This window comes from Streptomyces sp. NPDC052301 (assembly GCF_044593395.1).
Classification (GTDB): Bacteria; Actinomycetota; Actinomycetes; order Streptomycetales; family Streptomycetaceae; genus Streptomyces.
Genome location: NZ_JBIUBE010000011.1, coordinates 57,290 through 172,632 on the forward strand (window position 1 = coordinate 57,290; position 115,343 = coordinate 172,632).

The 115,343-nt window shown below is 70.9% G+C and carries 99 protein-coding genes, 3 tRNA genes and 1 pseudogene (1 of these 103 cut by a window edge); 46 read left to right on the forward strand and 57 right to left on the reverse strand.

What is annotated here, in order from left to right; genetic code table 11:
- Positions 1-109: 109 nt before the first annotated feature.
- The 5 genes from ACIHEJ_RS28150 to ACIHEJ_RS28170 all read left to right on the forward strand — a co-directional run bounded on the left by ACIHEJ_RS28150 (position 110) and on the right by ACIHEJ_RS28170 (position 6,343).
- Positions 110-538: an alpha/beta fold hydrolase gene (locus ACIHEJ_RS28150; protein ID WP_400139621.1), complete on the forward strand. Its 429-nt coding sequence runs from the start codon at positions 110-112 to the stop codon at positions 536-538.
- Positions 539-990: 452 nt separating this feature from the next.
- Positions 991-2,817, forward strand: a complete 1,827-nt coding sequence (locus ACIHEJ_RS28155) for an acyl-CoA dehydrogenase (protein WP_400139623.1) — start codon at positions 991-993, stop codon at positions 2,815-2,817.
- Between the two features lie 105 nt (positions 2,818-2,922).
- Positions 2,923-4,221, forward strand: coding sequence for a M18 family aminopeptidase (locus ACIHEJ_RS28160; protein ID WP_400139625.1), 1,299 nt, complete (start codon positions 2,923-2,925; stop codon positions 4,219-4,221).
- A gap of 127 nt (positions 4,222-4,348) precedes the next feature.
- The gene (locus ACIHEJ_RS28165) at positions 4,349-5,992 is read left to right on the forward strand and encodes a hypothetical protein (RefSeq protein WP_400139627.1); all 1,644 of its coding nucleotides are present in this window, start codon (positions 4,349-4,351) and stop codon (positions 5,990-5,992) included.
- A 96-nt stretch (positions 5,993-6,088) separates the two neighbouring features.
- The gene (locus ACIHEJ_RS28170) at positions 6,089-6,343 is read left to right on the forward strand and encodes a DUF6458 family protein (protein WP_400139629.1); all 255 of its coding nucleotides are present in this window, start codon (positions 6,089-6,091) and stop codon (positions 6,341-6,343) included.
- A 12-nt stretch (positions 6,344-6,355) separates the two neighbouring features.
- On the opposite strand, the gene ACIHEJ_RS28175 is transcribed toward ACIHEJ_RS28170, so the two are convergent.
- Both ACIHEJ_RS28175 and ACIHEJ_RS28180 read right to left on the reverse strand, forming a co-directional pair.
- Positions 6,356-8,179, reverse strand: a complete 1,824-nt coding sequence (locus tag ACIHEJ_RS28175; RefSeq protein WP_400139631.1) for a thioredoxin-like domain-containing protein — start codon at positions 8,177-8,179, stop codon at positions 6,356-6,358.
- Positions 8,180-8,250: 71 nt separating this feature from the next.
- Positions 8,251-8,646: a cupin domain-containing protein gene (locus tag ACIHEJ_RS28180; protein WP_400139633.1), complete on the reverse strand. Its 396-nt coding sequence runs from the start codon at positions 8,644-8,646 to the stop codon at positions 8,251-8,253.
- A 44-nt stretch (positions 8,647-8,690) separates the two neighbouring features.
- On the opposite strand from ACIHEJ_RS28180, the gene ACIHEJ_RS28185 reads away from it, so the two are divergent.
- Together ACIHEJ_RS28185 and ACIHEJ_RS28190 are read left to right on the forward strand one after the other, a co-directional pair.
- Positions 8,691-9,695 (forward strand): GlxA family transcriptional regulator, encoded by a 1,005-nt coding sequence (locus ACIHEJ_RS28185; protein WP_400139635.1) that lies wholly within the window; start codon positions 8,691-8,693, stop codon positions 9,693-9,695.
- A gap of 32 nt (positions 9,696-9,727) precedes the next feature.
- Positions 9,728-10,222, forward strand: a complete 495-nt coding sequence (locus ACIHEJ_RS28190) for an LURP-one-related family protein (protein ID WP_366010404.1) — start codon at positions 9,728-9,730, stop codon at positions 10,220-10,222.
- Between the two features lie 79 nt (positions 10,223-10,301).
- Here the strand turns inward: ACIHEJ_RS28190 and ACIHEJ_RS28195 are convergent, their stop codons facing one another.
- Complete coding sequence (locus ACIHEJ_RS28195; protein ID WP_400139638.1) at positions 10,302-11,102, reverse strand: carbon-nitrogen family hydrolase; 801 nt, start codon at positions 11,100-11,102, stop codon at positions 10,302-10,304.
- A 183-nt stretch (positions 11,103-11,285) separates the two neighbouring features.
- Between ACIHEJ_RS28195 and ACIHEJ_RS28200 the strand changes: the two genes are divergently transcribed.
- A complete protein-coding gene (locus ACIHEJ_RS28200; protein WP_400139640.1) occupies positions 11,286-12,110 on the forward strand; it encodes a maleylpyruvate isomerase family mycothiol-dependent enzyme in 825 nt (274 codons plus the stop codon).
- 100 nt (positions 12,111-12,210) lie between these two features.
- Here the strand turns inward: ACIHEJ_RS28200 and ACIHEJ_RS28205 are convergent, their stop codons facing one another.
- On the reverse strand, positions 12,211-13,521 hold the full coding sequence (locus ACIHEJ_RS28205; RefSeq protein WP_400139642.1) for a nitrate/nitrite transporter: 1,311 nt from the start codon (positions 13,519-13,521) through the stop codon (positions 12,211-12,213).
- A complete protein-coding gene (locus ACIHEJ_RS28210) occupies positions 13,518-14,189 on the reverse strand; it encodes a GntR family transcriptional regulator (RefSeq protein WP_400139644.1) in 672 nt (223 codons plus the stop codon). Before ACIHEJ_RS28210 ends, ACIHEJ_RS28205 begins: the two co-directional genes overlap by 4 nt.
- 188 nt (positions 14,190-14,377) lie before the next feature.
- Here ACIHEJ_RS28210 and ACIHEJ_RS28215 point away from each other — a divergent pair, with 188 nt between their 5' ends.
- On the forward strand, positions 14,378-15,289 hold the full coding sequence (locus ACIHEJ_RS28215; RefSeq protein WP_400139646.1) for a D-alanyl-D-alanine carboxypeptidase family protein: 912 nt from the start codon (positions 14,378-14,380) through the stop codon (positions 15,287-15,289).
- 250 nt (positions 15,290-15,539) lie between these two features.
- On the opposite strand, the gene murJ (ACIHEJ_RS28220) is transcribed toward ACIHEJ_RS28215, so the two are convergent.
- From murJ (ACIHEJ_RS28220) to pdhA (ACIHEJ_RS28235), 4 genes are all read right to left on the reverse strand, one after another.
- Complete coding sequence (gene murJ, locus ACIHEJ_RS28220; protein ID WP_400139648.1) at positions 15,540-17,108, reverse strand: murein biosynthesis integral membrane protein MurJ; 1,569 nt, start codon at positions 17,106-17,108, stop codon at positions 15,540-15,542.
- A 1,011-nt stretch (positions 17,109-18,119) separates the two neighbouring features.
- Complete coding sequence (locus tag ACIHEJ_RS28225) at positions 18,120-19,502, reverse strand: dihydrolipoamide acetyltransferase family protein (protein WP_400139650.1); 1,383 nt, start codon at positions 19,500-19,502, stop codon at positions 18,120-18,122.
- Positions 19,503-19,512: 10 nt separating this feature from the next.
- Positions 19,513-20,490 carry an alpha-ketoacid dehydrogenase subunit beta gene (locus ACIHEJ_RS28230; RefSeq protein WP_400139652.1) on the reverse strand — a complete coding sequence of 326 codons (978 nt, stop codon included), beginning with the start codon at positions 20,488-20,490 and terminating at the stop codon, positions 19,513-19,515.
- A gap of 1 nt (position 20,491) precedes the next feature.
- A complete protein-coding gene (gene pdhA / locus ACIHEJ_RS28235; protein WP_400139654.1) occupies positions 20,492-21,733 on the reverse strand; it encodes a pyruvate dehydrogenase (acetyl-transferring) E1 component subunit alpha in 1,242 nt (413 codons plus the stop codon).
- A 570-nt stretch (positions 21,734-22,303) separates the two neighbouring features.
- Between pdhA (ACIHEJ_RS28235) and ACIHEJ_RS28240 the strand changes: the two genes are divergently transcribed.
- On the forward strand, positions 22,304-23,302 hold the full coding sequence (locus tag ACIHEJ_RS28240) for a phosphotransferase (RefSeq protein WP_400139656.1): 999 nt from the start codon (positions 22,304-22,306) through the stop codon (positions 23,300-23,302).
- Positions 23,303-23,363: 61 nt separating this feature from the next.
- Here the strand turns inward: ACIHEJ_RS28240 and ACIHEJ_RS28245 are convergent, their stop codons facing one another.
- Positions 23,364-24,974 carry a protein kinase gene (locus ACIHEJ_RS28245; RefSeq protein WP_400139658.1) on the reverse strand — a complete coding sequence of 537 codons (1,611 nt, stop codon included), beginning with the start codon at positions 24,972-24,974 and terminating at the stop codon, positions 23,364-23,366.
- A gap of 343 nt (positions 24,975-25,317) precedes the next feature.
- Here ACIHEJ_RS28245 and ACIHEJ_RS28250 point away from each other — a divergent pair, with 343 nt between their 5' ends.
- Positions 25,318-26,949, forward strand: a complete 1,632-nt coding sequence (locus tag ACIHEJ_RS28250) for a protein kinase (RefSeq protein WP_400139660.1) — start codon at positions 25,318-25,320, stop codon at positions 26,947-26,949.
- 125 nt (positions 26,950-27,074) lie between these two features.
- Here ACIHEJ_RS28250 and ACIHEJ_RS28255 read toward each other — a convergent pair whose 3' ends face one another.
- Positions 27,075-27,620 (reverse strand): bacterial proteasome activator family protein, encoded by a 546-nt coding sequence (locus tag ACIHEJ_RS28255; protein ID WP_400139662.1) that lies wholly within the window; start codon positions 27,618-27,620, stop codon positions 27,075-27,077.
- Positions 27,621-27,793: 173 nt separating this feature from the next.
- Between ACIHEJ_RS28255 and ACIHEJ_RS28260 the strand changes: the two genes are divergently transcribed.
- On the forward strand, positions 27,794-28,483 hold the full coding sequence (locus ACIHEJ_RS28260) for a hypothetical protein (RefSeq protein WP_400139663.1): 690 nt from the start codon (positions 27,794-27,796) through the stop codon (positions 28,481-28,483).
- Positions 28,484-28,542: 59 nt separating this feature from the next.
- Here the strand turns inward: ACIHEJ_RS28260 and ACIHEJ_RS28265 are convergent, their stop codons facing one another.
- The 7 genes and pseudogenes from ACIHEJ_RS28265 to pdhA (ACIHEJ_RS28295) form a co-directional block, all read right to left on the reverse strand.
- Positions 28,543-29,523, reverse strand: a complete 981-nt coding sequence (locus tag ACIHEJ_RS28265) for an NAD(P)H-quinone oxidoreductase (protein WP_400139665.1) — start codon at positions 29,521-29,523, stop codon at positions 28,543-28,545.
- 29 nt (positions 29,524-29,552) lie between these two features.
- Positions 29,553-30,377 (reverse strand): annotated as a pseudogene (locus tag ACIHEJ_RS28270) (potassium channel family protein).
- Positions 30,365-31,714: a molybdopterin molybdotransferase MoeA gene (locus ACIHEJ_RS28275; RefSeq protein WP_400139667.1), complete on the reverse strand. Its 1,350-nt coding sequence runs from the start codon at positions 31,712-31,714 to the stop codon at positions 30,365-30,367. The pseudogene ACIHEJ_RS28270 and the gene ACIHEJ_RS28275 overlap by 13 nt, the downstream one beginning before the upstream one ends.
- The gene (locus ACIHEJ_RS28280) at positions 31,711-32,622 is read right to left on the reverse strand and encodes an NTP transferase domain-containing protein (RefSeq protein WP_400139669.1); all 912 of its coding nucleotides are present in this window, start codon (positions 32,620-32,622) and stop codon (positions 31,711-31,713) included. The genes ACIHEJ_RS28275 and ACIHEJ_RS28280 overlap by 4 nt, the downstream gene beginning before the upstream one ends.
- A 102-nt stretch (positions 32,623-32,724) precedes the next feature.
- Positions 32,725-34,083 (reverse strand): dihydrolipoamide acetyltransferase family protein, encoded by a 1,359-nt coding sequence (locus tag ACIHEJ_RS28285; protein WP_400139671.1) that lies wholly within the window; start codon positions 34,081-34,083, stop codon positions 32,725-32,727.
- On the reverse strand, positions 34,083-35,087 hold the full coding sequence (locus tag ACIHEJ_RS28290) for an alpha-ketoacid dehydrogenase subunit beta (protein ID WP_400139672.1): 1,005 nt from the start codon (positions 35,085-35,087) through the stop codon (positions 34,083-34,085). The genes ACIHEJ_RS28285 and ACIHEJ_RS28290 overlap by 1 nt, the downstream gene beginning before the upstream one ends.
- Positions 35,084-36,229 (reverse strand): pyruvate dehydrogenase (acetyl-transferring) E1 component subunit alpha, encoded by a 1,146-nt coding sequence (pdhA, locus tag ACIHEJ_RS28295; protein WP_400139674.1) that lies wholly within the window; start codon positions 36,227-36,229, stop codon positions 35,084-35,086. Before pdhA (ACIHEJ_RS28295) ends, ACIHEJ_RS28290 begins: the two co-directional genes overlap by 4 nt.
- A 190-nt stretch (positions 36,230-36,419) precedes the next feature.
- Between pdhA (ACIHEJ_RS28295) and ACIHEJ_RS28300 the strand changes: the two genes are divergently transcribed.
- Positions 36,420-36,905 (forward strand): Lrp/AsnC family transcriptional regulator, encoded by a 486-nt coding sequence (locus tag ACIHEJ_RS28300; protein WP_400139953.1) that lies wholly within the window; start codon positions 36,420-36,422, stop codon positions 36,903-36,905.
- A 63-nt stretch (positions 36,906-36,968) separates the two neighbouring features.
- Here ACIHEJ_RS28300 and ACIHEJ_RS28305 read toward each other — a convergent pair whose 3' ends face one another.
- Together ACIHEJ_RS28305 and ACIHEJ_RS28310 are read right to left on the reverse strand one after the other, a co-directional pair.
- Positions 36,969-37,556 carry a TetR/AcrR family transcriptional regulator gene (locus tag ACIHEJ_RS28305; RefSeq protein WP_400139676.1) on the reverse strand — a complete coding sequence of 196 codons (588 nt, stop codon included), beginning with the start codon at positions 37,554-37,556 and terminating at the stop codon, positions 36,969-36,971.
- On the reverse strand, positions 37,553-39,067 hold the full coding sequence (locus ACIHEJ_RS28310) for a 3-hydroxyacyl-CoA dehydrogenase (RefSeq protein ID WP_400139678.1): 1,515 nt from the start codon (positions 39,065-39,067) through the stop codon (positions 37,553-37,555). Before ACIHEJ_RS28310 ends, ACIHEJ_RS28305 begins: the two co-directional genes overlap by 4 nt.
- Before the next feature lie 160 nt (positions 39,068-39,227).
- Here ACIHEJ_RS28310 and paaN point away from each other — a divergent pair, with 160 nt between their 5' ends.
- The gene (gene paaN / locus ACIHEJ_RS28315) at positions 39,228-40,919 is read left to right on the forward strand and encodes a phenylacetic acid degradation protein PaaN (RefSeq protein WP_400139680.1); all 1,692 of its coding nucleotides are present in this window, start codon (positions 39,228-39,230) and stop codon (positions 40,917-40,919) included.
- On the opposite strand, the gene ACIHEJ_RS28320 is transcribed toward paaN, so the two are convergent.
- From ACIHEJ_RS28320 to ACIHEJ_RS28330, 3 genes are read right to left on the reverse strand one after another with little or no spacing between them, the layout of a single operon-like run.
- Entirely contained in the window at positions 40,916-41,671 is a 756-nt protein-coding gene (locus tag ACIHEJ_RS28320) for a TrmH family RNA methyltransferase (RefSeq protein ID WP_400139682.1), read from the reverse strand. The genes paaN and ACIHEJ_RS28320 overlap by 4 nt on opposite strands.
- Positions 41,668-42,879, reverse strand: coding sequence for an HTTM domain-containing protein (locus ACIHEJ_RS28325; RefSeq protein ID WP_400139684.1), 1,212 nt, complete (start codon positions 42,877-42,879; stop codon positions 41,668-41,670). Before ACIHEJ_RS28325 ends, ACIHEJ_RS28320 begins: the two co-directional genes overlap by 4 nt.
- A complete protein-coding gene (locus tag ACIHEJ_RS28330) occupies positions 42,876-43,730 on the reverse strand; it encodes a DUF5819 family protein (protein WP_400139686.1) in 855 nt (284 codons plus the stop codon). The genes ACIHEJ_RS28325 and ACIHEJ_RS28330 overlap by 4 nt, the downstream gene beginning before the upstream one ends.
- A 517-nt stretch (positions 43,731-44,247) precedes the next feature.
- Between ACIHEJ_RS28330 and paaA the strand changes: the two genes are divergently transcribed.
- The 6 genes from paaA (at position 44,248) to ACIHEJ_RS28360 (ending at position 49,239) form a co-directional block, all read left to right on the forward strand.
- Positions 44,248-45,288, forward strand: a complete 1,041-nt coding sequence (gene paaA, locus ACIHEJ_RS28335; protein WP_400139688.1) for a 1,2-phenylacetyl-CoA epoxidase subunit PaaA — start codon at positions 44,248-44,250, stop codon at positions 45,286-45,288.
- Positions 45,285-45,572 carry a 1,2-phenylacetyl-CoA epoxidase subunit PaaB gene (gene paaB, locus ACIHEJ_RS28340; RefSeq protein WP_400139689.1) on the forward strand — a complete coding sequence of 96 codons (288 nt, stop codon included), beginning with the start codon at positions 45,285-45,287 and terminating at the stop codon, positions 45,570-45,572. Before paaA ends, paaB begins: the two co-directional genes overlap by 4 nt.
- Positions 45,573-45,598: 26 nt before the next feature.
- Positions 45,599-46,300 carry a 1,2-phenylacetyl-CoA epoxidase subunit PaaC gene (gene paaC / locus ACIHEJ_RS28345; protein WP_400139956.1) on the forward strand — a complete coding sequence of 234 codons (702 nt, stop codon included), beginning with the start codon at positions 45,599-45,601 and terminating at the stop codon, positions 46,298-46,300.
- Positions 46,294-46,821: a 1,2-phenylacetyl-CoA epoxidase subunit PaaD gene (gene paaD / locus ACIHEJ_RS28350; RefSeq protein ID WP_400139691.1), complete on the forward strand. Its 528-nt coding sequence runs from the start codon at positions 46,294-46,296 to the stop codon at positions 46,819-46,821. The genes paaC and paaD overlap by 7 nt, the downstream gene beginning before the upstream one ends.
- Positions 46,821-47,885 (forward strand): 2Fe-2S iron-sulfur cluster-binding protein, encoded by a 1,065-nt coding sequence (locus ACIHEJ_RS28355; RefSeq protein WP_400139693.1) that lies wholly within the window; start codon positions 46,821-46,823, stop codon positions 47,883-47,885. Before paaD ends, ACIHEJ_RS28355 begins: the two co-directional genes overlap by 1 nt.
- Before the next feature lie 211 nt (positions 47,886-48,096).
- Positions 48,097-49,239, forward strand: a complete 1,143-nt coding sequence (locus tag ACIHEJ_RS28360; protein WP_400139695.1) for an acyl-CoA dehydrogenase family protein — start codon at positions 48,097-48,099, stop codon at positions 49,237-49,239.
- Between the two features lie 19 nt (positions 49,240-49,258).
- Here the strand turns inward: ACIHEJ_RS28360 and ACIHEJ_RS28365 are convergent, their stop codons facing one another.
- The 4 genes from ACIHEJ_RS28365 to ACIHEJ_RS28380 all read right to left on the reverse strand — a co-directional run bounded on the left by ACIHEJ_RS28365 (position 49,259) and on the right by ACIHEJ_RS28380 (position 52,299).
- The gene (locus tag ACIHEJ_RS28365) at positions 49,259-49,588 is read right to left on the reverse strand and encodes a rhodanese-like domain-containing protein (RefSeq protein WP_400139958.1); all 330 of its coding nucleotides are present in this window, start codon (positions 49,586-49,588) and stop codon (positions 49,259-49,261) included.
- Positions 49,589-49,637: 49 nt separating this feature from the next.
- Complete coding sequence (locus ACIHEJ_RS28370; protein WP_400139697.1) at positions 49,638-50,444, reverse strand: hypothetical protein; 807 nt, start codon at positions 50,442-50,444, stop codon at positions 49,638-49,640.
- A 91-nt stretch (positions 50,445-50,535) separates the two neighbouring features.
- The gene (locus ACIHEJ_RS28375) at positions 50,536-51,966 is read right to left on the reverse strand and encodes a DUF2252 domain-containing protein (RefSeq protein ID WP_400139699.1); all 1,431 of its coding nucleotides are present in this window, start codon (positions 51,964-51,966) and stop codon (positions 50,536-50,538) included.
- 249 nt (positions 51,967-52,215) lie between these two features.
- Positions 52,216-52,299, reverse strand: a tRNA-Leu gene (locus tag ACIHEJ_RS28380).
- Positions 52,300-52,743: 444 nt separating this feature from the next.
- Between ACIHEJ_RS28380 and ACIHEJ_RS28385 the strand changes: the two genes are divergently transcribed.
- The 6 genes from ACIHEJ_RS28385 to pknB all read left to right on the forward strand — a co-directional run bounded on the left by ACIHEJ_RS28385 (position 52,744) and on the right by pknB (position 60,993).
- Positions 52,744-53,613 carry an FhaA domain-containing protein gene (locus ACIHEJ_RS28385; protein WP_400139701.1) on the forward strand — a complete coding sequence of 290 codons (870 nt, stop codon included), beginning with the start codon at positions 52,744-52,746 and terminating at the stop codon, positions 53,611-53,613.
- Between the two features lie 10 nt (positions 53,614-53,623).
- Entirely contained in the window at positions 53,624-54,154 is a 531-nt protein-coding gene (locus ACIHEJ_RS28390) for an FHA domain-containing protein (protein ID WP_366010366.1), read from the forward strand.
- A gap of 129 nt (positions 54,155-54,283) precedes the next feature.
- Positions 54,284-55,837, forward strand: a complete 1,554-nt coding sequence (locus tag ACIHEJ_RS28395; protein WP_400139960.1) for a Stp1/IreP family PP2C-type Ser/Thr phosphatase — start codon at positions 54,284-54,286, stop codon at positions 55,835-55,837.
- Between the two features lie 27 nt (positions 55,838-55,864).
- Complete coding sequence (locus ACIHEJ_RS28400; protein WP_400139704.1) at positions 55,865-57,316, forward strand: FtsW/RodA/SpoVE family cell cycle protein; 1,452 nt, start codon at positions 55,865-55,867, stop codon at positions 57,314-57,316.
- Positions 57,313-58,788, forward strand: a complete 1,476-nt coding sequence (locus tag ACIHEJ_RS28405) for a peptidoglycan D,D-transpeptidase FtsI family protein (RefSeq protein ID WP_400139706.1) — start codon at positions 57,313-57,315, stop codon at positions 58,786-58,788. The genes ACIHEJ_RS28400 and ACIHEJ_RS28405 overlap by 4 nt, the downstream gene beginning before the upstream one ends.
- A 213-nt stretch (positions 58,789-59,001) precedes the next feature.
- Positions 59,002-60,993 carry a Stk1 family PASTA domain-containing Ser/Thr kinase gene (gene pknB / locus ACIHEJ_RS28410; RefSeq protein WP_400139708.1) on the forward strand — a complete coding sequence of 664 codons (1,992 nt, stop codon included), beginning with the start codon at positions 59,002-59,004 and terminating at the stop codon, positions 60,991-60,993.
- Positions 60,994-61,072: 79 nt separating this feature from the next.
- Here the strand turns inward: pknB and ACIHEJ_RS28415 are convergent, their stop codons facing one another.
- From ACIHEJ_RS28415 to ACIHEJ_RS28440, 6 genes are read right to left on the reverse strand one after another with little or no spacing between them, the layout of a single operon-like run.
- A complete protein-coding gene (locus tag ACIHEJ_RS28415; protein WP_400139710.1) occupies positions 61,073-61,822 on the reverse strand; it encodes a class E sortase in 750 nt (249 codons plus the stop codon).
- Positions 61,823-61,849: 27 nt separating this feature from the next.
- Positions 61,850-62,923 carry a class E sortase gene (locus tag ACIHEJ_RS28420; RefSeq protein ID WP_400139711.1) on the reverse strand — a complete coding sequence of 358 codons (1,074 nt, stop codon included), beginning with the start codon at positions 62,921-62,923 and terminating at the stop codon, positions 61,850-61,852.
- On the reverse strand, positions 62,920-63,558 hold the full coding sequence (locus ACIHEJ_RS28425; RefSeq protein ID WP_400139713.1) for an aminodeoxychorismate/anthranilate synthase component II: 639 nt from the start codon (positions 63,556-63,558) through the stop codon (positions 62,920-62,922). The genes ACIHEJ_RS28420 and ACIHEJ_RS28425 overlap by 4 nt, the downstream gene beginning before the upstream one ends.
- Positions 63,555-63,716: a hypothetical protein gene (locus ACIHEJ_RS28430; protein ID WP_190016099.1), complete on the reverse strand. Its 162-nt coding sequence runs from the start codon at positions 63,714-63,716 to the stop codon at positions 63,555-63,557. The genes ACIHEJ_RS28425 and ACIHEJ_RS28430 overlap by 4 nt, the downstream gene beginning before the upstream one ends.
- Before the next feature lie 55 nt (positions 63,717-63,771).
- Positions 63,772-64,464: a class E sortase gene (locus ACIHEJ_RS28435; protein ID WP_400139715.1), complete on the reverse strand. Its 693-nt coding sequence runs from the start codon at positions 64,462-64,464 to the stop codon at positions 63,772-63,774.
- A gap of 25 nt (positions 64,465-64,489) precedes the next feature.
- Positions 64,490-65,284, reverse strand: coding sequence for a DUF881 domain-containing protein (locus ACIHEJ_RS28440; protein WP_400139717.1), 795 nt, complete (start codon positions 65,282-65,284; stop codon positions 64,490-64,492).
- Positions 65,285-65,436: 152 nt separating this feature from the next.
- Between ACIHEJ_RS28440 and crgA the strand changes: the two genes are divergently transcribed.
- Entirely contained in the window at positions 65,437-65,691 is a 255-nt protein-coding gene (gene crgA, locus ACIHEJ_RS28445; protein ID WP_366010356.1) for a cell division protein CrgA, read from the forward strand.
- 229 nt (positions 65,692-65,920) lie between these two features.
- Here crgA and ACIHEJ_RS28450 read toward each other — a convergent pair whose 3' ends face one another.
- Together ACIHEJ_RS28450 and ACIHEJ_RS28455 are read right to left on the reverse strand one after the other, a co-directional pair.
- Positions 65,921-66,808 carry a rhomboid family intramembrane serine protease gene (locus ACIHEJ_RS28450; RefSeq protein ID WP_400139719.1) on the reverse strand — a complete coding sequence of 296 codons (888 nt, stop codon included), beginning with the start codon at positions 66,806-66,808 and terminating at the stop codon, positions 65,921-65,923.
- A gap of 135 nt (positions 66,809-66,943) precedes the next feature.
- Positions 66,944-67,474, reverse strand: a complete 531-nt coding sequence (locus tag ACIHEJ_RS28455; protein WP_400139721.1) for a peptidylprolyl isomerase — start codon at positions 67,472-67,474, stop codon at positions 66,944-66,946.
- Between the two features lie 282 nt (positions 67,475-67,756).
- On the opposite strand from ACIHEJ_RS28455, the gene ACIHEJ_RS28460 reads away from it, so the two are divergent.
- Both ACIHEJ_RS28460 and ACIHEJ_RS28465 read left to right on the forward strand, forming a co-directional pair.
- On the forward strand, positions 67,757-68,455 hold the full coding sequence (locus tag ACIHEJ_RS28460) for a DUF5324 family protein (RefSeq protein WP_400139723.1): 699 nt from the start codon (positions 67,757-67,759) through the stop codon (positions 68,453-68,455).
- Positions 68,456-68,746: 291 nt separating this feature from the next.
- Positions 68,747-68,953, forward strand: a complete 207-nt coding sequence (locus tag ACIHEJ_RS28465) for a hypothetical protein (protein ID WP_400139725.1) — start codon at positions 68,747-68,749, stop codon at positions 68,951-68,953.
- Positions 68,954-69,014: 61 nt separating this feature from the next.
- On the opposite strand, the gene ACIHEJ_RS28470 is transcribed toward ACIHEJ_RS28465, so the two are convergent.
- Positions 69,015-69,087: transfer RNA gene (locus ACIHEJ_RS28470), tRNA-Ala, on the reverse strand.
- A gap of 183 nt (positions 69,088-69,270) precedes the next feature.
- Here ACIHEJ_RS28470 and ACIHEJ_RS28475 point away from each other — a divergent pair.
- Positions 69,271-69,819 (forward strand): helix-turn-helix domain-containing protein, encoded by a 549-nt coding sequence (locus tag ACIHEJ_RS28475; RefSeq protein WP_400139727.1) that lies wholly within the window; start codon positions 69,271-69,273, stop codon positions 69,817-69,819.
- A gap of 125 nt (positions 69,820-69,944) precedes the next feature.
- On the forward strand, positions 69,945-71,543 hold the full coding sequence (locus tag ACIHEJ_RS28480; protein WP_400139729.1) for a protein kinase: 1,599 nt from the start codon (positions 69,945-69,947) through the stop codon (positions 71,541-71,543).
- Here ACIHEJ_RS28480 and ACIHEJ_RS28485 read toward each other — a convergent pair.
- Positions 71,507-72,829, reverse strand: coding sequence for a hypothetical protein (locus tag ACIHEJ_RS28485; protein ID WP_400139731.1), 1,323 nt, complete (start codon positions 72,827-72,829; stop codon positions 71,507-71,509). The genes ACIHEJ_RS28480 and ACIHEJ_RS28485 overlap by 37 nt on opposite strands.
- Before the next feature lie 340 nt (positions 72,830-73,169).
- Positions 73,170-73,298 carry a DLW-39 family protein gene (locus ACIHEJ_RS28490; RefSeq protein ID WP_003999697.1) on the reverse strand — a complete coding sequence of 43 codons (129 nt, stop codon included), beginning with the start codon at positions 73,296-73,298 and terminating at the stop codon, positions 73,170-73,172.
- Positions 73,299-73,648: 350 nt separating this feature from the next.
- Here ACIHEJ_RS28490 and ACIHEJ_RS28495 point away from each other — a divergent pair, with 350 nt between their 5' ends.
- Together ACIHEJ_RS28495 and ACIHEJ_RS28500 are read left to right on the forward strand one after the other, a co-directional pair.
- Positions 73,649-73,987, forward strand: coding sequence for a DUF6344 domain-containing protein (locus ACIHEJ_RS28495; protein WP_400139733.1), 339 nt, complete (start codon positions 73,649-73,651; stop codon positions 73,985-73,987).
- A gap of 163 nt (positions 73,988-74,150) precedes the next feature.
- Positions 74,151-74,936 carry a glycosyltransferase family 2 protein gene (locus ACIHEJ_RS28500; protein ID WP_400139734.1) on the forward strand — a complete coding sequence of 262 codons (786 nt, stop codon included), beginning with the start codon at positions 74,151-74,153 and terminating at the stop codon, positions 74,934-74,936.
- 53 nt (positions 74,937-74,989) lie between these two features.
- On the opposite strand, the gene ACIHEJ_RS28505 is transcribed toward ACIHEJ_RS28500, so the two are convergent.
- The gene (locus ACIHEJ_RS28505) at positions 74,990-75,475 is read right to left on the reverse strand and encodes a hypothetical protein (RefSeq protein WP_400139735.1); all 486 of its coding nucleotides are present in this window, start codon (positions 75,473-75,475) and stop codon (positions 74,990-74,992) included.
- A gap of 208 nt (positions 75,476-75,683) precedes the next feature.
- Between ACIHEJ_RS28505 and ACIHEJ_RS28510 the strand changes: the two genes are divergently transcribed.
- The 3 genes from ACIHEJ_RS28510 (at position 75,684) to ACIHEJ_RS28520 (ending at position 82,547) form a co-directional block, all read left to right on the forward strand.
- Positions 75,684-76,187: a hypothetical protein gene (locus ACIHEJ_RS28510; RefSeq protein WP_400139737.1), complete on the forward strand. Its 504-nt coding sequence runs from the start codon at positions 75,684-75,686 to the stop codon at positions 76,185-76,187.
- 455 nt (positions 76,188-76,642) lie between these two features.
- Positions 76,643-80,776 (forward strand): hypothetical protein, encoded by a 4,134-nt coding sequence (locus ACIHEJ_RS28515; protein WP_400139738.1) that lies wholly within the window; start codon positions 76,643-76,645, stop codon positions 80,774-80,776.
- Between the two features lie 481 nt (positions 80,777-81,257).
- Positions 81,258-82,547, forward strand: a complete 1,290-nt coding sequence (locus ACIHEJ_RS28520) for a cytochrome P450 (RefSeq protein WP_400139740.1) — start codon at positions 81,258-81,260, stop codon at positions 82,545-82,547.
- A 27-nt stretch (positions 82,548-82,574) separates the two neighbouring features.
- Here the strand turns inward: ACIHEJ_RS28520 and ACIHEJ_RS28525 are convergent, their stop codons facing one another.
- The 10 genes from ACIHEJ_RS28525 to dnaA all read right to left on the reverse strand — a co-directional run bounded on the left by ACIHEJ_RS28525 (position 82,575) and on the right by dnaA (position 96,271).
- Positions 82,575-83,093, reverse strand: a complete 519-nt coding sequence (locus ACIHEJ_RS28525) for a GNAT family N-acetyltransferase (RefSeq protein ID WP_400139742.1) — start codon at positions 83,091-83,093, stop codon at positions 82,575-82,577.
- A gap of 114 nt (positions 83,094-83,207) precedes the next feature.
- Positions 83,208-83,284 (reverse strand) — tRNA-Ile (locus ACIHEJ_RS28530).
- Between the two features lie 111 nt (positions 83,285-83,395).
- Entirely contained in the window at positions 83,396-84,121 is a 726-nt protein-coding gene (locus ACIHEJ_RS28535) for a DUF3566 domain-containing protein (protein WP_400139744.1), read from the reverse strand.
- An 18-nt stretch (positions 84,122-84,139) separates the two neighbouring features.
- On the reverse strand, positions 84,140-86,734 hold the full coding sequence (gene gyrA / locus ACIHEJ_RS28540) for a DNA gyrase subunit A (protein ID WP_400139746.1): 2,595 nt from the start codon (positions 86,732-86,734) through the stop codon (positions 84,140-84,142).
- A gap of 42 nt (positions 86,735-86,776) precedes the next feature.
- On the reverse strand, positions 86,777-88,846 hold the full coding sequence (gene gyrB, locus ACIHEJ_RS28545; RefSeq protein WP_400139748.1) for a DNA topoisomerase (ATP-hydrolyzing) subunit B: 2,070 nt from the start codon (positions 88,844-88,846) through the stop codon (positions 86,777-86,779).
- A gap of 374 nt (positions 88,847-89,220) precedes the next feature.
- Positions 89,221-89,802, reverse strand: coding sequence for a DUF721 domain-containing protein (locus ACIHEJ_RS28550; RefSeq protein WP_400139750.1), 582 nt, complete (start codon positions 89,800-89,802; stop codon positions 89,221-89,223).
- Positions 89,799-90,920: a DNA replication/repair protein RecF gene (gene recF, locus ACIHEJ_RS28555; protein WP_400139752.1), complete on the reverse strand. Its 1,122-nt coding sequence runs from the start codon at positions 90,918-90,920 to the stop codon at positions 89,799-89,801. Before recF ends, ACIHEJ_RS28550 begins: the two co-directional genes overlap by 4 nt.
- Positions 90,921-90,965: 45 nt before the next feature.
- Entirely contained in the window at positions 90,966-91,841 is an 876-nt protein-coding gene (gnd, locus tag ACIHEJ_RS28560; RefSeq protein ID WP_400139754.1) for a phosphogluconate dehydrogenase (NAD(+)-dependent, decarboxylating), read from the reverse strand.
- A gap of 221 nt (positions 91,842-92,062) precedes the next feature.
- Complete coding sequence (dnaN, locus tag ACIHEJ_RS28565) at positions 92,063-93,193, reverse strand: DNA polymerase III subunit beta (RefSeq protein WP_391845971.1); 1,131 nt, start codon at positions 93,191-93,193, stop codon at positions 92,063-92,065.
- Between the two features lie 1,041 nt (positions 93,194-94,234).
- Positions 94,235-96,271, reverse strand: coding sequence for a chromosomal replication initiator protein DnaA (dnaA, locus tag ACIHEJ_RS28570; protein WP_400139756.1), 2,037 nt, complete (start codon positions 96,269-96,271; stop codon positions 94,235-94,237).
- A gap of 374 nt (positions 96,272-96,645) precedes the next feature.
- On the opposite strand from dnaA, the gene rpmH reads away from it, so the two are divergent.
- The 9 genes from rpmH (at position 96,646) to ACIHEJ_RS28615 (ending at position 103,658) form a co-directional block, all read left to right on the forward strand.
- On the forward strand, positions 96,646-96,783 hold the full coding sequence (gene rpmH, locus ACIHEJ_RS28575) for a 50S ribosomal protein L34 (protein WP_003956500.1): 138 nt from the start codon (positions 96,646-96,648) through the stop codon (positions 96,781-96,783).
- A gap of 21 nt (positions 96,784-96,804) precedes the next feature.
- A complete protein-coding gene (gene rnpA / locus ACIHEJ_RS28580) occupies positions 96,805-97,176 on the forward strand; it encodes a ribonuclease P protein component (RefSeq protein ID WP_078611778.1) in 372 nt (123 codons plus the stop codon).
- Positions 97,173-97,538 carry a membrane protein insertion efficiency factor YidD gene (gene yidD / locus ACIHEJ_RS28585; protein ID WP_400139759.1) on the forward strand — a complete coding sequence of 122 codons (366 nt, stop codon included), beginning with the start codon at positions 97,173-97,175 and terminating at the stop codon, positions 97,536-97,538. Before rnpA ends, yidD begins: the two co-directional genes overlap by 4 nt.
- A gap of 3 nt (positions 97,539-97,541) precedes the next feature.
- Positions 97,542-98,825 (forward strand): membrane protein insertase YidC, encoded by a 1,284-nt coding sequence (gene yidC, locus ACIHEJ_RS28590; RefSeq protein ID WP_400139761.1) that lies wholly within the window; start codon positions 97,542-97,544, stop codon positions 98,823-98,825.
- A 15-nt stretch (positions 98,826-98,840) separates the two neighbouring features.
- Positions 98,841-99,353: a protein jag gene (locus ACIHEJ_RS28595; protein WP_400139763.1), complete on the forward strand. Its 513-nt coding sequence runs from the start codon at positions 98,841-98,843 to the stop codon at positions 99,351-99,353.
- Between the two features lie 118 nt (positions 99,354-99,471).
- Positions 99,472-100,191, forward strand: coding sequence for a 16S rRNA (guanine(527)-N(7))-methyltransferase RsmG (gene rsmG / locus ACIHEJ_RS28600; RefSeq protein WP_400139765.1), 720 nt, complete (start codon positions 99,472-99,474; stop codon positions 100,189-100,191).
- Positions 100,192-100,523: 332 nt separating this feature from the next.
- Entirely contained in the window at positions 100,524-101,597 is a 1,074-nt protein-coding gene (locus tag ACIHEJ_RS28605; RefSeq protein WP_400139962.1) for a ParA family protein, read from the forward strand.
- On the forward strand, positions 101,594-102,718 hold the full coding sequence (locus tag ACIHEJ_RS28610; protein WP_400139767.1) for a ParB/RepB/Spo0J family partition protein: 1,125 nt from the start codon (positions 101,594-101,596) through the stop codon (positions 102,716-102,718). The genes ACIHEJ_RS28605 and ACIHEJ_RS28610 overlap by 4 nt, the downstream gene beginning before the upstream one ends.
- A 322-nt stretch (positions 102,719-103,040) precedes the next feature.
- The gene (locus tag ACIHEJ_RS28615) at positions 103,041-103,658 is read left to right on the forward strand and encodes a GNAT family N-acetyltransferase (RefSeq protein ID WP_400139769.1); all 618 of its coding nucleotides are present in this window, start codon (positions 103,041-103,043) and stop codon (positions 103,656-103,658) included.
- A 74-nt stretch (positions 103,659-103,732) separates the two neighbouring features.
- On the opposite strand, the gene trxA is transcribed toward ACIHEJ_RS28615, so the two are convergent.
- The 7 genes from trxA to ACIHEJ_RS28650 form a co-directional block, all read right to left on the reverse strand.
- Positions 103,733-104,065 (reverse strand): thioredoxin, encoded by a 333-nt coding sequence (trxA, locus tag ACIHEJ_RS28620; RefSeq protein ID WP_366010329.1) that lies wholly within the window; start codon positions 104,063-104,065, stop codon positions 103,733-103,735.
- Between the two features lie 48 nt (positions 104,066-104,113).
- On the reverse strand, positions 104,114-105,085 hold the full coding sequence (gene trxB / locus ACIHEJ_RS28625) for a thioredoxin-disulfide reductase (RefSeq protein ID WP_400139771.1): 972 nt from the start codon (positions 105,083-105,085) through the stop codon (positions 104,114-104,116).
- 150 nt (positions 105,086-105,235) lie between these two features.
- The gene (locus ACIHEJ_RS28630; RefSeq protein ID WP_400139772.1) at positions 105,236-106,135 is read right to left on the reverse strand and encodes an anti-sigma factor family protein; all 900 of its coding nucleotides are present in this window, start codon (positions 106,133-106,135) and stop codon (positions 105,236-105,238) included.
- Positions 106,132-106,857 (reverse strand): RNA polymerase sigma factor SigM, encoded by a 726-nt coding sequence (gene sigM, locus ACIHEJ_RS28635; protein WP_400139774.1) that lies wholly within the window; start codon positions 106,855-106,857, stop codon positions 106,132-106,134. Before sigM ends, ACIHEJ_RS28630 begins: the two co-directional genes overlap by 4 nt.
- A gap of 26 nt (positions 106,858-106,883) precedes the next feature.
- The gene (locus tag ACIHEJ_RS28640) at positions 106,884-108,599 is read right to left on the reverse strand and encodes a protein kinase family protein (protein WP_400139776.1); all 1,716 of its coding nucleotides are present in this window, start codon (positions 108,597-108,599) and stop codon (positions 106,884-106,886) included.
- A gap of 118 nt (positions 108,600-108,717) precedes the next feature.
- Entirely contained in the window at positions 108,718-111,063 is a 2,346-nt protein-coding gene (gene murJ, locus ACIHEJ_RS28645; RefSeq protein WP_400139777.1) for a murein biosynthesis integral membrane protein MurJ, read from the reverse strand.
- A gap of 45 nt (positions 111,064-111,108) precedes the next feature.
- The gene (locus ACIHEJ_RS28650; protein ID WP_400139779.1) at positions 111,109-113,490 is read right to left on the reverse strand and encodes a DUF6049 family protein; all 2,382 of its coding nucleotides are present in this window, start codon (positions 113,488-113,490) and stop codon (positions 111,109-111,111) included.
- A 289-nt stretch (positions 113,491-113,779) separates the two neighbouring features.
- Here ACIHEJ_RS28650 and ACIHEJ_RS28655 point away from each other — a divergent pair, with 289 nt between their 5' ends.
- Positions 113,780-115,222 (forward strand): CCA tRNA nucleotidyltransferase, encoded by a 1,443-nt coding sequence (locus ACIHEJ_RS28655; protein ID WP_400139781.1) that lies wholly within the window; start codon positions 113,780-113,782, stop codon positions 115,220-115,222.
- 90 nt (positions 115,223-115,312) lie between these two features.
- On the opposite strand, the gene ACIHEJ_RS28660 is transcribed toward ACIHEJ_RS28655, so the two are convergent.
- Positions 115,313-115,343: the final stretch of an MFS transporter gene (locus tag ACIHEJ_RS28660; RefSeq protein WP_400139783.1), read on the reverse strand. It continues 1,232 nt past the right edge of the window; the window shows 31 of its 1,263 coding nt (coding positions 1,233-1,263); its start codon lies beyond the right edge, outside the window; its stop codon occupies positions 115,313-115,315.

The window sequence follows — 115,343 nt, forward strand, 5'->3', positions numbered from 1 at the left end:
CGAGCGGATGCGGCCGGGTGACCGCGGGCAGAAATTATGTAGCGATCGATAGACAATGTTGCTACGGTTTCCGTGTCGACCGCTACGGACAGCGATCACGGGGGTCCTCATGTCCGAGAGCACGTCCCGCCCCGCCCTGCTCCTCGCGCACGGCGCCGGCGGATCCCCGGCCACCAACTGCGGCCCGGTCATGGACCGGTTGGCCGTGCGGTACACGGTGACCGGCGCCGACCATCCGGGCACGGGCAGCACCCCGCGCGCCACCCGGCCGCTCGAACTGAACGGACCGGCCGAGCAGTTGCCGGCCGTCGCCGACGCGGCGGGCGTCGAGCGGTTCACCGCGTCCGGCTTTGCACTGGGCGGGCCGGTGGCGATACGGCCGGCCGCGCGGCATCCGGAGCGGGTGACGGGACTCGTGCTCACCGCGCCCTCGCCCGCGCCGACGCGCAGGTACGGCTCACCGCGCGCGTGGGGCGGACGATCGCCGAGTCGGGGGACGCGGACACGCGCGACAGGTTCGTGTTCGCCCACGCCCTGAGCCCGGCCGCACTGGAGGCGCCCGGAAGAGCTGGACGCGGCGGCGAAGGAGAGGGGTGCGGCGGCGCCGGAGGGCACACCGGACCAGGTGGAGCTGGTGGAGCGGCTGGACGTGACCGCGGACCTGGCCCGGGTCACCGCACCCACACTGGTCGTCGCGCCGGTCGCGGCCACCTGCTCCCGCCCGGCTGCACCGGGCGGTGGCGGTGGGGATCCCGGGGCCCGGCCGGCGGAGATACCGGGCGGTCACCTGCCTTTCGCCGAACAGCCGGCCGGCGGGCTGCCCTGCTCACGGGCGATGTCACGGGCGCGGTGGAGTAGACCCTTCTCACACTTGAACCGACAGGGGTTGCTTCTTATTACCGGCGGGTAGCATCATCGGAGCTACTTGTTGGTACGTGAACTAGGTGCGAGGAGTCAGTCCCTCGCCGATCTCTCTACGGAGCCGTCGCCATGGGGCACTACAAGTCGAATCTCCGCGACATCGAGTTCAACCTCTTCGAAGTACTGGGGCGCGACAAGGTGTACGGCACCGGCCCGTTCGAGGAGATGGACGTCGAGACCGCCAAGAGCGTCCTGGAGGAGCTGACCCGCCTCTCCGAGAACGAGCTGGCCGAGTCCTTCGCCGACGCCGACCGCAACCCGCCGGTCTTCGACCCGGAGACCAACACCGCGCCCGTCCCGGCGTCCTTCAAGAAGAGCTACCAGGCCTTCATGGACTCCGAGTACTGGCGGCTCGGCCTGCCCGAGGAGATCGGCGGCACCACCTCGCCGCGCTCCCTGATCTGGGCCTACGCCGAGCTGATCCTGGGCGCCAACCCGGCCGTGTGGATGTACTCCTCGGGCCCGGCGTTCGCCGGCATCCTCTTCGAGGAGGGCAACGAGGTCCAGAAGCACATCGCCAAGGTCGCCACCGAGAAGCAGTGGGGCTCCACCATGGTGCTCACCGAGCCGGACGCCGGCTCGGACGTGGGCGCCGGCCGCACCAAGGCGGTCCAGCAGGAGGACGGCTCCTGGCACATCGAGGGCGTGAAGCGCTTCATCACCTCCGGTGAGCACGACATGTCGGAGAACATCCTCCACTACGTGCTCGCGCGTCCCGAGGGCGCCGGTCCCGGCACCAAGGGCCTGTCCCTCTTCCTCGTCCCGAAGTACCTCTTCGACTTCGAGACCGGCGAGCTGGGCGAGCGCAACGGCGTCTACGCCACCAACGTCGAGCACAAGATGGGCCTGAAGGCCTCCAACACGTGCGAGATGACCTTCGGCGACAAGCACCCCGCCAAGGGCTGGCTGATCGGCGACAAGCACGACGGCATCCGCCAGATGTTCCGCATCATCGAGTTCGCCCGCATGATGGTCGGCACGAAGGCGATCTCCACGCTGTCCACCGGTTACCTGAACGCGCTGGAGTACGCCAAGGAGCGCGTCCAGGGCCCGGATCTGGCCAACTTCATGGACAAGACCGCGCCCAAGGTCACCATCACCCACCACCCCGACGTGCGCCGCTCGCTGATGACGCAGAAGGCGTACGCGGAGGGCATGCGCGCCCTCGTGCTGTACACCGCCTCGATCCAGGACGCGATCCAGATCAAGGAGGCGAACGGCGAGGACGCCTCCGCCGAGGAGGCGCTGAACGACCTGCTGCTGCCGATCGTCAAGGGCTACGGCTCCGAGAAGGGCTACGAGCAGCTCGCCCAGTCGCTGCAGACCTTCGGCGGCTCCGGCTTCCTGCAGGAGTACCCGATCGAGCAGTACATCCGGGACTCCAAGATCGACACCCTGTACGAGGGCACCACGGCGATCCAGGGCCAGGACTTCTTCTTCCGGAAGATCGTCCGCAACCAGGGCGCCGCGCTGAACTCCCTCGCCGAGGACATCAAGAAGTTCCTGGCGCTCGGCACCGGCGGCGAGGAGCTGTCCGGCGCCCGTGAGCACCTGGCCAAGGCGGCCGTGGAGCTGGAGGCGATCGTCGGCCTGATGCTGACCGACCTCGCGGCCACCGAGCAGGACACCAAGAACATCTACAAGGTGGGCCTGAACACCACCCGCCTGCTCATGGCCTCCGGTGACGTCGTCGTCGGCTACCTGCTGCTCAAGGGCGCCGCGATCGCCGCCGAGAAGCTTGGCACGGCCTCCGCCAAGGACAAGGCGTTCTACACCGGCAAGATCGCCGCCGCGAAGTTCTTCGCGGCGAACGTCCTGCCGGGCGTCACCCTCGCCCGCAAGGTCGCCGCGGGCGTCGAGCTGGACCTGATGGAGCTGGACGAGGCGGCCTTCTAGGCAAGACCCCGCCGGGCCCACGGGCCCACCGGCACCTGTCGATTCGCTGAGCGGGCCCGCTCCCTTTCCGGGAGCGGGCCCGCATCCGTCGTTAAGGTAAACCACATGAGCGCAGCAGCCCGCTTCGACCGCGGCCACACCGACGACCTGATGTCCTTCCTGGCGGCGAGCCCGTCGCCGTACCACGCCGTGGCGAACGTCGCCGAGCGGCTGGAGAAGGCAGGCTTCCGGCAGGTCGCGGAGACGGACGCCTGGGACGGGACAAGCGGTGGCCGGTTCGTGCTGCGCGGCGGCGCGATCGTGGCCTGGTACGTGCCCGAGGGCGCCGAACCGCACACGCCGTTCCACATCATCGGCGCGCACACCGACTCCCCGAACCTCAGGATCAAGCCGCGCCCGGACAGCGGGGCGCACGGCTGGCGTCAGGTCGCCGTGGAGATCTACGGCGGACCGCTGCTGAATTCCTGGCTGGACCGGGACCTGGGCCTGGCGGGCCGGCTGTCCCTGCGCGACGGCTCGACCGCGCTGGTGAACGTGGACCGGCCGCTGCTGCGGGTGCCGCAGCTGGCGATCCACCTGGACCGCTCGGTCGGCACGGACGGGCTGAAGCTCGACAAGCAGCGTCACTCGCAGCCGGTGTGGGGTCTCGGCGACGACGTGCTGGACGGCGACCTGATCTCCTTCCTGGAGCAGGAGGCGGGGCTCACGGCCGGCTCGGTGGCCGGCTGGGACCTGATGGTGCATCCGGTGGAGCCGCCGGCGTACCTCGGCCGGGACCGGGAGCTGGTGGCCGGTCCGCGCATGGACAACCTGCTGTCGGTGCACGCCGGCGCCGCCGCCCTGGCCGCCGTCGCCGGCTCCGGCGCCGCGCTCACCCGGATTCCCGTGCTGGCCGCCTTCGACCACGAGGAGAACGGCTCGCAGTCGGACACCGGCGCGGACGGACCGCTGCTCGGATCGGTGCTGGAACGCTCGGTGTTCGCACGCGGAGGCTCGTACGAGGACCGGGCCCGGGCCTTCGCCGGCACGGTCTGCCTGTCCTCCGACACCGGTCACGCCGTCCACCCCAACTACGCGGAGCGGCACGACCCCACCCACCACCCGCGGGCCAACGGCGGCCCGATCCTGAAGGTGAACGTCAACAACCGCTACGCCACGGACGGTTCGGGCCGGGCGGTGTTCGCCGCCGCCTGCGAGAAGGCGGGCGTGCCCTTCCAGTCCTTCGTGTCCAACAACTCGATGCCGTGCGGCACCACCATCGGCCCGATCACCGCGGCCCGGCACGGCATCCGCACGGTCGACATCGGTGTGGCCATCCTGTCGATGCACAGCGCCCGCGAACTCTGCGGCGCCGAGGACCCGTTCCTGCTGGCCAACGCGCTGACGGCATTTCTGGAAGGCTGACGTCCGTTTCCCCCCGTCCGCTGCGAGAACGTTATTTTTGAACCTGTTCAAGAGGCGTTCTCGCGGCTTAGGATGCGCTGCGCCCATCGCACGATCGGCGCCTCCATGTCCTGTGGGGGGACCACACGTGAACAACAGATCCCTCGCGCTCGGCTGCGCCTGCGTCGTCGCGGCCCTGCTGCTCGGGCCGACGGCGACCGCGCACGCGGCGACCGCACCCCATCTGAACGGGGTGGGCAGCGACGGCGCGCCCGCCGGCGGCCTGGTCTCGGTCTACGCCGGCTCCGACAGCGCCATCACCTCGATCACGGCACACCTGTACGCGCCGGACTCGGCCGCGGACGCCCCCGAGGTCGCCGAGGTCAGCGACTTCACCCGGGTGTCCGGCACCGACACCCAGGGCGTGTGGCGCACCAGCACCCCGCTGCGCCTGTCCGCCCTCGGCACCTACCGCGTCGTGGTCGACCTGAAGGACGCCGACGGGGACACCGCGTCGCTCCAGGGGGCCAACGGCTACGACTACTGGCTCCAGGCGCACCTGTCCGACTTCCAGGTCACGCCACAGAACCCGGACTTCGAGCACCAGAACGTGTCCGTCTCCGGGCGCTACACCGTCGAGGACCCGCGCACCGGTACGACCGGCCCCGCGGGCGGGCAGGTGATGCTCTCGACGTCCAACTGGAACGACTCGCCCAAGGTTCCGCTCGACGCCGACGGCCGTTTCTCGTACTCCTACCACCAGACCGACGCGTACGGCCCCCAGGTCAGCCCCTGGCTCTACCCCGACACCACCGACCCCGTCGCCCCGGACTCCACCAGCGTGGACGTCGTCCCCGTGCAGTCCGACACCCGGGTGACCCTCGACGCCTCCGAACTGCAGGTGAAGGACGGGCAGCCGGCGGCGGTGTCCGGCAAGGCGGAGTACTACCTCGACGGGCAGTGGAAGCCCCTGCCCGGTGTCACCGTCACCGAGCTCTACGCCAGCGACACCGGTGCCGCCGCCGCCCGTCCCGTCACCGACGCGGACGGCCGCTTCACCGGACAGCTGACCCTGCCGCACTCGGGCACGGTCGAGGTCCAGATCTACAGCGGCACCTACCTGAAGAACAGCCCGGAGCAGACGCTCAAGCTGTACGTCGCGAAGAAGACGTCGATCACCGGCTTCACGGCCACGCTCGACAAGTACTCCCAGCTGACCGCGAAGGGCCTGCTGAACACCGGCAAGAGCATGCCCGCCGACCTCTACTACAAGGTCGGCCTGCAGTACTCGGCGGACGGCAGGACCGGCTGGAAGACCATGAAGACGGTCACGCCCGGCAACTACGAGCCCGGCACCGGCGCGACCTTCAAGGGCACCTTCGCCACCGCGTACAAGGGCTACTACCGGGCCCACTTCGCCGGCGACGGCCGCAACTGGCAGGAGTCGTACAGCCCGGTCGTCCACGTCCAGCGCACCCCGACCCGGATCACCGGCGGCAACGCCTCGCCCGAGCCGGTCCGCAAGGGGCACACCCTCACCTACAAGGGCAAGCTGCAGTACTCCTCCTCGGGCACCTGGAAGGCCTACGCCGGCCAGACGGTGAAGATCCTCTTCCGTCCCAAGGGCGCCAGCACCTGGTACGACATGGGCAACACCACCACCCGCACGGACGGCACCTTCAGCAAGGCCGCCACGGCCTCGAAGGACGGCACCTGGGTCGCGGTACTGCTGTACCCGAACAGCACCCACCTCACCAGCGCCGGGTACGAGGACTACGTCGACGTGGTCTGAGCGCCCGTCAGCCGCCGCCCGGGACATGTCCGGGGCGGCGGCGGGTACCCGGACGGCACCGGAGATTCCGGAACCGACAAGGGGAGGCGAGTTCTCATGGGGCTCGGAGGATGCATCATCCTCATCGCCGTGGGGGCCATCCTCACGTTCGCGACCGACTGGCACATGAACGGCGTCAATCTCACGGTCGTCGGCGTGATCCTGATGGCCGTCGGCCTGATCGGCGTGGCGACGTTCAGCGGTATCGCACGGCGCCGGCGGGTCATGGTGCCCCCGACGACGCCGGTGGTGGAGGAGGAACCGCACCACCACCACCGTGTCGACGGCTACAGCGACGGCTACGGCGTCTGACGCGACGCCTGCCTACTGCTCGTCCATGCCCGCCAGGACGAGCGGCAGGCGGTCCGCCCCACCCTCGGTGAGGCGGACCGGGACGCCCCAGTCCTGCTGGTGGACGTGGCAGGCGGGGTACGCGTCGGCCGGGGCGTCGTCGCAGCTGGCGGCCATCGCCGACACGTGCAGGACGCCTTCCGCGACGGCCGGGTTCAGCTCCAGGTCGCGGAAGAGGTCCGTGTCCGCTCCCTCGCCCTTGAGCAGCAGCTCGGGCGGGGTCGAGGAGACCAGCAGACGCGCCGAGGGGCCGTAGCGGGTGTCCAGCTTCTGGCCCGCGGGAGCCTGGAAGATCACGTCCAGACGCAGCCGGCCGGGGGCTACCTCGGTGGCCGCGCGCTGGGTGCGGTGGGCGACCGACTCCACGCGGACCGCCTCCTCGGGCAGCCTGAGCCGGGTCAGCCGGTGCCGGGCCGACTCCACGACCACGATGTCCTCGCCGACCAGCACGGCGTCGCTGGGCTCGCGCAGGTCCGTGGCGAGCGTGGTGACCTCGCCGGTGGCGGGGTCGAAGCGGCGCAGGGCGTGGTTGTAGGTGTCGGCGACGGCCACCGAGCCGTCGGGGAGGGCCGTCACGCCCAGCGGGTGCTGGAGGAGGGCCTGGCCGGCGGCGCCGTCGCGGTGACCGAAGTCGAACAGGCCGGTGCCCACCGCCGTGTGCACGTGTCCGTCGAGGTCCACCCAACGCAGGGCGCTCGTCTCGGAGTCGGCGAGCCAGAGCCGGTCGTCGGTCGCGGCGAGGCCGGACGGCTGGGCGAACCAGGCCTCCGGGCCGGGACCGTCCACGAGGCCCTCGTTCGTGGTGCCGGCCACCACGGCGACGGTGCCCTCGGCCGGGTCGTACGCCCACAGCTGGTGGACGCCCGCCATGGCGATCCACACCTTGCCGGCGAAGAGCGCCACGTCCCACGGGGAGGACAGGTCCACCTCGCGGGCCGGACCGGAGGTCGCCGACCCCTGCCACCACTGCCGGCCGGTGCCGGCCAGGGTCGTCACCTCGCCGGAGGCGAGGTCGAGGCGGCGCAGGGCGTGGTTGACCGTGTCGGCGACCACCACCGAACCGTCCGCCAGCAGGGCGAGGCCCTGCGGCTCGCTGAAGGAGGCCGCCTCGGGACCGCCGTCCGCGAAACCGCGCACGCCCGAGCCGATCCGCCGTACGACCGTCTCGGCGTCCTCGGCCAGCTCCACCAGCTGGTGCCGGGTGGTGTCGCTGACCAGGAAGTGCCCGGACGGCAGCAGCAGGCCCTTGCCGGGGAAGCGGAGCGTCGTCGGCTCCGGCTCCGGCGCCACGTACGGGCCGTCGCCGCGGCGCAGGGTGCCCTTCGCCCCGTGCTCGGCCTCCAGCTCCTCGACCAGCCGCTCGATGGCGTGCGCATGCCCCTCGCCCGCGTGCTGGGCGACGACGTACCCCTCGGGGTCGATGACGACGAGCGTCGGCCAGGCCCGGACCGCGTACTGCTTCCAGGTGGCCAGCTCCGGGTCGTCCAGCACGGGGTGTTCCACGCCGTAGCGCTCCACCGCGTCGACGACCGCCCGGTGGTCCGCCTCGTGCACGAACTTCGGCGAGTGCACACCGATGACCACGACCGTGTCCCGGTGCTTCTCCTCCAGCTCCCGCAGCTCGTCCAGGACGTGCAGGCAGTTCACACAGCAGAAGGTCCAAAAATCGAGAACTACGATGCGTCCGCGCAGGTCGGCCAGGGTGTACTGCTTGTCTCCCGTGTTCAGCCAGCCACCCTTGCCGATCAGCTCGGGGGCGCGGACGCGGGCACGCTTGCGGGGTGCGGAGTCGGTCATGGCTCCAAGGGTGCCACCCGGCTCCGACGACGACCGAGGCGCCTGTGGACAACCCCTCCCGGGCCGGCCGGTCAGGTCAGCGCATGCCCCGTCGTCGCGTCCACGTGGTCCGGTATCTCGTCGTGGCGGTCGCCGACGGTCGGGGTCCCGGTGGGTTCGAGGAGCAGGATCTGCGTGGGCACGGGCGCGTACGGCTTGTGCTCGGTGCCGCGCGGGACGGTGAACACCGATCCCCTGGCAAGGACGACGGTGCGCTCGCCGGCCGGTTCCCGCAGGCCGATGTGGAGTTCGCCGTCGAGGACCAGGAAGAACTCGTCGGTGTCGTCGTGGACGTGCCACAGGTGTTCGCCCTCGACCTTGGCGACGCGCACGTCGTAGTCGTTGACGGTGGTGACGATGCGCGGGCTCCACCGCTCGGTGAAGGAGGCGAGGGCCTTTTCCAGGGAGATGGGTTCCATGGAGGTCATGGTGCGGGGTTCCGGCACCGCCGAACGAGTGCTAGGAATCGCATATGCCGCAAGGATCCTCTCACCCCCCGCACCGGGTCGTGGTGATCGTCGACACGGGCACCAACCCCTTCGAGGTCGGGGTCGCCACGGAGCTGTTCGGGCTGCCCCGGCCGGAACTCGGGCTGCCGGGACCGCTGTACGAGGTGACGTTGTGCACGCCCGCGCGTGACGTGCGCATGAATCACGGCTTCTTCACCATGACCGGCCTGCCGGACCTGACCGCGGTGGACACGGCGGACACCCTGATCGTGCCCGGGCGTCCGGACAACGTCGTCCCGCGCGGTGCGGACGTCCTCGACGCCATCCGCCGCGCCCACGCGCGCGGGGCACGCATCGTCAGCTTCTGCACCGGCAGTTTCGCGCTCGCCGAGGCCGGTCTGCTGGACGGCCGCCGCGCGACGACGCACTGGCTGTGGGCCGACACCTTCCGCAGGCTGCATCCCCGGGTCCTGCTGGAGCCGGACGTCCTCTTCGTGGACGACGGGGACGTCCTGACCGCCGCCGGCAGCTCCGCCGCGCTCGACCTCGGCCTGCACATCTGGCGCCGCGACCACGGGGCCGAGCGCGCGAACGCCGTCTCCCGCCGGCTCGTCTTCGCCGCGCACCGGGACGGCGGCCAGCGGCAGTTCGTCGAACGGCCCGTCCCCGACGTCCCCGACGAATCGCTCGGCCCCCTGCTGGCCTGGGCGCAGGAGCGGCTCGACGAGCCGCTGACGGTGGCGGACCTCGCGGCCCGCGCGGCCGTCAGCCCGGCCACCTTGCACCGCCGCTTCCGCACCCAGCTGGGGACGACGCCGCTGGCCTGGCTCACCGGGGAGAGGGTGGCGCTGGCGTGCCGGCTGATCGAGCGGGGCGAGGACCGGCTGGACGTCGTGGCGGCACGCAGCGGGCTGGGTACGGCGGCCAACCTGCGGGCCCGGCTGCGCCGGGAGACGGGGCTCAGCCCCTCGGCCTACCGCAGGCGTTTCGGCCCGGCGCGCGAGGGGGCGAACGGCGCGGTCCTGTGACGATCAGCGGAAACGGGGGAAGCGCTGACGGTATGAGATTCCTCGTACGCGACCGGCTCCTCGGTATCGGTGACGACTACTGGATCGAGGATGAGCACGGCCGGAAGGTGTTCCTCGTCGACGGCAAGGCGATGCGGCTGCGGGACACCTGGGAGCTGAAGGACGCCCAGGGGCGCGTCCTGATCGACATCCACCAGAAGATGCTCGCCCTGCGCGACACGATGGTGATCGAGCGGGACGGCGAAGGCCTGGCCAGGATCAAGCGCAAACGGCTGTCCCTGCTGCGCAACCACTACCGCGTCTCCCTGGTCGACGGCACCGAACTGGACGTCAGCGGCAAGATCCTGGACCGGGAGTTCGCCGTCGAGTACGACGGCGAACTCCTCGCGGTGATCTCCCGGCGCTGGCTGCACGTCCGGGAGACCTACGGCGTCGACGTCGTACGGGAGGACGCGGACCCGGCGCTGCTCATCGCGGTGACGGTGTGCGTGATCCACCTGGCGGAGAAGGAGCGGGAGGAGGACTGAGCGGGACCGGCCGGGGCCGAACCGGTCCGCCCCGGGCCCACGGGATCGAGGGCCGAGCGGGATCGCAGGACCGGGCGGGTCAGCGCTGGTGCCGGGGCGGCTGCAGGCCCAGCACCCGGTCCTTGAGGGCCGGGAACTGCTCGCGGGTGGCCGCCACCTTCCCCGGGTCGAACTCGACGGTGAGGACCTCCTCACCGGCCCCCGCCTCGGCGAGTACCTCGCCCCACGGATCCACCACGATCGAGTGACCCGCCTGCGGAACTGCCGCATGGGCCCCGGCCGTTCCACAGGCGAGCACGAACGCCTGGTTCTCCACCGCCCGCGCCTGAGCCAGCAGCGTCCAGTGCGCGCGTCGCCGCTCGGGCCAGCCCGCCGGGATCACCAGCGTCTCGGCACCGGCGTCGACCAGTCCACGGAAGAGTTCGGGGAAGCGGAGGTCGTAGCAGGTGGCCACACCGAGCGTGGTGTCGGGCAGCCGGACCGTCACCAGGTCCCGTCCGGCGCCCATCAGCACGGCCTCGCCCTTGTCGAAGCCGAAGCGATGGATCTTGCGGTAGGCGGCGGCCAGCTCGCCGGAGGGGGAGAAGACGAGAGAGGTGTTGTAGAGGGGACCGTCAGGGTCCCGCTCGGGAACCGAGCCCGCGTGCAGCCACACGCCCGCGTCGCTCGCCGCCTTGGCCATGGCCTCGTACGTCGGCCCCTCGAGCGGCTCGGCCTCCTGGCCGAACTCCTCGTAGGCGAAGGCGCCGGTGGTCCACAGCTCGGGCAGAACAACCAGGTCGGACCCGGCCTGTTCCCGTACGAGCGCGGCCACCCGCTGCCGCCGGGAGTCGACCGGTTCGTCCTCGTTCACGACGATCTGGATCAGCGAGGCGCGCACACTACCACCGTCCTGGCATTCGAGTCGTCCACACAGGCCTACGATCGTCACACGAAAGCACTGCCGGGGTGCCTGCCAGCAGCGTAACTTAGCCTCTCAAGACACCCGCTGAAGTGCCGCCGCCGCCCGCTGGCAACGCCGCCACCACCTGCCCGTGTACCGACCGCCGAGGGGTCCCGTTCCGTGAGTCTGCATCCCACCCTCCAGCCCTACGCCGACGCCTGGACGCACTCCATCGACGCGATATCCGAGATGGTGCAGCCCCTGGCCGAGGGTGAGTGGAACAGGCGGACCCCGTGCCCGGGCTGGTCGGTCCGGGACGTCGTGTCGCACGTCATCGGCATGGACTGCGAGATGCTCGGCGACCCGCGGCCCATCCACTCCCTGCCCCGTGACCTCTTCCACGTCACCACCGAGCACCAGCGCTACATGGAGATGCAGGTCGACGTCCGCCGGCACCACACGGCGCCGGAGATGACGGCCGAGCTGGAGTACACGGTCATCCGCCGCAACCGCCAGCTGCGCAACGAGTCCCGCGAGCCCGGCACCACGATGCGCGGCCCGCTGGGCACGGAGATCACCCTGGAACAGGCCTACCGCGCCCGGGCCTTCGACGTGTGGGTGCACGAGCAGGACCTGCGCACGGCCCTCGGCCGCCCCGGCAACCTGGACTCGCCGGGCGCGTACGTGGCCCGGGACATGCTCCTGGAGGCGCTCCCGAAGGTCGTCGCCAAGGACGCGGACGCGCCCCGCAGCTCGGCGATCGTGTTCGACGTCCACGGCCCGGTGGAGTTCCTGCGCACGATCCGCGTGGACATCCAGGGCCGCGGCACCCTGGAGACGACCCCCGCGCTGGGCCCCGCCGCGACCATCACCCTGGACTGGGAGACCTATGTCCGTCTGGCCTGCGGCCGGGTCACCCCGGAGTCGGTGGCGGACCGCGTCAAGACCGAGGGCGACCCGGACCTGACGGCGGCGATCCTGCGCAACTTCACGGTGACGCCGTAGGCCGTGCCGTGACGGGAGGCCGCCGACGGCGGGGGCCCGCACGGGTCGTCCCGCTCACCGGCCGGCCGGGGACCAGTGGTGCGCGGGTGGGAGAACTCGGCTAGGCCGCGGGCACGTGCACCGTCTCGACCCGGCTGGAGACCACCCGCTCCCGCTCCCGCCGAGCCGCGCGCCCCCGGAGCCGCAGGATCTGCGACACACCCAGCGCCTGCAGCACGAACACTGCGCTGAACGCGACGGTGTAGTCGTCCCCGGTGACGTCCAGCAGCAGTCCGATCGCGAACAGCGTCGTCATGGACGCGATGAACCCGCCCATGTTGGTGATCCCGGAGGCGGTGCCCTGCCGCTCGGCGGGGTTGGCCGGCCGGGCGAAGTCGAAGCCGATCATGGAGGCCGGCCCGCAGGCCCCCAGCACGGTGCACAGCACCACCAGCAGCCACATCGGCGCATGCGCCCCGGGGTAGAGCAGCGTCACCGCCCAGACCAGCGCCGTCGCCCCCACCGTGCCCAGCGCCAGCGGCAGTCGGGCCGCGTGGTGCCGGGCGACGACCTGGCCGTAGACGAGCCCGACCACCATGTTCGACAGCACCACCAGGGTCAGCAGCTCACCGGCCGTGCCCCGGCTCAGCCCCTGCGCCTGCACCAGGAACGGCAGCCCCCACAGCAGCAGGAAGACCATCGCCGGGAACTGGGTGGTGAAGTGCACCCAGAGCCCCAGCCGGGTCCCCGGCTCCCGCCAGGACGCGGCGATCTGCCGCCGGACATAGGCCGCGCCCTGGTGCGGGGACGGCTCCGGCTCGTACCCCTCGGGATGGTCCTTGAGGAACAGCAGCGTCAGGACGAGGACCAGCACACCCGCCAGCGCGCTGCCCGCGAACGCCGGCGTCCAGCCGATGCCGTGCAGCAGCCGGGCCAGGACCAGCGTGGAGACCAGGTTGCCGGCCATGCCGACCAGCCCCGCGAGCTGCGCGACCATCGGCCCGCGCCGGACCGGGAACCAGCGGCTGCCGAGCCGCAGCACACTGATGAACGTCAACGCGTCACCGCAGCCCAGCAGCGCCCGGGACGCGAGGGCGGTGCCGTATGACGGCGAGAAGGCGAAGCCCAGCTGCCCTGCCGTGAACAGCACCGCGCCGATGCTGAGCACCTTCTTGGTGCCGAGCCGGTCGACCAGCAGGCCGACGGGTATCTGCATGCCCGCGTAGACCAGCAGCTGGAGGATCGAGAACGTCGACAGCGCGGAGGCACCCACATGGAACCGGTCGACCGCGTCGAGCCCGGCCACCCCCAGTGACGTGCGGAAGATGACGGCGACGAAGTAGACGGCCACCCCTATGGACCACACGGCGACGGCCCGTCGGCCGCCCGGCGGATCCCCCGGAAGGGTGGCGTTGCCCGCCGTGGCGCTCATCGGACCTCACCCCGCGCGAGGTGCGAGAACCAGCTCACGTGCCGGTGCACGACGCCGACGGCCGCCTCCGCGTCCCCGGCGCGCAGCGCCTCCAGGATCTCCTCGTGCTCGGTGAGCGTCTTGGCGATCCGGTCGGGGTGGGAGTGCATGACGGCCACGCCCATCCGCAGCTGGCGGTCGCGCAGTTGGTCGTAGAGCCGGGACAGGATCTCGTTGCCGCCGCTGCGCACGATCTCGGCGTGGAAGCAGCGGTCGGTCACCGCGGCGGCGGCCAGGTCACCGGCGGCGGCCTGCGCCTTCTGCTGCTCCAGCAGCTCGGACAGCCGCTCGACCAGTCCCGGGGGCGCGGGCACGGCCTTGCGCGCGGCGTGCTCCTCGACCAGCAGCCGGGTCTCCACCACGTCGGCGATCTCCTGTGCGGAGACCGGCAGGACCATGGCGCCCTTCTTCGGGTAGAGCCGGATGAGGCCCTCCGCCTCCAGCCGCAGCAGCGCCTCCCGGACGGGGGTGCGGGAGACTCCCACGGCATCGGCCAGCTCCCCCTCGGTGAGAAGGGTGCCGCCCTCGTAGCGGCGGTCGAGGACGCCCTGCTTGACGTGGGCGTAGACGCGGTCGGCGGCGGGTGGCTGCTTCATGGATCGGTCGGACTGCTGGACGGCCGTTTTCATGCCGACAGGATAGATACAACACGTACACATGCGGGGTAGCGGTCCATCATGCGGACGTGGCGAGAATCTCTCGCAGCGACCGCACAACCATCTGTGCTACTTACGTGTCTCACACGTGCGGCCCTACGCTCCTGCCACCTCAATCGGCCGCACTTCAGGGGCATTTCAGACAATCGGGGTATCTCACTTTGATTACCGGCATTAAGGGCACCCGCAGCCTCCGCGTCCGCCGAGCCGCCGCCGTCGCCGTCACCTCCGGCGCGCTGATCGCCACCGGGGCTCTCGCCGCGGCACCCGCGCAGGCCGTCACGACGCCCTCGATCGTGGCCAAGGGCGGCTACGTGATGAACAACTCGAGCGGTTCGACGCTGTACACCAAGGCGGCGGACACCAAGCGCTCCACCGGCTCGACCACCAAGATCATGACCGCCAAGGTCGTGCTCGCGCAGTCGAACCTCAACCTCGACAAGAAGGTGACGATCCAGAAGGCGTACAGCGACTACGTCGTCAAGAACAACGCCTCCCAGGCGCACCTGATCGTCGGCGACAAGGTCACCGTCCGCCAGCTGCTGTACGGGTTGATGCTGCCGTCCGGCTGCGACGCCGCCTACGCGCTCGCAGACACCTACGGTTCGGGCTCCACCCGCGCCGCGCGCGTGTCCAACTTCATCGGCAAGATGAACTCCGCCGCGAAGAGCCTCAAGCTCACGAACACCCACTTCGACTCGTTCGACGGCATCGGCAACGGCAACAACTACTCGACGCCGCGTGATCTGACGAAGATCGCCAGCAGTGCGATGAAGAACTCCACGTTCCGCACGATCGTGAAGACGAAGGCGTACACCGCCAAGACGATCACCAAGTCGGGCGGCACCCGCACGATGGGCACGTGGACGAACACCAACGGGCTCCTCAGCAGCTACAGCGGCACCATCGGTGTGAAGACGGGCTCCGGCCCGGAGGCCGGCTACTGCCTGGTTTTCGCCGCCACCCGCAACGGCAAGACGGTCATCGGCACCGTCCTCGCCTCCACCTCCATCCCGAACCGCGAGGCGGACGCGAAGAAGCTCCTCACCTACGGCTTCGCCAAGCTCGGCTGACGCCTGCACGAGACCACGGGCCCGCCGCGCACAGCGGCGGGCCCGTCCTGCTGCCCGGGGCATCGGCACACATCGACGCCACTGCGTCTTCAAGGGGCTGCGCGGGCTGCGTGATCCGCAGGCTTCTACGGCTGGGTGCGTACGGCGACCGTGCGCGAGGCGGTACGGGTCGTGCGCCGCACCGCCACCGAGGAGCCGACCGGGCCCGAGAGGTTCCACCCCGCTTTTGCCGAAGGGATGTCCGGGCGGCTCAGCGCAGGCCGGGCAGCCGGCGCAGTTCGGGCAGGCGCAGGAGCCGGCCGAGGAGGAGGTAGGTCAGTGCCAGGACCAGGGTGCCGGCGATGGTGGTGACGGCCGTGCCCGCCGTGCCGCCACCCAGCGTCCCTGCGCACGCCCGCGCCACGCCCCAGCCCGCCACCGCGGCCCCGCCCCCGGCACCCAGCAGCTTGGCGTACGTCGTGCGCAGGGTGCCGTCGTCGAGCCGGCCGCCGGTGCGGCGGCCCAACAGGCGTGCGGTGAGGACGAGTCCGGCGGCGTAGGAGACGGTGTAGGCGCCGGCCATCCCGGTGACCGCCCACCGCGCGGGAAGCAGCACATGGCAGGCGGTGGCGAGCACGATGTTCACCACCTGGGTCCATACGGCCATGAAGAACGGCGTACGGGTGTCCTCGAAGGCGTAGAAGCCGCGCAGCAACAGGTACTGGGCCGAGAACGGGATCAGCCCGAGCCCGAAGGCCTGGAGCATGTGCCCGAGGGGCTGGACGGTCGCCGGGTCGGCGGCGCCGTGCGCGAAGAGCAGGGTGGCGATGTCCGGCCCGAGCGCGGTGAAGAGGAAGGCGGCCGGGACGATGACGACACCGCTGACCCGCAGCGCCCGCGACAGATCGGCACGCAGATCACCGATCCGGCCCTCGGTCACCGCCTTGCTCATCCGCGGCAGCAGAGCGGTGACGAGCGAAACGGTGACGATGGACTGGGGCAGCATCCAGATGGTCTGGGCGTAGCTGTACGCCGTGTAGCCGACGCCGGCCTTCGGCAGTTGCGTGTCGGCGGCGTTGGCGTAGTTGGTGACGACGGTGAGCCCGACCAGGTTGGTCAGCACGAACAGCAGCGTCCACTTGGCCGCGTGGACCCCGGAGCCGAGCCCCGCCCCGCGCCAGTCGAAGAGCGGCCGGAAACGGAAGCCGGCGGCACGGGCGAACGGAACGAGGGCGAGGGCCTGCGCGGCGATACCGGCCGTGGTGCCGACCCCGAGCCAGCGGACCTGGGCGTCGGTGACGTCGGCGACGGAGTGGGGGACGGTCATCATCCCGAGATAGACGCCGAACATCGCGACGAGGACGACGTTGTTCAGCACGGGCGTCCACATCATCGCGCCGAACTTCTCGCGGGCGTTCAGCACCTGGCCGAGGATGGCGAACAGGCCGTAGAAGAAGATCTGCGGCAGCAGGAAGCGGGCGAAGACCACGGTCAGCCGGTACGCGTCGTGCTCCTTGGGCGTGTCCCGTATGTACAGGCTCACGATGTCCGGCGCCGCCCAGACGGCGAGCAGGGTGCCGACGGCCAGCACGCTGACGACGAGGGTCACGAGCCGCTGCTCGTACGCCCGCCCGCCGTCGGCGTGGGTGGCCCGGGCCCGCACCAACTGCGGCACCAGCACGGCGTTCAGCGCCCCGCCGATCAGCAGGGTGTACAGGCTCGTCGGCACGGTGTTGGCGGTGTTGTACGTGGTGGCGAGCAGCCCGGTCCCGAGCGCGGCCCCCTGCAACACCTGCCGGACCAGCCCACTGGCCCGGGACACGACGGTCCCGAACGCCATGAGCACAGAGGCCCGTCCGACCCCCACCTCCGCTCGGGGTTTCGCATGCCGAGCTGTGATCTTCTCCCCCACTACCATGCGGTAACCCTAAGGTAGTTGGGCTGTCCCCTGGTGGGTGGCGCAGACCAGCCAGGTCAGGCGCAGTCCGAGGCACCGGTTTCGTCACCCCGCCCGCCGAGGAGGCACATCCGTGTCCGTCGTCGCAGCATCCCGTCTGGCCCTTCTCGGCGGTGGCTTCTCCACCGACGACGGGGTGCTGGACGACTGGGTGCTCGATCACGCCCGCGGTTCACAGTCCAAGGTGTGCTTCGTGCCCACGGCAAGCGGCGACGCCCCCGCCCATGCCGACCAATCCTCACCGCATTCCGGTCACTGCCTGCGAGCCCAGTGTCCTGTCGCTGTTCCGGCGGGAACTCGACGACGACGTCCTGGCCCCTGCCGACGCACGTGGTGATCGATACCGTCCAACGAGAGGGTTCCTAAAGCCTGGAGCCAGCCGAGGTGCAATCGGCCGAGTCCGGCGCCCCCATCGCCTGTGCCATGCCGGAACAGGTCGCGGAGGCCATCGTCCGGCTCGAGGCGCACAACCTTCAGCTGGACGAGGAACTGGAGAACGGGCAGCGTCGATCGACCGAGCTGCAGACGGAGACGCTGACTCTGCAGCAGGAGAGCCTGGAGCTGCAGCAGGAAACCCTGCCCCTCCAGCGGGAGATGCCGGCCGCGCAGAAGGCCGCACTGGCCGTGCAGCAGGCCATGGTCAGGGCGATGGAGCGCATCGCGGACCGGCTCGACGCCCTCGTGCCGGAGCACCGGACGCCCGGCGGACGCGTCGAGGCCCGATGTCTCGGCCTGCTGCGCCGGCCCGCCTGCATCCGCTCCCGGGCGGGACCGAGGACGGTACGCCGGTGTACGTGCTCCACCAGAGCTGAGGCAGAAAGGGAGAAGGGGCGGCCGCAACGGCAACTTGCGGCCGTCCCTTCAGACGTCCGAGGCCATCGCCCCGACCCCCTCTTACGCCCAGCTGATCAACCTCTTCGGCTGCTCCAGAATCGCCGCCACGTCCGCCAGCACCTTGGAGCCCAGCTCACCATCGACCAGACGGTGATCGAAGCTCAGCGCCAGCGTCGTCACCTGACGCGGCTTCACCTTGCCCTTGTGCACCCACGGCTGGAGCTTGATCGCGCCGACGGCGAGGATCGCGGACTCGCCGGGGTTCAGGATCGGCGTGCCGGTGTCGACGCCGAAGACGCCGACGTTGGTGATGGTCACCGTGCCGCCCTGCATCGCGGCCGGCGACGTCTTGCCCTCGCGGGCCGTCCCGACCAGCTCACCGAGGGATTCGGCGAGCTGGGGCAGCGTCTTGTCGTGCGCGTCCTTGATGTTGGGGACGAGCAGGCCCCGCGGGGTGGCCGCCGCGATGCCCAGGTTGACGTAGTGCTTGTGCACGATCTCCTGGTTGGCCTCGTCCCAGGACGCGTTGATCTCGGGGTTGCGCTTGATGGCGACCAGCAGGGCCTTGGCGATCAGCAGCAGCGGGTTGACCCGCAGGCCCTGGAACTCCTTGTCCTGCTTCAGCTCCTCGACCAGCTTCATCGTGCGGGTCACGTCCACCGTCACGAACTCGGTGACGTGGGGCGCGGTGAACGCCGAGCCGACCATCGCCGACGCGGTCGCCTTGCGCACGCCCTTGACCGGGACACGGGTCTCCCGCGCACCGTCGTACGTCGCGGCCGGCGCCGGTGTCACCGGGGCGGGGGATGCCGTGACCGGCTCGGGAGCCGGCTTCGGTGCCGCCGCCGCATGGACGTCCTCGCGGGTGATGACGCCGTCCGGACCCGACGGGGTGATGGTGTCCAGGTCGACGCCGAGGTCCTTGGCCAGCTTGCGGACCGGCGGCTTGGCCAGCGGGCGCGGCTTGTCGGTGACCGGCGCGTGACCGTTCAGCTCCGACTGGATCGCCTGGGCCGGAACCGGCACGGTGACCTCGGGGCCCTTGCGGGGGCGCCGCTTGGTGGACGAGGTGGCCACGCCGTAGCCGACCAGAACCGGCTGGCGGCCCTCCGGCTTCGGCTCCTCCTCGGCCGGCTGGACGGGCTCGGCCTCGGGCTGCGCGGCCTCCGGTGCCGCCCCGCTCCCCGCCACGTCCACGGCGATGATCACGGTGCCCACGTCGACCGTGGTCCCCTCGGGGAAGTGCAGCTCGCGGACCACGCCGTCGTAGGGGATGGGGAGTTCGACGGCTGCCTTGGCGGTCTCGACCTCGCACACCACCTGGCCGTCGGTGACCGTGTCGCCGGGCTGGACGTACCACTTGAGGATCTCGGCCTCGGTGAGCCCCTCACCGACGTCCGGCATCTTGAACTCGCGTACGGACGCTTCCGTCATCGTCGTCACGACCCTCTCCTCAGTACGCCAGCGAGCGGTCGACGGCGTCGAGCACGCGGTCCAGGTCCGGCAGGTACTCCTCCTCCAGCCGCGCCGGCGGATACGGGGCGTGGTAGCCGCCGACCCGCAGCACGGGCGCTTCCAGGTGGTAGAAGCAGCGCTCGGTGATCCGCGCGGCGATCTCCGCACCCGAGCCGAAGAACACCGGCGCCTCGTGCACCACGACCAGCCGGCGGGTCTTCTCCACCGAGGTCTGGATGGCGTCGAAGTCCAGGGGGGAGACCGAGCGCAGGTCCAGGACCTCCAGCGACTTGCCCTCCTCGGCCGCCGCGGCGGCGACCTCCTGGCACAGCTTCACCATCGGCCCGTAGGCGGCCAGGGTGAGGTCGGTGCCCTCACGGACGACCTGTGCCTTGTGCAGCGGGGCCGGGATGGCCTCGAAGTCGACCTCGGCCTTGTCCCAGTAGCGGCGCTTGGGCTCGAAGTAGATCACCGGGTCGTCGCTCTGGATGGCCTGCTGCATCATCCAGTACGCGTCGGAGGCGTTCGACGGCGAGACGATCTTCAGGCCGGCGACGTGCGCGAACAGGGCCTCGGGGGACTCGGAGTGGTGCTCGACCGCGCCGATGCCGCCGCCGTAGGGGATACGGACCACGACCGGCATCTTCACCTTGCCCAGCGAGCGGGCGTGCATCTTGGCCAGCTGGGTGACGATCTGGTCGTAGGCGGGGAAGACGAACCCGTCGAACTGGATCTCCACCACCGGCCGGTAGCCGCGCAGGGCCAGGCCGATCGCGGTGCCCACGATGCCGGACTCCGCCAGCGGGGTGTCGATGACCCGGCTGTCGCCGAAGTCCTTCTGCAGGCCGTCCGTCACCCGGAACACACCGCCGAGCTTGCCGACGTCCTCGCCCATGACCAGGACCTTGGGGTCGGTGTCCAGCGCGCGGCGCAGCGACTCGTTGATGGCCTTGGCCATCGCCATCTTCTCGGCCATCTCAGCGACCCCCTTCTGCGTCCGCGAACGACGCCTGGTAGGCGGCGAACTGCGCTCGTTCCTCGTCGACGAGCGCATGCCCGTCCGCGTACACGTTCTCGAAGATGGCGAAGTGGTCCGGGTCGGGCATGGCGCGGACCGCTTCGCGCACTCGTTTGCCCAACGCCTCGGACTCGGCCTCGAGTTCCGCGAAGAATCCCTCGTCCGCGTGGTTCGAGGCCTCCAGGTACCGGCGAAGGCGCAGGATCGGGTCCTTCGCCTCCCAGGCCAGCCGCTCCTCGTCGCCCCGGTAACGGGTCGGGTCGTCGGAGGTCGTGTGCGCGCCCATCCGGTAGGTGAACGCCTCCACCAGGGTGGGGCCCTCACCGGCCCGGGCGCGCTCCAGCGCCCACTTGGTGACCGCGAGGCAGGCCAGCACGTCGTTGCCGTCGACCCGCACGCCGGGGAAGCCGAAGCCCTGCGCGCGCTGGTACAGCGGCACGCGGGTCTGCTTCTCGGTCGGCTCGGAGATCGCCCACTGGTTGTTCTGGCAGAAGAACACCACCGGCGCGTTGTAGACCGCGGAGAAGGTGAACGATTCGGCGACGTCGCCCTGGCTGCTCGCGCCGTCGCCGAAGTAGGCGATGACCGCGCTGTCCGCGCCGTCCTTGGCGATGCCCATCGCGTAGCCGGTGGCGTGCAGCGTCTGGGAGCCGATGACGATCGTGTACAGGTGGAAGTTGTTGCTGTTGGGGTCCCAGCCGCCGTTGTTCACGCCGCGGAACATGCCGAGCAGGTTGGTCGGGTCGACGTCGCGGCACCAGGCGACGCCGTGCTCGCGGTAGGTCGGGAAGACGTAGTCGTCGTCGCGCAGGGCACGGCCGGAGCCGATCTGGGCGGCCTCCTGGCCCAGCAGGGAGGCCCACAGGCCCAGCTCGCCCTGGCGCTGCAGGGCGGTGGCCTCGGCGTCGAAGCGACGGGTGAGCACCATGTCGCGGTACAGGCCGCGCAGGTCTTCGGGGGTGATGCCGGCGACGTAGGAGTCGTACTCGGCGTTCTTGACCCGCTTGCCCTCGGGCGTCAGAAGCTGCACGAGCTCGGGCTCGGTGCTCTTCTTCGCGGTGGCGCGAGGGGTGCGGGTGGCGCGCTGGGTGCCGGTGGTCCCGGTCGTGTCGCCGGTGGTGCCGGTCTTGCTGCCGGCGGTGCCGGCTTTGCCTGCGGCGCTGCGTCGCGGCTTGCGCGTGGCACTGCTGTCCACGGTCACGTGTGCTCCTCCGTCGTTCCGGCCCCCGGGGTTGCCGGTAGGCCAGTGCGGCTCACCTGTTTCGACCACCGGGCACGGGGTGGGTGCCACTCGGCCGGGAACAGGCGTGACAGGTGCCCCGGCGAGCGCCCTGCAACCATCACGTTACCCAGTGCTCCACATTTCTGTGAAACCCCACCTGACCTGCGATTTTGCTTGGATTTCCAAGTAAATCGAGGACGTGTGCAAGCGCGCTGGTCACAGCCTTGCTTCAGGCCGGAGCACCCGCACGTTATCCCGCGCACCCAGGTCACGGGAAGAGTCGTTTGTGAGACTGACCTCGTACACGAAGACAGAAAAGTCAGGTTATTTCTTCGCGGCGATCATGAAACGGTTCGCCGCGGCGACCGGGCGTATACAGGCGGGAAAGAGCGAAAGCCACGGAAACATTTAATAAAGCCCGATGCGTGACCGAAAGCGACCGTCGATGACTGCCTGTGACAACTCGCAGCTCACAGCGGCTTTTCGTGCCCTAGCATCTGCGGCGTGCCGCGCTCATGTGTACCACCCCCCGTACCCCACGCGCCCCCTGTGGGCACCCTGCTGCGCCTGTACGCCGCCGGCTCCGCCCTCACCTGTGAACCGGTCGACCAGGGCCTGCTCAACCGCGGCTACCGGCTGTGCACCACGCGCGGCCGCTACTTCCTGAAACACCACTTCGACCCCGACACCGCCGACCCGGCCGCCATCGAACGCCGGCATCGGGCCACCCAGCGCCTGGCCGACCTCGGCGTCCCGGTCTCCGTACCGCTCGCGCACCGCGAGGGCCGCACGGTCGCCGTCGTCGGCGGCCACGCCTACGCCCTGCACCCCTGGGTCGACGGGCGGCACCGGGACGGCGGTCAGCTGACCCGTGGGGAGAGCGCACGCCTGGGGGCGCTCCTGGGGGCCGTACACGCCTGTCTGGAGCGCGTGATGCCTCCGAAGGGGCGTACACGCCCGGCCACGAGCCCCCATCCCGTGGAGAGCGCCGACCCGGCCGACACCTTCGCCCTGATCGACGACCTGCTCGGCCAGGTGAGCCGCCACCGTCCCGCGGACGCCTTCGACGAGCTGGCCCGGCATCGGCTGCTGGAACGCCGGGCCCTGCTGGAGCAGCACGCCGAACGGCGCCCGCCGCGCGGCGGCTCGGTGGGCTGGGTGCACGGCGACTTCCACCCGTTCAACCTGCTCTACAAGGACGACGCCCCGGCGGCCATCGTCGACTGGGACCGCCTCGGCGTGCAGCCCCGCGCCGAGGAGGCCGTACGCGCCGCCGCGATCTTCTTCGTCCGCCCTGCGGGCGCGCTGGACCTGCCGAAGGTGCGCGCCTACGCGCGCGCGTACCGGCGCGCGGCCGGTGCCACGCCCTCGGAGCTGGCGGCGGCCGTGCACCGGGTGTGGTGGGAACGGCTGAACGACTTCTGGATGCTGCGCTGGCACTACGAGCGCGGCGACACGCGCGCGGACTGCCAGTTCCCGGCCGCCTCGGCGCTCGCGGTGTGGTGGACGCGCGAGTACGACGCGGTGTGCGACGCGTTCGTGCAGTGAGCGGGCGGGCCGGGACGCAGGCGGCTCACAGAGCCGGCGTCCCGGTCGCCGGAGATGTCCTTCAAGGACCGGTGTCGCCGGTGCTGCCGTCCGTCGTGCTGCCGTCCGCGCCGTCCGTGGTCGTCCCGTCGGTACCGCCGGCCGTCGGGTCCGTCGGCTGCGACTCGGAGGTCTGCGGATCCGTCGGCTGCGACTCGGAGGTCTGCGGGTCCGTCGGCTCGTCGGTCGGGGCGGTGGTGTCCGTCTGCGTCGGGAGGTAGGACGGCTGGGAGGACTGTGTGTAGCCGGACGTGGAGCCCGTGTCCGAGCTGTTGTCGTCGGTGGTGCCCGAGGGCTGGCCGCCGGTGTCGTCGGACGGGCTCGCGCTGTCCGAGTCGTGCTTGGTGGACTTCGAGTGCGTCGTCGTCGGCTTGGTGTCGGTGCCGTTGCCGCCGTTGCCGCCGGTGCCGCCTGTGCCCTTGACCGCCAGCGCGACACCGGCCGCGATCGCGATCACCGCGAGGACGGCGAGGATCCACAGCTTGCCGCGTCCGCTGCCCCTGTTGCCGTGCCCCTCGAAGCCGCCGTCGTCGCCGTTGCCGTACCCGTTCGGCAGGATCGGCTGCGGGATCTGGGTGGTGCCCGAGCCGAAGTCGCCGCCAGGGTGCTGCATCACGGTCGTCCCGGCGAAGCCGGCCGCCGGGGTGTGCCGGCCGTCGTGCGTCTCCACCGGACCGGTGTTCCAGGTGCCGGTGTGGCCGCCCTGGTCGTACAGCATCTGCAGGCCGTACTGGACCAGGCCGCGCATCTCCTCGGCCGTCTGGAAGCGGTCGTCCGGCTCCTTGGCGAGGGAGCGCATGACCAGGCCGTCCAGCTCCGGCGGGACGCCGTCGGAGACCTGCGAGGGGGGCGTCGGGATGTCCTGGACGTGCTGGTAGACCACCGACAGCGGGGTCTCACCGGTGAACGGGGGCCGCAGGGAGAGCAGTTCGTACAGCAGGCAGCCGGTCGCGTACAGGTCGGAGCGGTGGTCGACGGCCTTGCCGAGCGCCTGCTCCGGGGAGAGGTACTGCGGGGTGCCCATGACCATGCCGGTCTGCGTCATGGTCGTCGACGCCCCGTGCAGCGCGCGGGCGATGCCGAAGTCCATCACCTTGACGGCACCGCTGTGGGTGATGATCACGTTGGCCGGCTTGATGTCGCGGTGCACGATGCCGTGCTGGTGCGAGTAGGCAAGCGCTTCCAGCACCCCGGAGACGATGATCAGCGCCTGCTCGGGGCCGGGGGCCTCGGCGTTCAGCAGCAGATCGCGGATGGTGCGGCCCTCGACCAGCTCCATCACGATGTACGGCACGGACTGGCCGCCGACGACGTCCTCGCCGGAGTCGTACACGGCGACGATCGCGTGGTGGTTGAGGCCGGCGACCGACTGCGCCTCGCGCGTGAAGCGGGCCTTGGAGACGGGGTCCTCGGCGAGGTCCGCGCGGAGCAGCTTGACCGCGACCGTACGGCCCAGACGGACGTCCTCGGCCGCGAACACCTCGGCCATGCCGCCCCGGCCCAGCCGGTGCGTGAGCCGGTACCGGCCGTCGCCGACCAGCCCGCCGTTGCCCCACATCTCCGGCGCGTCCGACATACCGCCGCCAGACGCCTCGGGGTCGGACGGGCCCTGGGCGCTGTGCGTCTGTGCCATCAGTCCTCGCCGTCGTTTCTGCCCGCGGTGCGCGCGGTGTTGTCACGGTCTCCGTCGGCCACGCTACAGCCTTCGCGCGAGCCACCGGTTCGGAACCGGAACCGGGACCGGACCTAGCCGGACCGGTCATGAAACCTCTAGCACGCGCTGTCGTGCAAATTCTGTGTGCCGGTCGTACGCCCCCTGTAACGCTTGCGCGACGCTTCTTGCGCGTACGGTCACGGAACGGGCACCGAGCTTGACGTGTCGGTGCCCTGGGGCAGACTTGGCCGGGAATGACACATTCGATCAAGGCCCGTGCGATGAGCGAAGGCGCCGGACGGCCAGTGGGGGACGCGGAGAGATGAGCCAGGACGGCGCACACGGCCGGTACGCGGGGCAGGCTCTGGCCGGTGGCCGCTACCAGTTGCGCGACTTGCTCGGCGAAGGCGGCATGGCCTCGGTGCACCTGGCGTACGACGCCGTGCTCGACCGCCAGGTCGCGATCAAGACGCTCCACACCGAGCTGGGCCGCGAGCAGGCCTTCCGTGAGCGCTTCCGCCGCGAGGCCCAGGCAGTGGCCAAGCTCACGCACACCAACATCGTCTCCGTCTTCGACACGGGCGAGGACGAGCTGCAGGGCCTGGCGACGCCGTACATCGTCATGGAGTACATCGAGGGCCGCCCGCTGGGCTCGGTCCTCGAGGAGGACGTCCGGCAGTACGGCGCCATGCCCGCCGACAGGGCGCTGAAGATCACCGCGGACGTGCTGGCCGCGCTGGAGATCAGCCACGAGATGGGGCTGGTGCACCGCGACATCAAGCCGGGCAACGTGATGATGACCAAGCGGGGCGTGGTCAAGGTCATGGACTTCGGCATCGCCCGCGCCATGCAGTCCGGCGTCACCTCGATGACCCAGACCGGCATGGTCGTCGGCACCCCGCAGTACCTCTCGCCCGAGCAGGCCCTCGGCCGTGGCGTGGACGCCCGCTCCGACCTGTACTCGGTCGGCATCATGCTGTTCCAGCTGGTCACCGGGCGGCTGCCGTTCGACGCGGACTCGCCGCTGGCGATCGCGTACGCGCACGTGCAGGAGGAGCCGGTGGCTCCTTCCTCGATCAACCGTTCCCTGCCGCCCGCGGTGGACGCGCTGGTCGCCCGCGCGCTGAAGAAGAACCCGAACGAGCGTTTCCCGAGCGCCGAGTCCATGCGCGACGAGTGCATGCGCGTCGCCGCCTCCCTCCAGGCGGCCGCGCCGAGCATCGTGCCGAACGCCGGGCCGGTGCAGAGCGGCTCGGGCGTCGGCTCGGCGGTGTTCCCGCCGGTCGGGCAGGCCCCCCAGACGCCCTCGGGCCCGGTGCAGACGCCGTACCAGCCGGGCGCGTACGGCGCACCGACACCCGCGCCGTCGTACGGCTACCCGCAGCAGGGCGGCTACCAGACGCCGCCTCCGGTGGGCTACGGCCCGCAGGCCGCCGCCACTCCGCCGCCGTACACGATCTCGCCCCAGCCGGGCCCGCAGTCCACCGGCGCCGGGCCGGGCTCCGGCAAGAGCAACAAGCCGGTGATCATCGGCTCGGTGGCTGTGTCGCTGGTCGCGGTCATCGCCCTGGTCGTGGCGCTGGTGCTGAACAACGGCGGCAACGACGACAAGACCGGCGGCGGCGGCGCGAGCGCTTCGTCGTCCAGCTCCCAGGCGGTGGGCTACCGCGGACCGGACCCCACGCGGCGGATCGACAAGAGCAAGTGCACCGATCCGCTGGAGTCGTCTCAGGACGCGGACAAGATCGTGCTGCCCGACTTCCGGTACAAGGACATCAACTCCGTGAAGGCCTGCTTCCAGGCCGCCCACTGGGAGTGGAGCATCAAGCACGAGGACGAGAACACCTGGGGCAAGGACACCGTGGTGGACCAGTTCCCCTCCGCGGGCACGGACGTCGACCCCAAGGGCATGGGCAAGATCGAGCTGAGCGTGTCGACGGGCGACCCGTCCTGAGGACGGGCCGGCGAACCCTCCCGGCCTCCCGCACGGGACGGATGGAGCCACGGAACTGAAGGAGCCCGGCACGTGCGTGCCGGGCTCCTCGCGTCACAGGCGACGCGTCGCGGACACGTGACTCGTCACAGGTAGGGGCCGCCCGAACGGCCGCCGGCATGGTGGTCGTCACCGCCCTCGTGGCCGCTCAGACCCGGCGGGAGCGCGCGGCGCATCTGCTCCAGCTGGGCCCGTGCGGCCATCTGCTGGGCGAACAGCGTCGTCTGGATCCCGTGGAACAGGCCTTCCAGCCAGCCCACCAACTGCGCCTGCGCGATCCGCAGTTCCGCGTCGGTAGGGGTCGCGTCGTCGGTGAAGGGCAGCGACAGCCGCTCCAGCTCCTCGACCAGCTCCGGCGCCAGGCCGTCCTCCAGCTCCTTGACCGAGCTGGCGTGGATCTCCTTCAGCCGCACCCGGCTGGCCTCGTCCAAGGGAGCAACGCGCACCTCCTCCAGGAGCTGCTTGATCATGCTGCCGATCCGCATGACCTTGGCCGGCTGCTCGACCTGCTCCGTCACCGGAATCTCGCGGGAGTCGTCGTCCCCACCGCCGCCGCCGAGCGCCATCCCGTCCTGGCCCACGACGAGAATCTGCGGGTTCTCCGGCGACCGTTCGTTTCTCGGCATCTCCATGCCGCCATTCTCTCGCACGTGTACACCTCATCACCGTCGTGCCCCCTCGAAGGGCTGATCCACCTTTTAGACCCAACGGCCCAATCCGGAATGCCTCGTTTGCCCTTGAATGTGAGGCTGGATCCCGTCGGTTTTCCGCCGCCCATCCGTCGTCACTCCGGGAGGTCACCGACGTGACTCCATGGCTGCGACTCACGCTCCGCTGGGTACGGCTGCTGCTCGCCCTCGCGGCGGCGCTGCCCGCCTACGGCACCGCCACCGCGTACGCGACCACCGCTCACGCCGCCGAGCAGGGTTCCGCTCCCCCCACCGTGGGCGGACCCCCGGACCCGCTGGGCCCCAGGCACCCGGTGGCGCCCGGCCACCAGCACCGGGACCCCTCTGCCCCGGCGAACGGGGACGGAGGCCGCAGCGCCCCCGCCGCCACCCCGTCGGCCATGCCCATGCCCATGCCCTCCGACTCGGCGTCCGCCTCGTACTCGCCGGCGGTTCCCGCCGCCGTCCTGGAGCCGACCCGCGCCGGGAGCAGGGCCGGTGAGGGCCGTATGCGGCCGGGGCGGCCGGACGGGCCGATGAGCGAGGTGGAGGGGGACGACGACGGCTCGGGCGGCGCGCCCACCACCTCCGCCGCCCAGCCGGAGGAGCCGGAGACCACGAACCTGCCCGCCGGCCGGCCGACGGCCTCCGAGGCCGACCTGGACCCCGCCGGTCAACCCCAGCAGCCCGCTGCCCAGGCCGCGGCCCGGCAGAGCGAGGACGCCTCCGAGCCGACCCTGCAGATCCTGCCGCTGGGCACCGGCCTGGTCCTCATCGGCCTGGGCCTGGGCCTGGCGTTCCTGAGCCTGAAACTCCGCAAGAGCTAGCTGACCGCGTCCGCGTGGCTGCGGGCGGGCGTGCCGCTGGGGCGCCCCCCGCCAGCCCGTTACGGTGCCACCAGCAAGACCTTCCCCATGTGCCCACTGGCCTCCACCACCCGGTGCCCCTCGGCCGCGTCCGGCATCGGCAGCTCGCGGTCCACGACCGGCCGCACATGCCCACCTCCGAGCAGCGGCCACACATGCTCGCGCACCGCGGCCACGATCGCCGCCTTCTCGCTCAGCGGCCGCGCCCGCAGCGAGGTCGCGCTGATCGCCGCCCGCTTGCCGAGCAGCGTGCCGATGTTCAGCTCCCCCTTGACCCCGCCCTGCATCCCGATGATGGCGAGCCGCCCGCTGACCGCGAGGGCCTGGACATTGCGGTCCAGGTACTTCGCCCCCATGTTGTCGAGGATGACATCGGCCCCCGCACCCCCGGTCGCCTGCTCGATCTCCGCGACGAAGTCCTGCTCGCGGTAGTTGATCAGGATGTCGGCGCCCAGCCCGGCGCAGTACTCCAGCTTCTCCTTCGTCCCCGCGGTCACCGCGACCTTCGCACCGACGGACTTGGCCAGCTGGATCGCCATGGTGCCGATCCCGCTGGAACCACCGTGCACCAGCAGCGTCTCCCCGGGCCGCAGATGGGAGATCATGAACACGTTGGACCAGACCGTGCAGACCACCTCGGGCAGCGCCGCCGCCCGCTTCAGCCCGACCCCCTCGGGCACAGGCAGCAACTGCCCGGCCGGCACGACGACCTTCTCCGCGTACCCTCCGCCCGCGAGCAGCGCGCACACCTCGTCGCCGACGGCCCAGCCGGACACCCCGGCCCCGAGCGCGGCGATCCGGCCGGAGCACTCCAGGCCGGGGTAGGGGGAGGCGCCGGGCGGTGGGGTGTAGAAGCCTTGCCGTTGCAGGATGTCGGCACGGTTGACGGCACTGGCCACCACCTCGACCAGTACCTCGCCCTCGCCGGGCACGGGATCGGGGACCTCCGCCCACACCAGCGCCTCGGGACCACCAGGTTCGGGAATCGTGATCGCATGCATGCTCGTGACGCTACTCCCCGAGAGGCCCGTCATTCGTGTGGCCGGGGCCGGGTGTCCGGGGTCGTCCGGGCGCCGGAGGTGACGCGGACGATCGTGGTCAGCCGGTCCGTCAGCTGGAGGTCGCCGATGGACGGACCGTCGTGGCCGAGCACCCGGTGCCCCCGGACGACGCTCACCACGAGGTCGTCCGTCTCGCGCGGCTTCCTGCCGACCTCGGCCCCCACCACGGGGCGTTCGACGATGTCCAGCCCGCTGCCCGCGTGGATCAGATCCTCCATGACCATGCCGGCGGCGGGGCTGAGCACGGAGAGCCGAGAAGCCGCCCGGCCGCGCCGGCGCTGGTGATGACGGCGTCGGCCCCGGACTGCCTGAGCAGCGGGGCGTTCTCCTCCTCGCGCACGGCGGCCACGATCTTGGCGCCCCGGTTGAGCCGGCGTGCGGTCAGCGTGACGAGGACGGCGGTGTCGTCGCGCTGCGGAGCGATGGTGACCTGCCGGGCCCCGTGCACCTCGGCCCGCTTGAGCACCTCACTGCGGGTGGCGTCGCCCAGGACGCCCGCGAAGCCCTCGACGGTCGCCGCGTGGATCGCCTTGAAGCCGGGGTCGACGACGACCACCTGCTCCTTCCTCGGCCCGGTCGCACGCACTGCAGGGGCGACCGCCCCTTCGTGCCGAAGCCGATGAGGACGGTGCGCTCGCCCAAGGCGGACCTCCAACGGTTCAGGCGCGATTCCTGACGACCTGGCGGATCGGGCGCTCCACCACTTTCCTCGGGAGTCTCACCCGTTGGGCCACCAGATGTTCGCCCCTCTGGCGGGCGATGGCGTCGTGGCTCGGAAGTTTCACGTGAAACACACCCCGATTCCGGCCGTCGCCCAGGGCAGGTCCAGCAGCTCCGCCTCGGTGCCCTGCCGGGCGCCGCCGGGCGGTACGACGGCCAGCGCGTCTGCGGCGGCGACGCCACGCAGCATGGCCGGGCCGTTGTAGTGCAGCGGTACGGCATGGTCGCCCCGCAGCACCACGGGCACGAGCCGGGTGTCGTACGGATGGCCGTGCACCGCCTCCTTCAGCGCCAGGGTGTACGGCTCCGGAGCCGGGCGGGCTGCGAGGGTGCGCAGCACCGGCTCGGCGAGCGTGAGCAGGCCGGAGACGGCCGCCAGGGGGTTGCCGGGCAGGCCTACCAGGTGCTGGTCGTCCCTGGTGCGGGCGAGCAGCATGGGGTGGCCGGGGCGCACCTTGACCCCGTCGACGAGGAGCTCGGCGCCGATGCGTTCCAGGGTGGGATGGACGTGGTCGACGGGTCCGGCGGCGGTGCCGCCCGTGGTGACGATCAGGTCGGCGGTGGAGCCGGTGACCGCCTTGCGCAGGGCCTTGGCGTCGTCGCCGATCCGCCGCACCGCGCTCACCTCGGCTCCGAGCGCGCGCAGCCAGGGCGGCAGCATGGGGCCGAGCGCGTCCCGGATCAGCCCGTCGTGCGGCTGCCCCTCGGTCAGCAACTCGTCGCCGAGGACGAATACGTCGACACGCGGGCGGGGTACGGCGGTGAGGGTGTCGTATCCGGCCGCCGCGGCCAGGCCCAGGACGGCGGGCGTGACGAGGGTGCCGACGGGCAGCAGCTGGTCGCCGTTGCGGCACTCCTGGCCGCGCGGGCGGATGTCCTGCCCGTGATTCATCTCGCGGGTGGCGTGGAGCCGGCCCTGGGCGTCCGTGCGGCCGTGTTCGCTGCGCAGGACCGCGGTGGTGTCGACGGGGATGCGGGCCCCGGTCGCGATCCGGACCGCCTCGCCGTCGGTGAGCGGCTCGGGCTGGGCGTGCCCGGCGAGCACGCGCTCGTCCCGTACCTCCCAAGGGCCGGGTCCGGCGACCGCCCAGCCGTCCATCGCGGAGGTGTCGAAGGAGGGCAGGTCGGTGAGCGCGTCCAGGGGAGCGGCGAGGACCAGCCCGAGGGCGTCGTGGAGCGGCACGGAAACGGGGGCGCGGCGGGCACCCGACCGTGCGGCGCGGGCGGCGATCTCACGGGCCCGGGGCCAGGGGGTGGCCCGGTGCCGCTCGCTGTGCGCTTCAGGCGCCGGAGCGGGCACCTGGCCCGCGTTGCCGTCCTTCGCTTCTCTCACGAGGGCCAGGGCCTCCTCGACATCGAGGTCGTCGGTGTCCCCGGCGGGCGCCCCGGCGCGGGTTCCCGGGGCGGTCATCCGGCGTCCGGGGCGCTCGGGCCCCCGCTCTTCGCTTCCGTGCCCCCGTCGCTCTCTTCCTCCCAGCGCAGCGCGAGCGCGGCGGCCCTGCGGGCGGCCTCGGCGACGGCCTCGGGGCCGCCCTTGCCCTGCGCGGCGGCGTAGCCGACGAGGAAGGTGGTCAGCGGGGCGGCGGGCCGGGCCACGCCGTGCGCGGCGTCCCGGGCCAGGTCGAGCAGGACGCCGGTGTCGACGTCCAGGTCGATGCCCAGCTCGTCCTTGACTGCGGAGATCCATTCATCCAACACGTGCCCATGCTCCCTGATGCGTGCCCTGGCGTTGACGATGTCGTCCCAGGTGTCGCAGTCGAAGGACGCGAGCGGGTCGGGGACGCGGGTGAGGCGGAGGGCGCCGGTCAGCCGGCGCAGGGGCAGTCCGGTCAGGCCGCCGGGGGCGGCGGCGAGGGCGGCCAGCTCGCGGCGGAGCACGGGGGTGCGGTAGGCGGCGACGAGCGGCTGGTCGCGGCCGTCGGCGTCGGTGAGCAGCGCGCCGTCGGCGCCGGTGTCACCGAGGGCGGCCAACAGGCGCTGGAGCGTGACCGGTTCGAGGAAGGGCAGGTCGGCGGAGAGGACCACGGCGTGCTCGGCCGTGGTGAGCCGCAGGCCCGCGTCCAGGGCGGCGACCGGCCCGCCGCCGGGCGGCTCCTCGCGCGCCCAGCGCACCGGCCGGGCGGTGGGCCGCCGGTCCGCCACGACGACGGTCGTACGGGCGTCGGCGCACGCGGTGAGCACCCGGTCGAGCAGCGCGCGGCCCCCGACCCGGACTCCCGGCTTGTCGGTCCCGCCGAGCCGCCGTGCGGCACCGCCGGCCAGGACCACGGCGTCGTACGACACGGCGGGCGCGGACTCGGCGGTGGCGTTGTCGGTCACTCCCCGAGTATGCGTCCCGGGCTGATCACAGGGAACCGACGGAGCGGGGCGCGATCCGCAGGGAACGCGTGCGCGCGCCGTTCCCTGCGTCCGCCCCTCGGGTCACAGTGTGCGCAGGAGCACCGCCGGCTGTTCCACGCAGTCCGCCACGTACCGCAGGAAGCCGCCCGCCGTGCCGCCGTCGCACACCCGGTGGTCGAAGGTGAACGAGAGCTGCACGACCTGGCGCACGGCCAGCTCGCCCTCGTGCACCCAGGGCTTGGGGACGATGCGGCCCACGCCGAGCATGGCCGCCTCGGGGTGGTTGATGATCGGGGTGGAGCCGTCGACGCCGAAGACTCCGTAGTTGTTCAGCGTGAAGGTGCCCCCGGTGAGTTCCCCGGGCCTCAGCGTCCCGGCGCGGGCGGCCTCGGTGAGCCGGGCGAACTCGGCGGTCAGCGACTCGGCGTCGCGCGCATGGGCGTCCCGGACGACGGGCACGACCAGTCCGCGTTCGGTCTGCGCGGCGAATCCGAGGTGGACGTGGTCCAGCTGGACGACCTCGCGGGCGTCGGTGTCGACGTAGGAGTTCAGCTCGGGGAACCGGGCGAGAGCGGCCGTGCAGATGCGGGCGAGCAGCGCGAGCAGGGAGATCTTCGTGCTCCCGGCGGCGTTCATGGCGGTCCGCGCGCGCATGAGTTCGGTGGCGTCCGCGTCGACCCAGCAGGTGGCGTCGGGGATCTCCCGGCGGCTGCGGGAGAGCTTGTCGGCGACGGCTCCGCGCACGCCCTTGAGGGGGGTGCGCACACCGCCACCGGCGGGTGCCGTCACGGCTGTCCGCACGACCGGCTCCGCGGCCTCGCGGGCAGGCGCGACCCTGCCGCGCAGGGCGCCCTCGACGTCGGCCCGCAGGATCAGTCCGTCGGGACCCGAGCCCGTCAGCTGCCGCAGGTCGAGGCCGCCTTCACGGGCGAGCCGGCGCACCAGCGGGGAGATGACCGGGACGGGGCCGTCGGCCGGCGCGGGCACGGGGGCGGGCGGTGCGAGCCGGCCGGCCCCGGGGGCGGCGTGCCTCACCTGACCGTCGGCGGCGACCTGACCGCTGCCGACGACTTGCCCGTCGGAGGCGGCCTTGCCCGGCCCCGACCGCACCCGGCGGCGCCGCGCCGGCGCTTCGGAGGTGCCGTATCCGACCAGTACGTTGCCCGATCCCCCGGCCTCCTCCTCGGGGGCCGCCGGTCCCACCGCGACCGTCAACAACGGTGCCCCGACCGGCAGTTCCGTGCCCTCCTCGCCGAAGCGGGCGGTGACCACGCCCCCGTAGGGGCAGGGCACCTCGACCATCGCCTTGGCCGTCTCGACCTCGACGACCGGCTGGTCGACGGCGACGACGTCACCGACCTGGACCAGCCAGCGGACGATCTCCGCCTCGGTGAGCCCTTCGCCGAGGTCGGGAAGCTTGAACTCCAGCACCTGTGCCATCAGCCCTCGGCCTCCCACTGCAGCCGGGCCACGGCGTCCAGGATGCGGTCGACGCCGGGCAGGTGGTGCCGCTCCAGCATGGGCGGCGGGTAGGGGAGGTCGAAGCCGGCCACGCGGAGCACCGGCGCCTCCAGGTGGTGGAAGCAGCGCTCGGTGATCCGGGCCGCGATCTCGCCGCCCGGACCGCCGAACCCGGTGGACTCGTGCACGACGACTGCGCGCCCGGTGCGCCGGACGGCCGCGCAGACCGTTTCGTCGTCGAACGGCACCAGGGAGCGCAGGTCGACCACTTCCAGGTCCCAGCCCTCGGTCTGTGCGGCCTCGGCGGCCTCCAGGCAGACCGGCAGGGACGGACCGTAGGTGATGAGGGTGGCGCTGCGGCCCTGCCGGCGTACGACCGCGCGGCCGATGGGCTCGACGTCCGTGGGCTGCTCGGGGTTCCAGGAGTCCTTGGACCAGTAGAGCCGTTTGGGCTCCAGGAAGACGACGGGGTCGTCGGAGGCGATGGCCCGGCGCAGCAGGCCGTAGGCGTCGGCGACGGTCGCCGGGGTGACGACGTGCAGGCCCGGGGTGGCCATGTAGTAGGCCTCGGAGGAGTCGCTGTGGTGCTCGACACCGCCGATGCCGCCGCCGTAGGGGACGCGGACGGTGATCGGCAGGGGCATCCGGCCGCGCGTGCGGTTGCGCATCCGGGAGACATGGCTGATCAGCTGCTCGAACGCGGGGTAGGCGAAGGCGTCGAACTGCATCTCCACCACCGGCCGCAGTCCGTACATGGCCATGCCGACGGCGGTGCCGAGGATGCCGGCCTCGGCGAGCGGGGTGTCGGTGCAGCGGTCCTCGCCGAACTCCTTGGCGAGGCCGTCGGTGACCCGGAAGACTCCGCCGAGCGTGCCGACGTCCTCGCCCATGACGTGCACGGTGGGGTCGGCGGCCATCGCGTCGCGCATCGCGCGCGTGAGGGCCTGCGCCATCGTGGCGGGCTTGACGGCGACGGTGGTCATCGGTGACCGCCTTCCTGGTGCTCGTCCTCGGCCTCCAGCTCGGCCAGCAACAGGGCGCGCTGTTCGCGCAGTTGCGCGGTGGTCTCGGCGTAGACGTGGTCGAACAGGTCCATGGGGTTCAGTTCGGGGTCGCGGTTCATGCGCTCCCTCAGGTCCGCCGCCATCGCCTCGGCGTCCTCGCGCGCGGCCTCGATGCCGGCCTCGTCCAGCAGCCCGCGCGCGGTGAGTTCGCGTTCCAGCAGCTGGACCGGGTCGTGTGCGCGCCAGGCCTCGACCTCGGCGTCGCCCCGGTAACGGGTGGCGTCGTCGGCGTTGGTGTGGGCGTCGATGCGGTACGTCACGGCCTCGACCAGGGTCGGTCCGCCGCCCGCGCGGGCGTGTCGTACGGCGTCGCTGAGGACCTCGTGGACGGCCGCGGCGTCGTTTCCGTCGACGAGCCGGCCCGGCATGCCGTACCCGACGGCCTTGTGGGCCAGGGAGGGTGCGGCGGTCTGCTTGGCGAGCGGGACGGAGATGGCGAAGCCGTTGTTCTGCACGAGGAAGACGACCGGTGCCTGCCAGACGGCGGCGAAGTTCAGTGCCTCGTGGAAGTCGCCCTCGCTGGTGCCGCCGTCGCCGACCATGGCGAGCGCGACCACGTCGTCGCCCTTGAGGCGGGCGGCGTGGGCGAGGCCGACGGCGTGCGGGAGCTGGGTGGCCAGCGGGGTGGAGAGGGGGGCGACGCGGTGGGCGTAGGGGTCGTAGCCGCTGTGCCAGTCGCCGCGCAGCAGGGTGAGGGTCTCGACGGGGTCCACGCCCCGGGCGACCGCGGCGAGGGTGTCGCGGTAGCTGGGGAAGAGCCAGTCGCGCTCTTCCAGGGCCAGGGCGGCGGCGACCTCGCAGGCCTCCTGGCCGGTGCTGGAGGGGTAGACGGCGAGGCGGCCCTGCTTGGTGAGCGCGGTGGCCTGCGTGTTGTAGCGACGGCCTCGCACCAGCTGGGCGTAGAGGCGGCGCAGCAGGTCCGGGTCGGCCTTGGCGGCCGCCTCGGTGCCGAGGACGCGGTGGGGCTCGGCGTCGGGCAGCAGCGGCGCGGGGTCCATACGGGGCTGCCAGGCGGGCGGCGGCGATGGCCGGTACGCGCCCCGCTGCTCCAGAACCGTCATGACGGCACCTCCTCGTGGGAGCGGCTACGGGAGGCGCGTCGGCTGTGAGGCGCCTCACCTACCGATTGTTCGGTCGTCGGCACATTTTGGCTACAGGCACCTACAGGCTGTGGACAAACGGTTCTCCACAACCTGGAATGAACGCAGGACGTCCACGGCGAGGAAGCGGGGGGACATGGCAGCTGAACAAATGGCCGACGGACCGCAGGACGGCGCCGTCCTGCCGCCGCCCCGCCCACTGGACGCCATCGATCAGGACATCCTGCGGATCCTCCAGGCGGACGGCCGCGCCTCGATACGGTCCGTCGCCGAACGCGTACACGTCTCGCGCGCGAACGCCTACGCACGCATCAACCGGTTGGTCGAGGACGGGGTGATCCGGGGATTCAGCGCGCGCGTGGACCACGAGCGGGCGGGCCACGGCACGTCGGCGTACATCACCCTGAAGATCGTCCAGAACACCTGGCGCACGGTCCGTGAGCGGCTCAGACAGCTGCCGGGGGCCTCGCACATCTCCCTCGTGGGCGGAGACTTCGACGTGCTGCTGCTGGTGCACACCCCGGACAACCGGGCGCTGCGCGAGCTGGTGCTGACCCGGCTCCAGGCGATCCCCGAGGTGCTGAGCACGCGCACGCTGCTGGTGTTCGAGGAGGAGGACCTGGAGCCGGAGGCCTGAGCCGGCGACCGGCCCGGCCCGGTCGCGGGTCCGGGCCGGTCCCGGGCCTGCCGGAGTCCGGACTCAGGCCTGCCGGAGTCCGGTGAAGACCAGTCGGGCGACCGCGTCGGCCACCTCGCGGTCGCCGGCGCCCCGCGGGTCCGGCCGGTACCACTCCACGATCGAGTTGATCATCCCGAAGACCAGCCGGGTCGCGAGCCGGACCTCCACGTCGCCGCGTACGTCCCTGTCGGCGGCCGCCGCCTTCAGCAGTTCGGCGACCCGGTGGTCGAAGTCGCGCCGCCGCTCCAGTGCCCACCGCTCGGTCGCGGTGTTTCCGCGTACGCGCAGCAGCAGCGTCACGTACGGCAGTTCGGCTATCAGCACCTCGACCATGCGCCGTACGACGTGCTCCAGCCGGTCGACGGACCGGCCCACGCGCGCGTGCTCCTCCTCGAGGATGGCGAACAGCCCGTCCAGGGCGCGGCTGACGGCCCGGCGCAGCAGTTCCTCCTTGCCGCTGACGTGGTGGTAGATCGACGACTTGGAGATGCCGGCCGCCTTGGACAGGTGTTCCATGGAGGTGCCGTCGTAGCCACGCTCGTTGAAGACCTGGACGGCGACCGAGAGCAGCGTCTCCGGGGTGTACGTGTCGCGCTTGGCGGTGGTCATGGGGTCCCCTCCCGCTGGTCGGTGGCGTAGGCGTTGCGGTAGAGCGCGAGGGAGGGCGCGTAGCGTCCGGAGGGGTCGCGCTGGTGCATCTCGTCCAGGACGTCGAAGGCGAAGCCGCCGCCGAGCCGGCGGTCCCACTCGAAGGGGCCGAGCGGGTAGTTGACGCCGAGGCGCATGGCGGTGTCGACGTCCTCCTCGGTGGCCACGCCCTTGGCGACGGCCTCGTGCGCGAGGTCGATGATCCGGGCGACCGTGCGGGCGACGATCATGCCGGGGACGTCACCGATGACGCTGACCTGCTTGCCGAGCGCCTGGAACAGGCCGACGGCCTCGGCGAGGGTCTGCGGCGAGACGTCCTGGGAGGCGGACAGGGCGACACGGGTGGCGGCGCGGTAGTCGAGGGCGAGGTCGAAGTGGACGACGTCGCCGAACTCCACGGAGGTCGTGCCGTCGGCGAGTCCCAGCCCGCCACCGCTCGGCAGCGTCAGGTGCGTGCCGCCGCCCTCCTCCTGCTCGCGGACCTCGATGCCCGCCTCACGGATCAGGGGGAGCAGCCCGGCCGCGGGCCCGAGATCGGCTTCGACGACGACGTAGGCGGGCGGCTGCTCCTTGTCGGCGGTGTGCGGCTCGGGCCGCTCGGCGCCGTCGGCGTGGTCGTACCAGCCGTGGCCGCTCTTGCGGCCGAGCCGGCCCGACTCCACCAGGCGGCGCTGGGCCAGGGACGGCGTGAAGCGCACGTCCTGGAAGAAGGACTGCCAGACGGAGTGGGTGACGGACTCGTTGACGTCCTGCCCGATCAGGTCGGTGAGTTCGAAGGCGCCCATCCTGAAGCCGCCGCACTCGCGCAGGACGGCGTCGATCGTGGCCGGGTCGGCGGCCTGTGCCTCGTACACGGCGAACGCCTCGGCGTAGAAGGGCCGGGCGATGCGGTTGACGATGAAGCCGGGGGTGTCCGCGCAGGCGACCGGGGTCTTGCCCCAGGCGCGGGCGGTCTCGTACGCGCGCGTGGCCGACGTGACGTCGGTGGCGAACCCGGAGACGACCTCGACCAGCGGCAACAGCGGGGCGGGGTTGAAGAAGTGCAGTCCGACGAAGCGGCCGGGCCGGCGCAGGGCACCGCCGATGGCCGTCACCGACAGGGAGGAGGTGTTGGTCGCGAGCAGGCAGTCCTCGGCGACGATCTCCTCCAGCTCGCGAAAGAGCTGCTGCTTGACGTCCAGCCGCTCCAGGACGGCCTCCACGACCAGCGCGCACTCCGCCAGCTCCGCGAGGCCGTCCACGGGCGTCAGACGGGCGCGGGCCGCGTCCCGGTAGGCGGCGGGGAGCCGACCCTTGTCCACCAGCCGGTCCAGGCGGGCGCCGATCGCTTCGGCCGCGTCCCGGGCCCGCCCGGCGACGGTGTCGTAGAGCCGCACGGGGTGGCCGGCGACCAGCGCGACCTGGGCGATGCCCTGGCCCATGGTGCCGGTGCCGACGACGGCCACGGGGCTGCTGAGGTCGAGTGCTGTCATGTGCGCGATCCTCCCGCACGGGGTTTTCCACAGATACGGCAGGCCCCCTTGTCCCGACCGATCGTTCGGTTACTCTAGCTCTGACTGACCCGTCCCGCTTCCCCTTCCGCACAGGTCGCGAACTCGACGACGAGTTCTCCCAACGAGGAGTTGGTCCCGCATGTCCGCCGAACTGACCGCCCATGAGCTGATCGCGAAGCACCGGCCCACCCTCGACCAGGCCCTGGAAGCGATCCGCACGCGCGCGTACTGGTCCCCGCACCCGGAGCACCCCAAGGCGTACGGCGAGAACGGCAGCCTGGACGCGGCGGCCGGCAAGGCCGCCTTCGACGCCCTGCTGGGCACCCGCCTCGACCTCGGCCAGCCCGGCACCGACGACTGGGTGGGCGGTGAGGTCTCCCCGTACGGCATCGACCTGGACGTCACCTACCCGCACGCGGACCTCGACGTGCTGCTGCCCGCCATGAAGGCCGGACAGCGCGCCTGGCGGGACGCGGGCGCGGAGCAGCGGGCCGTGGTCTGTCTGGAGATCCTCAAGCGGATCAGCGACCGGACGCACGAGTTCGCGCACGCGGTCATGCACACCAGCGGGCAGGCGTTCATGATGGCGTTCCAGGCGGGCGGCCCGCACGCCCAGGACCGCGGCCTGGAGGCGGTGGCGTACGCGTACGTGGAGCAGGTCCGCACCCCGGAGACCGCGGAGTGGACCAAGCCGCAGGGCAAGCGCGACCCGCTGGCGCTGACCAAGAACTTCACGCCGGTGCCGCGCGGCATCGGCCTGGTCATCGGCTGCAACACCTTCCCGACGTGGAACGGCTACCCGGGCCTGTTCGCCTCGCTGGCCACCGGCAACGCGGTCCTGGTCAAGCCCCACCCGCGCGCGGTGCTGCCGCTCGCGCTGACCGTGCAGGTCGCCCGGGACGTGCTCGCCGCGGCGGGCTTCGACCCGAACCTGGTGACGCTGGCCGCCGAGCGCCCCGGCGAGGGCATCGCCAAGACCCTCGCCACCCGCCCCGAGATCCGGATCATCGACTACACGGGTTCGACGTCCTTCGGCGACTGGCTGGAGGCCAACGCCCGGCAGGCGCAGGTCTACACGGAGAAGGCCGGCGTCAACACGGTGATCGTGGAGTCGACGGACACGTACAAGGGCATGCTGTCCAACCTGGCGTTCTCGCTGTCCCTGTACAGCGGCCAGATGTGCACCACCCCGCAGAACCTGCTGATCCCCCGGGACGGCATCCGCACCGACGAGGGCCCGAAGACCTTCGACGAGGTGACCGCGGACCTCGCCCGCGCGGTCGACGGCCTGCTCGGTGACGACGCGCGCGCGAACGCCCTGCTGGGCGCGATCGTCAACCCGGACGTCAAGGCCCGCCTGGAGGCCGCGGCAGGCCTCGGCGAGGTCGCCCTCGCCTCCCGCGAGATCACCAACCCGGAGTTCCCGGGCGCGGTCGTCCGCACCCCCGTCCTCGTCAAGCTGGACGGCGCCAAGCCGGACGACGAGGCCGCCTACATGAGCGAGTGCTTCGGCCCCGTCTCCTTCGCCGTCGCCGTCGACTCGGTGACCGACGCGGTGGAGCTGCTGCGCCGCACGGTCCGTGAGAAGGGCGCGATGACGGTCGGCGCCTACACCACCGACCCCGAGGTCGAGCAGGCCGTCGAGGAGGTGTGCCTGGAGGAGGCGGCCCAGCTGTCGCTCAATCTCACCGGCGGGGTGTACGTGAACCAGACGGCGGCCTTCTCCGACTTCCACGGCTCGGGCGGCAACCCGGCGGCGAACGCCGCGCTGTGCGACGGCGCGTTCGTGGCCAACCGCTTCCGCGTGGTCGAGGTGCGCCGGGAGGCCTAGGAGGCCGTGGGTGCGCCCCCGGTCGCACTCCAGTGGTACAGCGTCATCGCCACGCTGGTGGCGAGGTTGTAGCTGGAGACCTGGGGGCGCATCGGCAGCGCCAGCAGATGGTCGGCACGCGCGCGCAGCTCGGCCGACAGCCCGCTGCGCTCCGAGCCGAACGCGAGTACGGCGTCGTCGGGCAGTTTCGTGCCGCGGATGTCCTCGCCCTCCGGGTCGAGCGCGAACAGGGGCCCCGCGGGCAGCTCGTCGACGCCGAGCCGCTCCACGGCGGTCGCGAAGTGCAGGCCCGCACCGCCGCGCACCACGGTGGGGTGCCAGGGGTCGAGCGTGCCCGTGGTGACCACCCCGGTGGCCCCGAAGCCGGCGGCCAGCCGGATCACGGCACCGGCGTTGCCCAGGTTGCGCGGGTCGTCCAGGACCACGACGGGCGCGGTGCGCGGGGTGCGGGCGAGCGTGCGCAGGTTGGCCTCGCGGGACGGCCGTACGGCGAGCGCGGCCACCCCGGTCGGGTGGGGCCGCGGCACCAGTGAGGCGTACGTCTGCTCGGACACCTCGGTGAGCAGCACGTCCAGCCTGTCCTGTACGTCGCCGGCCAGCTCCTCGGCGAGGGCGAGGGCGGCCCGCCGGTCCGTGGCGACGGCCACCGGTACCTCCGCGCCGAACCGCAGCGCGTGCTTGAGGGCGTGGAAGCCGTCGAGCAGCACGGCGGCACCGGCGTGCTCGCGCCAGCGGATCAGCGGGTCGGTCATGCCATGAACCCTACGTGCCCCGGCGTGGGCTCCTCCGAGGAGCGGGGCGGGGGCACCCTGCCGTCGTCGCGCCGGACGAACCGCCCACGCGCGCGTGCCGCCAGCTCCCCCAGCCGGCGCAGGAAGGACGTCGGCAGGAAGACCGCGTCCGCCGTGATCATCGCCAGGGAGAAGAACGGCAGGCCGAGGACGACCGCGATCACCGCGTGCTCGAGCATCATCAGCACCAGCAGGACGTTCTTGACCCGCCGGTTGAACAGGGTGAACGGGAAGGCGACCTGCACCATGACCGTCCCGTAGGCCACCGCCATCATGATCGTGCCGCTGGCGGACATCAGGTCGGCGAGCCCGGGCCAGGGCGAGAAGTAGTCCAGGTGGAGCGGGTAGTAGACGGCGGTGCCGTCCTGCCAGCGCGAACCCTGGATCTTGTACCAGCCGGCCGTCGCGTAGATCAGGCAGGCCTCCGCCATGATCACGAACAGGGCGCCGTTGTGCAGGACGTTGGCGACGACGTCCAGCAGGATCCGCGGCTCCTGCGACCTCGCCCGGCGGCCGACGGCCCACCACAGACCGAGGCCCGCCCAGGCCGTCCACAGCAGCGCGGGGATCAGCCAGCCGTTGTCGAACCGGCCGGTGAACGTCGTCAGGACGAGCGCCAGAGCGGACACCGCCCACAGGACGGGCCCCACCCGGTCGGCGGGAACCCGCTCGCCACGCGCGCGTGCCGCCTCGAGACGGGCCGCCCGCCGCGCGTCCAGGGACCACACCTGCCCGCACCGGGTGAACACCAGGTAGAAGGACATCAGGTGCAGCACGTTGTCGCCGCCGTCGCCCAGGAAGACGCTGCGGTTCTGCAGCGACAGCACGCCCACCATGAACAGCACGGACGCCGTCCGGGAGCGCCAGCCGAGCAGCAGGGCCGCGCTGGCGAGGACCGCCAGTGTGTAGAAGCACTCGAACCACAGCTGCCCGTCGGACCACAGCAGGGCCGTGAAGGCGTGGTTGTCGGCGGTCAGCTCCTTGGCGAGGTTCCAGCCCCAAGGGCCGGCCGGACCGTACAGCTCCTGGCGGTGGGGGAACTCGCGCAGCAGGAACAGCAGCCAGGTCCCGGCGAACCCGATCCGTATCACGGCGCTCTGGTACGGCCCGAGGGCCGCTCCGGTGACGCGGGCGATCGCGTGCGAGAGTGACAGGGAGAAGCGGTTCACCGCACACCTCCGGCGGCCTCGTCGGCGGGCACCGACCACCAGGGCAGCACGCGGTACACCGGTTTGTCGGACACCCGCTCACGGCTCCACTTCGGCGGCTGCACATTGGTGGTGCTGGAGCGGACCTGCACCCGCTGGACGGTACCGGCCCGGCTGGTCGGATCGGTCCGGTCCAGACGCATCACCACGATCCGGCGCACGTACTGCTCGGAGAGGGCGCCCCGCATGCCCACGGGACGGTTGTCGGGGGTGTGCGTGGCGACGAAGAAGTCCCAGGCCCGGCGCAGCTCGTTCTGCTGGGTGTGGCTGGGCACCAGGTTGCCGTCGATGGCGGCACCGTCCTGCGCGGACAGGTCGGTCCAGCCGGTGGTGCGCACGGTGCCGTCCTTCATCCGCACCTCGGCCCGCACCTGGACGGCGATGTTCTGCTGCAACGGGTTCGGGGCGAACAGCTTCCAGTTCTGCTCGAACTCCGGGTACACCCACTCCTCGACGGCCTTGCCGTGCTGCTTCGACACGGTGTTCGCCGGCGCGAGGCTGAGGAACACCATCAGCAGATGCACACAGGCGGCGACACCGACCACGGCGAGCGCCAGCGCGGCGCCGACCTGGTAACGGGGGGAGAGGGCGGCGACACCGGTACGGGGGGCGGCGGAGCCTTCGCCGGCCGGGTGGTCCGCGAGAGCGGGGGCGCCCCCTTCGGCATCCTCGCCGGAGCGGGAGCCGCCCCGCGATCCGCCCCCGGCGTCGCTCCGGGAGCCCGCGCCGGTCGGCGGCTGGTCCGGGAGACGCGTCCCGGTCGACCCGTTCGGCCCGGGTGGGGCCCCCGAGTCCTCTTCGTACGCGTCCATTCGGCCCCGTCCCCCGTTTCGGCTCGGTCGTTCGTCCAGTCGTCCGGTTCAGTCACCGGTTCACTCGTCCGGCTCCATGGTCGGCGTCCGTCCCGGACGCCCCACCGTTCGCGTGCGCCACTGCTAGGCGCTCGCACGGAACGGTACTCAGCCCGGGCCGCCGGGCGCAGCCCCGGGTACGGACCGGGGTACGTGGTTCTCACCACGGGCCGAGGCCCGGCCCGGCCGCCGGCCACCGCACCGCCACGTCCCCGGCATCACCGCCACGACCCCCGGCGCCGTACCGCCACGACCCCGGCGCCGCACCCGCCCCGTCCCCGATATCGGCCCGTCTCTGGCATCGGCCCGTCCCGACCTCGGCCCGTACGCCGCCCCCGGGGAGTTGTCCACAGGCCGCCCCGCGGAGTTTTCCACAGCGGTTGACACCTTCCGGCGGCCCGGCACACCATTGACAGCACACGGACCGAACGATCGGTCGGGACAGTGTTCACCAAGAGCCCGAGGTCAGGGGGACCGCATGGCCACAGCAGCCGCGCAGCGCACGGCCCGCACCGAAGCGGGCGGCGCGCCGGACACCACCGCCGGCGCGGCGGAGTACCAGCGCGCCTTCGACGCGGCCGTGGCCGCCGACGAGCGGATCGAACCACGCGACTGGATGCCGGACGCCTACCGCGCGACCCTGGTCCGGCAGATCGCCCAGCACGCACACTCCGAGATCATCGGCATGCAGCCGGAGGCGAACTGGATCACCCGAGCGCCCTCGCTGCGCCGCAAGGCGATCCTGATGGCCAAGGTCCAGGACGAGGCCGGCCACGGCCTGTACCTGTACAGCGCGGCCGAGACCCTCGGCACCGGCCGCGACGAACTGCTCGACAAGCTGCACAGCGGTCGCCAGAAGTACTCCTCCATCTTCAACTATCCGACCCTGACCTGGGCCGACGTCGGCGCGATCGGGTGGCTGGTGGACGGCGCCGCGATCACCAACCAGGTCCCGCTGTGCCGCTGCTCCTACGGCCCCTACGCGCGCGCCATGGTGCGGATCTGCAAGGAGGAGTCCTTCCACCAGCGCCAGGGCTACGAGCTGCTGCTGGCCCTCAGCAAGGGCACCCCGGAGCAGCACGCGATGGCGCAGGACGCGGTGGACCGCTGGTGGTGGCCGTCGCTGATGATGTTCGGCCCGCCCGACGACGAGTCGCAGCACTCCGCGCAGTCCATGGACTGGAAGATCAAGCGCCACTCCAACGACGAGCTGCGCCAGCGCTTCGTCGACATCTGCGTCCCCCAGGCCGAGTCCCTGGGCCTCACCCTCCCCGACCCGGAGCTGCGGTGGAACGAGGAGCGGGGGCAGCACGACTTCGGCCCGATCGACTGGACGGAGTTCTGGGAGGTCCTCAAGGGCAACGGCCCGTGCAACGAACAGCGGATCACCCAGCGCAGGCGCGCCCACGAAGAGGGCGCGTGGGTGCGGGAAGCGGCCGCCGCCTACGCGGCCAAGCACACCGGCGGCACGGACGGCACCGGTGCGGCAGGACACGAGACAGGAGCAGCGCGAGCATGAGCACCACCGACTGGCCCCTGTGGGAGGTCTTCGTGCGCTCCCGGCGCGGCCTCTCCCACACCCACGCCGGCAGCCTGCACGCCCCGGACGCGGAGCTGGCCCTGCGCAACGCCCGTGACCTGTACACCCGGCGCGGCGAGGGCGTCTCGATCTGGGTCGTCCCGGCCGCCGCGATCACCGCGTCCTCACCGGACGAGAAAGACCCGTTCTTCGACCCGGCCGCCGACAAGCCCTACCGGCACCCGACCTTCTACGAGATCCCGGAAGGGGTGAAGCACCTGTGACCGCGACCGGCCCCGCCACCGTCCCGGTGACCGCCGCGCTGGCCCTCGGCGACGACGCCCTGATCCTCTCCCACCGGCTGGGGGAGTGGGCCGGGCATGCCCCCGCCCTGGAGGAGGAGGTCGCCCTCGCCAACATCGCGCTCGACCTGCTCGGCCAGGCCCGGGTGCTGCTGTCGCTGGCGGGCGACGAGGACGAGCTGGCCTACCTGCGCGAGGAGCGGGCCTTCCGCAACGCCCAGCTGGTCGAACAGCCGAACGGCGACTTCGCCCACACCATCGCCCGCCAGCTGTACTTCTCCACCTACCAGCAGCTGCTCTACGGCGAACTGGCGGCCGGAGACGGCCCGTTCGCGCCGCTCGCCGCCAAGGCGGTGAAGGAGGTCGCCTACCACCGCGACCATGCCGAACAGTGGACCCTGCGGCTCGGCGACGGCACGCAGACCAGCCACGAGCGGATGCAGCGCGCCTGTGACGCGCTGTGGCGGTTCACCGGCGAGCTGTTCCAGCCGGTGGAGGGCCTGGACGCCGACTGGCCCGCCCTGGAGACCCGTTGGCTGCAGTCCGTGCGTGACGTGCTGGGCCGGGCCACCCTGACCGTCCCCGAGGGCCCGCGCACCGGCGCCTGGTCGGCGGGCGCCGGCCGGCAGGGCCTGCACACCGAGTCGTTCGGGCGGATGCTCGCCGAGATGCAGCATCTGCACCGCAGCCACCCGGGGGCGTCATGGTGACCGCCACCGCCCTGGAGGAGCGGCTGCTGGAGCTGGCGGGCTCGGTGCCCGACCCCGAGCTGCCCGTTCTCACCCTCCAGGAGCTGGGCGTGGTCCGCGCGGTGCGTCTGCACGACCCGGACACGGTCGAGGTCGACCTGACCCCGACCTACACCGGCTGCCCGGCGATCGAGGCGATGACCGTCGACATCGAGCGGGTGCTGCATGCGCACGGCATGCGCGAGGTCACCGTGCGCACCGTGCTCACCCCGGCCTGGTCGACCGACGACATCAGCGCAGAAGGGCGGCGCAAACTCCAGGAGTTCGGCATCGCTCCCCCGCGTGTCCGCCGTGACACCGGCCCGGTGCAGCTGAGCCTCGGCCCGACGCGCACGGCCGCGGCGGACACCGCGCCGGTCCACTGCCCGCACTGCGGTTCGGCCGACACCGAGCTGCTGAGCAGGTTCTCCTCCACCGCGTGCAAGGCGCTGCGCCGCTGCCTGTCCTGCCGTGAACCGTTCGACCACTTCAAGGAGTTGTGATGGCGCGCTTCCACCCGCTCCCGGTGGCCGCGGTCGACCGGCTCACCGACGACTCGGTCGCCCTCACCCTCACCGTCCCGCCGGAGCTGCGCCCGGAGTACCGGCACGCACCCGGCCAGCACCTCGCCCTGCGCCGCCGGGTCGACGGTACGGAGATCCGGCGCACCTACTCGATCTGCTCCCCCGCCCCGGACCCGGCCGGTGAGGGGCCCGGCACCCTGCGGGTGGGCGTGCGGCTGGTCGAGGGCGGCGCCTTCTCCACCTATGCGCTGAAGGAGATCGGCGTCGGCGACGAACTGGAGGTGATGACCCCGGCCGGACGCTTCACCCTGGAACCGGCGCCGGGGGTGTACGCGGCCGTCGTCGGCGGCAGCGGCATCACCCCGGTGCTGTCGATCGTCTCCACGCTGCTGGCACGTGAGCCGGGAGCCCGGTTCTGCCTGATACGCAGTGACCGGACGGCCGCCTCGACGATGTTCCTGGAGGAGGTCGCCGACCTCAAGGACCGCTACCCGGAGCGGCTGCAGCTGGTGACCGTGCTCTCCCGGGAGGAACAGCAGGCCGGCCTGCCGTCCGGCCGGCTCGACCGGGAGCGGCTCGCGGGGCTGCTGCCGGCCCTGCTGCCGGTGGAGCGGGTGGCGGGCTGGTTCCTGTGCGGGCCGTACGGACTGGTCGAGGGCGCCGAGAAGGCGCTGCGCGAGCTGGGGGTGGAGCGGGCCCGGATCCACCAGGAGATCTTCCACGTGGACGGGGGGTCGGCTCCGGCGGCCGCCGTCCCGGCGCCCGCGCACAGCACGGTCACCGCCCGGCTCGACGGACGCGGCGGCACCTGGCCGGTCCAGGACGGTGAGTCCCTGCTGGAGACGGTTCTGCGCAACCGCCCCGACGCGCCCTACGCCTGCAAGGGCGGGGTGTGCGGCACCTGCCGGGCCTTCCTGGTCTCGGGACAGGTGCGGATGGACCGCAACTTCGCGTTGGAGGCGGAGGAGACGGAGGCCGGGTATGTGCTGGCCTGCCAGTCGCATCCGGTGACGGAGAAGGTGGAGCTGGACTTCGACCGCTGACACGCCGGCCGCACCGTCCGCGAGGCCGCACCGTCCGCGGCGTCCGCACCGTCCGCGGGGTCCGCACCCTCTCCGCGGGGTCCGCGATGTCCGTGGCGTCCGCACCCTGCGCGGGGTCCGCGCCGACCGTGGCGTCCGTGGCGTTCCTTTCTCCTAGAACCTGTTCTATCTTGACGGACCGTCAGATGACCGCCGTCGGAAGGGACAGGCCGTGGACTTCACCTTCACCGAGGAGCAGCGGGCGGCAGCCGAGGCGGCGCGCGGGGTGTTCGCCGGTGTCCTGCCGGACGCGGTGCCCAGCCCGGCGCTGACCACCGGCTCCGTGGCCGAGGGCTTCGACCGGCAGCTGTGGTCCCGGCTCGCCGAGGCGGACCTGCTGAGCCTGCTGCTCGACGAGGCGCACGGCGGCTCCGGCCTGGACGCGATCGCACTGTGCCTGGTGCTGCGCGAGTCCGCCGCGGTGCTCGCCCGAGTGCCGCTGCTGGAACACAGCGCGGCGGCAGCGGCCGTACAAGCCCATGGCAGCGCGGAGTCGGCGGATCGCCTCCTCGCCCGGGCCGGCCGGGGTGAGCTGGTGCTGACCGTCGCGGCGAGCGGGCGCACCGGCCATGATCCGGCCGAACTGTCCGTCACCGCACGGCGCGAGGGCCCGGTGTGGGTGCTGGACGGGGTGCAGACGGCGGTGCCGTGGGCGTACGACGCGGACCTGGTCGTCGTACCGGCGCACGTCGAGGGATCGGCCGGCGACCGGACCGTGCTCGCGCTGGTGCCGCGCGAGCGGGACGGGGTGAGTCTCGCCGAGCAGGTGTCCACCAGCGGGGAGCGGCTGGCCGAGCTACGGCTGGCGTCGGCACGGATCGGCGCGGACGAGGTCATCGAGGCCGACGGTGCCTGGGAGTGGCTGCACGCGCTGCTCGTGACCGGCACCTGCGCGCTGGCCCTCGGACTGGGCGAGCGGGTACTGAGGATGACCGCCGACTACACCGGCAAGCGGGAGCAGTTCGGGCATCCGATCGCGACGTTCCAGGCGGTGGCCGTGCAGGCCGCGGACCGGTACATCGATCTGCGGGCGATGGAGGCCACCCTGTGGCAGGCCGCGTGGCGGATCGCCTCCGGCGCACCGGGGGCACTGCCCGCCGCCGGGGACGTGGCGGTGGCGAAGATCTGGGCGGCGGAGGGCGTACGCCGGGTGGTGCAGACGGCACAGCATCTGCACGGCGGGTTCGGCGCGGACACCGACTACCCGCTGCACCGGTACCACGCCTGGGCCAAGCACCTGGAGCTGGCGCTCGGCCCCGCGGCGGCGTACGAGGAGCGGCTCGGCGATCTGCTGGCCGCGCATCCGCCGGCCTGACCGCCCGGAGCCGGGTGGGCTACAGCACGAAGCCGGGCTTGCCGTCGCCGGTGATCACCGGGCGGCCCGCGGCCTGCCAGACCTGCATGCCGCCGTCGACGTTCACGGCGTCGATGCCCTGCTGGACCAGATACATGGTGACCTGGGCCGAGCGTCCGCCGGAGCGGCAGATCACATGGACGCGGCCGTCCTGCGGGGCGGCCTCGGTCAGCTCCCCGTAGCGGGCGACGAACTCGCTGATCGGGATGTGCAGCGCTCCCTCGGCGTGGCCCGCCTGCCACTCGTCTTCCTCGCGGACGTCCAGCAGGAAGTCGCCGTCCTTGAGGTCCGTCACCCCGACCGTGGGCACACCAGCTCCGAAATTCATGTCCCCGACGCTACCCGAAGCAGGCGGTGGCTCAGCCCTGCGCCAGCAGGCCGGCCAGTTCCGCCTCCCGCTGGGCGATGTCGGCGCGCAGCCTGCCGGCGATCTCGTCGAGCAGCCCGTCGGGGTCGTCCGGCGCGAGGCGGAGCATGCCGGCGATCGCGCCCTCCTCCAGCTCCCGGGCGACGAGGGTGAGCAGCTCCTTGCGCTGGGCGAGCCACTCGAGGCGGGCGTACAGCTCCTCTGCGGGGCTCGGGCGCCGCTCGGGCGGCACCGGACCGGCCGCCCACTCCTCGGCCAGCTCCTTCAGCAGGGTCTCGTCGCCGCGGGCGTAGGCGCTGTTCACCCGGCTGATGAACTCCTCGCGCCGCTGCCGCTCCTCTTCCTCCTGGGCGAGGTCCGGGTGGGCCTTGCGGGCCAGCTCCCGGTAGAGCTTGCGGGCCTCCTCGCTGGGCCGCACCCGCTGCGGCGGCCGTACGGCCTGGTCGGTGAGCATGGCGGCGGCCTCCGGGAACAGGCCGTGGCCGTCCATCCAGCCGTGCAGCAGCTCCTCCACACCGGGGATCGGCAGGACGCGGGCGCGGGCCTCCTCGGCACGGCGGACGTCCTCCGGGTCACCGGTGCGGGCGGCCTTCGCCTCGGCGATCTCCGCATCCAGCTCCTCGATGCGGAGGTAGAGCGGGCCGAGCTTCTGTTCGTGCAGCCGGGAGAAGTTCTCGACCTCGACGCGGAAGGTCTCCACGGCGATCTCGTACTCGATCAACGCCTGCTCGGCGGCCCGTACGGCCTGCTCGAGGCGCTCCTCGGGCCGCGGTGCCTGTTCGGCTTCCGGGGTGGTCACCCGACCAGAGTAGGCGGTGCGGCCCCCAGCCGGTCACGGCGCGGCCCCCCCGGCCCCCGTCAACCGCCCGACGACCCCTGGCCGCCGTCCCTCACACCCCCAGCTCCGCTGCGATCCGTCCGGCCCGTATCCCCGCGACCAGCCGGGCGTGGTCCGCCTCCGTGCGGTCGGCATACGCCACGGCGAAGTCCGCGACCGCCTCGTCCAGCTCCTCGTTCTTGCCGCAGTACCCGGCGATCAGCCGCGGGTCGGCACTGTGGGAGTGGGCGCGGGCCAGCAGGGCGCCGGTCATGCGGCCGTAGTCGTCGACCTGGTCGGCGGCGAGGGCTGCCGGGTCGACGCTGCCCTTGCGGTTGCGGAACTGGCGCACCTGGTAGGGACGCCCGTCAACAGTGGTCCAGCCCAGCAGGATGTCGCTGACCACCTGCATCCGCTTCTGCCCGAGGACCACCCGGCGCCCCTCGTGCTCGACGGGCGGTGCCTCGAAACCGGCCGTCGCCAGGTGCGGCACCAGCGCCGAGGGGCGGGCCTCCTTCACCTGCAGGACCAGCGGCTGCTCACGGTGGTCGAGGAGCAGTACGACGTAGGAACGGGTGCCGACGCTGCCGGTGCCGACGACCCGGAAGGCCACGTCGTGCACGGCGTGCCGGGCGAGCAGCGGGTGCCGGTCCTCGCCGAGGGTCCGCACGTACTCCTCCAGGGACGCGGCGACCGCGGCGGCCTCGGCGTCCGGGATCCTGCGCAGCACCGGCGGGGCGTCGACGAAGCGGCGTCCGCCGTCCTCCACCGGCTCGGTCGACTTCGCCGCGAAGCGGCCGCTGGTGTTGGCCCGCGCCTTCTCCGAGACCCGCTGCAGGGTGCCGAGCAGGTCGTGGGCGTCGGTGTGGGAGACCAGTTCCTCGTCCGCGATGGCGTTCCACGCGTCCAGGACCGGCACCTTGGCCAGCAGGCGCATGGTCCGCCGGTAGGCGCCGACCGCGTCCTGCGCGGCGGCACGGCAGGTGTCCTCGTCGGCGCCGGCCTCCCGCCCGGCGAGGACCAGCGAGGCGGCGAGCCGCTTGAGGTCCCATTCCCACGGGCCGTGCACGGTCTCGTCGAAGTCGTTGAGGTCGATGACGAGGCCGCCGCGGGCGTCGCCGTACAGACCGAAGTTGGCCGCGTGCGCGTCCCCGCAGAGCTGGGTGCCGATCCTGGTCATGGGGGTGCGGGCCAGGTCGTAGGCCATGAGGCCGGCCGAGCCGCGCAGGAAGGCGAAGGGGGTGGCCGCCATGCGGCCGACGCGGATCGGGGTCAGTTCGGGGATGCGGCCGGCGTTGGACTCGGTCACCGCGCTCACCGCGTCGGGGCGGGAGCCGTCCAGGTCGAGGGCGCGGTGCGCGCCGCGCGGCACGCTCGCCCGCAGCGCCTTGCCCTCCTCCTTCGGGGAGCCCTGCCGGGGCCAGGCGGCGAAGCCCTGCACCCGGGGCAGCCGGCGCCCTGCCGCACCCGCCGTCCGCGCCGTTTCGCCACCGGCCTCGGTCATCGCGACCGCCTCCCCCGTACCCCTGCCCGCACATGTCTGCGCGGACAGCGCGCCGAACATCAACTCGTGCAGACCGTACAGCCGGTGACGCGGACGTGGCAGACCCTGTGGACAACCCGTCACCTGTGGAGAACCCCGGCGCGGACGACGGCAGGCCAGGCCCTCGTGACGCCTGAGACCTTCCTCACAAAAACGACATGCCAAAACGACTACGGGTCCATCGTTTTCACGATGGACCCGTAGTCTCTGTGCGCGAGGGGGGAGTTGAACCCCCACGCCCTTGCGGGCACTGGAACCTGAATCCAGCGCGTCTGCCTATTCCGCCACCCGCGCATTGGGTGTGTCTTCCGGTTCCTTCCCTCTCGGGGCGGCCCCTTCCGACACCCAGAACATTAGCACGTCGTACGGGGTGGATTCACATCCCTTCCCGCCGCCCGCACCCGCCCGGCTCGCATCCCACGTGCCCGGGCACGTATCAAGGAGTGCCGGTTCACGTATCAACCTCGTACCGGTCCCGGCCGTCTGACCGGAGGCGGGCCGGGTCCACAGCCGGGTGCGGGACACTGGTCTTCGCCCGCCTCTACGATCCATGGCAGCAAGAGTGCGCAGCAGGAGTCGCGCAGCCGCAGTGCCCGCCAGGAGTTCGAAGGGGAGCCGCGGGGGGAACCGGCTGATTGCCGGGCGCGTAGATACGATCAGTGAGCAGGACCGGAAGTACCGGGCAAGGCAGCGGCACACAGCAGGTCAAGGCAACGGCAAGGACGGAGGAGGTGCCCCATGGGAGTCCTGAAGAAGTTCGAGCAGCGTCTCGAAGGTCTGGTGAACGGCACCTTCGCCAAGGTGTTCAAGTCCGAGGTCCAGCCCGTGGAGATCGCCGGTGCGCTCCAGCGGGAGTGCGACAACAACGCCACCATCTGGAACCGGGACCGGACGGTCGTCCCCAATGACTTCATCGTGGAGCTGAGCGCGCCGGACCACGAGCGCCTCAGCCCCTACTCCGGGCAGCTCGGCGACGAGCTGGCCGGCATGGTGCGCGACTACGCCAAGCAGCAGCGCTACACCTTCATGGGCCCGATCAAGGTCAACCTGGAGAAGGCGGACGACCTCGACACCGGTCTGTACCGGGTGCGCTCGCGCACCCTCGCCTCCTCCAGCAGCCAGCAGGGCGGCGCACCCGCCGCCCCGGCCCCGGCCCCCGGCCGCCCCGGACCGAGCGCCCAGGGGGGCTACGGCTACCCGCCGGCCGCTCCGCCCGCCGGCGCGCCCCCGATGCCGTCCGCGCCGCCGCCCGGCGCCCGCCCCGGCGGATACGGCTACCCGCAGCCCGCCACCCAGCGGCCCGCGGCCGCCCCGATGAGCGGCGCTCGCACCCGCTACTGGATCGAGATCAACGGCACCCGCCACCAGATCTCCCGCCCGACGCTGGTGCTGGGCCGCAGCACCGAGGCCGACGTGCGGATCGACGACCCCGGCGTCTCCCGCCGGCACTGCGAGATCCGGACCGGAACGCCCTCGACGATCCAGGATCTCGGGTCCACCAACGGCATCGTGGTGGACGGGCAGCACACCACCCGCGCTACGCTCCGCGACGGCTCGCGGATCGTCGTGGGCAGCACCACCATCATTTACCGGCAAGCCGAAGGGTGAAGCGGGGGCAATGTCAGAGCTGACCCTCACGGTCATGCGGCTGGGTTTCCTGGCCGTACTGTGGCTGTTCGTGATCGTGGCCGTGCAGGTCATCCGGAGCGACCTGTTCGGTACGCGCGTCACTCAGCGCGGATCGCGTAGGGAGGCCGCCCGCCCGCAGCAGGCGGGCCGGCAGCAGGCGCCCCGCCAGCAGGCCGCGCCCCCGCCCCAGCGCGCACAGCAGAGCGGCGGCAGGCGCGGGCGCAACGCTCCCACCAAGCTGGTCGTGACCGAAGGCACACTGACCGGAACCACGGTCGCGCTGCAGGGCCAGACGATCAGCCTGGGCCGGGCCCACGACTCCACGATCGTGCTGGACGACGACTACGCCTCCAGCCGGCATGCCAGGATCTACCCGGATCAGGGCGGGCAGTGGATCGTCGAGGACCTCGGCTCCACCAACGGCACCTACCTGGACCGGTCCCGGCTGACGACACCCACGCCGATCCCGCTGGGCGCGCCGATCCGCATCGGCAAGACCGTCATCGAGCTGCGGAAGTAGTACGACAATGAGCGAGCGGAGCGAGCACGCAGCGGCAGGCCGCCACCCGGTCTCCGGCGCGCTCCCGACCGGAGGGTGGGCAGTGTGGCTCGACACGACCGGCTGCAGGAGCCGACGGGCGAGGTGCGCATGAGTCTGTCACTGCGCTTTGCCGCCGGATCGCACGAAGGCATGATCCGCGGACACAACGAGGACTCCGGCTACGCCGGTCCCCGGCTGCTCGCGATCGCCGACGGGATGGGCGGGCAGGCGGCCGGTGAGGTCGCCTCCTCCGAGGTGATCTCCACCCTGGTCACCCTCGACGACGACGTGCCCGGCTCCGACCTCCTCACCTCGCTCGGCACGGCCGTGCAGCGCGCCAACGACCAGCTGCGCGCCATGGTCGCGGAGGACCCCCAGCTGGAGGGCATGGGGACGACCCTCACCGCCCTGCTGTGGACCGGCCAGCGGCTCGGTCTCGTCCACGTCGGCGACTCCCGCGCCTATCTGCTGCGTGACGGAGTCCTCACCCAGATCACCCAGGACCACACCTGGGTGCAGCGGCTCGTCGACGAGGGCCGGATCACCGAGGAAGAGGCCACCACCCACCCGCAGCGCTCCCTGCTCATGCGGGCGCTGGGCAGCGGCGACCACGTCGAGCCCGACCTGTCCGTCCGCGAGGTCCGCGCCGGCGACCGCTACCTGATCTGCTCCGACGGCCTGTCCGGCGTCGTCTCCCACCAGACGATGGAGGAGACCCTCGCCAGCTACCAGGGCCCGCAGGAGACCGTGCAGGAGCTGATCCAGCTCGCGCTGCGCGGCGGCGGGCCCGACAACATCACGGTGATCGTCGCCGACGTCCTGGACCTGGACACGGGGGACACCCTCGCCGGACAGCTGTCCGACCAGCCGGTGATCGTCGGCGCGGTCGCCGAGAACCAGCACCACCTGCACGACAACGGCATCATGCAGACCCCGGCCGGCCGCGCCGCCCACCTGGGCCGCCAGGGTCAGGGGCACGGCGGCGGGGAGTTCGGCCCGCCCGGCTCCGGCGACACCACGGGCTACGTCCCGGCCGGCGGCTTCGGCGACTACGCCGACGGCGACTTCACCAAGCAGCGGTCCCGGCGCCCCTGGCTGAAGAGATCCCTCTACAGCGCCCTCGCCCTCGCCGTCGTCGGCGGCGGCCTGTACGGCGGCTACCGCTGGACGCAGACGCAGTACTACGTCGGCGCCCAGGGCGAACACGTCGCGCTCTACCGCGGCATCAGCCAGGACCTGGCCTGGGTGTCGCTGTCCAAGGTGGAGAAGGACCACCCCGAGATCGAACTGAAGTACCTGCCGCCGTACCAGCAGAAGCAGGTCAAGAACACGATCGCGGCGGGCGGTCTGCAGCAGGCCCAGACGAAGATCGACGCGCTGGCCGTGCAGGCCTCCGCATGCCGGAAGCAGGCGGAGCGCGCGGCCGCCGAGAGCGGGAAGAACCCCAAGACGGGCCAGGGCAAGACCACGGGCACCACGGGAACCACCCGTACCGCCTTCACGTCCAAGGCATCACCGACGCCGAACCCGTCGTCGTCGGCACCGACGGCACCGTCGTCGAAGTCTCCCTCGAAGTCCCCGTCCGCGACCGCCACCCCCAACCCCGGCCCGAGCCTCTCCGAGGATGAGCAGAAGGTCGTCGATCAGTGCGGCAAGCAGTAAGCCAGCCGTGAGAGGCCCTGTCACACCATGAGCAGTACGACAAACTCGCCGACGCACCACACGTCCACCATCGGCGCGATCGGCGCCCCGAGCCGCCGCAACACCGAGCTGGCCCTGCTGGTCTTCGCCGTGGCCGTCCCGGTGTTCGCCTACGCCAACGTGGGCCTGGCCATCAACGGCAGCGTGCCCGCCGGACTGCTGGAGTACGGCCTCGGCCTCGGTCTGCTGGCGGGCGTCGCCCACCTCGCCGTACGGAAGTTCGCCCCGTACGCCGACCCGCTGCTGCTGCCGCTGGCCACGCTGCTCAACGGACTCGGGCTCGTCGTCATCTGGCGGCTGGACCAGTCCAAGCTGCTGCAGTCGCTGCCCCACTTCGCCCCGGCCGCGCCCCGCCAGCTGCTGTACACCGCACTGGCCATCGCCGTGTTCGCCGTGGTGCTGATCTTCCTGAAGGACCACCGCGTCCTGCAGCGCTACACCTACATCTCGATGTTCGGCGCGCTGGTGCTGCTGATCCTGCCGCTGGTGCCGGGCCTCGGCGCCAACATCTACGGCGCGAAGATCTGGATCCGCATCCCCGGCCTGGGCTCGCTCCAGCCCGGTGAGTTCGCGAAGATCGTCCTCGCGATCTTCTTCGCCGGCTATCTGATGGTCAAGCGCGACGCCCTGGCCCTCGCCAGTCGCCGCTTCATGGGCCTCTACCTGCCGCGCGGCCGTGACCTCGGCCCCATCCTGGTCGTCTGGGCGATCTCGATCCTCATCCTCGTCTTCGAGACCGACCTCGGTACGTCGCTGCTGTTCTTCGGCATGTTCGTGATCATGCTGTACGTCGCCACCGAGCGGACCAGCTGGATCGTCTTCGGTCTGCTGATGTCCGCGGTGGGCGCGGTCGGCGTGGCGAGCTTCGAGCCGCACATCCAGACGCGTGTCCACGCCTGGCTCAACCCGATGCGCGAGTACCAGCTCAGCCGCCAGGTCACCCACGACGGCATCCTCCACTCCGACCAGCTCCAGCAGTCCCTGTGGGCGTTCGGCTCCGGCGGCACCCTGGGCACCGGCTGGGGCCAGGGCCACTCCGACCTGATCAAGTTCGCCGCGAACTCCGACTTCGTCCTGGCGACCTTCGGCGAGGAGCTGGGTCTCGCGGGCATCATGGCGATCCTGCTGATCTACGGCCTGATCGTGGAGCGCGGCGTGCGCACCGCCCTCGCCGCCCGCGACCCGTTCGGCAAGCTGCTCGCCGTCGGCCTGTCCGGCGCCTTCGCACTGCAGGTGTTCGTCGTGGCCGGCGGTGTGATGGGTCTCATCCCGCTGACGGGTATGACCATGCCGTTCCTGGCCTCCGGTGGTTCCTCCGTGCTGGCCAACTGGGCGCTGATCGCCATCCTCATCCGCATCAGCGACACCGCCCGCCGCCCGGCGCCCACCCCCGCGACCAACCCCGACGCCGAGATGACCCAGGTGGTCCGCCCGTCATGAACAAGCCCCTGCGCCGGATCGCGATCTTCTGCGGCCTGCTCGTCCTGGCCCTGCTGATCCGCGACAACTACCTCCAGTACCTCAAGGCCGACCAGCTCGCGAGCGAGAAGGACAACCGCCGGGTCGCCATCGAGCGCTACGCCCACCCGCGCGGCGACATCGTCGTGGACGGCGAACCGATAACCGGGTCCGCCGATTCCAAGAGCGGTGACTTCAAGTACAAGCGCACGTACAAGAACGGGCCCATGTGGGCCCCCGTCACCGGGTACTCCTCACAGGCCTTCGACGGCAGCCAGCTGGAGAAGCTCAACGACGGCATCCTCACCGGCAACGACGACCGGCTCTTCTTCCGCAACACCCTCGACATGATCACGGGCAAGCCGAAGCAGGGCGGCAACGTCGTCACCACGCTGAACGCGGCCGCGCAGAAGGCGGCGTACAGCGGCCTGAAGTCCCAGGGCGGCAAGGGCGCGGTCGTCGCCCTCGACCCGTCCACCGGCAAGATCCTGGCCCTGGCCTCCTACCCGTCGTACGACCCCTCGTCCTTCGCGGGCAACACGAACGCCGACGCAAAGGCCTGGAACGGTCTCCAGAAGAAGAACAACCCGGCCGACCCGATGCTGAACCGGGCGCTGCGCGAGACCTACCCGCCGGGCTCCACCTTCAAGGTGGTCACCACCGCGGCGGCACTGGAGAACGGCCTGTACTCCTCGGCGGACCAGGGCACCGACTCCCCGCAGCCGTACACCCTGCCGGGCACCTCGACCGAGCTGAAGAACGAGGGCAGCATCCAGTGCAAGAACGTGTCCCTGCGGGAGGCGCTGCGCATCTCCTGCAACACGGTCTTCGGTCACATCGGTGCCCAGCTCGGCAAGGACAAGATGCTGGACGAAGCCGAGAAGTTCGGCTTCAACTCCGAGCAGTTCACGCCCGTCCGGTCGAACGCCTCCGTCTTCCCCAAGGACATGGACCGCGCGCAGACGGCGCTCAGCTCGATCGGCCAGTTCGACACCGCCGCGACCCCGCTGCAGATGGCCATGGTCGCCTCGGCCGTCGCCAACGACGGCAAGCTGATGAAGCCGTACATGGTCGACACGCTGCAGTCCTCCAACCTCGACCCGGTCGAGAAGACCAAGCCGAAGGAGATGAGCCGGCCGCTGTCCCCGGCCAACGCGCAGGTGCTCCAGGAGATGATGAAGACGGTCGTCGAGAAGGGCACCGGCACGAGGGCGCAGATCCCCGGCGTCACCGTCGGCGGCAAGACCGGTACCGCGCAGCACGGTGTGGCGAACAGCGCCAACCCGTACGCGTGGTTCATCTCCTACGCCAAGCTTCCCGACGGCAGCTCGCCGGTCGCGGTCGCCGTGGTGATCGAGGACGAGGGCGCCAACCGCGACGACATCTCCGGCGGCGGCCTGGCCGCGCCGATCGCGAAGAACGTCATGGAGGCGGTCATCAAGTCCAAGAAGTGAGTCGGCCGGCCACGGACGTGAGACCACCGCTTCCCTGAAGTGAGCCCCCTCACATCCTCTTCACATCGATGCACGTTGCGATACCGGTCCTGTATCGGGTTCCGGGCTTGGCCAGGTCATACAAAGCGAGCCGGGTACCGTAGGCCCGGACGGCAGCCTCGGACGCACATCGACGTGACGGCCGAGACCGACGGAGAGGGCTGGTAGGTAGCTATGGAAGAGCCGCGTCGCCTCGGCGGCCGGTACGAGCTGGGCCAGGTGCTCGGCCGTGGTGGCATGGCGGAGGTCTACCTCGCGCATGACACCCGGCTCGGCCGCACCGTGGCGGTGAAGACGCTGCGCGCGGACCTCGCGCGTGACCCGTCCTTCCAGGCCCGCTTCCGCCGGGAGGCCCAGTCGGCCGCCTCGCTCAACCATCCCGCGATCGTCGCGGTCTACGACACGGGCGAGGACTACATCGACGGGGTCTCGATCCCGTACATCGTCATGGAGTACGTCGACGGCTCCACGCTCCGTGAGCTTCTTCACTCCGGCCGCAAGCTCCTGCCGGAGCGCGCGATGGAGATGACCGTCGGCATCCTGCAGGGCCTGGAGTACGCCCACCGCAGCGGCATCGTCCACCGCGACATCAAGCCGGCCAACGTCATGCTGACGCGCAACGGCCAGGTCAAGGTGATGGACTTCGGCATCGCCCGTGCGATGGGTGACGCCGGCATGACGATGACGCAGACCGCCGCGGTCATCGGCACCGCCCAGTACCTCTCCCCGGAGCAGGCCAAGGGCGAGCAGGTCGACGCGCGCTCGGACCTCTACTCCACCGGCTGCCTGCTGTACGAGCTGCTGACGGTCCGGCCGCCCTTCGTGGGCGACTCCCCGGTCGCGGTGGCCTACCAGCACGTCCGCGAGGAGCCCCAGCCGCCGTCGGTCTTCGACCCGGAGATCACGCCCGAGATGGACGCGATCGTCCTGAAGGCGCTGGTCAAGGATCCGAACTACCGTTACCAGTCCGCCGACGAGATGCGCGCCGACATCGAGGCGTGCCTGGACGGCCAGCCGGTCGGAGCCACGGCCGCGCTGGGCGCGGTCGGCTACGGCGGCTACCCGGACGACCAGCAGACCACCGCCCTGCGGCAGGACGCGGGCGCGACCACCATGCTCCCGCCGATGAACCCGGACGAGGGCGGCTACGGCTACGACGACCGCCCCGACCGCCGCCGCCAGCAGAAGTCCAACACCTCCACGATCCTCCTGGTCGTCGCGGGCGTCCTGGTCCTGATCGGCGCGATCCTGATCGGCAAGTACGCGTTCAGCGGTCACAACGCGGGCGACGGCAAGGTGGAGGTGCCGAACTTCGTCGGCGAAACGCTGGCGTCGGCCAAGACCTCGGCCGGCAACGTCGACCTGAAGGTGTCGGTCACCAGGAAACGCTGCGCCAGCCAGTCCAAGGGCAACGTCTGCGACCAGGACCCGCAGGCCAAGACGGAAGTGAAGAAGGGCACGACGGTCCACCTGACGGTGTCGACGGGTGCGCCGAAGGTTGCGGTACCGAACGTCGTCGGAAAGAACTTCGACGACGCAAAGGCGACGCTCGAGGGCGACAAGTACAACTTCGTGGTCGTCCGGAAGAACGAGGTCTCCACGCAGCCGGCAGGCACAGTCCTCAGGTCGGACCCCGATCTCGGTACGGAGGTCGAGAAGGGCTCCAAGGTCACCCTCACCGTCGCCAAGGCCGAGGAAAAGATCACCATCCCCGACGACCTCGTCGGCAAGTCCTGCGACGACGCCAAGGCCGAGCTGCAGCAGGCGGGCCTGGCCCCGACCTGCAACGACACCCCGACCAACGACCAGGCCCAGGACGGCAAGGTCACCGCGGTCAACCCGCAGCCGGGCCAGCAGGTGTCGAAGAACACGCCCGTCGCGCTCAGCGTCGGCAAGTTCCAGCAACAGCAGCAGGTCCCGGTCCCGAACATCCAGGGACAGAAGCTCAAGGACGCCAAGCAGCTGCTGCAGCAGGCGGGCCTGCAGGTCGGCAACATCCAGGGCTCGCAGGACGACAACGCGATCGTCTTCTCCTCCGACCCCGGCCAGGGCACCCCGGTCCAGCAGGGCTCCTCGGTCAACCTGACCACCATCGGCGGTGGCCCGGGCGGCAACGGGAACAACGACAACGGAGGCACCAACCTCTTCGGCGGGGTGAACGGCTGACACCCCGCACCCACGAGTGGGCCCCTGCCGGAAAGTTCCGGCAGGGGCCCACTCGTCTCGCCCTGGAGCAGCTACGGACTCACCGCAGCTCCGCCGGAGGCGTCCGCTTGCTGTCGACCTTCTGCACCCGGACCAGCTCGCCCCAGACCACGTACCGGTACTCCGAGGTGTACACCGGGGTGCAGGTCGTCAGCGTGATGTAGTGGCCCGGCTTCTTCCTGCCGGACTCCTTGGGGATCCGGTCGACGACCTTGACGTTGTACTTCGAGGTCTCGGGAAGGATCGAGTACACCTTGTAGACGTACCACTTGTCCCGCGTCTCGAAGACGATCGGGTCGCCGTCCTTCAGCTTGTCGATGTTGTGGAACTTGGCGCCGTGGCCGTCCCGGTGGGCGGCGAGGGTGAAGTTGCCGGTCGTGCCGGTCATGGGGAGGGTCGCCTTGACCGGGTCCGTGTAGTAGCCGGCCACACCGTCGTTCAGGACGTCCGTGCCGGTGCCCTTCTCGACCAGCACCTCGCCGTTCTTCATCGCCGGCACATGCAGAAAGCCGATGCCGTCCTTGGTGTTCAGCGCACCCGGACCGGAATCCTCGGCCTGCGCCCAGTGTTCGCGGACCCTGTCGGCCCGTTTGTCCGCCTTGCGGTCCGCTATCACGTTCGTCCACCACAGGGAGTAGACGACGAACAGCGCGAGCAACAGCCCCGCCGTGATGAGGAGTTCGCCGATGACGCTGACCGCCGTCGCGATCCGGCCGGGCCACCGCCGCGCGGTGGGCGCCGGGCCGGACGCGTCCGTGTGTTCTTCGGTCTCGTCGGCGGTCGCTGCCACAGTTTCCTCTGCCTTACTCGATGAGCCCTACTCGATGAGCGCGTCCGGTTTGCCCTTGCTGCGCGGGCGTTCCTCGACCATCTTGCCCCAGACGATCAGCCGGTACTTACTGGTGAACTCCGGCGTACAGGTGGTGAGGGTGATGTACCGGCCCGGTTCGGTGAAGCCCGAGCCCGGCGGGACGGGATTCAGCACGCTCGTGTTCGACGGCGGCGTCACCGGCAGCGTCGAGGCCACCTTGTACACGAAGTACGTGTCCTGCGTCTCGACCACGACCGCGTCGCCCGGCCTGAGCCTGTTGATGTACCGGAACGGCTCACCGTGTGTGTTCCGGTGCGCCGCGAGACCGAAGTTCCCCGTCTTGGCGTCGGGCATCGCCGTCTTCAGCGCACCCTCGCCGTAATGCCCGACCATGCCCTTGTCGAGCACCTTCTTGTTGCTGACGCCCTCCGCGATCGGCGCCACCACGTCCAGCTTCGGGATGTGCAGGATGGCGAAACCCTGCCCCGGCGCGAAGACACCCGGATTGCGCTTGCCGCTGGCCCAGTCGTCCTGCAGCTGATGCGTCTCACTGCCCGCCTGCGCGTGCGCCCGGACGTTCGTCCACCACAGCTGGTAGGTGACGAACAGCAGCATCAGCACACCGGTGGTGATGAACACCTCACCGATCGCCCGGCTCACGAGGACCGCCGGGCTGGGCCTGCGCAGCCGCGCCTGCCGCCGGGCCTCCACCCGCGAAAGCGGCCGGCCTGACTGCGGCGCGCCAGGAGGTGCCTGCCCCCGATGGCCGCCATGACGCCCACCACGCCGCTTGGCGGCCTTCCTCCGGGCCGCTCGGCCACCCGACGTGGTTCCCGTGGCCGAGGAGGCGGAAGAGGCCCCTGAGGCCGCGGAGAGGCCCGGGGCGAGCAGCGGCTCGCCCGCCGGGCCCGGCACGGCGCCCGGTACCCGCAGCGCCATCGTCTCGTCGTCCAGCGGCGGCCGGTACGGCTCCTGCGCCGCCGCCCCCGCCGCACTCCAGTCCCCAAGCGCACCGGAAGCCTCGTACGACTGATCCCCGTACGAGGCATCGGTCTCGCGCTCCGGGCGCAGCGCGGTCACGCCGTGGCCCTGCCCACCACCGGGGCCAGCCCCGCCGACCTCGCCACGGCACCCTGGTCGCCGCACTCCACCAGCCAGTTGGCCAGCATCCGGTGCCCGTGCTCGGTCAGCACCGACTCGGGATGGAACTGCACGCCCTCCACCGGGAGTTCACGGTGTCTCAGCCCCATGATGATGCCGTCCCGGGTGCGGGCCGTGACCTCCAGCTCCGCCGGCACGGTGGCCGGCTCGGCCGCCAGGGAGTGGTAGCGGGTCGCGGTGAACGGAGAGGGCAGCCCGGCGAAGACGCCCGCGCCCTCGTGCTCGACCAGCGAGGTCTTGCCGTGCAGCAGCTCGGGCGCCCGGTCGACCACGCCGCCGTACGCCACCTGCATCGACTGCATGCCGAGGCACACTCCGAACACCGGCACCCCCGTCGAGGCGCAGTGCCGGACCATGTCCACGCACACGCCCGCCTCTTCCGGCGTCCCCGGCCCGGGCGAGAGCAGCACACCGTCGAAGCCGTCCTGGGCGTGCGAGGTCGAGACCTCGTCATTGCGCAGCACCTCGCACTCGGCACCCAGCTGGTACAGGTACTGGACGAGGTTGAAGACGAAGCTGTCGTAGTTGTCGACGACGAGAATCCGCGCACTCACTGGTTGTCCACCGTCACATCATTGAAGGGCAGCAGCGGCTCCGCCCACGGGAAGACGTACTGGAAGAGGACGTAGACCACGGCCAGGACCAGGACGAGCGAGACGAGCGCCTTGACCCACGCGTTCCCCGGCAGATGCCGCCAGATCCAGCCGTACATGCCGTCCCTTCCGATTCGCCACGGCACCGGTAACCCCACGCCGTACGGCACCAGACTAACGGCGCAGCGCCTCCGGTTGGCCTTCCTCCACAGGCTGTGTGGCGTCCAGGTGCGCCCAGACGATCAGCCGGTGGCTGTGCCCCCATTCCGGATCGCACGTGGTCAGCGTCAGATACCGCCCCGGTCGGGTGTACCCGGACTTACGTGGCACAGGGTCGATCACCTCAACGTCCGTCGGAACTGTTTTGTATGGCCCTTTGTCGATCCGATACGTGAACCAGGTGGTTCCGTCCGTGAGCACCACCGCGTCCCCCGAGCGCAGCTCCGGGAAGTCCTTGAACGGGTCGCCGTAGGTGCGCCGGTGCCCGGCGACCGCGAAGTTGCCCTCCTGACCGAGCCGGGCGGTCCCCCGGTAGTGGGCGAGTCCCTTCGCCAGCACGTCCCGGCCGGTGCCCTCGAGCACCGGCTTGTTCCACGTGAAACCGAGCCGCGGGATGTACATGATCGCGAAGGGCCTGCCGTAGTGGTACGGCGCCGGGTCCGTCACGGTCACCGTCTTCCCGCCCGGGGCGTCGGCGGACGGCTGCATGCTCCCCTTCGACCACTGCCGGTGCAGCTGGTCGATCTGGTCGCTCATGGCACCGTCGGCCCGCACGCCCGTCCAGAACAGCACATAGGCGACGAACAGCACGATCAGGGTGCCGACGGTGATGCACAGCTCGCTGACGGTCCGGACGATCACGCGCACCGGCGCCTCCGCGACGGACGGCTGGCTACTGCACGGGCTTGGCGTAGTGCAGATCCACTGTGCCCGAGTAGGCGGGAAGAGTCACCGTCCCGTCGTCGGTGACTTTCCAGCCGAGGCCGTACACGTTCACGTACACCATGTACGTCTGGATCGCCTTGCTCGCGGCCAGCGCCTGCTGCAGCCTGTCCGGGTCCCCGACGGCCGTGATCTTGTACGGCGGTGAGTAGACGCGGCCCTGCAGGATCAGCGTGTTGCCGACGCAGCGCACCGCACTGGTGGAGATCAGCCGCTGGTCCATGACCTTGATGCCCTGGGCGCCGCCCTTCCACAGGGCGTTCACCACCGCCTGCAGGTCCTGCTGGTGGATGACCAGGTAGTCGGGCTGCGGCTCGGGGTAGCCGGGGAGCTTGGCGGTCGCGTTGGGCGGGGCGTCGTTCAGCGTGACGGTGATGGCCCTGCCGGTCAGCTTCTGGGTGCCCGCGCTCTTCTCCAGCCCGTTCAGCTTCTGGTCCTGGGCCTTGGTGCTGCCGTCGTCGCTCTCGGCGAGGGACTCCACGCTGCCCCGCAGGGTCGCGTTGGACTCGTCCAGGTCCTTGTTCTTGCGGCTGCGCTGCTGGATCAGGTCGGACAGCTTCAGCAGGGAGCCGTCCTGGCGAATGTCGGTGCCCTTGGCCGTGTCGAAACTGGTGAAGAAGATCAGACCGGCGAGGGCGAAGACCGCCGCCGTCAGCACCCGCACCGGCCGGACACGCGGACCACGGCCGGAATCGGAGCCGGAACCCGTTGATCCCGTCCCGGGGGAGTCGGCAGAATTGCTCAACGTACCCTTATCTCCTTCTGCGCCGCGGAAGCACTACGCTAACGGACGCCCGGGGGAGCACACAGAGTCGTCATGTTGGCCCCTTGTACGCTGCCCCGAGCCCGACCCAGTTACCTGCGCGGCCACGCAGCGCATCGACAGGAGAGACCCTCGTGCCGAAGTCACGTATCCGCAAGAAGGCCGACTTCACGCCGCCGCCGGCGAAGCAGGCGACGGCGATCAAGCTGAACAGCCGTGCCTGGGTCGCGCCGGTCATGCTGGCCATGTTCGTCATCGGCCTCGCCTGGATCGTCGTCTTCTATGTGACCGACGGCTCGCTGCCCATCGACGCGCTGGACAACTGGAACATCGTCGTCGGCTTCGGCTTCATCGCCGCGGGCTTCGGTGTCTCCACCCAGTGGAAGTAGCCGTTTGAGTTATCCACAGGCCTGAGATTGTCCACACCCTCCCTGGGGAAAAGACTACGATCTGTGGATAACTCATCGAGTGTTGACGCCGGTGTGACTGCCCTACCGGCCTCCGACACCGGCACGCCCCCTGCCTGACCTGCATAAACACAGGTGAGCGACAGGGGGCACACCTGTTCCCGCACGGCGTGCACAAGATCCGCCACACGCTGTGGACAACGGTTCGGAATCAGGTGAGCTGAGCGGTCCTGACCAGGGCGAGGACCAGGGACACGACCAGCACCAGGGCACAGGTGCCGTACTGCACGAGCGCCCGCCTCTCGCGCGGGGCGTGGACCATCGCGTAGCCGGTGACGACACCGCCGACCAGACCACCGATGTGGGCTTCCCAGGCGATGTTGCTGAAGCCGAAGGTGAAGATGAGATTGATGACGAGCAGCGCGATGACCGGCCGCATGTCGTAGTTCAGCCGGCGCATCAGCACCGCGGTGGCGCCGAAGAGGCCGAAGATCGCGCCGGAGGCGCCGAGCGAGGCCTGCGCCGGGGAGGCGACCAGATAGGTCAGCGCCCCGCCGGCCAGTCCGGAGACGAAGTAGACGGCCAGGTACCGGGCCCGGCCCAGGGCCGCTTCCAGCGGGCCGCCGATCCACCAGAGGCTGAGCATGTTGAAGCCGATGTGCCAGTACTCCTGGTGCGCGAACATCGACGTCACGAAGCGGTACCACTCACCGTCCGCGACGCCCATGATCGGCGTGAACGGCTTCGGGGGCCACCGGCCGATCAGGACCAGGTGGTCCACCAGGGAACTGTCGGCCTGGACGGCGATGAAGACCGCGATGTTGATCCCGATGAGGATCTTGGTCAGCAGGCGAGGGTCGGCCGTCACCGTGCCCCCGGCGACCGTGCGCGGCCGGGACGCGTGCGCGGAGTGTCCCGTGCCGGAGCCGCCGCGGACGCAGTCGGGGCACTGGAAGCCGACCGAGGCGCTGACCATGCACTCGGGGCAGATGGGGCGTTCACAGCGGGTGCAGCGCACGCCGGTCTCGCGGTCCGGGTGCCGGTAGCACACGGGCACGCTGCGGGCGGCGTCCTGCGCGCTGCCTGCGGCCTGGTCCATCGCATCCCCTTGCTCGTCATGGGGCTACCCCCGCAATACCCCGCCCCGCCCATCCTTACGGACGAGCGGGGCGATTGGTTCCCTGCGGGATGGTACGGGCCGCGTGGCTCCCGTGGGGATCCGTGTGCGGCGGGCTCAGCCCTCGCGCTTCTCGATGACGACCGACTCGATGACGACGTCCTCGCGCGGGCGGTCGTTGCGGCCGGTGGGGACGCCGGCGATGGCGTCGATGACCTTCTGGCTGGCCGGGTCGGTGACCTCGCCGAAGATGGTGTGCTTGCGGTTCAGCCACGTGGTCGGCGCGACGGTGATGAAGAACTGCGAGCCGTTGGTGCCCGGGCCGGCGTTGGCCATGGCCAGCAGGTACGGCTTGTTGAAGGACAGGTCCGGGTGGAACTCGTCCTCGAACTTGTAGCCGGGGCCGCCGATGCCGCTGCCCAGCGGGTCACCGCCCTGGATCATGAAGCCGCTGATGACACGGTGGAAGATCGTGCCGTCGTAGAGCGGGTTCCGGCTCTTCTCGCCGGTCTCCGGGTGCGTCCACTCCCGCTCGCCCTGGGCCAGCTCGACGAAGTTCTTGACCGTGACGGGCGCGTGGTTCGGGAACAGCCGGACCTGGATGTCGCCGTGGTTGGTCTTCAGGGTGGCGTAAAGCTGCTCGGCCACGATCTGCCTTCCGTTGTCTTCCTGTGACTCCCCCGATCCTCGCACGGCCCCGCATCCGCTTCGCCCTGCGGCCACGAGTTGCGGCGGGTTCGGCCCGGAAGGCAGCGCGGAGCGGCGATTCGTGGCAGTGTCGACGACACGCTCCCCTTGCCCGCAATCCGGCCGAAGAGAGCGATAGGCACCCATATGCCCGTCCTCGCATGCCGCAAGGAGCGCGGACAGGCATGATCCGTAAAAGGGTGGAAAGTCGAAATACCGTACGCCACCGAGGAGGAGGAACCCGTGACCCGCATCGACAGCGTGCGCGCCGCGACCGGCTCGGCGAAGGACAGCGTGCTGCACGCCGCGGAAGTGGTGGCGCCTTACGCCGACACGGCCAAGGAGCGTGCCGCGCATTACGCGCAGGAGGCACGCGTACGGCTGGCGCCCGTCATGTCGCAGGCCGCCGACCAGGCCCGCGTGCAGTACGACGCCCGGCTCGCCCCGCGTCTGGAGCAGGCGCGTGCGCATGTGCCGCCGAAGATGGACCAGGCAGCGCATGAGGCCGCCGTCCGTACCCGTAAGGCCGCCCGACAGGCCGCCGCGTACTCGCGTCCGAAGATCGAGCAGGCCGTGGCCGCCGCGGCTCCGGTGGCCGACGAGGCCGCCGCGCGCAGTGCCGCCGCCCTGGTCGCGCTCCGTGGCCAGGTCCCGGCGAAGAAGATCCAGAAGTTGGCCCGGGCCGGCCGGCGTCGGTCCAAGGCCGGCCGGGCCGTGAAGGCACTGGCGCTGCTGACCGTGGTGGCGGGCGGTGCGTTCGCGGCCTGGAAGTGGTGGGACAAGCAGGCCAACCCGGACTGGCTGGTCGAACCGCCCGCCGCGACGGAGGTGCCCGAGTCGGGCCGGCTGAGTTCCGTGGACGGCACCGGCTCCGTGCTGGACCCCGAGGTCCAGGCGAAGCAGGCGGAGGACGAGGCCTCGGACCGCGACGACCAGGGCTGAGCCGGCCCGGCCCGGTCCGTTCGGGCGGCGCCGACGAGGTGGAGACGGGCTGTGGGACGGGCGAGCGCCGCTCGCTCGCCCCACGGCCCCTTTCCCGTGCCGCGCTCGCCCCACGGCCCCTTTCCCGTGCCGCGCTCGCCCCACGGCCCCTTTCCCGTGTCGCGCCCGGCCCGGGCAGCACGCCCGTCCGCCAGTCGGTCGGCAGTACGTCTTCGGTGTCCTCGGCGCTGCACGCCCCCGCCGGCGTCCCGTCATGGATCCAGTCGATCTCGCGGCCGTCGCTCCGCCGCCGTGCACACGGCCGTCCGGTCCGGACGCATCGCGGCCGAGGTGCCCGCGGACATCCGCGTGGAGCGCTCCCGTCGCCCGGGTCGTGGTGACTGCTCGACCGATGCCGCGCTGTGGCTCGCCCGCCCCGGCCCGCTGACGGAGGCCGGCCGGCTGGTGCTGCGCAACGGGCCGCACCTGCTCGGGTTCGCGGCACCCGAACGTATGTGACCCCTCATGACAAAGACCCCCTCTGTCCGCGTCACCGCAGGTCAGAGGGGATCTGATGGGGTGGAGCCTAGGGGAGTCGAACCCCTGACATCCGCCATGCAAAGACGGCGCTCTACCAACTGAGCTAAGGCCCCGGGAAGGTGCGACCGGCCGGACGAATCATGCTCCGGCGGGCGTCGCAGACCAGAGTACCGGGTCACCCCCCGTATCCCGCAAAAAGATTGGGGGTCCCCGCGGATGACCACTCTCCGTAAGATGCTCGACGTGGTTCGCTACAGCGAACCGCGGTTTTTCAGGGGAAGCGATGGGGAGACGCAATGGACGCCGCACAGCAGGAAGCCACCGCGAGAGCGCGGGAGCTGCAGCGGAACTGGTACGGGGAGCCGTTGGGGGCGCTCTTCCGTAAGCTGATCGACGATCTCGGGCTCAACCAGGCCCGTCTCGCGGCGGTCCTGGGGCTGTCCGCTCCGATGCTCTCGCAGCTGATGAGCGGCCAGCGCGCGAAGATCGGCAATCCCGCTGTGGTGCAGCGGGTGCAGCTGCTGCAGGAGCTGGCGGCGCAGGCCGCGGACGGCAGTGTCAGCGCCGCCGAGGCGACCGAGCGGATGGACGAGATCAAGAAGTCGCAGGGGGGCTCCGTGCTCAGCAACAGCACCCAGACCACGAGCGGCTCGGGGGCGCCCACGGTCAAGCGGGTGGTCCGTGAGATCCAGTCCCTGCTGCGCTCGGTGGCCGCCGCGGGCGACATCATCGACGCCGCGGAGAGCCTGGCTCCGACCCATCCCGAACTGGCCGAGTTCCTCCGGGTGTACGGCGCCGGCCGCACCTCCGACGCGGTCGCGCACTACCAGTCCCACCAGAACTGATCCCACGGCCCGGTTCACCGAAGGGGGTTCGGGGGCCGGGCCGGGGCAACGGGGGGACGTTAGGGGGAGCGCGGTAGGGGGGACAGGGGGATCACGGGGGCTAGGGGGAGGAGCGACGGGCTGTCATGGGTGAGGTCTTCGCCGGCCGGTACGAACTGGCCGACCCGATCGGACGCGGTGGCGTGGGCGCCGTATGGCGCGCCTGGGACCACCGCCGACGGCGCTATGTGGCCGCGAAGGTGCTCCAGCAGCGTGACGCCCACTCACTTCTGCGCTTCGTGCGGGAACAGGCCCTGCGCATCGACCACCCCCATGTGCTCGCACCGGCCAGCTGGGCCGCCGACGACGACCAGGTGCTGTTCACGATGGACCTGGTCGGCGGTGGCTCGCTGGTCCATCTCGTCAACGACTACGGCCCGCTGCCGCCGGCGTTCGTGTGCACCCTGCTCGACCAGCTTCTGTCCGGGCTGGCCGCCGTGCACGCCGAAGGCGTGGTGCACCGCGACATCAAGCCCGCCAACGTGCTCCTCGAGGCCACCGGTACCGGTCGGCCCCGGCTGCGGCTGTCGGACTTCGGCATCGCCATGCGGCTCGGCGAGCCGCGCCTGACGGAGACCAACCTCGTGGTGGGGACGCCCGGTTATCTCGCCCCCGAGCAGATGCTGGGTTCCGAACCCGACTTCCCTGCCGACCTGTTCGCCGTGGGTCTGGTCGCCCTGTATCTCCTCGAGGGCGCCAAGCCGGACGCCAAGGCGCTCGTACGGCACTTCGCGGAGCACGGCACGCCGGGCGCGCCCAAGGGGATGCCCGAGCCGTTGTGGGGGGTCGTCGCCGCCCTGCTGCAGCCCGATCCGGCGGCCCGCTTCCGCACCGCCACCGGGGCGCGCAAGGCGCTCGCCTCCGCCGCGGAACTCCTGCCGGAGCCCGGCCCGGACGACGAGCTGATCGAGATCTTCGACCAACTGGGTCCGCTGCCACCAGGGTTCGGGTCCGACGGTCCTCTCGAGCGGGCCTCCGGGGTGGCCCACGACGTGTGGAAGGGGGCTGCCGCGCCCTCGGTCACGGGGGACGTGCGCAAGGGTGTCGCGGACGGTGGGGCGGGGGACAGCGCCGAGGGCACGGACGTCTCCTCCGCCGCGGCGGACACCGGCTCCCTCTCGGACACGGGCAGCTTCCGGCTCCCGCCTCCCCAGGCGGCGCCGGCCTTCGGGCCGTACCCCCGCCCAGCGCGCCGTCGCGCCGAGGAGCAGGGCGAACACCGCCCGGAACAGGCAGCCGAGAGCACTCCGAGCACCGCACCCCGGAGCCCGTACCAAGGCGCGGAAGCCTCCCCGCAGGGGGTCCCGGCCCCGTACGCCTCGCCCTTCGCGCCATCGTCCTTCTCGGCGCCCGCGCACCCCTCGCGCCTCTCCCCTCATGAGTCGTACGCCTCCCCGCGACCGGGCGCGCCCTGGACCGCCGGTCCACTCCCACCCGCCGTGCCGGGCCATGGCGTCGATCGCCTCGAGCACGTGGAACCCGCCGATCCCTCCACTGCTTCGTACACGGCTCGCGACCCGCAGGTTCCGTCTCCGGCCCCCCGGGTTTCCGGACCGCCCGCGCACGGGCGGCGGGCGCGTCGGGCGAAGCGCCGGGCAGGGCCCCCGGCCAGGGCCGTGATCCCGATCCTGCTGCTGGCGCTGGCCTGCTACGCCGTGGGTTTCTGGGCGCTGACCCGGGTCTGAGTCCGCCGGGCCGCCACCGTCCACCCGACGAGCACCAGCAGCAACGCGGTCCCGAGACCGATCCCGCCGGCGGCGACCAGCTTCATCACCCGGGTGTCCGGGCCGCCGGTGCTTCCGGTGAGCGCCGCCTGCCGGTCCTGCTCCGTGACCCTGAAGACGTCTCCCGGCACGGGACTTCCGGCGTAGCCCGGGCCCGCGTGCGCCTGCCCGTCCACCCGGACCCGCAGCGTCACGGGGAACGGCCCCTGCCCGAACGTGCCGGCCATCCGCTCGCTGAGGTGCAGGACCAGGTAGTAGTCGCCGGCGAAGCGTACGGAGGTCACCCCGGCGGGAACGGCGTAGCGGTTGGCGTACTCCACCGGTGGCAGCGGGGCGAGGGCGGCGGACTTCTGGATGCCGGTGTAGCCGAGGGAGGCGTCGTCGACGTCGCCGCGGACCGGGTTGTACAGGGAGAGGGCCAGGGCGCCGCCGACGTAGCCGTGCCCGGACGAGCCGTCCAGGCCGACGGAGGCCTCCAGATGCCGGCCCCAGTCGAGCGGCACCTTGTAGAACTGGGTCTGCCCGGGCACGAGGTCCGTCCGCCAGACCCCCGGTCCGAGCGGGCGTGCCGAGGCGAAGCCGGTGCCGCCGGACCGGTTCCGGGACTCGCCGGTGACCGGCTCGGGCGTGGCGGAGTCCCAGCTCCGCGGCGCTGTCGTGGGCCCGGTCCGCGCCAGGCCGGGTTCGGTGACGGGCATGATCTCGAGGTCCCAGGGCCGCGTCGATGCGGCGGCGCCGGATCCCTCGGCGTCGAGGCGTTCGACCAGGACGTAGTAGGTGCCCGTGCCCTGGCAGAGGGCCTTGCCGGCGTCGCGCTGGGCCAGGGCCGTGACCGGGCGCGGGCTGAGCCCTGCGCCGAAGCGGGCGGAGCCGTAGGAGCAGGCGGCGCCGTGCGCGTCGCGGACCGACACGCGGATCCCGTCGGTGGCGGAGACCGTGGTGTCCGGCGGTGGTACGGCGGTGACGGGGACGTACGCCGTGGCGTCGGCGGTGAGGTGGAGGCGGTAGTAGAGCTTGCCGTTCTTCGGCAGGGAGCTGCGGTAGGGGCGGCCGGGGGCCAGCCGTGCGGCGTCCGCGGTGCCTGCCGTGCCCTCGACGGTACGGGCGCCGGGGGTGAAGGAGTAGGCCCCCGGGCGGGCATCGGCGGCCGTGGCGGTTCCGGTGGTCAGGACGGCGGTCGCGCACAGTGCCGTCAGGGCGGTGACGGCCTTCACCGCGTCCCACGCCGTACGCCCTCGCCCCCGCACGTGCCACTCCCGTCGTCCACACCGGAACCCGCCTGAACCCACCGGACCGGGCCGGAACACGCACCGGGCCGGGCCGGGCCCACCGGAACACGCCGGCGACCCCGCCGGATCGTGGCCCATCCTGCCCCGAGCGGGCCTGCGCCATCCGGGCAATGCGTACGACCGTCCGAAACGCCCGGCAGCTCCCGGCGGAGCGCGGAGGGGCGTCGGAGAACGCCTACCTCACCCCGCAGCACCCCGCAACACGCAGAAGCGCACCTCGGACAAGCACCGCTCGGAAAAGGACAAGACCCCGGTCGCGACGGCGACCGGGGTCTCGTTCAGATTCTGGTGTCGGCACTCACGAACCCGTGGGCACGGAGTCAGTCGCCTCCGTCCACAGGTCCTGCTCGGCGCGATCCGCCTGGATCTGGCGGTACACGAGGAGCCCGCCGATGGCGGCCAGTGCGACCAGGAGCAGCTTCTTCACCGCGCGACCTCGTCTTTCCTTGACGTAGGGGACCTCTGGCGCCCGACTATACACACCGACCGATATCGATCGGTGACCTGCGGCGAGGCCCAACTCCGGCCTCCTGAAGACCAATAGGCCAGGTCTCCGGGCCGTTCCGATCGGAGGGTGATCACACCCCCACGGACGGTGACTTTGCTCCCTTTTCGCTCGCCCTCGGCTTATTTTGCGGGTTTTCCGACCCTCTTACGGCCATCCGAGTGGTGTTCATCGGAACATCGACGCGCCACGGGCTTCGGTCCACCACTTCGCGGCCCACATACACATCATGAGGAAAGTACGCAAATCGCCCGACCCGAAAGTGAGGGGCCATGACTCAGAACAAGGTCATGAAGTTGTGGACCGCCATCGTCACCGCCTTCATCGCGCTGTGCACCGCGCTCGGATTCGCCACCACCACCGCGACCGCCGCCCCGGCCGCGCCCCGGACCGAGACCCCCAGCACCGGCACCCCGCAGCGCACGGTCCCGACGATCCCGGCACCACGCCACTGGTCCTGGCCCCGCACCAAGGCCCTGCCCCCCACGATGAAGCAGCGGATCGGGGCCGAGGCCCACGGCAAGTCCCCCCGTTGCCGGCACCGGCCCCTCATCGACACCGAGGGCGAGACCACCCAGGAAGACCCCTCGTCGGCCAGGCTCGACTGCTGATCCCCCGCCCCGCACGCAGTACCGCAACGTCTCGACACTCACGGCGACTTGCGTACGCACCAGTCGATACGGAAAGACCCCCGGCCGGGTTCGGCCGGGGGTCTCGCGCTTTTGTCCACCTGGGACGATGACCGGCAACGCCCGACACGCCTGAGGAAAGGTGGTGAGTGCTGCCGTGACCCGGCGCGTCACCGTTGTCACCGCTGTCCACGGCCCGTCCGCCCGGTTCCTGCCGGACGCCTACGCGTCCCTGTGCGAGCAACGGCTGCCCGACGGCTGGCAATGGGACTGGCTGATCCAGGAGGACGGCGGTACGGACGAGGTCCGCCCCCATGTCCCGGACGACGCGCGCGTGTCCTTCCGGCAGGGGCGCCCGGGCGGCCCCGGAGTCGCCCGCACGATCGCACTGGCGCGCGCCGAGGGCACGTATGTGAAGGTCCTGGACGCCGACGACCGGCTCACCCCGGGCGCCCTCTTCCGCGACCTGGCCGTGCTGGAGGCGGACCCGACGCTCGGGTGGACCACGTCCCGGGTGCTGGACCTGCTGCCCGACGGCTCCACGGCCGGCTTTCCCGGCGACCCGGAGCAAGGCCCGATCGAGCGCGGGACCGTCCTGGACGCCTGGAGGCGGAACGACCACCGCGCACCGGTCCATCCGGCGACCCTGTGCGTGCGCCGCGACCTGCTGACCGCCCTGGGCGGCTGGATGGCCCTGCCGGCCTCCGAGGACACGGGTCTGCTGCTGGCGCTGGACGCGGTGAGCCGCGGCTGGTTCTCGGCGGAGGTCGGCCTGCTCTACCGCAAGTGGGAAGGCCAGGTCACGGGCCAGGCGGCACATGTGGACCCGGCCGAGCGCGCGGCTCGTACGGCGGTCGCCGAGGCCAGGGCGCAGGCACTGGCGGGCTTCGGGTGGACCTATCCGCCCGCGCCGGGCGCCGGCGCCCGGTAGGCACGATCACCGACGGCCGCCGTGCTCACCGGCCCGTCAGGACGCGTCCCGGACTACCGGCCCGCCACCGAGAGCCAGTGGGCCACCCGGCGGACCGTGGGCTCGTCCAGGCGGTCGGCCAGGGCCCGTACCGCCTCGTCGTCCTCCGGGCCGAGGGCGTGCAGGCCGGCCTTGCTCAGGCCGGCCAGGAGCACCTGGTGCCGGCGACCCGTCATGCGTTCGGTGAGCCCGGCGGGTTCCGCCGGTGCGGACGCGGGCTGTCCGGACGGGGTGGCGGGTACGGGGGTCTCGGCGGCGTCCGGGGTGTCGAAGAGGTGCCAGGCACCGTCCTTCGGGCCCCACAGCGCGACCGTCACCTCGTCTCCGCGCGCCCGCAGCGTCCGGGTCATGTTCCCGACGGCGTACAGCACGGGCGCCCGGTACGGGGACTCCGCGCCCACCGTCCAGGAGTCGGCGCGGGCGGGCCGGTGGAACAGCGCCACCCAACGGGGAGCGCCGGGCGGTCGCGGGCACGGGGGGCGTTCCTGCAGGGCACTCATCGCTCTCGAAACCTCCTCAGGACAGTCTCGAAGGCCATCGGGGCAGCCTCGGAACCCCTTCGGGGACGGCCGACGAGCCCGACCGTAGCTGACGATGCGTCAGATTTCTAGGCGTCCCCGCCGGGCATCGCCCGCTCGCTCCCGCACGCTTCTGTTCTCTTCACGTCCGACGTGGCACCCTGCCCGCACCCGAGGAGGGAGGCCGAGGATGAGCGGACAGCAGGAGACGCCGGCCGGGGCCGCCGGGCGGACGGAGGCGTTGCGCCGGCTCCACGGCAGCCGCGCTCACAGCGCCCACGAGCGTGCCGTCGCCGCGTGCCGGTACGCCGGTGTCGGCCGGGACGCGGCCGAGATCGTGCCGAAGGACCCGGTCGGCAGGGCCGCCAACGCGCTGCGGTTGTCGGCCGAGTCGCTCGCCGCCCTGGCCGTGTCCGCCCCGGACCCCGCGGCGGACGCCCGCTGTGCCCGCAACGCCGCCGCCACCGCGGCCCTGGCCGCCCAGGTGGCCGCCGCACGGGACGACACGGCGGCCTCCGCCGCCTGCCTGCGCGCGGCGCTGGCGGCGTCCCAGGCCGCCGCGGCCGCCGCGGGAGGCGGTGCGCAGGGACAGGACGCGGCCCTCAACGCCCGCGCCGAGGAGGCCGAGCGGGACGCCGTGGCCACGGCGAAGGCGGCGGGCTGGCTGGACGACACGGACCCGGCCGCTCCCTGAGGGCCAGGCCCTCTTCAGGAGTGATGACCGGGAGCTCCGGTGACGCTCGTGCCCTCTGCCCGTCCGGCACCGGTCCCTCCCCTCGTGGGGACCGGTGCCGAACGGTGCAGCGGTGTCGACCCGCGCCGCGTCGGCGTGGTGGCGCGGGCCGAGGCCGGGAGCCGGTCGCCGGGTGGCGCTCACGGGCTCACGCGTCGGTGTGGTGGCCGCTTTCCGCCTGTGACGGAAGTTGGCCGAGAAGCTGCGGTGCGACGGGGCGCCGATCCCGGCACCCACCCCGTGGCCTGTCCGGACGGTGCGTGATGGATCGGCTACCGGGTCGGGATCCTGCCATCTGTGGCCCCCGTCGAGGAGGTTCCGGTCTCCGGTCCTGGCCTTAACCGCAGGTCAGCCGTATAAGGTGAGTTTTCCGGTCCGGACGTCCACATGCGGGGGGAACGTAGAGGGGTGGGACCTTGAGTTCCGACTCAGGGACACGCACGGCTTTCGCCGAACGCCTGGCGCTGCTGTACAAGGAGGCCGGAAACCCTCCCCTGAAGAGCGTCTCCGAGGCGGTCGTACGGCTGCAGCGGGTCGACGAGCGCGGGCGGCCCGTGCGGGTGTCCGCGCAGCGCATCAGCGACTGGCGCCGGGCCAAGAACGTACCGGCGCAGTTCACCGCCCTGGCGGCGGTCCTGCAGATCCTGATCCCGGAAGCGCGCCGCCAGCGGCCCGCACCGGTGTCCACCGGCCTGTACGACATGGGCCAGTGGCAGCGGCTGTGGGAGCGGGCGCTGGCCGACCCGGTCGGCGACCGGCCCGCGCCGCCCGCCGAGGAGAACCGGCCGGCCGCCCAGGCTCCGCCCGTCGCCGGAGGCGTCTGCCCCTACCGGGGGCTGGCCCCGTACCGGCAGGAGGACGCCCGCTGGTTCTTCGGCCGGGAGCGCAGCACGGGCGCCCTCGTCGCCCAGCTCCGCGCCGCCGAGGGATCCGGTGGCCTGGTGATGCTGGTGGGCGCCTCGGGAGCGGGGAAGTCGTCCCTGCTGAACGCGGGTCTGGTCCCCGCGGTGCGCGACGGCGCACTGCGCGACGCCTCGTCCACGCCCATCGATGTACCGTACACGCGCCCCGGCACGCCGGCCGACGCACCCCACCCCCCTCGCAGCGCGCCGGCCGCCGGCACCAGCACCCCGCCCCCCGACGGCAGCAGCGATTGCGTCCTGTACCTCGTCCCCGGTGCCGACCCCCTCGGTGAGCTGGTCCGCCGTGTCCCCGACCTCGCCGCCGTGGCCGCCGACGCGCGCGTGGCCGAGCACGCGGCGACGGAGAATCCGGCGGCACCGGGCTCCGACGCCCCGCACCTCGCCCGGGCCGCGCGCGCGGCCGTCTCGGCGTGGGCGCACCGGGAGACCGGCCCGGAGACCCGGCCGTTGATCGTCGTGGACCAGTTCGAGGAGGCGTTCACCCTCTGCTCCGACGAGGCGGACCGGCGGACCTTCATCCAGCTGCTGCACGCCGCCTGCACCCCGCCCCCCGGCACCGGCGACCCCGCCCCCGTCCGTGTCGTCCTCGGTATCCGCGCCGACTTCTACGAGCAGTGCCTCGGCTACCCCGAACTGGCCGACGCGCTGCAGTACCGGCACATGGTGCTCGGCCCGCTGACCAGCGCGGAGCTGCGCGACGCGGTGACCGGACCGGCCAAGGCGGTGGGGCTGGAGCTGGAGCCGGGGCTCGCCGAGCTGATCGTCCGCGAGGTGAGCGCCGACGGCCCGCGCGGGGCGCACGACGCGGGCGTGCTCCCGCTGCTCTCGCACGCCCTGCTCGCCACCTGGCAGCGGCGCAAGTCCGGGAAGCTGACGCTGGCCGGCTACCGCGCGGCGGGCGGCATCCAGGGGGCCGTCGCGGCGACCGCCGAGCGCGCCTGGTCCGGCCTGGACCCGGCCGCCCGCACGGCCGCCCGGCTGCTGCTGCTGCGGCTGGTCCGGCTGGGCGAGGACACCCAGGCCACGCGGAGGCGGGGCACCCGCCGCCAGCTGGCGGAGGAGTCGGCGGATCCCGGCAAGACCGAGGAGTCCCTCGAGGCGCTGGTACGCGCCCGGCTCGTCACGCTCGACGCGGACACGGTGGAGATCACCCACGAAGCGCTGCTGCACGCCTGGCCGCGGCTGCGGCACTGGATCGACGACGACCGCAACGACCATCTGCTGCGCCAGCGGCTGGAGGAGGACGGCCGGGCCTGGGAGGACTCGGGGCGGGACAGCTCGCTGCTGTACCGGGGTTCGCGGCTGGAGCAGGCCCGCAGCTGGGCCCGGTCCGCCGGGGACACGTTCCTGACCCGCAGTGCGGTGGAGTTCCTGGCCGCCTCGGTCAGGCTGCGCAAGCGCTCGGTGTGGCTGAGCCGGGCCGCGGTGGCGGCCCTGGTGGCACTGGCCCTGGTCGCCGGGGGCACGGCGGTGATCGCCTGGCAGCAGCGGGACGACGCCGTGTTCGCACAGGTGCTCGCCGAGGCCGACCGGGTGCAGCGCACGGACCCGTCCCTGGCCGCACAGCTCGACCTGGTCGCCCACCGGCGGCGCCCCGACGACGAGGGCACCTACAGCCGCCTGATCTCGATCGTGAACGCCCCGCTGGCCACCCCCCTGTCCGGCCACAACGGTGCCGTCTACCTCACCTCCTTCAGCCCCGACGGCCACACCCTGGCCACGGCCAGCTACGACCGGACGGTCCGGCTGTGGGACGTGCGCGACCCGAGCCGGCCGAAACCACTGGGCAAGCCCCTCACCGGGCACACCAGTTGGGTGAGCAGCGCGGTCTTCAGCCCGGACGGGCACACTCTGGCCAGCGCCGGCGACGACGGCACGATCCGGCTGTGGGACGTGACCGACCCGGCCCGTCCCCTCCCGATCGGCTCACCGCTGACCGGCCACAAGGGCACGATCTACCTGATCGTCTTCAGTCCGGACGGCCGTACCCTGGCCTCCGCCGGCGAGGACCACACCGTACGCCTGTGGAACACGTCCGACCCGCGGCGGCCGGGCACGCTCGGCGTCCTGCGCGGGCACAGCGCCGCGGTGCGCAGCGTGGCGTTCAGCCCCGACGGGCACACGCTCGCCGCGGGCGGCGACGACGACACGGTCCTGCTGTGGGACACGGCCGACCCGCGCCGGCCCCGGCCGTACCGCACGGCGCTGCGCGGGCACACCGACCTCGTGCACTCGGTGGCTTTCAGCCCAGACGGACACACCCTCGCCAGTGGCAGTGCGGACGACACCATCCGGCTCTGGAACGTGACCGATCCCGCCCGTCCCGCCGCGCTCGGCTCACCGCTGACCGGCCACACGGGGCCCATCTGGTCCGTCGCCTTCAGCCCGGACGGCGGCAGGCTGGCCGCCGCGAGCGCGGACAGCACGGCGAGCCTGTGGAACGTGAGCGATCCGTCGTCCCCCTCGCAGGTCGGAGAGCCGCTCGTGGGCAGCAGCGGGGAGATGTACGCCCTGGGCTTCAGCCCCGACGGGCGGACCCTCGCCACCGGCAGCGGTGACAGCAAGGTGCGCCTGTGGTCGGTCCCGACCTCCGACATGATCGGACGGAACGGCGCGTTCCGGCCCGATGGGCGGGTCCTGGCCACGGCCGCGCGCGACGGACGGCTCCGGCTGTGGAACGTGGCGCGTCCCGGCCGGCCCGTGCAGCTGGGCAAGCCGTTCGTGAGCGGCGACGGCGCCGGCACGATGGTGTTCTCGCCGGACGGCCGCACCCTCGCCGTCCTCACGGCCGAGCGCAAGGTGTACCTGTGGAACGTCTCCGACGCGTCCCACCCGGTCCCCGCCGGGCCGCCGCTGCCTCTGGAGACCCGCTTCATGGGCCCCGACGCGCTGGCCTACAGCCCCGACGGCCGCACCCTGGCCACCGCCAACGACGACCGCACGATCCAGCTGTGGAACGTCACCGACCCCGCCCACCCGGCCCGCCTCGGCAGGCCGCTCACCGGCCACAAGGGCTACATCAACGCCCTCGCCTTCAGCCCGGACGGACGGACCCTGGCCAGCGGCAGCGCGGACAGCGCGATCCGCCTCTGGGACGTCACCGACCCGGCCCGCCCGACCCGGCCCGGTTCCCCGCTCACGGAGCACTCCGGTCCCGTCAACGCGCTCGCCTTCAGCCCCGACGGCCGGACCCTGGCCAGTGGCAGCGACGACGACACCGTCCGGCTGTGGAACGTCACCGACCCCGCCGCGGCGAGCGCCCTGGGCGACCCGCTCACCGGGCACACCGAGGCGGTCACGTCACTGACGTTCAACAAGGACGGCCACACCCTCGCGAGCGGCGGCAACGACAACACGGTCCGGCTGTGGAACGTCACCCGGCCGTCCTCGGCGACCCCGATCGGCCAGTCGATGAGCCCCAACGCCAAGACGGGCAACTTCCTGGCCTTCAGCCCGGGCAGCCGGGTCCTCGGCGTCTCCAGCGGCACCGACACGGTCCGTCTGTGGAGCCTGGACGACGACGCGGCGATCGACCACATCTGCTCGGTCACCCAGAACGTCCTGACCCCGCAGAAGTGGCACGAGTACCTCCCCCGCCTCTCCTACGATCCCCCGTGTGGGCGTTGATCGGCCAACCTGCCTGATTCCCAGCCGACTTGGCCCCGCAGACCGCCCAACCTTGTTACCCTTGGCCATGGCCCGATCGCTGGTGCATCCCCCGTCGCCAGCGGTCGGGTCTTTTCTCATGCCCTGAGCGACCCGTCCTGCGTCCACGCGTGCGACCGGCGTCCCGAATATCCCATATATGGCGTCTGTGGCAGTATGGCGTATGTGGCATCTGGTGCCGACGGGATCCTTCTACCGAACCGTCGGCTGGGATGGCTCACACAGGCGAGAGGAGTGCACCATGATCGCCAAGCTGCTCGGCAAGCTGTCCTTCACCCGCCATTACGGTGCGTACGGCGCCCACGAATGGGACGCGTACGCAGGCGACGGGGCCTGAGCGCGACCGCCGGCGGGCGCCCTGGGCACCCGCCGGTTCCCGACCACGCTGCCGACGGCATCGGCCTGGACAGGTGCGAGATTCAGGGACGGTCTCATGGGCCGCATGAACGAGCCGCCGCGCTTGCCCGAAGGCGGTTTCGCCGCCTGGAGCCACGACCGGCTGGGAGTGGCGCGCCGTGGCGCTGACGAGTGCGGGGACGTATGGCAGCTGGAGCCGGGGGTCTACGTAGCCGCCGCGGCCGGACCGTGTGAAGAAGTGCTGCGCCGCGCGCAGGACTTCCCCAAGGCACCCTCGCCCCTCTTCCCGCCGTTGAAGCGATCGAGCGGAGCACCGACGCCCGAGCAGCGTGCGTACGCGCACGCCGCCCGCATGCGCGGACTGCGCCCACAGGCGGTCGCAGCCCGGATCGGTGAGATCGCGCGCGGCACCGCTCGATTCGCCGACCAGTGGCCCACGGGCCAGGACGTCGAGATCCTGCCCCCGGTCCGGCACACCCTGGCGGAGATCGGCGTGCGCTACCTCTACTCCGAGGACGCTCCCACCCTGCTGCCCCTCGCCGCAGATCTCTTCCTGGCGCGGGAAGTGCTCGTACGCCCCTCGCGCTGGGCATGGCCGCGCTGGATCCCCACACCGGCCCGGCGGTTCCGTACCCGCAAGCAGGTCGCCTTCACCGACGCGCTGCGGCCCATCGTCCGCAGGCGCCGTTCATCGGGCCGGCTCGGTGACGACATGCTGGGACAGATGCTCCGGCCCTCACCCCACTACGGGCTGCTGCCGGAAGAGGCCATCCTCGACACCCTTCCCGCCATCACGGTCGCCACCTTCGAGACCCCTTCCCGCGCAGCCGGATGGATCCTGCTCCACCTGGCCCGGTACCCCCGGGCAGCGGACCGCGTCGCGGCCGAGGCCGCCTTGCTGCCCGCGGACCCGGCCGCGACGACCAGCACCGACCTCGACAGCCTGCACTACACCCAGGCACTGGTACGCGAGGTGCTCCGACTGCATCCCCCGAGCTGGCTGCTGACCCGTCGTGCCCCGCGACGCACTCAGCTCGCCGACTACACCATCGACGCCGGGTCCACCGTTCTCGTCTGCCCCTACACCGCGCACCGCGACGCACGGGAACACGCCGAACCGGACCTGTTCCGGCCCGAACGCTGGCTCGACGATGCGGACGCGCCGGCCAAAGGGGCCTTCCTCTCCTTCGGCACCGGGCCGCACGGCTGCGAGGGAGCCGCCCTGGCCATGGCGATGCTGACGCTCCTGACCGCGCAGACCGCCCACCGCCACCACCTGAGCGAGCCGCCCGGACCGGAACCCGGCTACCAGGTCACCACCTTCGAAGGTCTCGCGACCGTCGGCCTGCGCCTGCGTGCCACCGGGCGCGGCTGAGGACGGTCCGCGACCGGCGGCCGTCGGTCAGGTGCGCCGCTGGTCGAACTCGTCGGCGAGGATGCCCATCAGGACCAGGTCGTGATGCCGGCCGGCGAAGTAGACGTGCTCCCGCAAACGCCCCTCCTCGGTGAAGCCGAGCCGGCGCGTGAGCGCCAGCGATGCCTCGTTGTGGGCGAAGATCGCTCCCAGGCACTTGTGGTAGCGCCGCTCGGCGAACATGAAGCGCAGCAGCAGCGCTACGGCTTCGGCCGCGTAACCCCTGCGCCGGTGGTCGGCACCGATCGCGATGTCGAACTCGAACCAGCCCGACCGAGGGCCGGTCCGATGTGAGCCCACTGTGCCGACCAGCTCTCCCGTGCCCGTCGTCTCGACTGCCAGCCGGAAGCGGTCGTCATCGCACCGGGCAACGGCTTGCTCCTTCGCCCAGGCACGGTAGCTCTCGGCGGAGCGCGGCAGATCCAGTCGGCTGCCTCGCCACCCGTCGTCGGCGGCGAAACGCACGAACGCTGTCCAGTCGTCGGGCTCGATGGCTCGCAGGCGCACCCGTCTACCAGTCCAGGACGATGCCATGCCCCATTGGATCACGCTGCAGTGCGTGCGAGGCCGAGAGGCACACGCGAAAGACCTCCAGCCACTCTCGACTGGAGGTCTTCTCACTGGTGGGGCTAACAGGATTTGAACCTGTGGCCTCATCCTTATCAGGGATGCGCTCTAACCAACTGAGCTATAGCCCCGCCGCGCTCTGCGGTGTGTGTCCCGCGCGCTGACTCCTGAAGATTAGCGCACGACCACGGCAGTCCCAAAATCGGTTGTCCCGGGACCGTCAGGTCAGGGGGCCGGCGGCCTCACTCGTCCTCCGCCAGGGTCAGCTCGACACCGCCCACGAAGCCCGCGGAGAGGTTGTAGATGAACGCGCCGAGCGTCGCGAGCGCCGTGGCCAGGACCACGTCGATGACCGCGATGATCGTCGAGAACATCAGCACGTGGGGGAGCGACAGGAACGCCTGGAGGTCGAAGCCGTTCGCCTCGTTCGAGCCGGTCGCCTCCGAGATCGTGCCGCCGACCGTCGAGAACACGCCCATCGCGTCCATGACCATCCACAGCACCGCCGAGGCGACGATCGTGCAGATGCCGAGCGCGATGGAGAGCAGGAAGCTGACCTTCATCACCGACCACGGGTCGGCCTTGGCCACCCGCAGCCGCGCCTTACGGGTGCGCGGCGCCGTCCGTACGCCGGTGCGCGGCCGGCGTACCGCGCCGGCGGGCGCCTGCGCCGGGTAGGCCTGCGGCGGGTGGTAGGGCCCGGCGGGCTGCTCGGGACTCCGCTCACCGGGCAGCGGCGACGCCTGCTGCGCCTCCCCGGACGCGGCCTGGCCTCGGGTGTCCGTCACGGTTCCCCCTCGGGGTGCAGACGTGCCGGAGGAGTCCGTCTCGGACACCTTCACCGGCTTCAGGTTGGTCGTGTGCGGGTCGTTCGCACCACCCGCACGCGCGGCGGAGCCACGGCCGCCGCCGTCCGTTTCCGTACCCGTGGGGGTACCGGCCGATCCGGCGCCCGTGGCTCCGCTCACGATGACTCACTCCTCGTGCTACTCGGCCGAGGGCGCCTCACCCTCGTCCGTGCCGGTGGTCGCGGCGGACTCGGCGGTCTCGTCGACGGTCAGCTCACCGTCGACCTCCTCCGCCTCGCGCCCCGCCTCGGCGTTACGTGCGATACCGACCACGGCATCGCGCTTGCCCAGGTTGATCAGTTGGACGCCCATGGTGTCACGGCCCGTCTCCCTGACCTCGTTGACTCGCGTACGAATCACACCGCCGGAGAGGGTGATGGCGAGGATCTCGTCGTTCTCCTCGACCACCAGCGCGCCGACGAGCGAACCACGGTCCTCCACGATCTTGGCGGCCTTGATGCCGAGGCCGCCGCGGCCCTGGACGCGGTACTCGTCGACGGCGGTCCGCTTCGCGTACCCACCGTCGGTGGCAGTGAACACGAACGTACCGGGTCGCACCACATTCATCGAGAGCAACTCGTCGCCCTCTCGGAAGCTCATCCCCTTCACGCCGGAGGTGGCGCGGCCCATCGGGCGCAGGGAGTCGTCCGAGGCGGTGAACCGGATCGACTGCGCCTTCTTGCTGATCAGCAGCAGGTCGTCGTCGGCCGAGACGAGCTCGGCGCCGATCAGCTCGTCGTCCGTCCCGTCCTCCCGCGCGCGCAGGTTGATCGCGATGACACCGCCGGAGCGCGGCGAATCGTAATCCTTCAGAGGCGTCTTCTTGACCAGGCCGGACTTGGTGCCCAGTACCAGGTACGGGGCCGCCTCGTAGTCACGGATCGCCAGGATCTCGGCGATCGCCTCGTCCGGCTGGAAGGCGAGCAGGTTCGCCACGTGCTGGCCGCGCGCGTCCCGCCCGGCCTCGGGCAGCTCGTACGCCTTCGCCCGGTACACCCGGCCCTTGTTGGTGAAGAACAGCAGCCAGTGGTGGGTGGTCGAGACGAAGAAGTGGTCGACGATGTCGTCTTCCTTCAGCTTCGTGCCGCGCACGCCCTTGCCGCCGCGCTTCTGCGCCCGGTAGTCGTCCGTCTTGGTCCGCTTGACGTAGCCGCCGCGCGAGACGGTGACGACGATGTCCTCCTCGGCGATCAGGTCCTCGATGGACATGTCGCCCTCGTACGGGATCAGCTTGGTCTTGCGGTCGTCGCCGTACTTCTCGACGATCGCGGCCAGCTCCTCGCTGACGATCCCGCGCTGACGGACCGGCGAGGCGAGGATCTCGTTGTACTCGTTGATCTTCGCCTGGAGCTCGTCGTGCTCCTGGACGATCTTCTGCCGCTCCAGGGCCGCCAGGCGCCGCAGCTGCATCTCGAGGATCGCGTTGGCCTGGATCTCGTCGATCTCCAGGAGCCCCATCAGGCCGGTGCGCGCGACCTCGACGGTCTCGCTGCGCCGGATCAGCGCGATGACCTCGTCGATCGCGTCCAGGGCCTTCAGCAGACCGCGCAGGATGTGCGCCCGCTCCTCGGCCTTGCGCAGCCGGAAACGCGTACGGCGGACGATGACCTCGATCTGGTGCGTCACCCAGTGGCGGATGAACGCGTCAAGCGAGAGGGTGCGCGGAACGCCGTCCACGAGCGCCAGCATGTTGGCGCCGAAGTTCGTCTGCAGGTCGGTGTGCTTGTACAGGTTGTTCAGCACGACCTTGGCGACCGCGTCCCGCTTGAGGACGATCACCAGGCGCTGGCCCGTACGGGACGACGTCTCGTCACGGACGTCCGCGATGCCGCCGATCTTGCCGTCCTTCACCAGGTCGGCGATCTTCTGCGCCAGGTTGTCGGGGTTCACCTGGTACGGCAGCTCGGTCACCACCAGGCACTGCCGGCCCTGGATCTCCTCGACCTCGACCACCGCGCGCATCGTGATGGAGCCGCGCCCGGTGCGGTACGCCTCCTCGATGCCCTTGCGGCCCACCACCAGGGCACCGGTCGGGAAGTCCGGGCCCTTGATGCGCTCCATGAGCGCGTCCAGCAGCTCCTCGTGCGAAACGTCCGGGTTCTCCAGGTACCACTGGGCACCGGCCGCGACCTCGCGCAGGTTGTGCGGCGGGATGTTGGTCGCCATGCCGACCGCGATACCGGCCGAGCCGTTGATCAGCAGGTTCGGGAAGCGGGCCGGCAGGACGGTCGGCTCCTGGGAGCGGCCGTCGTAGTTGTCCGTGAAGTCGACGGTCTCCTCGTCGATGTCGCGGACCATCTCCATCGACAGCGGCGCCATCTTGCACTCGGTGTACCGCATGGCGGCCGCCGGGTCGTTGCCGGGAGAGCCGAAGTTGCCGTTGGAGTCCACCAGCGGCATCCGCATCGACCACGGCTGGGCGAGGCGCACCAGGGCGTCGTAGATCGAGGAGTCGCCGTGCGGGTGGTAGTTGCCCATGACGTCGCCGACCACGCGGGCGCACTTGTAGAAGCCGCGCTCGGGGCGGTAGCCGCCGTCGTACATCGCGTACAGCACACGCCGGTGGACGGGCTTGAGACCGTCCCGGACGTCGGGCAGCGCACGGGACACGATGACGGACATCGCGTAGTCGAGGTACGAGCGCTGCATCTCCGTCTCGAGCCCGACGGGCTCGACGCGCATGGCGAGTTCGCCCTCGGTCTCAGGAGTCTCTGGAGTGTTCTCGTCGGCCATTGCTGGTGAAGATCCTTCCTGGTGCGGTCAGCTGAGACCGACTCAGATGTCGAGGAAGCGGACGTCCTTGGCGTTGCGCTGGATGAACGCGCGGCGGGCTTCGACGTCCTCGCCCATGAGGACCGAGAACAGGTCGTCGGCCTGGGCGGCGTCGTCGAGGGTGACCTGGCCGAGGACCCGGTGCTCCTGGTCCATCGTGGTCACGCGCAGTTCCTCGGCGTTCATCTCGCCGAGACCCTTGAAGCGCTGGATCGAGTCCTCGCGGACCCGCTTGCCACGCTGGCGGCCCATCTCGATCAGCGCGTCGCGCTCACGGTCCGAGTAGGCGTACTCGACGTCGTCCCGACCCCACTTGAGCTTGTACAGGGGGGGACGGGAGAGGTACACGTGCCCGGCCTCGACCAGCGGCCGCATGAAGCGGAACAGGAAGGTCAGCAGCAGGGTGCTGATGTGCTGGCCGTCGACGTCGGCGTCCGCCATCAGGATGATCTTGTGGTAGCGGAGCTTCTCGATGTCGAAGTCCTCGTGCACACCCGTACCGAAGGCCGAGATCAGCGCCTGGATCTCCTGGTTCTGCAGGATCTTGTCGATCCTGGCCTTCTCCACGTTGAGGATCTTGCCGCGGATCGGGAGGATCGCCTGGTACTGCGGGTTCCGGCCGGACTTGGCCGAGCCGCCGGCGGAGTCACCCTCGACGATGAAGATCTCGCACTTGGTGGGGTCGTTCGACTGGCAGTCGGACAGCTTGCCCGGCAGGGAGGCCGACTCCAGCAGGCCCTTACGGCGCGTCAGGTCGCGGGCCTTGCGGGCCGCCACGCGCGCGGTGGCCGCCTGGATGCCCTTGCGGATGATGTCCGCGGCCTCGACCGGGTTGCGGTCCAGCCAGTCGTTGAGGTGCTCGTAGACCGCCTTCTGCACGAAGGTCTTGGCCTCCGTGTTGCCCAGCTTGGTCTTCGTCTGGCCCTCGAACTGCGGTTCGCTCAGCTTGACCGAGATGATCGCGGTCAGACCCTCACGGATGTCGTCACCGGTGAGGTTGTCGTCCTTCTCGCGCAGCAGCTTCTTGTCGCGCGCGTACTTGTTGATCAGGCTCGTGAGAGCCGCGCGGAAGCCCTCCTCGTGCGTACCGCCCTCATGCGTGTGGATGATGTTCGCGAAGGAGTACACGCCCTCGCTGTAGCCGCTGTTCCACTGCATGGCGACCTCGAGGGACAGGCTCTTGTCCTTGTCCTCGGCCTCCAGGTCGATGACGGTGGGGTGCACCGCCTCTCCCTTACGGGAGTTGAGGTACTTCACGAAGTCGACGATGCCGCCCTCGTAGTGGTACGTGACCGACTTGACCTCGGCCTTCTCGTCCGCGCCCGCCTCGTCGGCGCCTGCGACCGCCTTCGCCGACTCCCGCTCGTCGGTGAGTTTGATCGTCAAACCCTTGTTGAGGAACGCCATCTCCTGGAAACGCCGGGACAGCGTCTCGAAGGAGTACTCGGTGGTCTCGAAGATGTCCGCGTCGGCCCAGAAGGTGACCGACGTGCCGGTCTCCTCGGTCGCCTCGTGCTTGGCCAGCGGCGCCGTCGGGACGCCCATCTTGTAGTCCTGCGTCCAGCGGTGCCCGTCGGTCCTCACCTCGACGGAGACCTTGGACGACAGGGCGTTCACGACGGACACACCGACACCGTGCAGACCGCCGGAGACCGCGTAACCGCCGCCGCCGAACTTGCCGCCCGCGTGCAGCACGGTCAGCACGACCTCGACGGCGGGCTTGCCCTCGGAGGGCACGATGCCGACCGGGATGCCACGGCCGTTGTCGACGACACGCACCCCGCCGTCGGCGAGGATCGTCACGTCGATGGTGTCCGCGTAGCCGGCCAGCGCCTCGTCGACCGAGTTGTCGACGACCTCGTAGACCAGGTGGTGCAGGCCACGCTCGCCCGTGGAGCCGATGTACATGCCGGGCCGCTTGCGGACCGCGTCCAGCCCTTCGAGCACGGTGATGGCGCTGGCGTCGTAGGAGGCGGAGGCTGCCGCCTCGCCGTTCACGCCGGCGTCGGTGGACGGGATGTTCTCGTTGGGGTTGCCGGAATCGGCCACGAAGCGCCCTTTCTGGCACAGCACGAGCCGGGCTCGTCGGCGGGTTGCCGGAGCGGCTGCGGCATGTTGCGTTGGTAAGCCTTGATCAGCGTTGCTCAGCTTTTCCCGGGCGGTCCCCACGTTGGGGCGGGATTGTCTTCCAGTCTACCGGTAGCGCTGACATCGATGGGGGTTTGCCGGTACCTGAGTCCCCATGTGCCGCCCTGAACCGACCTCTGCCGGGTCCCGATATGCGGAAGGGGTCCCCAAGGGGCTCACAGCGGCACTCAGCGCTTCGAGCCGTCAACCCTTGGCTACCGAGGGGTCAGAAGCCGATCCGCGCCGTCGCGCGGTGCGGCTCGGCGGCCTCGTCCAGGGGTACGACGACACCGCCCGCCACCCCCAGGACGTGATGTACGTCACCCATAGGTATCGCCGGGACCGGTGCTGCCAGGGGCACGCAAGGGGCCGTAGCGACGGGCGGGCCCCCCGGGATTGAGCACCTTGATCAGCCGCACGGTGCCGTGCCCCAGGTCCTCGTTGAGCCGGGCCACCAGCGTGGGCGCGAGCACCCTCAGCTGCGTCGCCCAGGCCGTCGAGTCGCACTGCACGGTCAGCACGCGCTCGTCCTCGTCGTACCTCTGCGGCACACAGTGCTTCGCCAGGTCCTCGCCGACGATCTGCGGCCAGCGGCCCATCACCCCGCCCACCGCCGCGGGGGTCTCCCAGCCGCGCTCGGTAAGCAACCGGTTGATCGCGGCCCCGAGGGCCATCGGATCGCGGCCGTCGGCGCGCGCGCCGGAACGCAGACCGCCCCCGCGCCGGGCCTGCTTCTTCTGCCGGGCCGCGTCCCCACGCGCGCGTGCCTGCTCCTTCGCCGCGCGCAACGCCACGCGCGCGAGGTCGACACCGGAGGGCTCGGCCGCCTTCCTCGAGTCCTTCGGGCCCTGCGAGACCTGGGAGTTCTCGGGATTCGACGGGCCGGATTCGTCGGTGCTCATACGCGCTCCACCGTCCCGCCGGACACGGCATAGCGCGCCCCGGCCAGTACGCCCGGTACGTCGTCGTCCACGGCGGCGGTGACCAGCACCTGCTCGCCGGGCGCGACCAGTTCGGCCAGCCGCTCCCGGCGGCGGGCGTCCAGCTCGGCGAAGACGTCGTCCAGGACCAGCACCGGCTCGTTGCCCTCCGCGCGCAGCAGGTCGTACGACGCCAGGCGCAGCGCGAGGGCGTAGGACCAGGACTCGCCGTGCGAGGCGTACCCCTTGGCCGGCAGCTGCCCCAGCTTGAGAACGAGATCGTCCCGGTGCGGGCCGACGAGGGTCACACCGCGCTCGATCTCCTGCTTGCGCACCTCCCCGAGAGCCGCCGTCAGCTGGGCGTACAGGTCCTCACGGGTGTGCGCCTCACCGGGCGCCGACGGCTTGTACTCCAGGGCGACGGGGCCGCCGCCGGGGGCCAGCTGTTCGTAGGCCTTGTCGGCGAGCGGCTGCAGCGTGGCGATCAGATCGAGCCGCTGGGCGAGCAACTCGGCGCCCGCGCGGGCGAGATGCTGGTCCCACACGTCGAGCGTGGACAGGTCCATCGACCGCCCGCCGTGCCGACGGGCCAGCGCGGCGGTCTTCAGGAGCGTGTTGCGCTGCTTGAGGACACGCTCGAAGTCGGAGCGCACCCCCGCCATGCGCGGGGACCGTGCGGTGATCAGCTCGTCGAGGAAGCGCCGCCGCTCCCCGGGATCCCCCTTGACCAGCGCGAGATCCTCGGGCGCGAACAGCACGGTCCGCACGATCCCCAGCACGTCCCTCGGCTTGACCTGCGAGGACCGGTTGATGCGGGCGCGGTTCGCCTTGCCGGGATTCAGCTCCAGCTCGACCAGCTGCTGCCGGTCGCCCTGCCGGACCTGCGCCCGGACGATCGCCCGCTCGGCGCCCATGCGGACCAGCGGGGCGTCGGAGGCGACGCGGTGGCTGCCGAGGGTGGCGAGATAGCCGACGGCCTCGACGAGGTTGGTCTTGCCCTGTCCGTTGGGACCGACGAAGGCGGTGACGCCCGGGTCGAGCGGGACCTCGGCCCGGGCGTACGAGCGGAAGTCGGCCAGCGAAAGATGCGTGACGTGCATGGTCGTTCGCCGACCCTCCCTGCTTTCCTACGGCCTGCTGCAGGCCTACTTCTTCGCTACGGCGTGGCCGCCGAACTGGTTGCGCAGCGCGGCGATCATCTTCATCTGCGGCGAGTCCTCCTGGCGCGAGGAGAACCGCGCGAACAGCGACGCGGTGATCGCGGGCAGCGGTACCGCGTTGTCGATCGCGGCTTCCACAGTCCAGCGTCCCTCACCGGAGTCCTGTGCGTAACCGCGCAGGTCGTCGAGGTGCTCGTCCTCGTCGAGCGCGTTCACCGCGAGGTCGAGCAGCCAGGACCGGATGACGGTGCCCTCCTGCCACGAGCGGAAGACCTCGCGGACGTCCGTGACGGAGTCGACCTTCTCCAGCAGCTCCCAGCCCTCGGCGTAAGCCTGCATCATCGCGTACTCGATGCCGTTGTGGACCATCTTCGCGAAGTGGCCCGCACCGACCTTGCCGGCGTGCACCGAGCCGAAGTCGCCCTCCGGCTTGAGCGCGTCGAAGATCGGCTGCACCTTGGCGACGTTCTCGGCGTCGCCGCCGTACATCAGCGCGTACCCGTTCTCCAGGCCCCAGACGCCGCCGGAGACGCCGCAGTCGACGAAGCCTATGCCCTTGGCGGCCAGCTCCTCGGCGTGCTTCTCGTCGTCCGTCCAACGGGAGTTGCCGCCGTCCACGACCACGTCGCCGGGCTCCAGCAGCTCGGCCAGCTGGTCGACGGTCGACTGGGTGGGCTCACCGGCCGGGACCATCACCCAGACCACACGCGGTCCGCTGAGCTTGCCCACAAGCTCTTCCAGGCTGTGGACATCCGCGAGGTCCGCGTTGCGGTCGTATCCGATGACGGTGTGGCCCGCGCGGCGGATCCGCTCGCGCATGTTGCCGCCCATCTTGCCGAGGCCGACGAGACCGAGCTCCATCAGTGGTGTTCCTTAAGGTCGCTGTGTGGCGTGAGAGGCACGACGTGCCCAGCCGAGCCTAAACCCGCACCGCCACGCACAGCTGTGGGCATACGCGCTCATACGTGCCCCGCCTGACCTGCGGCTTTGCCACCGTGACCGCGGGCGCGACCTGTCCCACCGAGCCGCAGTGCCGGGCACCCACAGAAGACACCCGGCACTGTGCACACCTGTGGACGGCGTCAGCCGCTGAGCCGCACCGGCATGATCAGGTACTTGTAGGCGTCGTCGGCCTCCGCGTCCACCGCCGGCTTCCCGCTCAGCAGCGCCGGCTTCGTGGACGTCGTGAACGACAGCTGCGCCACCGGCGAGTCGATCGCGCTCAGACCGTCCAGCAGGAACGTCGGGTTGAAGGCGATCGAGATGTCGTCGCCCTCCAGCTGGGCGTCCACCCTTTCCACAGCCTGTGCGTCGTCGCTGGACCCGGCCTCGAGGATCAGCACGCCCTGCTCGAAGCTCAGCCGCACCGGCGTGTTCCGCTCGGCCACCAGCGCCACACGCTTGACGGCCTCCACGAAGGGCGCGGTCTCGATCACCGCGACGGAGTTGAACTCGGTCGGGAACAGCGTCCGGTACTTCGGCAGGTCGCCCTCGAGCAGCCGCGTGGTGGTACGGCGCCCCGCGCCCTCGAAACCGATCAGCCCCTCGCCCGCGCCGGAGCCGGACAGCGCGAGGATGACGCTGTCACCGCTGGTCAGGGCCTTGGCGGTGTCCTGGAGCGTCTTGGCGGGCACCAGGGCGACGGCGGAGACGTCCGGGTTCTCCGGCTTCCACAGGAACTCGCGGACCGCGAAGCGGTAGCGGTCGGTGGAGGCCAGGGTGACCGTGTCGCCCTCGATCTCGATGCGCACACCGGTGAGGACAGGCAGCGTGTCATCGCGGCCGGCCGCGATGGCCACCTGGGAGACGGCGGCGGCGAAGACCTCGCCGGGGACGGTGCCCGTCGCGTTCGGCATCTGCGGCAGTGACGGGTACTCCTCCACAGGCAGGGTGTGGAGTGTGAATCGCGAGGAGCCGCAGACCACGGTCGCCCGTACACCGTCTGTGGAAATCTCCACCGGGCGGTTGGGGAGGGCGCGCGAGATGTCCGCGAGCAGACGGCCGGAGACGAGGACGGTGCCCTCCTCCTCGACCTCGGCCTCGACGTTGACCCGTGCGGAGACCTCGTAGTCGAAGCTCGACAGGCTCAGCTGACCGTCCTCGGCCTTCAGCAGCAGGCCGGCGAGGACAGGCGCCGGCGGACGGGCCGGGAGGCTGCGTGCCGCCCAGGCCACTGCCTCCGCGAGTACGTCGCGTTCCACCCGGATCTTCACCGTAAGCCGCCTCCTGCTGCTGTTGCTTCTGAGTCCTCCGACTCGGTGTCACCGCCCACTGCGACGGGCAGGACACCGGGGACCAGTCTGACGCACCGCACTGACAGTAGGTGCCTGTCGGGGTCAAGTCGCTCCGAGGGGCAGCCGGGCTCGAGAGGGCGAGTTGTGCACAGGCCCCGCTTCCAAACGATTGCCGAGCTCTCTCTAGTCGGGAGTAGTAGTAGGGCCTGTGGATACCGTGGATAACCACGTTTGCCCAGCTCAGCACGGAAATTTTGTCCACTGCCCCTGTGGGTGACACCAGTGGACAACCGGGGCTCTCTGTGGAGAACGGAAAGTTCTGCACACCTCGCCCACAGCCTGAGGGCAGTTCTCCCCAGCTGTGTCCCCAGGTTTACCCACGTTTCCCACACCCCAATCCGGCACCTTCGTGTGACGCCTTTCACTCGATGCGGTGAGGAGGTGCGTCGGGTTGCCGAACAGTGGACAGCCATGTGGAGAAGCAGGCGATCACTGGGGACAACCGCCCCCAGCCTGTGGGTTGCCCGTGGACAACTCCGTGCACAGCCTGTGGATCTACGCGTTGTCCACAGTCTGTGGAGATCCTTCGTCCACGATTCCACAGGCCTCTGAGCTGGGCGAACTCGGTATGAACAGGGTCCCTGTGGACGCCGTTCGGGACAACTTGGCGGTCCCCAGGATGTGGAGGGAAGAAAGTCACCGAATCTGTGGAGAGTGGCCGTAACCCACCAGAAAATCGAACACCGGGGAGCGAACATGGAACGTCGCCCCGCGCGCGCGAAGCTCCCGCAGCCCCCTCGGCCACGGCGCCGGGACGGCGTCCACCCGGCAGCGGCGGGGCGCACGGCAGCGGCCCGACGTGAAGCAGCGGCACCTCGTCGGTGCGGGCGAGGGAAGCCCCCCCGGCCCAGCGCCGGCAGCGGCCACGGAGCAGCCGACGAAAACACGAAGGGCGCCCCGGGGTGTCCCGAGGCGCCCTCACGCCGGCACAGCCGGCCTCAGCCGTGCGGCGGCCGCACGTCAGCCGTTCTTGATCCGGTTCGTCAGCTCCGTCACCTGGTTGTAGATGGACCGCCGCTCAGCCATCAACGCCCGGATCTTCCGGTCGGCATGCATCACGGTCGTATGGTCCCGCCCCCCGAACTGCGCCCCGATCTTCGGCAGCGACAGATCCGTCAGCTCACGGCACAGATACATGGCGATCTGCCGCGCGGTGACCAGCGCACGCCCGCGCGAGGTCCCGCACAGATCCTCCACCGTCAGCCCGAAGTAGTCCGCGGTCGCCGCCATGATCGCCGTCGCCGTGATCTCGGGCGCGGAGTCCTCCCCACCCGGGATCAGGTCCTTCAAAACGATCTCGGTGAGACCCAGGTCCACCGGCTGCCGGTTGAGCGAGGCGAACGCCGTCACCCGGATCAGCGCACCCTCCAGCTCACGGATGTTCCGCGAGATCCGGGAGGCGATGAACTCCAGCACCTCCGGCGGGGCGTTCAGCTGCTCCTGCACCGCCTTCTTCCGGAGAATCGCGATACGCGTCTCCAGCTCGGGCGGCTGGACGTCGGTGATCAGGCCCCACTCGAAGCGGTTCCGCAGCCGGTCCTCCAGCGTGACCAGCTGCTTGGGCGGCCGGTCGCTGGACAGCACGATCTGCTTGTTGGCGTTGTGCAGCGTGTTGAAGGTGTGGAAGAACTCCTCCTGCGTCGACTCCTTGTCCGCGAGGAACTGGATGTCGTCGACGAGCAGGATGTCCATCTCCCGGTACCGCTTGCGGAAGCTGTCGCCCTTGCCGTCGCGGATGGAGTTGATGAACTCGTTGGTGAACTCCTCCGAGCTCACGTACCGCACGCGCGTGCCCGGGTAGAGGCTGCGCGCGTAGTGCCCGATGGCGTGCAGCAGGTGGGTCTTGCCGAGCCCCGACTCCCCGTAGATGAACAGGGGGTTGTAGGCCTTCGCCGGTGCCTCGGCGACGGCCACCGCGGCCGCGTGCGCGAACCGGTTGGAGGCGCCGATGACGAACGTGTCGAAGAGGTACTTCGGGTTCAGGCGTGCGGTCGGCTCGCCGGGCCCGCTCGCCGGCGCCGGTTTCGCGGCCGACGGGCCGGGGGCGCCGGGCCCGGGCAGGTCCGGACGCCCCGGTCCGCCGCGGTGCGCCGGGCCGCCGCCGGTGGGCTGCTCGGGGAGCTCACGGCGGACGGGATCACGCTGGTCGTACTCGGTCCGCGACGGGTCGTACTCGGATCGGCCCGTGTCGTAGCCGGGACGCCCCGATTCGTACTCGGATCGGCCGGAGTCGTAGTCCGGACGCCCGGTGTCGTAGTCGGGACGGCCGGTGTCGTAGTCGGACCGGGACGGCTCGTACTCGCCGCGCGGGCCGTCGTACTCGCCGCGCTGCTTGTCGTACCCCGGCCGGTCCATGCCCTTCGAGCGGTAGTCCTGGGACGGCGAGCCGTAGGCGTCCGGCCCGGAGCCGTAGCCGTCCTGGGACGACGGCGACGCGTACGGGTCGCGTTCGGGGAAGCCGAGCCGCGGCTGCTGCCAGCCGTAGTCGTCCTGCGTGGAACGCGGCCAGGCGCCGGGCTCCGGACGCTGGTACTCGGACGGGTAGGCCGGGCGTGCGGTGGGCAGCTGGTCCGCGCGGGACGGCGGCTCACCGCCCGGCAGCTGATCGGGTGCGCGGTGGCGGCCGTAACCCTCGTACGGGGCGGAGGGCAGCTCCGGCTCCTCGTAGCGCGGCTTGGGCTGCTGCTGCACGGGCGGCGCGGCGGGCGCCGGCGGCTCGCCCGCGGAGTCGTCCACGGTGATCGCGATGCGGATGGGGCGGCCGCACTCGCGGCTCAGGGTCTCGCTGACGATCGGCGCGAGACGGCCCTCCAGTACGCCCTTCGCAAATTCGTTCGGCACGGCGAGCAAGGCGGTGTCCGCCACCAGCGCGAGCGGCTGGCAGCGCCGGATCCAGTGTTCGTCCTTCGACTCGACACCCTGACCGCGGCCCTCCCCGAGGAGCTGCTCCAGTACTCGTGGCCACACTGCGGCAAGATCGGCAGGTACGTCAGCCACAGGGCACGCTCTCTCACAGGTCCCTCGAACGTGTGGTTCGGGGACGGGTCGGGATGAATATCGGGTCGGCTGGGGATAAAGGAACGAATCGGAGTCCAGCCACGGTAGTCAGCGCGGCGGGTACGGTTCAAGTTGTTGTCCCCAGCCTGTGGATAGTGTCTCCCAGCGGCGCCAGTTTGACCGGATGGCGCAGCCCCGCGTACCGTAACCAGGTCGAGTTGTCGATGGCTGCTGCCGCCTGCCTACCGATGGGCACAGGTCACGTCAGGTGATCGGGAAGCGGTGCAATCGGGCGTGACGCGAGCTACTCGTGGGCGCACGGTGACAGCCAGGACGGCACCCCGCCACTACCGATTCTTTTCTGGAGCCCCCGAGTGAGCAAGCGCACCTTCCAGCCGAACAACCGTCGTCGCGCCAAGACCCACGGCTTCCGGCTGCGTATGCGCACCCGTGCCGGCCGCGCGATTCTCGCGTCTCGCCGTAGCAAGGGTCGCGCCCGCCTGTCCGCCTGATTCCGATCAGGTCATGACGTCGTGCTGCCCACCGAGAACCGGCTGAGGCGGCGCGAGGACTTCGCGACCGCGGTACGACGGGGTCGTCGGGCAGGTCGCCCGACCCTCGTCGTCCACCTTCGTAGCGGTGCCACGGACCCGCACGCGCCAGGGGAGAGCGCTCCCCCGACGCGTGCGGGTTTCGTCGTGAGCAAGGCTGTGGGTGGAGCGGTCGTGCGCAACACAGTGAAGCGCAGACTGCGTCATCTGATGCGTGACCGAGTCGCCCTGTTTCCCCCCGGTAGCCTGGTAGTCGTACGAGCGCTGCCCGGAGCGGGCGACGCAGACCATGCACAGCTGGCCCGAGACCTGGACGCCGCCCTTCAGCGGCTGCTGGGAGGGGGCGCGCGATGAAGTACCCGCTACTGGCTCTGATCAAGCTGTACCAGTGGACGATCAGTCCGCTGCTCGGGCCGGTGTGCAAGTACTACCCGTCGTGCTCCCACTACGGCTACACGGCCATCGACCGGCACGGTGCGATCAAGGGCACGGCACTCACCGCCTGGCGCATCCTCCGGTGCAATCCGTGGTCGCTCGGCGGTGTGGACCATGTTCCGCCGCGCAAGCGCCCGCGGTGGCACGAAATACTGCGCAACGCTTGGCGCGCACGCAGGGGCGGGCCCTCCGCCGCCGAACCGGCCAGCGAGGACAAGCTCACACCGGAGCTTCCTTCGAGCCCGGACGCAGAGACCTCGTCCCATGCCCAAGGAGCATGATTAGTGGACACGATTGCCAGCCTCTTCAGCTTTATCACGACACCCGTTTCCTGGGTCATCGTCCAGTTCCATGCGGTGTACGGCGCCATCTTCGGCCCCGACACCGGGTGGGCCTGGGGCCTGTCCATCGTGTCCCTCGTGATTCTGATCCGTATCTGCCTGATCCCGCTCTTCGTGAAGCAGATCAAGGCGACCCGGGCCATGCAGACGCTCCAGCCCGAGATGAAGAAGATCCAGGAGCGCTACAAGAACGACAAGCAGCGTCAGTCCGAAGAGATGATGAAGCTGTACAAGGAGTCGGGCACCAACCCGCTCTCCTCGTGCCTTCCCATCCTGGCGCAGTCCCCGTTCTTCTTCGCCCTGTACCACGTGCTCAACGGCATCGCCTCGGGCACGACCATCGGCGTCATCAACGAGTCGCTGCTGGCCAGCGCCCGTAAGGCGCACATCTTCGGTGCCCCCCTCGCCGCGAAGTTCAAGGACAGCGCCGACACCGTCCACGCTCTGGGCGCGACGGTCACCGATGTGCGGGTCGTCACCGCACTCATGATCGTCCTGATGTCGGCGTCGCAGTTCTACACGCAGCGCCAGCTGATGACGAAGAACGTCGACACCACGGTCAAGACGCCGTTCATGCAGCAGCAGAAGATGCTGATGTACGTCTTCCCGGTGATGTTCGCCGTCTTCGGTATCAACTTCCCGGTCGGTGTCCTCGTCTACTGGCTGACCACCAACGTGTGGACCATGGGCCAGCAGATGTACGTCATCCACAACAACCCGACCCCGGGTTCCAAGGCTCAGGCCGCCTACCTGGAGCGTCTGACCAAGCACGTCACGCACCACGGCAAGGTCCGTCGCCGCAGCGAGAAGACGATCGTCAAGGCGATCGTCGCCAAGGGCCGCGACCGCAACGAGTTCGAGCGCAAGTTCATCAACGCCCTGAACAAGGCCGGCCTCGCCGCCCAGGCCGACGGCACCGTGGAGAAGAGCACGGCCCAGGCAGCGGCGCAGACCGAGGACGGTGCGGCCACCACCACGGGCGCCGCCGGCACCGCCACCGCCGCCCGGCGTCAGCAGCCCAAGCGCCAGAGCAAATCCCAGCGTCAGTCCGGCGGGGCCAAGCAGGCGGGCGACTCCCTCTCGCTGGAGAAGTCCGACGAGCCCGAGGACGCCAAGCCCGCCGCTGCCCAGCAGCCCCAGAAGCCCGGCTCCGGCACCCGCAGCAAGGCCCAGTCCGGCCAGCGCAAGGGTGGCCCGCAGCGGCCCAAGTCCCCGTCCAAGAAGTAAGAAGGAGCCCATCCCGTGACGGAAGGCACCACCTCCGCCGCTGCCGAGGGTGCAGACACCCTCACCCGCCTGGAGCAGGAGGGTGAGATCGCAGCGGACTACCTGGAGGGTCTGCTGGACATCGCCGACCTCGACGGCGACATCGACATGGATGTCGAGGCCGATCGCGCCTCCGTGTCGATCATCAGCGACACCGGCAGCCGTGACCTGCAGAAGCTGGTCGGCCGGGACGGCGAGGTGCTGGAGGCACTGCAGGAGCTGACGCGCCTGGCCGTGCACCGGGAGACCGGTGACCGCAGCCGGCTGATGCTGGACATCGCGGGATACCGGGCCCACAAGCGGTCCGAGCTGTCGGAGCTGGGCGCCAAGGCCGCCGCCGAGGTGAAGAGCACCGGCGAGCCCGTCAAGCTGAAGCCGATGACGCCGTTCGAGCGCAAGGTCGTGCACGACGCGGTCAAGGCCGCGGGACTGCGCAGCGAGTCCGAGGGCGAGGAGCCGCAGCGGTTCGTCGTCGTGCTGCCCGCCTGATCGGCACCCCACGTTTCACCGGCCCCGTCTGTAGAGCAGGCGGGGCCGAACTTTGTCAGCCTGGTAGTTCTGGTGGCCGGTGCGCGAAGCGCCGGCGCTGTACGGAAGGACGGTCCCCGTGACGGAGGCAGCGGAGCTTCCCCCCGCGCCCGAACAGGCGCGGGAAGTGTTTGGTGATCGCTTCGCCGATGCGGTCCGCTACGCGGAGCTGCTCGCCGAGGCAGGCGTGCAGCGTGGCCTGATCGGCCCGCGGGAAGTACCCCGCCTGTGGGAGCGGCACCTGCTGAACTGTGCGGTGCTCTCGGAGGCGGTCCCCGAGGGAGTGACGGTCTGCGACGTCGGTTCCGGCGCGGGGCTTCCTGGTATCCCGCTGGCCCTGGTCCGGGACGACCTGAACATCACCCTGCTGGAGCCGCTCCTGCGGCGCACCAATTTCCTCACCGAGGTCGTCGAGCTGCTCGGCCTGGATCATGTCACCGTGGTGCGTGGGCGTGCCGAGGAGGTCATGGGCAAGCTGCCGCCGGTGCATGTGGTGACGGCCCGTGCGGTGGCGCCGCTGGACCGTCTGGCCACCTGGGGGATCCCGCTGCTGCGCCCGTACGGCGAGATGCTCGCGCTCAAGGGCGATACCGCCGAGGAGGAGCTGAAGGCAGCGGCGACCGCACTAGCCAAGCTCGGTGCGGTGGAGACGTCCATCCTGCATGTGGGTGAGGGCGTCGTGGATCCGCTGTCCACCGTCGTGCGGGTCGAGGTCGGCGAGAGCCCGGGCGGTGTGCGGTTCGCGGCGAAGCGTGCCAAGGCCGCACGGACAGGGCGGGCACGCAGGCGTCGTGGATGACCGGGGACGGCGGCGCTTCGAGCGCCGCTGATCCGTCCTGACGACGAGACGTACTCCACACAAGCCTCCAAACCCACGCGAGTCGGAGTGTCGCGGAGATCCGGCCGCCGACGCTGTGCATCGTGTTTCACGTGAAACGTCGCTCACTGCTGCACGGCATCATCAGTCGCGGCCGGGCCGCGGCCGAACCGCGCGACCGGAAGCCTCTCGGCTCACTGGGAGAGGACCCCGAAACTCGGGAGACTCCACCCCCTAGGAGGGGTACCGAGTTGTCCACAGAGGTGGATTTCTCCACAGAACACCAGGCCTCACTGGTTCATGACCCCGAAGACATGGGAGGCTCTGTTCATTGCGAGCCTGAAGTCGAGGAGAGTGAATCCGTGCGGTCCGACGCCAACATCGCGGGACCGATGGCCGATCCGGTCCCCGGTCCCCGTACCGAGTCGATGGGGGCGGATGTTTCACGTGAAACACCGCCTCCGATGGACGACACTCCGATCGGCCGTGCGGCCCAACTGGCGGTCGAGGCTCTCGGCCGCGCCGGCGAAGGCCTTCCGCGACCGGAGCAGACCCGCGTCATCGTGGTCGCCAACCAGAAGGGTGGCGTGGGCAAGACGACGACGACCGTCAACCTTGCCGCTTCGCTGGCTCTGCACGGCGGCCGTGTCCTGGTGATCGACCTCGACCCGCAAGGCAACGCGTCCACGGCGCTCGGGATCGACCATCACGCCGAAGTCCCCTCCATCTATGACGTGCTGGTGGAGAGCAAGCCCCTGGCCGAGGTCGTCCAGCCCGTCCCTGACGTCGAAGGCCTCTTCTGTGCCCCCGCCACCATCGATCTCGCCGGTGCGGAGATCGAGTTGGTGTCCCTGGTGGCCCGGGAGAGCCGGCTGCAGCGGGCGATCCAGGCGTACGAGCAGCCGCTGGACTACATCCTCATCGACTGTCCGCCGTCGCTGGGCCTGTTGACCGTCAACGCCCTGGTAGCCGGCCAGGAGGTCCTCATCCCGATCCAGTGCGAGTACTACGCGCTGGAGGGTCTGGGCCAGCTGCTGCGCAACGTCGATCTGGTGCGGGGGCACCTCAACCCCACGCTGCATGTGTCGACCATCCTGCTCACCATGTACGACGGCCGGACGCGCCTTGCCTCCCAGGTCGCGGACGAGGTGCGCACCCACTTCGGCGACGAGGTGCTGCGGACGAGTATTCCCCGCTCGGTCCGTATCTCCGAGGCGCCGAGTTACGGGCAGACGGTGCTGACTTACGATCCAGGTTCGAGCGGCGCCCTCTCCTACCTGGAGGCGGCCCGAGAAATCGCGCTGAAAGGCATCGGCATCAGCTACGACGCGAGCCATGCCCATATCGGCGCCCAGAACGACCCGAGCATGGTGGAGGGCATCCAGTGAGCGAGCGACGGAGGGGGCTGGGCCGTGGTCTCGGCGCACTGATCCCCGCTGCCCCGACCCCGGCCGAGAAGCCCCCGGCGCAGGCAGCGATGGGGGGAGGAGTATCCGCCTCCCCCGCGGCCGTTCCGGTGTTGACGAGCGACCGGGGAATCGCCGCGGCGAAGGTGGCGACCCTGCCGCCTGTTTCACATGAAACCGAGGAGCCCTCGGCAAGCCTGGTCGCGGAGACGCCCGCGCCCCCGGTGGGTGCCCACTTCGCCGAGATCCCCCTCGACGACATCACGCCGAATCCCCGGCAGCCCCGTGACATCTTCGACGAGGATGCGCTGCAGGAACTGGTGACCTCCATCCAGGAGGTCGGTCTGCTGCAGCCCGTCGTGGTGCGGCAGCTGGGACCGGCCCGCTATGAGTTGATCATGGGTGAGCGGCGCTGGCGGGCCTGCCGTGAGGCGGGCCTGGAGGCCATCCCGGCCATCGTCCGGGCCACGGACGACGAAAAGCTCCTCCTGGACGCCCTGCTGGAGAACCTGCACCGGGCGCAGCTGAACCCGATCGAAGAGGCGGCCGCCTATGACCAGCTGCTGAAGGACTTCAACTGCACCCATGACCAGCTGGCCGACCGGATCGGGCGTTCCCGTCCGCAGGTCTCCAACACGCTGCGTCTGCTGAAGCTGTCGCCGACGGTGCAGAAGAGGGTCGCTGCCGGTGTGCTCTCCGCAGGCCACGCCCGGGCGCTGCTGTCCGTGGCGGACTCGGAGGAGCAGGACCGGTTGGCCCATCGCATCGTCGCCGAGGGGCTGTCGGTGCGGGCTGTCGAGGAGATCGTGACCCTCATGGGCTCGCGGCCCCAGAAGCCTCAGCGATCCAAGGGCCCGCGTGCCGGGTCCCGGCTCAACCCGGCACTGAACGAGCTGGCGACCCGCCTGTCGGACCGCTTCGAGACCCGGGTGAAGGTCGACCTCGGGCAGAAGAAGGGCAAGATCACCGTCGAGTTCGCGTCCGTGGAGGACCTGGAGCGCATCCTGAGCACCCTCGCTCCGGGTGAGGGCCGTGTCCTGCAGCAGGAGTTCGAGGACGGCGCGGAGAACGTGCTGAGCGCGGCGGAGGAGCACGGCGACTGAGCCACGGACGATCCCACGCGGCCGTGACGGAGCGGGCCGTGTCCGGTGTGTACCGGAACACGGTCCGCTCTTTGCTTTGAGGCGGTATCGAGCGAATCTCAACGTGGATACGATGCGAACGGGTATGGCGCATCCACCGGACAGCATCTGGATCTCTGAGTGGGGAGACGGGGGCCATGCGATCGATGAGCCGCACCGGACTGGTGAGCGCGGGCCTGAGCCTGGGAGCGGTCGGCGGATTCGTCGGCAGCCTGCTCAGGGAGCGAAGCGCTCTGAGCGCAGCCCGCGATGCGACGGGCGAGGGAAGCGAGGAAGATCCTTCATGGGGCGTCGGCTCGTGCCGCTCACGCTGGACAACCTTCAGGACCTTCCCCAGCGCTGTCGCTCGTGTGTCTTCTGGGAGCTGGACCCTGTCAGCGGCGAAGCGGCGGTGAAGGCGGGCAGGTCCGCCCTGCAGAAGGAAGCCTGGATCTCCGCCGTCCTGCTGGACTGGGGCTCATGCGGTCGGCTCGTGTATGTGGACGACGTGCCGGTGGGGTTCGTGCTCTACGCTCCTCCGGCCTACGTCCCGCGCTCCACGGCCTTCCCTACGAGCCCGGTGTCGCCGGACGCCGTCCAGCTGATGACGGCCTTCGTCATGCCCGGCTATCAGGGGCAGGGGCTGGGCCGAGTGCTGGTGCAGACGGTCGCCAAGGATCTGCTGCGCCGGGGCTTCAAGGCGATCGAGGCCTTCGGCGACGCCCGCTGGAAAGAGCCCGCCTGTCTGCTGCCCGCAGACCATCTTCTGGCCGTGGGCTTCAAGACGGTCCGACAGCACCCGACGCATCCCCGGCTGCGGCTGGAGCTGCGGTCGACGCTCTCCTGGAAGGAAGACGTGGAGATGGCGCTGGACCGGCTTCTCGGGGCGGTCCAGAAGGAACCGGCACTCAGGCCGCTGTAGCTGGTGTCAGCGGAGGGACATAAGCGAATGGGCCAACCCAGGCGGGTTGGCCCATTCGTGTTTCACGTGAAACGTCACTCAGCGATGAACTCTTCGAGGTCGCGGACGAGCGCGGCCTTCGGCTTGGCGCCGACGATCGTCTTGACGACCTCCCCGCCCTGGTAGACGTTCAGGGTCGGGATGGACATGACGCCGTACTTGGCCGCCGTACCCGGGTTCTCGTCGATGTTCAGCTTGACGATCTCGATCTTGCCGCCGTGCTCGGCGGCGATCGCCTCGAGGGACGGAGCGATCTGGCGGCAGGGGCCGCACCAGTCGGCCCAGAAGTCCACCAGGACGGGCTTGTCGCTCTTGAGGACGTCCTGCTCGAAGGAGTCGTCGGTCACATGCTTCAGGGTGCCGGCCACAGCGGGCTCCTTACCTTGATCGTACGGTGGGGCGGGGAACGGGGAAGATCAGACGGCGGCGGACTTCTCGGGCTCCGCCTTGTCCTCGTCCGCGAGGGCAGAGAGGAACCGCTCGGCGTCCAGGGCCGCAGAGCAGCCGGTGCCGGCCGCGGTGATCGCCTGGCGGTACGTGTGGTCGACCACGTCACCGGCGGCGAAGACACCGGTCACGTTGGTGCGGGTGGAGGGGGAGGCGACCTTCAGGTAGCCCTCCTCGTCCAGGTCCAGCTGGCCCTTGAACAGCTCGGTGCGCGGATCGTGGCCGATCGCGATGAACAGGCCCGTCACGGGCAGGTCGGACAGCTCGCCGGTCTTGACGTTGCGCAGCTTCAGGCCGGAGAGCTTCTGGTCGCCCTGGACCTCGGCGACCTCGCTGTCCCAGACGAACTTGATCTTCGGGTCACCGAAGGCACGCTCCTGCATCGCCTTGGAGGCGCGCAGCGTGTCCCGGCGGTGCACGATCGTCACGGACTTGGCGAACCGCGAGAGGAAGGTCGCCTCCTCCATCGCGGTGTCACCGCCGCCGATCACGGCGATGTCCTGGTCCTTGAAGAAGAACCCGTCGCAGGTGGCACACCAGGAGACACCCCGGCCGGACAGGGCGTCCTCGTTCGGCAGGCCCAGCTTGCGGTGCTGCGAGCCGGTGGTGACGATGACGGCCTTCGCCTGGTGGACGGTGCCGGCGGTGTCGGTGACGGTCTTGATCTCACCGCTCAGGTCGACGGAGACGACGTCGTCCGGGATGAGCTCGGCACCGAAGCGCTCAGCCTGCGCCCGCATGTTGTCCATGAGCTCAGGGCCCATGATGCCGTCGCGGAAGCCCGGGAAGTTCTCCACCTCGGTGGTGTTCATCAGGGCACCACCCGCGGTGACGGCACCCTCGAACACCAGGGGCTTCAGCGAGGCACGGGCGGTGTAGAGCGCCGCCGTGTAGCCTGCGGGCCCGGAGCCGATGATGATCACGTTACGGACGTCGCTCACGGCTTGATTCCTCGTCTCTGGTCTGCGTCAGTCGACCGGATGGGAGTCCCTTTCAGGACTCTCACCCCACCCAACGGATCCTACGGGGCGCGCATTCCCGTTGTGTCCGGGCACACGCACGGGGGTGACTGACAGCGCGGTCCAGCAGACTCAGTGCCGGGCGTAGGAGTGTTTCAGGAGGACCTTGCCGGCAGAGGCGGACTGCTGACGGACGCAGGACGCGTCGACGATGTAGGCCGTGACGCGGGCGTTGTCGTCGGTATCGGGCACCACGACCAGATAGGCGGACTTACCGTCGTACGTTCCCGTCTTGGCGCCCAGGACATCGTCTCCCCGGGGGAGCGTCCGTCGGACGCAGTCAGGAACGGCGGCGCTCCTCTGGATCAGGGTGTTCGCGCTCTCGCTGGATCCCGGGGTGTTCTGCTGGTCCTCGATACCCGACCGGGGCCGCTGCGTGGTACCCCGCTGGGGCTGGCTCTGGGTGGCGAGCAGCCCCTTCACCTGGCTCTGCAGGCTGGTGCCGGAGAAGGGACCCACCGAAGGAGTCGGCTTTGCGTGCGCGGTGGTGTCGGAGGAGTGGTCACCGAGCGACTGCAGCACGAGGGACCCCGCCCCCAGCACTGCGGCAGTGAGGACAGCCCCCAGAACCACACGCCTGCGACGCCGGCCCCGGCGACCGGGCCCGGTCGCCGCCTGCGGACGTCCGGCCGGCCGGTCGGAGGGGAGCGATGTTTCACGTGAAACATGCATGCTTTCGTGGAGGGAGGACTGCGGCTCCCCCGTCTCAGGAGCAGTGGCGCTCAGCAGTGCTTCGGCAGCGAGGGCAGCGTCGATACGACCGGCCACATCGGCCGGCATACGTTCCGCTCCCGATACGGTGCCCAGCAGCCCCCGGATCTCCTCCAGCGAGGCATGGACGTCCGCGCACAGCTCGCAGGCATCCAGATGGCGCCGTACGTCCGCGCTGCGGTCCGGGGGGAGGAGGCCTTCGGTGAGGTCGGAGATCTCCTCGACGTCCGGGTGCCCGGCCGTGTCCGTCGTGGAAGTCACGCTCGCCCACCTCCGCCCTTCACTACGGCTGAATCACTCGGTCCGGTGTCCCCGGGGCCTCTGCTCGGAGACTCCGTCGCCGGTGGGACGGATGTCCCCTGCATCCGGTTCCGTCCCGCGCCGGGTTCTTTTCCGCCTCCGGCGCTCTCGGGCCGTAGATGAGTGAGGAGGGGCAGCAGCCGCGCCCTTCCCCGGGCGCACCGGCTCTTCACCGTCCCTGTGGGCACATCGAGGATGCGAGCTGCTTCGGCGACCGGATACCCCTGCATGTCCACGAGGACCAGAGCAGCCCGCTGATCATGGGGAAGCGTGCCGAGCGCTTCGAAGAGCTGGCGCTGTACGTCGTTGCGTTCGGCCGGTGCAGAGGCCGACTCGTGCGGCTCCAGCAGCTGCTCCAGCCGTTCGGTGTCGTCGACCGGAGCGGTCTTCCGTGAGGCCGCCTTACGGGCACGGTCGAGGCACGCGTTCACCGTGATGCGGTGCAGCCATGTCGTGACGGCCGACTGCCCCCGGAAGGTGTGGGCGGCCCGATAGGCTGACACCAGCGCGTCCTGGACGGCGTCAGCGGCTTCCTCGCGGTCCCCGAGCGTACGCAGGGCGACAGCCCAGAGCCGGTCCCGATGCCGTCGCACGATCTCACCGAAGGCATCGGGATCGCCTTCCACATGGCGGGCGAGCAGATCCTTGTCGCTCACTCCGCCGTATCCGGCGTCCTCCGCCATCTGCCCCCTCCGGTCCGGGTGAGACGTCAGCCCGTGAACTTCACTTCGCCGATGGCCTGCTTCCAGCCGGCCCTGCTGTACAGGGTGGAGTCGTAGCCCGAGTTCGGCACGGCCGTCAGCCAGACGAGGACGTACTGCGTCTTGACCGACTTGGTCACCTTCACCGTGGCGGTGGTGCCCGTGGTCGTGACGCTGCCGATCTTCGTCATGGAGTCCAGCGACGCCGGCGTCAGCGAGTCCGCAGCGTACAGCTCGACCGTCGTGTGGTCACCGCCGTAACGCAGGTCGAGGGTGGCGGTGCTGAGCTTCTTCGCCGAGCCGAGGTCGTACACGATGCCGACGCCCGGCTTGTACGGCGCGATCGGTGGACCCTCGATGAAACTCTTGGTCTTCCAGTACGTCGACGGGTCGTTGTCGTAGGTCTTGGGCTCGGCGCCGGAGTTCTGGGGAGCGCCGTCGGCGACGAACTCCTGGCTGTTCTGGATCTTTATGGGTTGCGGCTTCGGCTTCGCGGCGCTCTTGTCGCCGTCGTTCGTCTCCTGGCTCTTGTGGGTGTCGTCCGACTTGGTGTGGTCCATCAGCGCGTCCGCCAGTTGCCAGCTGCCGAGGCCGAGGGCGGCGATGAGGAGCGCCGACACCGCCCACTTCAGGGCCTTGCCGGTGCGGCTCTGCAGCGGGGGCGGCGGCGGTGCGATCGGCTGGGAGGTGCCGGGCGGTGTGGGACGGCCGTACGTGCCCTGTTGGTAGGTGGTGCGCTGGTACTCCGGTGGTGCCGTGAACGCCGGCTCCGGCGGCCGGATGCGCGGCATCTCGCCGATCGCCTTCACCAGCTCCTCCGGCGTGGTGCACGGAGCCTCGTGCCGGGACGCGGTGGCGCCGTCGTTGACGAGGGCGCGCATGGTCAACTCGGACAGGCCGCGGTGGATCCCGGCCCGCACCTGGTCCGGAGCGATGAGACCGACGTCCTTGGGCAGCCCGGACAGGCCGTACGCGTCGTTCTCGTACGGCCAACGCTGGGTCAACGCCGCGTACAGCAGGGCGCCGATCGCCTCGGTGTCCGTGCGCTGCGGGGTGTCGGAGCTGATGCCGCGCAGCGCGGCGTTCACGGCGAGGCCGCGGATGCGCCACTGGCCGGACGAGGTGCGCAGGACCGCGTTGGGGTTCAGACGCAGATGGGCCAGGCCCTCGCGATGGGCGGCGGCCATGGCCGAGGCGATCTGACTGACCATCTGGTAGGCGTCGTGCGGCTCCAGGGGTCCGGCCGCGAGCAGCGTGGTCAGTTCCGTGGCATCGGGCAGCCACTCGTGTACGACGTAGACGAGGTCGTTCTCCTCGACGGCGTCGAGGACCTGGACGAAGCGCGGGTCGCCGAGCAGCGCGGAGGAGCGGGCGGCGGCCAGGACCGAACGGGCCCGGGCATGGTCTGCGGGCAGCACGTGGACGCCGACGGCACGACGGAGTTTCTCGTCGACCGCACGCCAACTGCTGAATCCGTCCAGACGGGTGACGCACTCCTCCAGCCGGTAGCGTCTGGCGAGCTTGTGACCGCTGTGCAGTTCGGGAGGCGAGGCCTTCTTCACGGAACCCTCGGTCCCGCCACTCACCTGTGCCTCGTCGCTGTCCGTGTCCCGCTCCGGGTTCTTGGCCACCCCGTCGGCCGTGGACTGGTCCGCCTTGGCGGTCAGCGGCTGCTCACCGCTGTTGTCTGCCACGTCGACGGCAGCTGTGCTCCGTTCCGCCACCGTCGTCCCTGCCTCCCCATCCGTTGCGCGCTGTCCGACGCCGAAACCAATTGTGCCCACAGTCTGCCGCTATGCACGACACACAGCTGCCGACGATGGTTGTGCGCCTACCCCCGCCTCAGCGACCCAGACGCCCGCGGACCATCCCCACGAGCGAGTTGAGTTCCTCGATGCGCATCCGGCGGGCGGCGACGAAGAAGATACCGAGCAGGACGGCACCGCCGGCGATCAGTGCGGCGAAGGAGCCGACGACACCCTGTCCGAGCGTGTGCCCGATGCCGTAGCAGGCCGCGCCGCTGAGCAGGGCCGCCGGCACCGAGGCGATGCACAGACGCGCGTACGTACGCAGCACCCTGGCCCCGTCCAGGTCGCCGTTGAGCCGCTTGCGCAGCCGCCGCCAGGCGACCCCCACGCCGATCGCGTAGGCGAGGCCGTAGGCGGCGGCCATACCGGCGACGGCCCAGCGGGCCGGCAGCAGGAAGTAGCAGAGCGCCGAGGCGCCCGCGTTGACGCCGGCGACGATGACGGTGTTGTAGAAGGGCGTGCGGGTGTCTTCGTAGGCGTAGAAGGCGCGCAGGACGACGTACTGCACCGAGTACGGGATCAGGCCGAGGCCGAAGGCCATCAGCATGTAGCCCATGTTGGTCGCTTCGCCGGTGCCCGAGGAGCCGAAGATCAGCGTGCACATCGGGATGCCGAGCGCGAGGAAGCCGAAGGCGATCGGAACGATGGCCACGGCGGTGGTCCGCAGGCCCTGGGAGATGTCGTCGCGAACCGCGCCTCCGTCGCCCTCGGCGGCCGAGCGTGAGATGCGCGGCAGCAGGGCGGCCATCAGGGAGACCGTGATGATGGCCTGCGGCAGGCCCCAGATCAGCTGGGCGTTGGCGTAGGCCGCGAAGCCGGTGCCGGCGACGCCGGCGTCCTTGCCCGCCGCCGTGGACAGCTGGGTGACGATCATGGCGCCGGCCTGGTTGGCGAGGACGAACATGACCGTCCACTTGGCGAGCATCGCGGCCTTGCCCAGGCCGTGGCCCCTCCAGTCGAACCGGAGCCGGATCCGGAAGCCCGTCTCGCGCAGGTACGGGATCATCGCCAGCGCCTGGACGACCAGACCGAGCAGCACGCCGACGCCGAGCAGGCGCTGGCCCTCCGGCGGGATGTTCGTGACCGCCATGTGGGAGTTGGCGGAGGTGCCGTAGACCCAGATGAACATGCCGAGCGTCACGATGATGACGATGTTGTTCAGGACCGGGGTCCACATCATCGCGCCGAACTTCCCGCGGGCGTTGAGGATCTGACCCATCACCACATGGACGCCCATGAAGAAGATCGAGGGCAGGAAGTAGCGGGTGAAGGTGACCGCGACGTCGTTGGCCGCCGGGTTGGTCGCCACCGGGTTGGACAGCATCCGCACCAGCAGCGGCGCCGCGAACATGGCGAGACCGGTCAGTGCGGCCAGGGCCACCATCACCAGAGTGAGCAGCCGGTTGGCGAAGGCCTCGCCGCCGTCGTCGTCCTCCTTCATCGCCCGCACCAGCTGGGGCACGAAGACGGAGTTGAGGCCGCCACCGACGGTGAGGATGTAGATCATGGTCGGCAGCTGGTAGGCGACCTGGAAGGAGTCGCCGAGGAAGCCCAGCCCGAGCGCCGAGACGATCAGTGCGGAGCGGACGAAACCGGTGAGGCGGGAGACCATGGTGCCCGCCGCCATCACGGCACTGGACTTCAGCAGGCCCGCGGCCTTGCCGCCCTTTTTCGCCGGTGCCGCGGAGGCCGCGGTCTCCGCCGTGCCGGACGGGCCGGCGGGATCGGGCGCCGCCGCCGGTGCGGGCACCGGGGGCGGCGCGGGGTTCCCGGAGGCCGCCGGGTAGGAGGCCGCGGCGTACGAGGCGGCCTGCTGCGGTCCCTGCCCCTGCACCGAGGGGTACTGGCCCGCGGGGCCGTAGCCGATGCCCGGGGCAGCGGTCGGCGCGCCCGGGGGGTCCATCGGCGTGTGCCCGCCGCTCTGCTGCTGGTCCTTGAAGAGGTGCGCGAAGGCGTCCGGCTCGTGGTACTCCTCGCCGGAGTGCGTGACCAGGTCGTCCACACCCACGAACTGCGTCGTACGGGGGTCGTCGCCGTACGGCATGTACGGGGCGGCGCCGTCCGGCTCGGGGGCCGGGGTCCGCGCCCACACGCGCGGGTCGGGGGCGTACGGCGACTGGGCGGGCGGGGCGTACAGCGGCTGCTGCTGCTCGTAGCTGCCCGGAGGCGGCGGCGGGTGCGCGGCACGGTCGTAGAGCGCCTCGGCGACCGGATCCTGAGCGGTCAGGTCCTGAGCCCGGTAGGGGTCCTGGTCGTAGGCGTCCTGGAGGTACATGTCCGCAGCGTGCTGCGGCGGCACCTGGCCGGGCTCGGACGGCGGCTCGGGGTAGCCCGAGTCGGCCGCGCCATGGCCGCGGTCACCGTCGTACGGCGCGTTCATGCTTACCCCACCTCATCGTCCCGGGCCCACCGGCCACGACATCGCTCAACGGTCCACTCTCTCACCCGTCCCGGACGGGTCGGCGTTTTCCGGTGCGGTGTCCGGTGCAGGGTCACTCGGCTGCTCCGGGTCGCCTGCCCCGGAGGCGGGACCGGATTCCTCCGGCTCCTCCGGGAGACGGTCCGCGGGCGCTTCGGGGTTCCCCGGCTCGTCGGTGTCCTCCCCCGCAGTGCCGGGGCCGTCCTCCTCGGCCTGACGCGAGGTCGCGCGCTTGCGCTGGGTGTACATCCGGAAGCCTGCGAGGACAAGGAGGAGCACACCGCCGCCGATGACCAGCATCACCGTGGGAGTGACCTCCGTGACCTTCACATCGAAGCTGACGGGGTCGCCGTACTCCTGACCGTCCTCGGTGTACAGCTGGGCGATCAGCCCGACCCGGCCGTTGGCGTTGGCCGAGGTGGTGAACTTCACGGACTGGCTGTGCCCGCCCGAGACCTCGACGCGCTGCTCGGAGTAGGCCTTGCCGCCGATCTTCAGACGGGTCGGCATGGTCGAGGTGAGGCGCAGGACCAGGTGGCCGACGGGCTGGACGAGGTTGTTCTGGACGGTCACCGGGATGGTGACGCTGCGGCCGGAGAGCTTGGTCTCCGACTTGTCGATCAGCTTGACCTCGTGAGTCAGCTCGTCGAGCCACGCCTCGACGCCGCCCCGGTAGCCGCCCGCCGCGCCACTCCGGCCGCGCCACGACGTGGACATCTCACGGTTTATGGCCCGCCCGAACGGCGTGACGACCCGGGACTGGTCGGTGAGGATCACCTGGAAGTTGTCGAGCTTCTCCTGGGTGCGGGCGACCTGCCCGAACGCCGAGCCCGGCAGCTCCTGCCTGCGCAACGAGGAGGGGTAGGCGGACGTCGACGGGATGCGCGTGGTGGCGTTCGGGTCGGGCTTGTCCTTGGCCGCCGCGGCGAGGTCCTGGGACTGGTTCCAGGTGCCGCCCTGGAGCGCCTTCACCGCTGCCGCCATCGCCTGTGCCTGGCTTGCCGTGGGCATGCGCTGCGGGGCGACGACGATGCTGCGCTGGTTGTCCGTCTGCGCGTTCACCTCGAGGCTCTGGGCCAGGAACTGCTGCACGGCGCGCGTGGCGGAGTCCGCCTTGCTCAGATTGCCCTCGAAGGCCCTGGACAGCCGCGCGTCGGCGACCACCGCCGTGGTGCCGCCGCCGACCGGGCGGGCGGCGGAGGGCGTGTACGGCAGCCCGGCGGTCTCCTGGAGGCTGTCGCTGCGGGCGATCACCCGATCGGCACCGGCGGAGGTCGCGACCTTCATGATCGATCGGTCCACGGCGCCGTCCACGGGCCAGGCGAAGTCCGTGCTCGGCGTGACGTGGAGCACGGTCTTGACGGTCGTGGCGGCGACGTCGGTGGCGTCCTTGAGGTGGCTGAGCGAGCCGGCGACGCTGGTGCCGTTGTGAGCGAGCGAGGCCAGGTCGGGGTCGGCGAAGGGCAGGGCGACGACCTCCTTGCCCGCCACCGCCTTCTGCAGGTTCGCCAGCCATTGCTTGGCGATCGCCTGGTGATCCCGGGGGCCCGGCGTGGTGGTGCCCTTGTCACCCGGGAGCCGGTAGTTGCCGGTCGCCATGGCGTCCACGGAGGCCAGCAGGTCCGGGTCGATCACCCAGGTGACGTCGAGGTCCTTGCCGAGGGTCACCATCTGGGCCAGCCGGCCGCCCGGCGCGAGCTCCTTGGCCAGGTCGTCGTTGAGGAACACCGGCGTCTGCAGTTCACCGGCGCCGGTCTTGGCGGTCATGTGGACCGTGGAGAGCAGCGGCCACAGGAACGTCGTCTTCGTCTTGGTGTCGGCATCGGACGGCTGCCACGGCAGGAACGTCTTCTGGATGCCGAGCATCCGGTCCCAGGGCTGGGCGGCGGTCTGGCCGGAGGCGGAGACCCCGAACTCGTAGACGCCGTCCTCGCCCAGGTTCAGCTTGTCCACCGGGACGGAGATGCTGAAGTGCTGCGCCACGCCGGGGGACAGCTTGGGGAACTTCTGCGCGTACTTGTCGCCGACCTCGGAGCCCGTACCGCCCTGTGGGTCGTCGGAGCGCTGCGCGATGGCATCGATGGCCGAGCGGGTGTTCAGCATCGGCCCGATCCGCAGATCCACATGGGCGCCGGTGACGGCCTGCTTGCCGTTGTTGGTCACCGTGCCCGACACGGTGAGCGTGTCGCCGTCCGTCGGGGCACTGGGGGTGAGCGAGTCCAGGGCCACGGCCACCGTGTCCGTGGAGGCGGCCTGAGCGGGGCTCGCGGCGGGCAGCTGCAGCAGACCCGCCAGCAGGGGCACCCCGGCGAACACCGCTCCGGTGCGCCGCAGCCACCGGCGGGCAGGTGAGGCACTGGTCCCCTGGAAGTCAGCCGCCTCGGCCACGCGCTCGCCCGTCCCTCGTCGTATCAGTGGTCGTCGGAATGTGCGTCCACGCATGGTAACGATGCGCGCGGAGTGGAAGTGCCGCGGTCTCCGTCACAAGATCGACCTCAGACCGCGGCCCGTCCTCTATATCCAGTATCGAGTGGAGAGCGGCCGTACGCCGCAAGAGCAGCGGTTGCGCGGGTATGCCGGGAGCCGTCCCATGCCCCGGCGAAGGCGGCGTCCCCGGCTCGTCCAGGGCCTGAATCGGCGCGCCCCTCGGTCGCCGGGGCACGTACCCTCTTCTGTTGTGCCGAACCCGAACGAAGACACTCCCTCTGCCCTGAGCCAGGCGCAGCAGCGCGCGGTCACCGAGCTGCTGCGGGTGGCCCCCGTCGCCGACGACCTTGCCCGCCGATTCCAGGAGGCCGGGTTCTCACTCGCCCTGGTCGGCGGATCGGTCCGCGACGCGCTGCTCGGCCGGCTCGGGAACGACCTGGACTTCACCACCGACGCCCGCCCCGAGGACGTACTGAAGATCGTCCGGCCCTGGGCGGATGCCGTGTGGGAGGTGGGGATCGCCTTCGGTACCGTCGGCGCGCACAAGGGCGGCTACCAGATCGAGATCACCACCTACCGGTCGGAGGCGTACGACCGCACCTCGCGCAAGCCGGAGGTGTCGTACGGCCACTCCATCGAGGAGGATCTGGTCCGCCGCGATTTCACGGTCAACGCGATGGCCGTGGCCCTGCCGCAGAAGGAGTTCATCGACCCGCACGGTGGCCTGGAGGACCTCGCGGCACGCGTGCTGCGTACGCCGGGCACGCCCGAGGAGTCGTTCTCGGACGACCCGCTGCGGATGATGCGGGCTGCCCGGTTCGCCGCACAGCTGGACTTCGTGGTGGCCCCCGAGGTCGTCACCGCCATGACGGAGATGTCCGGGCGGATCGAGATCGTCTCCGCCGAGCGGGTCCGGGACGAACTGAACAAGCTGGTGCTGTCCACGCACCCGCGCAAGGGCCTGACCCTCCTCGCCGAGACCGGCCTCGCCGACCACGTACTGCCCGAGCTGCCGGCGCTGCGGCTGGAGAGTGATGAACACCACCGGCACAAGGACGTCTACGAGCACACGCTGATCGTCCTCGAGCAGGCGATCGCGCTGGAGCAGAACGGTCCCGACCTCACGCTCCGCCTGGCTGCGCTGCTGCACGACATCGGCAAGCCGCGCACGCGCCGCTTCGAGAAGGACGGCCGGGTCTCGTTCCACCACCACGAGGTCGTCGGCGCCAAGATGACGAAGAAGCGCATGACCGCCTTGAAATACTCCAACGAGCTGGTGAAGGACGTCGCGCGGCTGGTCGAACTTCACCTGCGGTTCCACGGCTACGGCACCGGTGAGTGGACCGACTCGGCGGTCCGTCGTTACGTCCGTGACGCCGGTCCCCTGCTGGACCGTCTGCACAAGCTGACCCGCTCCGACTGCACCACCCGCAACAAGCGGAAGGCGGCCGCGCTGTCCCGGGCTTACGACGGCCTGGAAGATCGCATCGCGCAGCTGCAGGAGCAGGAGGAGCTGGACGCTATCCGACCGGACCTCGACGGCAACCAGATCATGGAGATCCTGGGCGTCGGCCCTGGCCCGGTCATCGGCAAGGCGTACAAGCACATGCTGGAGCTGCGCCTGGAGCACGGGCCGATGGAGCACGACGCGGCGGTGGCCGCTCTCAAGGAGTGGTGGGCCGCGCAGGGCTGAGCCGGGCGGCAGGGTCATGTTTCACGTGAAACATGACCCGCCAGTCAGTCGGGGCGATGTTTCACGTGAAACATCGCCCCCTTCATGTCCTCACTGCCGCTCGATGCGAGCCATGGCCCCG

Coding starts and splice junctions, on each gene's coding strand:
- ACIHEJ_RS28150 (WP_400139621.1), top strand. CDS start 110: ATGTCCGAGAGCACGTCCCGCCCCGCCCTGCTCCTCGCGCACGGCGCC.
- ACIHEJ_RS28155 (WP_400139623.1), top strand. CDS start 991: ATGGGGCACTACAAGTCGAATCTCCGCGACATCGAGTTCAACCTCTTC.
- ACIHEJ_RS28160 (WP_400139625.1), top strand. CDS start 2,923: ATGAGCGCAGCAGCCCGCTTCGACCGCGGCCACACCGACGACCTGATG.
- ACIHEJ_RS28170 (WP_400139629.1), top strand. CDS start 6,089: ATGGGGCTCGGAGGATGCATCATCCTCATCGCCGTGGGGGCCATCCTC.
- ACIHEJ_RS28175 (WP_400139631.1), bottom strand. CDS start 8,179: ATGACCGACTCCGCACCCCGCAAGCGTGCCCGCGTCCGCGCCCCCGAG.
- ACIHEJ_RS28180 (WP_400139633.1), bottom strand. CDS start 8,646: ATGACCTCCATGGAACCCATCTCCCTGGAAAAGGCCCTCGCCTCCTTC.
- ACIHEJ_RS28185 (WP_400139635.1), top strand. CDS start 8,691: ATGCCGCAAGGATCCTCTCACCCCCCGCACCGGGTCGTGGTGATCGTC.
- ACIHEJ_RS28190 (WP_366010404.1), top strand. CDS start 9,728: ATGAGATTCCTCGTACGCGACCGGCTCCTCGGTATCGGTGACGACTAC.
- ACIHEJ_RS28205 (WP_400139642.1), bottom strand. CDS start 13,521: ATGAGCGCCACGGCGGGCAACGCCACCCTTCCGGGGGATCCGCCGGGC.
- ACIHEJ_RS28210 (WP_400139644.1), bottom strand. CDS start 14,189: ATGAAAACGGCCGTCCAGCAGTCCGACCGATCCATGAAGCAGCCACCC.
- murJ (WP_400139648.1), bottom strand. CDS start 17,108: ATGGCGTTCGGGACCGTCGTGTCCCGGGCCAGTGGGCTGGTCCGGCAG.
- ACIHEJ_RS28230 (WP_400139652.1), bottom strand. CDS start 20,490: ATGGCCGAGAAGATGGCGATGGCCAAGGCCATCAACGAGTCGCTGCGC.
- ACIHEJ_RS28245 (WP_400139658.1), bottom strand. CDS start 24,974: ATGGCACAGACGCACAGCGCCCAGGGCCCGTCCGACCCCGAGGCGTCT.
- ACIHEJ_RS28250 (WP_400139660.1), top strand. CDS start 25,318: ATGAGCCAGGACGGCGCACACGGCCGGTACGCGGGGCAGGCTCTGGCC.
- ACIHEJ_RS28255 (WP_400139662.1), bottom strand. CDS start 27,620: ATGGAGATGCCGAGAAACGAACGGTCGCCGGAGAACCCGCAGATTCTC.
- ACIHEJ_RS28265 (WP_400139665.1), bottom strand. CDS start 29,523: ATGCATGCGATCACGATTCCCGAACCTGGTGGTCCCGAGGCGCTGGTG.
- ACIHEJ_RS28275 (WP_400139667.1), bottom strand. CDS start 31,714: ATGACCGCCCCGGGAACCCGCGCCGGGGCGCCCGCCGGGGACACCGAC.
- ACIHEJ_RS28285 (WP_400139671.1), bottom strand. CDS start 34,083: ATGGCACAGGTGCTGGAGTTCAAGCTTCCCGACCTCGGCGAAGGGCTC.
- ACIHEJ_RS28290 (WP_400139672.1), bottom strand. CDS start 35,087: ATGACCACCGTCGCCGTCAAGCCCGCCACGATGGCGCAGGCCCTCACG.
- pdhA (WP_400139674.1), bottom strand. CDS start 36,229: ATGACGGTTCTGGAGCAGCGGGGCGCGTACCGGCCATCGCCGCCGCCC.
- ACIHEJ_RS28300 (WP_400139953.1), top strand. CDS start 36,420: ATGGCCGACGGACCGCAGGACGGCGCCGTCCTGCCGCCGCCCCGCCCA.
- ACIHEJ_RS28305 (WP_400139676.1), bottom strand. CDS start 37,556: ATGACCACCGCCAAGCGCGACACGTACACCCCGGAGACGCTGCTCTCG.
- ACIHEJ_RS28310 (WP_400139678.1), bottom strand. CDS start 39,067: ATGACAGCACTCGACCTCAGCAGCCCCGTGGCCGTCGTCGGCACCGGC.
- paaN (WP_400139680.1), top strand. CDS start 39,228: ATGTCCGCCGAACTGACCGCCCATGAGCTGATCGCGAAGCACCGGCCC.
- ACIHEJ_RS28320 (WP_400139682.1), bottom strand. CDS start 41,671: ATGACCGACCCGCTGATCCGCTGGCGCGAGCACGCCGGTGCCGCCGTG.
- ACIHEJ_RS28330 (WP_400139686.1), bottom strand. CDS start 43,730: ATGGACGCGTACGAAGAGGACTCGGGGGCCCCACCCGGGCCGAACGGG.
- paaA (WP_400139688.1), top strand. CDS start 44,248: ATGGCCACAGCAGCCGCGCAGCGCACGGCCCGCACCGAAGCGGGCGGC.
- paaB (WP_400139689.1), top strand. CDS start 45,285: ATGAGCACCACCGACTGGCCCCTGTGGGAGGTCTTCGTGCGCTCCCGG.
- paaD (WP_400139691.1), top strand. CDS start 46,294: ATGGTGACCGCCACCGCCCTGGAGGAGCGGCTGCTGGAGCTGGCGGGC.
- ACIHEJ_RS28355 (WP_400139693.1), top strand. CDS start 46,821: ATGGCGCGCTTCCACCCGCTCCCGGTGGCCGCGGTCGACCGGCTCACC.
- ACIHEJ_RS28375 (WP_400139699.1), bottom strand. CDS start 51,966: ATGACCGAGGCCGGTGGCGAAACGGCGCGGACGGCGGGTGCGGCAGGG.
- ACIHEJ_RS28385 (WP_400139701.1), top strand. CDS start 52,744: ATGGGAGTCCTGAAGAAGTTCGAGCAGCGTCTCGAAGGTCTGGTGAAC.
- ACIHEJ_RS28390 (WP_366010366.1), top strand. CDS start 53,624: ATGTCAGAGCTGACCCTCACGGTCATGCGGCTGGGTTTCCTGGCCGTA.
- ACIHEJ_RS28395 (WP_400139960.1), top strand. CDS start 54,284: ATGAGTCTGTCACTGCGCTTTGCCGCCGGATCGCACGAAGGCATGATC.
- ACIHEJ_RS28400 (WP_400139704.1), top strand. CDS start 55,865: ATGAGCAGTACGACAAACTCGCCGACGCACCACACGTCCACCATCGGC.
- ACIHEJ_RS28405 (WP_400139706.1), top strand. CDS start 57,313: ATGAACAAGCCCCTGCGCCGGATCGCGATCTTCTGCGGCCTGCTCGTC.
- pknB (WP_400139708.1), top strand. CDS start 59,002: ATGGAAGAGCCGCGTCGCCTCGGCGGCCGGTACGAGCTGGGCCAGGTG.
- ACIHEJ_RS28430 (WP_190016099.1), bottom strand. CDS start 63,716: ATGTACGGCTGGATCTGGCGGCATCTGCCGGGGAACGCGTGGGTCAAG.
- ACIHEJ_RS28450 (WP_400139719.1), bottom strand. CDS start 66,808: ATGGACCAGGCCGCAGGCAGCGCGCAGGACGCCGCCCGCAGCGTGCCC.
- ACIHEJ_RS28475 (WP_400139727.1), top strand. CDS start 69,271: ATGGACGCCGCACAGCAGGAAGCCACCGCGAGAGCGCGGGAGCTGCAG.
- ACIHEJ_RS28480 (WP_400139729.1), top strand. CDS start 69,945: ATGGGTGAGGTCTTCGCCGGCCGGTACGAACTGGCCGACCCGATCGGA.
- ACIHEJ_RS28495 (WP_400139733.1), top strand. CDS start 73,649: ATGACTCAGAACAAGGTCATGAAGTTGTGGACCGCCATCGTCACCGCC.
- ACIHEJ_RS28505 (WP_400139735.1), bottom strand. CDS start 75,475: ATGAGTGCCCTGCAGGAACGCCCCCCGTGCCCGCGACCGCCCGGCGCT.
- ACIHEJ_RS28510 (WP_400139737.1), top strand. CDS start 75,684: ATGAGCGGACAGCAGGAGACGCCGGCCGGGGCCGCCGGGCGGACGGAG.
- ACIHEJ_RS28520 (WP_400139740.1), top strand. CDS start 81,258: ATGAACGAGCCGCCGCGCTTGCCCGAAGGCGGTTTCGCCGCCTGGAGC.
- gyrA (WP_400139746.1), bottom strand. CDS start 86,734: ATGGCCGACGAGAACACTCCAGAGACTCCTGAGACCGAGGGCGAACTC.
- ACIHEJ_RS28550 (WP_400139750.1), bottom strand. CDS start 89,802: ATGAGCACCGACGAATCCGGCCCGTCGAATCCCGAGAACTCCCAGGTC.
- recF (WP_400139752.1), bottom strand. CDS start 90,920: ATGCACGTCACGCATCTTTCGCTGGCCGACTTCCGCTCGTACGCCCGG.
- gnd (WP_400139754.1), bottom strand. CDS start 91,841: ATGGAGCTCGGTCTCGTCGGCCTCGGCAAGATGGGCGGCAACATGCGC.
- yidD (WP_400139759.1), top strand. CDS start 97,173: ATGAAGTACCCGCTACTGGCTCTGATCAAGCTGTACCAGTGGACGATC.
- ACIHEJ_RS28605 (WP_400139962.1), top strand. CDS start 100,524: ATGGGAGGCTCTGTTCATTGCGAGCCTGAAGTCGAGGAGAGTGAATCC.
- ACIHEJ_RS28615 (WP_400139769.1), top strand. CDS start 103,041: ATGGGGCGTCGGCTCGTGCCGCTCACGCTGGACAACCTTCAGGACCTT.
- sigM (WP_400139774.1), bottom strand. CDS start 106,857: ATGGCGGAGGACGCCGGATACGGCGGAGTGAGCGACAAGGATCTGCTC.
- murJ (WP_400139777.1), bottom strand. CDS start 111,063: ATGAACGCGCCGTACGACGGTGACCGCGGCCATGGCGCGGCCGACTCG.